The 115,343-nt window shown below is 36.3% G+C and carries 109 protein-coding genes and 6 pseudogenes (2 of these 115 running past the window's edge); 82 read left to right on the top strand and 33 right to left on the bottom strand.

Annotated features, from left to right (window positions below):
- The 8 genes from V192_RS0108065 to V192_RS0108030 form a co-directional block, all read left to right on the top strand.
- Nucleotides 1-1,622: the 3' portion of an RHS repeat-associated core domain-containing protein gene (locus V192_RS0108065; RefSeq protein ID WP_025870658.1), read on the top strand. It extends 2,578 nt beyond the left edge of the window; 1,622 of the gene's 4,200 nt are visible here — the last part of the coding sequence; its start codon lies beyond the left edge, outside the window; it ends in the stop codon at nt 1,620-1,622.
- A 10-nt stretch (nt 1,623-1,632) separates the two neighbouring features.
- Nucleotides 1,633-2,088: a hypothetical protein gene (locus tag V192_RS0108060; RefSeq protein WP_025870657.1), complete on the top strand. Its 456-nt coding sequence runs from the start codon at nt 1,633-1,635 to the stop codon at nt 2,086-2,088.
- Nucleotides 2,073-2,291, top strand: a complete 219-nt coding sequence (locus tag V192_RS0108055; protein WP_025870655.1) for a hypothetical protein — start codon at nt 2,073-2,075, stop codon at nt 2,289-2,291. The genes V192_RS0108060 and V192_RS0108055 overlap by 16 nt, the downstream gene beginning before the upstream one ends.
- 165 nt (nt 2,292-2,456) lie before the next feature.
- Nucleotides 2,457-3,125, top strand: a complete 669-nt coding sequence (locus V192_RS0108050; RefSeq protein WP_025870653.1) for a hypothetical protein — start codon at nt 2,457-2,459, stop codon at nt 3,123-3,125.
- 186 nt (nt 3,126-3,311) lie between these two features.
- Nucleotides 3,312-3,656: a hypothetical protein gene (locus V192_RS0108045; protein WP_025870648.1), complete on the top strand. Its 345-nt coding sequence runs from the start codon at nt 3,312-3,314 to the stop codon at nt 3,654-3,656.
- 123 nt (nt 3,657-3,779) lie between these two features.
- Entirely contained in the window at nt 3,780-4,130 is a 351-nt protein-coding gene (locus V192_RS0108040) for a hypothetical protein (RefSeq protein ID WP_025870647.1), read from the top strand.
- 194 nt (nt 4,131-4,324) lie between these two features.
- Nucleotides 4,325-5,209, top strand: coding sequence for a hypothetical protein (locus V192_RS0108035; RefSeq protein WP_025870645.1), 885 nt, complete (start codon nt 4,325-4,327; stop codon nt 5,207-5,209).
- A gap of 13 nt (nt 5,210-5,222) precedes the next feature.
- Nucleotides 5,223-5,606: a hypothetical protein gene (locus V192_RS0108030; protein WP_025870643.1), complete on the top strand. Its 384-nt coding sequence runs from the start codon at nt 5,223-5,225 to the stop codon at nt 5,604-5,606.
- Here the strand turns inward: V192_RS0108030 and V192_RS0108025 are convergent.
- Nucleotides 5,564-5,773 (bottom strand): helix-turn-helix domain-containing protein, encoded by a 210-nt coding sequence (locus V192_RS0108025; protein WP_025870641.1) that lies wholly within the window; start codon nt 5,771-5,773, stop codon nt 5,564-5,566. The two genes, V192_RS0108030 and V192_RS0108025, sit on opposite strands and share 43 nt — an antisense overlap.
- 154 nt (nt 5,774-5,927) lie before the next feature.
- Between V192_RS0108025 and V192_RS0108020 the strand changes: the two genes are divergently transcribed.
- The 5 genes from V192_RS0108020 to V192_RS20875 all read left to right on the top strand — a co-directional run bounded on the left by V192_RS0108020 (nt 5,928) and on the right by V192_RS20875 (nt 10,802).
- Nucleotides 5,928-6,188 (top strand): T7SS effector LXG polymorphic toxin, encoded by a 261-nt coding sequence (locus V192_RS0108020; RefSeq protein WP_025870637.1) that lies wholly within the window; start codon nt 5,928-5,930, stop codon nt 6,186-6,188.
- Nucleotides 6,189-6,392: 204 nt separating this feature from the next.
- Complete coding sequence (locus tag V192_RS0108010; RefSeq protein WP_025870636.1) at nt 6,393-7,127, top strand: hypothetical protein; 735 nt, start codon at nt 6,393-6,395, stop codon at nt 7,125-7,127.
- A 310-nt stretch (nt 7,128-7,437) separates the two neighbouring features.
- Entirely contained in the window at nt 7,438-7,635 is a 198-nt protein-coding gene (locus tag V192_RS0108005; RefSeq protein WP_025870634.1) for a hypothetical protein, read from the top strand.
- An 87-nt stretch (nt 7,636-7,722) separates the two neighbouring features.
- Nucleotides 7,723-8,478, top strand: a complete 756-nt coding sequence (locus tag V192_RS0108000) for a hypothetical protein (protein WP_025870632.1) — start codon at nt 7,723-7,725, stop codon at nt 8,476-8,478.
- 710 nt (nt 8,479-9,188) lie between these two features.
- Nucleotides 9,189-10,802, top strand: coding sequence for a TPM domain-containing protein (locus V192_RS20875; protein WP_025870630.1), 1,614 nt, complete (start codon nt 9,189-9,191; stop codon nt 10,800-10,802).
- A gap of 73 nt (nt 10,803-10,875) precedes the next feature.
- Here V192_RS20875 and V192_RS0107980 read toward each other — a convergent pair whose 3' ends face one another.
- Complete coding sequence (locus V192_RS0107980) at nt 10,876-11,925, bottom strand: bifunctional transcriptional activator/DNA repair enzyme AdaA (RefSeq protein WP_025870627.1); 1,050 nt, start codon at nt 11,923-11,925, stop codon at nt 10,876-10,878.
- 15 nt (nt 11,926-11,940) lie between these two features.
- Complete coding sequence (locus V192_RS0107975; RefSeq protein ID WP_025870625.1) at nt 11,941-12,768, bottom strand: isocitrate lyase/PEP mutase family protein; 828 nt, start codon at nt 12,766-12,768, stop codon at nt 11,941-11,943.
- Between the two features lie 778 nt (nt 12,769-13,546).
- Between V192_RS0107975 and V192_RS19685 the strand changes: the two genes are divergently transcribed.
- Together V192_RS19685 and V192_RS22085 are read left to right on the top strand one after the other, a co-directional pair.
- Nucleotides 13,547-17,146 (top strand): coiled-coil domain-containing protein, encoded by a 3,600-nt coding sequence (locus V192_RS19685; protein WP_239644606.1) that lies wholly within the window; start codon nt 13,547-13,549, stop codon nt 17,144-17,146.
- Nucleotides 17,137-17,856 carry an LPXTG cell wall anchor domain-containing protein gene (locus V192_RS22085; RefSeq protein WP_239644605.1) on the top strand — a complete coding sequence of 240 codons (720 nt, stop codon included), beginning with the start codon at nt 17,137-17,139 and terminating at the stop codon, nt 17,854-17,856. Before V192_RS19685 ends, V192_RS22085 begins: the two co-directional genes overlap by 10 nt.
- A gap of 849 nt (nt 17,857-18,705) precedes the next feature.
- On the opposite strand, the gene V192_RS0107965 is transcribed toward V192_RS22085, so the two are convergent.
- The 10 genes from V192_RS0107965 to gnd form a co-directional block, all read right to left on the bottom strand.
- Entirely contained in the window at nt 18,706-19,050 is a 345-nt protein-coding gene (locus V192_RS0107965; protein ID WP_025870624.1) for a hypothetical protein, read from the bottom strand.
- Nucleotides 19,051-19,298: 248 nt separating this feature from the next.
- Nucleotides 19,299-19,949: a bifunctional 4-hydroxy-2-oxoglutarate aldolase/2-dehydro-3-deoxy-phosphogluconate aldolase gene (locus V192_RS0107960; RefSeq protein WP_025870622.1), complete on the bottom strand. Its 651-nt coding sequence runs from the start codon at nt 19,947-19,949 to the stop codon at nt 19,299-19,301.
- A gap of 6 nt (nt 19,950-19,955) precedes the next feature.
- Complete coding sequence (gene uxuA / locus V192_RS0107955) at nt 19,956-21,029, bottom strand: mannonate dehydratase (RefSeq protein ID WP_025870620.1); 1,074 nt, start codon at nt 21,027-21,029, stop codon at nt 19,956-19,958.
- Between the two features lie 24 nt (nt 21,030-21,053).
- Entirely contained in the window at nt 21,054-21,503 is a 450-nt protein-coding gene (locus V192_RS0107950; RefSeq protein WP_025870618.1) for a PTS sugar transporter subunit IIA, read from the bottom strand.
- A gap of 69 nt (nt 21,504-21,572) precedes the next feature.
- Nucleotides 21,573-22,079, bottom strand: coding sequence for a PTS sugar transporter subunit IIB (locus V192_RS0107945; RefSeq protein WP_025870616.1), 507 nt, complete (start codon nt 22,077-22,079; stop codon nt 21,573-21,575).
- A gap of 21 nt (nt 22,080-22,100) precedes the next feature.
- Nucleotides 22,101-22,973, bottom strand: coding sequence for a PTS system mannose/fructose/sorbose family transporter subunit IID (locus tag V192_RS0107940; RefSeq protein ID WP_025870614.1), 873 nt, complete (start codon nt 22,971-22,973; stop codon nt 22,101-22,103).
- 20 nt (nt 22,974-22,993) lie between these two features.
- A complete protein-coding gene (locus tag V192_RS0107935) occupies nt 22,994-23,833 on the bottom strand; it encodes a PTS mannose/fructose/sorbose/N-acetylgalactosamine transporter subunit IIC (RefSeq protein ID WP_025870612.1) in 840 nt (279 codons plus the stop codon).
- A 12-nt stretch (nt 23,834-23,845) separates the two neighbouring features.
- Nucleotides 23,846-24,952, bottom strand: a complete 1,107-nt coding sequence (locus V192_RS0107930; RefSeq protein ID WP_025870610.1) for an iron-containing alcohol dehydrogenase family protein — start codon at nt 24,950-24,952, stop codon at nt 23,846-23,848.
- A 15-nt stretch (nt 24,953-24,967) separates the two neighbouring features.
- A complete protein-coding gene (locus tag V192_RS0107925) occupies nt 24,968-25,969 on the bottom strand; it encodes a D-isomer specific 2-hydroxyacid dehydrogenase family protein (protein WP_025870608.1) in 1,002 nt (333 codons plus the stop codon).
- A 12-nt stretch (nt 25,970-25,981) separates the two neighbouring features.
- Entirely contained in the window at nt 25,982-26,881 is a 900-nt protein-coding gene (gene gnd, locus V192_RS0107920; protein WP_025870604.1) for a phosphogluconate dehydrogenase (NAD(+)-dependent, decarboxylating), read from the bottom strand.
- 409 nt (nt 26,882-27,290) lie between these two features.
- On the opposite strand from gnd, the gene V192_RS0107915 reads away from it, so the two are divergent.
- Entirely contained in the window at nt 27,291-28,154 is an 864-nt protein-coding gene (locus V192_RS0107915; protein ID WP_025870602.1) for a MurR/RpiR family transcriptional regulator, read from the top strand.
- Between the two features lie 281 nt (nt 28,155-28,435).
- Here the strand turns inward: V192_RS0107915 and mnmG are convergent, their stop codons facing one another.
- Together mnmG and mnmE are read right to left on the bottom strand one after the other, a co-directional pair.
- A complete protein-coding gene (mnmG, locus tag V192_RS0107910) occupies nt 28,436-30,334 on the bottom strand; it encodes a tRNA uridine-5-carboxymethylaminomethyl(34) synthesis enzyme MnmG (protein ID WP_025870600.1) in 1,899 nt (632 codons plus the stop codon).
- Between the two features lie 13 nt (nt 30,335-30,347).
- Nucleotides 30,348-31,745: a tRNA uridine-5-carboxymethylaminomethyl(34) synthesis GTPase MnmE gene (mnmE, locus tag V192_RS0107905; protein WP_025870599.1), complete on the bottom strand. Its 1,398-nt coding sequence runs from the start codon at nt 31,743-31,745 to the stop codon at nt 30,348-30,350.
- Between the two features lie 309 nt (nt 31,746-32,054).
- On the opposite strand from mnmE, the gene V192_RS0107900 reads away from it, so the two are divergent.
- Nucleotides 32,055-32,396, top strand: a complete 342-nt coding sequence (locus V192_RS0107900) for a hypothetical protein (protein WP_025870595.1) — start codon at nt 32,055-32,057, stop codon at nt 32,394-32,396.
- 251 nt (nt 32,397-32,647) lie between these two features.
- Here V192_RS0107900 and V192_RS19680 read toward each other — a convergent pair.
- The 5 genes and pseudogenes from V192_RS19680 to rpmH all read right to left on the bottom strand — a co-directional run bounded on the left by V192_RS19680 (nt 32,648) and on the right by rpmH (nt 37,411).
- Nucleotides 32,648-33,832, bottom strand: a pseudogene (locus V192_RS19680) (IS110 family RNA-guided transposase).
- A gap of 791 nt (nt 33,833-34,623) precedes the next feature.
- Nucleotides 34,624-35,391 carry an RNA-binding cell elongation regulator Jag/EloR gene (jag, locus tag V192_RS0107890; protein ID WP_025870593.1) on the bottom strand — a complete coding sequence of 256 codons (768 nt, stop codon included), beginning with the start codon at nt 35,389-35,391 and terminating at the stop codon, nt 34,624-34,626.
- Between the two features lie 15 nt (nt 35,392-35,406).
- Complete coding sequence (locus V192_RS0107885) at nt 35,407-36,234, bottom strand: YidC/Oxa1 family membrane protein insertase (RefSeq protein ID WP_025870592.1); 828 nt, start codon at nt 36,232-36,234, stop codon at nt 35,407-35,409.
- Between the two features lie 15 nt (nt 36,235-36,249).
- Nucleotides 36,250-36,588, bottom strand: coding sequence for a ribonuclease P protein component (gene rnpA, locus V192_RS0107880; protein ID WP_035011123.1), 339 nt, complete (start codon nt 36,586-36,588; stop codon nt 36,250-36,252).
- A 688-nt stretch (nt 36,589-37,276) separates the two neighbouring features.
- Nucleotides 37,277-37,411 carry a 50S ribosomal protein L34 gene (rpmH, locus tag V192_RS0107875; protein ID WP_010762140.1) on the bottom strand — a complete coding sequence of 45 codons (135 nt, stop codon included), beginning with the start codon at nt 37,409-37,411 and terminating at the stop codon, nt 37,277-37,279.
- Between the two features lie 640 nt (nt 37,412-38,051).
- Between rpmH and dnaA the strand changes: the two genes are divergently transcribed.
- Nucleotides 38,052-39,395 carry a chromosomal replication initiator protein DnaA gene (gene dnaA / locus V192_RS0107870; protein WP_025870589.1) on the top strand — a complete coding sequence of 448 codons (1,344 nt, stop codon included), beginning with the start codon at nt 38,052-38,054 and terminating at the stop codon, nt 39,393-39,395.
- Between the two features lie 200 nt (nt 39,396-39,595).
- Nucleotides 39,596-40,726 (top strand): DNA polymerase III subunit beta, encoded by a 1,131-nt coding sequence (gene dnaN, locus V192_RS0107865; protein WP_025870588.1) that lies wholly within the window; start codon nt 39,596-39,598, stop codon nt 40,724-40,726.
- A gap of 87 nt (nt 40,727-40,813) precedes the next feature.
- Here the strand turns inward: dnaN and V192_RS0107860 are convergent, their stop codons facing one another.
- Nucleotides 40,814-41,416 (bottom strand): DUF2812 domain-containing protein, encoded by a 603-nt coding sequence (locus V192_RS0107860; RefSeq protein ID WP_025870587.1) that lies wholly within the window; start codon nt 41,414-41,416, stop codon nt 40,814-40,816.
- Between the two features lie 9 nt (nt 41,417-41,425).
- Nucleotides 41,426-41,733 (bottom strand): annotated as a pseudogene (locus V192_RS19675) (PadR family transcriptional regulator).
- 331 nt (nt 41,734-42,064) lie between these two features.
- Here V192_RS19675 and yaaA point away from each other — a divergent pair.
- The 6 genes from yaaA to V192_RS21525 all read left to right on the top strand — a co-directional run bounded on the left by yaaA (nt 42,065) and on the right by V192_RS21525 (nt 48,975).
- A complete protein-coding gene (gene yaaA, locus V192_RS0107850) occupies nt 42,065-42,307 on the top strand; it encodes a S4 domain-containing protein YaaA (protein WP_010762135.1) in 243 nt (80 codons plus the stop codon).
- A complete protein-coding gene (recF, locus tag V192_RS0107845) occupies nt 42,294-43,415 on the top strand; it encodes a DNA replication/repair protein RecF (RefSeq protein WP_029948180.1) in 1,122 nt (373 codons plus the stop codon). Before yaaA ends, recF begins: the two co-directional genes overlap by 14 nt.
- A gap of 2 nt (nt 43,416-43,417) precedes the next feature.
- Entirely contained in the window at nt 43,418-45,367 is a 1,950-nt protein-coding gene (gene gyrB / locus V192_RS0107840; RefSeq protein ID WP_025870585.1) for a DNA topoisomerase (ATP-hydrolyzing) subunit B, read from the top strand.
- A gap of 143 nt (nt 45,368-45,510) precedes the next feature.
- Nucleotides 45,511-48,030: a DNA gyrase subunit A gene (gene gyrA / locus V192_RS0107835; protein ID WP_025870579.1), complete on the top strand. Its 2,520-nt coding sequence runs from the start codon at nt 45,511-45,513 to the stop codon at nt 48,028-48,030.
- A 228-nt stretch (nt 48,031-48,258) separates the two neighbouring features.
- Entirely contained in the window at nt 48,259-48,690 is a 432-nt protein-coding gene (locus V192_RS0107830; protein ID WP_025870577.1) for a hypothetical protein, read from the top strand.
- 117 nt (nt 48,691-48,807) lie between these two features.
- Nucleotides 48,808-48,975 (top strand): hypothetical protein, encoded by a 168-nt coding sequence (locus V192_RS21525; protein ID WP_158001096.1) that lies wholly within the window; start codon nt 48,808-48,810, stop codon nt 48,973-48,975.
- A gap of 257 nt (nt 48,976-49,232) precedes the next feature.
- Here the strand turns inward: V192_RS21525 and V192_RS0107820 are convergent, their stop codons facing one another.
- Nucleotides 49,233-49,604, bottom strand: a complete 372-nt coding sequence (locus V192_RS0107820; RefSeq protein WP_025870575.1) for a PaaI family thioesterase — start codon at nt 49,602-49,604, stop codon at nt 49,233-49,235.
- 245 nt (nt 49,605-49,849) lie between these two features.
- On the opposite strand from V192_RS0107820, the gene V192_RS0107815 reads away from it, so the two are divergent.
- From V192_RS0107815 to menC, 7 genes and pseudogenes are all read left to right on the top strand, one after another.
- Nucleotides 49,850-50,233, top strand: coding sequence for a YccF domain-containing protein (locus V192_RS0107815; protein WP_025870573.1), 384 nt, complete (start codon nt 49,850-49,852; stop codon nt 50,231-50,233).
- A gap of 472 nt (nt 50,234-50,705) precedes the next feature.
- Complete coding sequence (gene menB / locus V192_RS0107810) at nt 50,706-51,521, top strand: 1,4-dihydroxy-2-naphthoyl-CoA synthase (RefSeq protein WP_025870571.1); 816 nt, start codon at nt 50,706-50,708, stop codon at nt 51,519-51,521.
- Between the two features lie 12 nt (nt 51,522-51,533).
- Complete coding sequence (locus V192_RS0107805) at nt 51,534-53,003, top strand: o-succinylbenzoate--CoA ligase (RefSeq protein ID WP_025870570.1); 1,470 nt, start codon at nt 51,534-51,536, stop codon at nt 53,001-53,003.
- Nucleotides 53,000-54,385: an isochorismate synthase gene (locus tag V192_RS0107800; protein ID WP_025870567.1), complete on the top strand. Its 1,386-nt coding sequence runs from the start codon at nt 53,000-53,002 to the stop codon at nt 54,383-54,385. The genes V192_RS0107805 and V192_RS0107800 overlap by 4 nt, the downstream gene beginning before the upstream one ends.
- Nucleotides 54,369-56,092 (top strand): annotated as a pseudogene (gene menD / locus V192_RS22720) (2-succinyl-5-enolpyruvyl-6-hydroxy-3-cyclohexene-1-carboxylic-acid synthase). Before V192_RS0107800 ends, menD begins: the two are co-directional and overlap by 17 nt.
- 73 nt (nt 56,093-56,165) lie before the next feature.
- The gene (gene menH / locus V192_RS19665) at nt 56,166-56,918 is read left to right on the top strand and encodes a 2-succinyl-6-hydroxy-2,4-cyclohexadiene-1-carboxylate synthase (protein ID WP_420834554.1); all 753 of its coding nucleotides are present in this window, start codon (nt 56,166-56,168) and stop codon (nt 56,916-56,918) included.
- A 15-nt stretch (nt 56,919-56,933) separates the two neighbouring features.
- A pseudogene (menC, locus tag V192_RS19660) lies at nt 56,934-58,066 on the top strand (o-succinylbenzoate synthase).
- Between the two features lie 168 nt (nt 58,067-58,234).
- Here menC and V192_RS0107780 read toward each other — a convergent pair.
- Nucleotides 58,235-59,761 (bottom strand): AMP-binding protein, encoded by a 1,527-nt coding sequence (locus V192_RS0107780; protein WP_025870565.1) that lies wholly within the window; start codon nt 59,759-59,761, stop codon nt 58,235-58,237.
- A 306-nt stretch (nt 59,762-60,067) separates the two neighbouring features.
- Here V192_RS0107780 and rpsF point away from each other — a divergent pair, with 306 nt between their 5' ends.
- From rpsF to dnaB, 6 genes and pseudogenes are all read left to right on the top strand, one after another.
- Nucleotides 60,068-60,370 carry a 30S ribosomal protein S6 gene (gene rpsF / locus V192_RS0107775; RefSeq protein ID WP_025870563.1) on the top strand — a complete coding sequence of 101 codons (303 nt, stop codon included), beginning with the start codon at nt 60,068-60,070 and terminating at the stop codon, nt 60,368-60,370.
- 49 nt (nt 60,371-60,419) lie between these two features.
- Nucleotides 60,420-60,971 carry a single-stranded DNA-binding protein gene (gene ssb, locus V192_RS0107770; RefSeq protein WP_025870561.1) on the top strand — a complete coding sequence of 184 codons (552 nt, stop codon included), beginning with the start codon at nt 60,420-60,422 and terminating at the stop codon, nt 60,969-60,971.
- Between the two features lie 25 nt (nt 60,972-60,996).
- Nucleotides 60,997-61,236: a 30S ribosomal protein S18 gene (rpsR, locus tag V192_RS0107765; protein ID WP_010762117.1), complete on the top strand. Its 240-nt coding sequence runs from the start codon at nt 60,997-60,999 to the stop codon at nt 61,234-61,236.
- A gap of 285 nt (nt 61,237-61,521) precedes the next feature.
- Nucleotides 61,522-63,497 (top strand): annotated as a pseudogene (locus V192_RS19655) (DHH family phosphoesterase).
- 202 nt (nt 63,498-63,699) lie between these two features.
- Nucleotides 63,700-64,140 (top strand): annotated as a pseudogene (gene rplI / locus V192_RS0107755) (50S ribosomal protein L9); the annotation flags it as partial.
- Between the two features lie 140 nt (nt 64,141-64,280).
- The gene (gene dnaB / locus V192_RS0107750; RefSeq protein WP_010766608.1) at nt 64,281-65,651 is read left to right on the top strand and encodes a replicative DNA helicase; all 1,371 of its coding nucleotides are present in this window, start codon (nt 64,281-64,283) and stop codon (nt 65,649-65,651) included.
- Nucleotides 65,652-65,787: 136 nt separating this feature from the next.
- On the opposite strand, the gene V192_RS0107745 is transcribed toward dnaB, so the two are convergent.
- Nucleotides 65,788-66,543 (bottom strand): SDR family NAD(P)-dependent oxidoreductase, encoded by a 756-nt coding sequence (locus V192_RS0107745; RefSeq protein WP_025870548.1) that lies wholly within the window; start codon nt 66,541-66,543, stop codon nt 65,788-65,790.
- A 36-nt stretch (nt 66,544-66,579) separates the two neighbouring features.
- Nucleotides 66,580-67,302, bottom strand: coding sequence for an SDR family NAD(P)-dependent oxidoreductase (locus V192_RS0107740; RefSeq protein WP_025870546.1), 723 nt, complete (start codon nt 67,300-67,302; stop codon nt 66,580-66,582).
- A gap of 330 nt (nt 67,303-67,632) precedes the next feature.
- Here V192_RS0107740 and V192_RS0107730 point away from each other — a divergent pair, with 330 nt between their 5' ends.
- From V192_RS0107730 to V192_RS19650, 10 genes are all read left to right on the top strand, one after another.
- Nucleotides 67,633-68,388: a replication initiation protein gene (locus tag V192_RS0107730; protein ID WP_025870542.1), complete on the top strand. Its 756-nt coding sequence runs from the start codon at nt 67,633-67,635 to the stop codon at nt 68,386-68,388.
- A gap of 172 nt (nt 68,389-68,560) precedes the next feature.
- Nucleotides 68,561-69,853 (top strand): adenylosuccinate synthase, encoded by a 1,293-nt coding sequence (locus V192_RS0107725; protein ID WP_025870541.1) that lies wholly within the window; start codon nt 68,561-68,563, stop codon nt 69,851-69,853.
- A 156-nt stretch (nt 69,854-70,009) separates the two neighbouring features.
- Nucleotides 70,010-70,885 (top strand): DegV family protein, encoded by an 876-nt coding sequence (locus tag V192_RS0107720; RefSeq protein WP_025870540.1) that lies wholly within the window; start codon nt 70,010-70,012, stop codon nt 70,883-70,885.
- Nucleotides 70,886-71,191: 306 nt separating this feature from the next.
- A complete protein-coding gene (locus V192_RS0107715) occupies nt 71,192-71,611 on the top strand; it encodes a transcriptional regulator (protein ID WP_025870537.1) in 420 nt (139 codons plus the stop codon).
- Between the two features lie 500 nt (nt 71,612-72,111).
- Nucleotides 72,112-72,417, top strand: coding sequence for a hypothetical protein (locus tag V192_RS0107710; protein WP_025870536.1), 306 nt, complete (start codon nt 72,112-72,114; stop codon nt 72,415-72,417).
- 44 nt (nt 72,418-72,461) lie between these two features.
- Nucleotides 72,462-72,704, top strand: coding sequence for a hypothetical protein (locus tag V192_RS0107705; protein ID WP_025870534.1), 243 nt, complete (start codon nt 72,462-72,464; stop codon nt 72,702-72,704).
- Nucleotides 72,705-72,983: 279 nt separating this feature from the next.
- Nucleotides 72,984-73,133, top strand: coding sequence for a hypothetical protein (locus tag V192_RS21630; RefSeq protein ID WP_167331073.1), 150 nt, complete (start codon nt 72,984-72,986; stop codon nt 73,131-73,133).
- Nucleotides 73,134-73,148: 15 nt separating this feature from the next.
- On the top strand, nt 73,149-74,471 hold the full coding sequence (locus tag V192_RS0107695; protein ID WP_025870532.1) for a hypothetical protein: 1,323 nt from the start codon (nt 73,149-73,151) through the stop codon (nt 74,469-74,471).
- 491 nt (nt 74,472-74,962) lie between these two features.
- Nucleotides 74,963-75,520: a hypothetical protein gene (locus tag V192_RS0107690; RefSeq protein WP_025870530.1), complete on the top strand. Its 558-nt coding sequence runs from the start codon at nt 74,963-74,965 to the stop codon at nt 75,518-75,520.
- 65 nt (nt 75,521-75,585) lie between these two features.
- Nucleotides 75,586-75,825, top strand: a complete 240-nt coding sequence (locus V192_RS19650) for a hypothetical protein (RefSeq protein ID WP_025870526.1) — start codon at nt 75,586-75,588, stop codon at nt 75,823-75,825.
- A 107-nt stretch (nt 75,826-75,932) separates the two neighbouring features.
- Here V192_RS19650 and V192_RS0107680 read toward each other — a convergent pair whose 3' ends face one another.
- Nucleotides 75,933-76,643: a hypothetical protein gene (locus V192_RS0107680; protein ID WP_025870525.1), complete on the bottom strand. Its 711-nt coding sequence runs from the start codon at nt 76,641-76,643 to the stop codon at nt 75,933-75,935.
- A gap of 530 nt (nt 76,644-77,173) precedes the next feature.
- On the opposite strand from V192_RS0107680, the gene V192_RS0107675 reads away from it, so the two are divergent.
- From V192_RS0107675 to V192_RS21405, 19 genes are all read left to right on the top strand, one after another.
- Entirely contained in the window at nt 77,174-81,586 is a 4,413-nt protein-coding gene (locus V192_RS0107675) for a phage tail family protein (RefSeq protein WP_025870522.1), read from the top strand.
- Nucleotides 81,587-81,694: 108 nt separating this feature from the next.
- The gene (locus tag V192_RS22070) at nt 81,695-81,832 is read left to right on the top strand and encodes a hypothetical protein (protein WP_239644602.1); all 138 of its coding nucleotides are present in this window, start codon (nt 81,695-81,697) and stop codon (nt 81,830-81,832) included.
- Nucleotides 81,829-82,182 (top strand): hypothetical protein, encoded by a 354-nt coding sequence (locus V192_RS19645; protein ID WP_239644601.1) that lies wholly within the window; start codon nt 81,829-81,831, stop codon nt 82,180-82,182. Before V192_RS22070 ends, V192_RS19645 begins: the two co-directional genes overlap by 4 nt.
- Before the next feature lie 46 nt (nt 82,183-82,228).
- The gene (locus V192_RS21520) at nt 82,229-82,366 is read left to right on the top strand and encodes a hypothetical protein (protein WP_158001095.1); all 138 of its coding nucleotides are present in this window, start codon (nt 82,229-82,231) and stop codon (nt 82,364-82,366) included.
- A gap of 79 nt (nt 82,367-82,445) precedes the next feature.
- Entirely contained in the window at nt 82,446-83,528 is a 1,083-nt protein-coding gene (locus V192_RS0107660) for a hypothetical protein (RefSeq protein ID WP_025870519.1), read from the top strand.
- A gap of 16 nt (nt 83,529-83,544) precedes the next feature.
- Complete coding sequence (locus tag V192_RS0107655; RefSeq protein ID WP_025870518.1) at nt 83,545-84,462, top strand: hypothetical protein; 918 nt, start codon at nt 83,545-83,547, stop codon at nt 84,460-84,462.
- 30 nt (nt 84,463-84,492) lie between these two features.
- A complete protein-coding gene (locus V192_RS0107650) occupies nt 84,493-85,413 on the top strand; it encodes a hypothetical protein (RefSeq protein WP_025870517.1) in 921 nt (306 codons plus the stop codon).
- A 47-nt stretch (nt 85,414-85,460) separates the two neighbouring features.
- Nucleotides 85,461-86,042: a hypothetical protein gene (locus V192_RS0107645; protein ID WP_025870516.1), complete on the top strand. Its 582-nt coding sequence runs from the start codon at nt 85,461-85,463 to the stop codon at nt 86,040-86,042.
- A 2-nt stretch (nt 86,043-86,044) separates the two neighbouring features.
- Nucleotides 86,045-86,827 (top strand): hypothetical protein, encoded by a 783-nt coding sequence (locus tag V192_RS0107640; RefSeq protein ID WP_025870515.1) that lies wholly within the window; start codon nt 86,045-86,047, stop codon nt 86,825-86,827.
- A gap of 4 nt (nt 86,828-86,831) precedes the next feature.
- Entirely contained in the window at nt 86,832-89,411 is a 2,580-nt protein-coding gene (locus V192_RS0107635; protein WP_025870514.1) for a phage tail tip lysozyme, read from the top strand.
- 5 nt (nt 89,412-89,416) lie between these two features.
- Nucleotides 89,417-90,073 (top strand): hypothetical protein, encoded by a 657-nt coding sequence (locus V192_RS0107630; protein ID WP_025870513.1) that lies wholly within the window; start codon nt 89,417-89,419, stop codon nt 90,071-90,073.
- Between the two features lie 4 nt (nt 90,074-90,077).
- The gene (locus tag V192_RS0107625) at nt 90,078-90,269 is read left to right on the top strand and encodes a hypothetical protein (protein ID WP_025870512.1); all 192 of its coding nucleotides are present in this window, start codon (nt 90,078-90,080) and stop codon (nt 90,267-90,269) included.
- Nucleotides 90,259-90,735 carry a hypothetical protein gene (locus tag V192_RS0107620; protein WP_025870511.1) on the top strand — a complete coding sequence of 159 codons (477 nt, stop codon included), beginning with the start codon at nt 90,259-90,261 and terminating at the stop codon, nt 90,733-90,735. Before V192_RS0107625 ends, V192_RS0107620 begins: the two co-directional genes overlap by 11 nt.
- Nucleotides 90,728-91,897, top strand: a complete 1,170-nt coding sequence (locus V192_RS0107615) for a hypothetical protein (RefSeq protein ID WP_025870510.1) — start codon at nt 90,728-90,730, stop codon at nt 91,895-91,897. The genes V192_RS0107620 and V192_RS0107615 overlap by 8 nt, the downstream gene beginning before the upstream one ends.
- A gap of 21 nt (nt 91,898-91,918) precedes the next feature.
- Nucleotides 91,919-92,248 carry a hypothetical protein gene (locus V192_RS0107610; protein WP_025870509.1) on the top strand — a complete coding sequence of 110 codons (330 nt, stop codon included), beginning with the start codon at nt 91,919-91,921 and terminating at the stop codon, nt 92,246-92,248.
- A 2-nt stretch (nt 92,249-92,250) separates the two neighbouring features.
- Nucleotides 92,251-92,493, top strand: a complete 243-nt coding sequence (locus V192_RS0107605) for a phage holin (protein ID WP_025870508.1) — start codon at nt 92,251-92,253, stop codon at nt 92,491-92,493.
- On the top strand, nt 92,486-93,232 hold the full coding sequence (locus tag V192_RS0107600; protein WP_025870507.1) for a peptidoglycan amidohydrolase family protein: 747 nt from the start codon (nt 92,486-92,488) through the stop codon (nt 93,230-93,232). Before V192_RS0107605 ends, V192_RS0107600 begins: the two co-directional genes overlap by 8 nt.
- A gap of 233 nt (nt 93,233-93,465) precedes the next feature.
- Nucleotides 93,466-93,903, top strand: a complete 438-nt coding sequence (locus V192_RS21410; RefSeq protein ID WP_128080804.1) for an ImmA/IrrE family metallo-endopeptidase — start codon at nt 93,466-93,468, stop codon at nt 93,901-93,903.
- Nucleotides 93,900-94,139 (top strand): hypothetical protein, encoded by a 240-nt coding sequence (locus V192_RS21405; protein ID WP_128080803.1) that lies wholly within the window; start codon nt 93,900-93,902, stop codon nt 94,137-94,139. Before V192_RS21410 ends, V192_RS21405 begins: the two co-directional genes overlap by 4 nt.
- Before the next feature lie 166 nt (nt 94,140-94,305).
- Here the strand turns inward: V192_RS21405 and V192_RS0107590 are convergent, their stop codons facing one another.
- A complete protein-coding gene (locus tag V192_RS0107590; protein WP_025870506.1) occupies nt 94,306-95,937 on the bottom strand; it encodes an ABC-F family ATP-binding cassette domain-containing protein in 1,632 nt (543 codons plus the stop codon).
- A 271-nt stretch (nt 95,938-96,208) separates the two neighbouring features.
- Between V192_RS0107590 and V192_RS0107585 the strand changes: the two genes are divergently transcribed.
- The 6 genes from V192_RS0107585 (at nt 96,209) to V192_RS0107560 (ending at nt 103,457) form a co-directional block, all read left to right on the top strand.
- Entirely contained in the window at nt 96,209-99,055 is a 2,847-nt protein-coding gene (locus tag V192_RS0107585) for a sigma-54-dependent transcriptional regulator (RefSeq protein ID WP_025870504.1), read from the top strand.
- A gap of 298 nt (nt 99,056-99,353) precedes the next feature.
- Nucleotides 99,354-99,848, top strand: a complete 495-nt coding sequence (locus V192_RS0107580) for a mannose/fructose/sorbose PTS transporter subunit IIB (protein WP_025870502.1) — start codon at nt 99,354-99,356, stop codon at nt 99,846-99,848.
- Between the two features lie 276 nt (nt 99,849-100,124).
- Complete coding sequence (locus V192_RS0107575; RefSeq protein WP_025870500.1) at nt 100,125-101,123, top strand: mannose/fructose/sorbose PTS transporter subunit IIA; 999 nt, start codon at nt 100,125-100,127, stop codon at nt 101,121-101,123.
- A 34-nt stretch (nt 101,124-101,157) separates the two neighbouring features.
- On the top strand, nt 101,158-101,976 hold the full coding sequence (locus V192_RS0107570; RefSeq protein ID WP_025870498.1) for a PTS mannose/fructose/sorbose transporter subunit IIC: 819 nt from the start codon (nt 101,158-101,160) through the stop codon (nt 101,974-101,976).
- Between the two features lie 21 nt (nt 101,977-101,997).
- Nucleotides 101,998-102,909, top strand: coding sequence for a PTS system mannose/fructose/sorbose family transporter subunit IID (locus V192_RS0107565; protein ID WP_025870496.1), 912 nt, complete (start codon nt 101,998-102,000; stop codon nt 102,907-102,909).
- Nucleotides 102,910-103,049: 140 nt separating this feature from the next.
- Nucleotides 103,050-103,457: a DUF956 family protein gene (locus V192_RS0107560; protein WP_025870495.1), complete on the top strand. Its 408-nt coding sequence runs from the start codon at nt 103,050-103,052 to the stop codon at nt 103,455-103,457.
- A gap of 34 nt (nt 103,458-103,491) precedes the next feature.
- On the opposite strand, the gene V192_RS0107555 is transcribed toward V192_RS0107560, so the two are convergent.
- The 3 genes from V192_RS0107555 to V192_RS0107545 form a co-directional block, all read right to left on the bottom strand.
- Nucleotides 103,492-104,298, bottom strand: a complete 807-nt coding sequence (locus V192_RS0107555) for a DUF1129 domain-containing protein (protein ID WP_025870493.1) — start codon at nt 104,296-104,298, stop codon at nt 103,492-103,494.
- 2 nt (nt 104,299-104,300) lie between these two features.
- Nucleotides 104,301-104,630, bottom strand: coding sequence for a PadR family transcriptional regulator (locus tag V192_RS0107550; RefSeq protein WP_025870491.1), 330 nt, complete (start codon nt 104,628-104,630; stop codon nt 104,301-104,303).
- Nucleotides 104,631-104,743: 113 nt separating this feature from the next.
- A complete protein-coding gene (locus V192_RS0107545; protein ID WP_025870490.1) occupies nt 104,744-105,070 on the bottom strand; it encodes a putative quinol monooxygenase in 327 nt (108 codons plus the stop codon).
- A gap of 114 nt (nt 105,071-105,184) precedes the next feature.
- On the opposite strand from V192_RS0107545, the gene V192_RS0107540 reads away from it, so the two are divergent.
- The 5 genes from V192_RS0107540 to V192_RS0107520 all read left to right on the top strand — a co-directional run bounded on the left by V192_RS0107540 (nt 105,185) and on the right by V192_RS0107520 (nt 108,837).
- Complete coding sequence (locus V192_RS0107540; RefSeq protein WP_025870488.1) at nt 105,185-105,529, top strand: winged helix-turn-helix transcriptional regulator; 345 nt, start codon at nt 105,185-105,187, stop codon at nt 105,527-105,529.
- Nucleotides 105,530-105,781: 252 nt separating this feature from the next.
- Nucleotides 105,782-106,309, top strand: a complete 528-nt coding sequence (locus V192_RS0107535) for an HdeD family acid-resistance protein (protein WP_025870486.1) — start codon at nt 105,782-105,784, stop codon at nt 106,307-106,309.
- Between the two features lie 18 nt (nt 106,310-106,327).
- Entirely contained in the window at nt 106,328-106,729 is a 402-nt protein-coding gene (locus V192_RS0107530; protein ID WP_025870481.1) for a hypothetical protein, read from the top strand.
- Nucleotides 106,730-106,851: 122 nt separating this feature from the next.
- A complete protein-coding gene (locus V192_RS0107525) occupies nt 106,852-107,631 on the top strand; it encodes an HNH endonuclease (RefSeq protein WP_025870479.1) in 780 nt (259 codons plus the stop codon).
- A gap of 114 nt (nt 107,632-107,745) precedes the next feature.
- The gene (locus V192_RS0107520; RefSeq protein WP_025870477.1) at nt 107,746-108,837 is read left to right on the top strand and encodes a DUF5105 domain-containing protein; all 1,092 of its coding nucleotides are present in this window, start codon (nt 107,746-107,748) and stop codon (nt 108,835-108,837) included.
- Between the two features lie 271 nt (nt 108,838-109,108).
- Here V192_RS0107520 and V192_RS0107515 read toward each other — a convergent pair whose 3' ends face one another.
- On the bottom strand, nt 109,109-109,309 hold the full coding sequence (locus V192_RS0107515; protein WP_025870475.1) for a hypothetical protein: 201 nt from the start codon (nt 109,307-109,309) through the stop codon (nt 109,109-109,111).
- Nucleotides 109,310-109,473: 164 nt separating this feature from the next.
- Between V192_RS0107515 and V192_RS0107510 the strand changes: the two genes are divergently transcribed.
- The 3 genes from V192_RS0107510 (at nt 109,474) to dhaS (ending at nt 113,304) form a co-directional block, all read left to right on the top strand.
- The gene (locus tag V192_RS0107510; protein ID WP_025870472.1) at nt 109,474-110,052 is read left to right on the top strand and encodes a TMEM175 family protein; all 579 of its coding nucleotides are present in this window, start codon (nt 109,474-109,476) and stop codon (nt 110,050-110,052) included.
- A 421-nt stretch (nt 110,053-110,473) separates the two neighbouring features.
- Nucleotides 110,474-112,603, top strand: coding sequence for a hypothetical protein (locus tag V192_RS0107505; RefSeq protein ID WP_025870470.1), 2,130 nt, complete (start codon nt 110,474-110,476; stop codon nt 112,601-112,603).
- Between the two features lie 152 nt (nt 112,604-112,755).
- Nucleotides 112,756-113,304, top strand: coding sequence for a dihydroxyacetone kinase transcriptional activator DhaS (gene dhaS / locus V192_RS0107500; protein ID WP_025870468.1), 549 nt, complete (start codon nt 112,756-112,758; stop codon nt 113,302-113,304).
- 46 nt (nt 113,305-113,350) lie between these two features.
- On the opposite strand, the gene V192_RS0107495 is transcribed toward dhaS, so the two are convergent.
- Nucleotides 113,351-114,343 carry a dihydroxyacetone kinase subunit DhaK gene (locus V192_RS0107495; RefSeq protein WP_025870466.1) on the bottom strand — a complete coding sequence of 331 codons (993 nt, stop codon included), beginning with the start codon at nt 114,341-114,343 and terminating at the stop codon, nt 113,351-113,353.
- Between the two features lie 333 nt (nt 114,344-114,676).
- Between V192_RS0107495 and dhaK the strand changes: the two genes are divergently transcribed.
- On the top strand, nt 114,677-115,343 hold the 5' portion of the coding sequence (gene dhaK, locus V192_RS0107490) for a dihydroxyacetone kinase subunit DhaK (protein WP_025870464.1). Its footprint extends 317 nt past the window's final position; 667 of the gene's 984 nt are visible here — the first part of the coding sequence; the start codon lies at nt 114,677-114,679; its stop codon lies beyond the right edge, outside the window.

Below are 115,343 nucleotides of genomic sequence, written 5' to 3'. Positions count from 1 at the left end.
TGACCAAAGACAGTGGACAATACCAGTATCAATATGATGCCTTACAGCGTTTGACACATGTATCAAAAGACCAAGAAGTCTTACGTCAATACACCTATGATGCATTTGGTAACCGTACAAGTAAACAAGAATCAACTGGTTCAACAACCTATCAATACAATGCCTTGAATCAGCTAATCAAACAAAATACACCACAAGCAACTAAACAATTTAACTATGATCAACGCGGCAATCTTGTGGAGGAATTGATCAACAATCAGGTTACTAAATCATTTACCTTTGATGCGACCAATATGATGACACAAGTGACTACTGCATCAGGTGACAAGGCAACGTATCAATATAACGGTTTGAGAAATCGATCAGGCCAAACAGTTGAAAAAGTCAATGAACCGTTAAAACAAATTCAGTATATTTTAGATTTAACAAAACCATATAATAATTTATTAGCACGTCAGGTGAATGAAGACAAAGAACTGTATTTATGGGATAATGACTTATTGGCAAAAAATGAAGAAGAACACTTCTTGTTAGATGATTTAGGCAGTCCGTTACGTCAGTTAACAAATACTGGACAGTCTCTTGAAGAATATACCTACGATGAATTTGGACAGAGTCTATTCAATACACCAACTAACCAACCTTTTGGTTTTACTGGGTATCAACAAGATGAAGTTAGTGGAATGAATTATGCGCAGGCGAGATATTATGATCAAAATCAAGGTAGGTTTTTAAGTGAAGATGGTATTAAAGGAGTATTGACTTCCCCTATGACTTTAAATCCATACACTTACGTTTGGAACAGTCCTTTAGATTTGGTGGATAAGGATGGATATTTCCCTTCACTAGGTGATATTGGAAAAGGAATTTCAGATTTTTGGAATAATAATATTAAAGGTGAAAGTGTAACTACAGAAGTAGTCTATCCAGATGGAACTAAACACGTCACTAGTGGGACTAAAGGCGGAAGCATAATCGTAACTTCTGCTAAAACATCTATTGATAAAGCTACAGGGAAAAGGACTGACACTGCTGGAATAGGAATAAATATCCCTATTAATATATCTATTCCTACTCCTTGGGGAAAAATAGGTTGGTCTAACAAAACCAGTATTTCTGCAGATTCGAGTGGTCTTTCTTCTATTAAGGCTTCGCAGGAACAGAAAGCCTCTTTCACAGATAAACAAGGAAATACCTCTGATCTTCATAGGAATATTACTATCAGCAAAGACCCATCTATTACTCTCGGTGCAGGAACTAAATCATCAAATGGGAACTTAAATGTAGCTGATTTTGGTTTTGATAAAAATGGTTGGACTGGAACGGGTACAACTGGTATGAGCAAAGGAAAAATGACAGATAAATGGATTAAATCTATTAGCTCAAAAACATGGAAAGAACTGTTTGAATACGCCAAAGTACCATTCATGGCTATTAGCGCAGTTGCTCTTACAGCACTTATTGCTTATCTAGTAGCAAATGATGCAACTGGTATAGGAGTTCTTGATGATTTCTTAATTGGACCAGCTGGAGCAGCTCTTTCACAACTACTTCTTAAATTAGGAGATATGTTTGGCAAAAATCCTCAGTTTGCATCTGCTATGAGCTGTAATTTAGCATAAGGAGGGAACTATGAAAAAAATACTTGCTTTTCTATTATTAGGAGGATGTATCCTCAGTTTGCAAGGGTGTATTAGCTTTGGTGATGAGGATAATGATACAACCAAAGTAGAAGGCATCACTGAACGAGATTCAGATTTTAATGAAGACGACTATATCAATAATTATTATTCAACGATCAGCGAAGCAATCAAACATAACAATTTTGCGGATGGAAAAAAAGCTGATTTTACACTAAAACAAACTATAAAAATTATTGAAGATACTAAAAGCTGTAACTTTTATGGTACTATCATTCAACCTGGCGGGGAAGAAATCTTTGTGGTTATGCGATTTAGATTAAAAATAACGGAGGGCAAGAAAAATTATTCAAATCCTCTAGCTATAGTCCATCATATGATTTTATTAATAATACGTTGTACAAAAATAAAAGTATTATTGAAGAACAAGAAATGTTTTTACCTATAAATAATGACCCTTACGCTATAAAAGGTGTAGAAAAGTATCCTAATTTCATTTGGTCATTAACAGCTAAAAAAGATGTGAAAAAAATGAAAGTAAATAATCAAAAACTCACTGAAATCATTCCTTTCAAAATAGGGAAAGATCAGCTATATTTTTATTACTTCGATGATTTAAAAAATAATGGCGAGTTTACTGTAACAACTTAAAAGATAGAGTGAAAAAGTGTACTTATTGATAATGAGATATTTACACTTTTTTGCTTGAATACCGCAAAGAACTAATTAAAGTGACTCCTCGCCGTTGCAACCTACGATCATACAAGTTTTCTAACATACCTACTATGAGCTACAATCTAGCATAAGGAGGGAACTATGAAAAAAATACTCACTTTTTTACTATTAGGAGGGTGCATCCTCAGTTTACAAGGATGCATCAGCTTTGGTAATAGTGAAGAAAATGATACAACTGGAGTTGAACGTGTTACTGAAGGAGATCCAGAGTTAAACGAAGATGAACGCATCAAAGGATACTATTCAACTATCTCAGATGCTATTAAGCATAATACTTTTGCAGACGGAAAACCTATTGATTTTGAATTAGTGAAAACTATAAAAATAATTGAAGACGATGAAAGCTGTGTCTTTTATGGAACATTATTTCAAGCTGATGATGACGGTGAATTCTTTACTGTTATGAGGTTCAGAAAGAAAATAGAGGCTGGGCAGAAAAAATATTCAAATTCTTTAGCCTATACACCCTTACCAACTGAATTTATTAACAGTAAATTGCATAAAAAAAGCACTCTAATTGAAGAACAAAAATCATCGTTAAATCTCTATAACGATCCATATGCTATTAAGAGAGTCGATAGTTATCCTAACTTTATATGGTCTGTAACAGCTAAAAAAGACGTAAAAAAAATTAAAGTAAATGGTCAAAAGCCTACTGAAATTATTCCTTTTAAAATAGGAAAAGATCAGTTGTATTTTTACTACTTCGATGATTTAAAAAATATTGAAGAATTCACTATAACAACTTAATAGATATAGTAAAAAAGTGTAAATATCAAGAATCGGATACTTACACTTTTTTACTCATATTAATTTTTAACTTCTTCTCTCAAAGAGAAATAGTTATCCAAACTTTATATTAAAATTAAATAATCTATATATTAAGGTAATTTTGATAATACTCCAATAACAAAAATAAAAGAAACACTGGTTCAAATGGATTGGAACAGAGATATTACCTTCATTCAAAGCCCTATAGAATTGGAGTTAATTAGCCTCTCTGAAAATGAATATGAAGAAGGTTCACTCGAATCAACTTCCGGTGGACAAGAATTTGTAAGTTTAGACTTGTTCGATCCAGAAAATGATATAGAAAAAGAAGTTGTTAAAGAACTTTGGCTTAATTTGGAAAAAAGATTTGCTGAAGCTGCAACTGGTTTTGTATCTATTTACACTAATTCATTTGATGATGATAGTGTTTTTAATAAAATCACGATTCCAACACTATTGAAAAATGACGATGTGACATTAAACTTTATTGATCATAAGCAGCGATTCTAAATAAGATATATTAGACGGTATTAGCGGTAATCGCTGATACCGTTTTTAAACATATTAAAATTTTAATCAACCTAAAACGAATAACAAAACATTAGTGATATTGAAGATTTTGGTGCAGATTTAATGAATATTATGGTTAAAGGTGCATCATCTACTAAGATGGAACATGTCGTAAAAATGATGCAGAATAGTGATAGAAGTAATTATAAGGGGATAACTCAAATGGCTAACAGCACTGCAACTAGGGGGAAATACGCAAATAGGTTAGATTATTTACATGGAAAATATGGTAAAATGTCTAAAACAGAGTTAAATCAAAGAATGAATTTACGTGGCGAGACAATGCAAGAATTAGAAAATATCAGAAAAGCCACTAGTAAAAATAAACTTGGACCTGCTTTTGCAGGAGCATTTGATAAAACTGCAGGAAAGTATAATTTTGCAATAACTATCAGAATTACTGAGTTATTTTAAGTAAGCGTTCATTGACAATTAGCATAGATAAAAAATTAATTGTTTTAGAAGACAGCTAAATATCTTATTTTAAAGATATTTAGCTGTTTTGATTTTCTGATTTTTCTAAGAATAGTTTTCAAACAATCATGATAGGTTATTCCAACAAAGAGAATTTGTAAATGCGCCATAAAAATATGAAGGTAGGAACATAAATGTCTATAAAAAAGAAAAAAACAATAATTATTAGCATTATTGTAATAATTTTTTTAGGAATTATATCATGTATTAGTTGGTTCACTTATGAGTATTTTAGAATACCTTCATCCGCTGAGACAACAGCATGGTGGGATATTAGTAAACAACCTGAAATTATAAATATGGGAAAAATGAATAATAATAAATGGACAATTGCACAGTATAAAGACGTACAAAATCCAGAAACTAAGTATAGAAATAAGCAACGATATAATTATAATTCTTCTGATATTGAAGTTGGAGAAAATCATGTTGCAACATTTAATAGAACCTATACTACTCCAACACCTTTGGAATCAACTACTTTAACTACTATATTTGAAATTTTTCTATATGATGTATCGTCAAAAAAGGATTCTGAGCCAAGAAAAGTCGACCTACTAGCCAAAGATAAAAAACTAATAGATGAGAACTATATGTATTTTCTGAATGGTTTTTCCATAGATGATAAATACTTAATTATTTATGGGACGGATGGACCTGAAAAAAGTCAGATCTACTATTATTTAGATGTGAAAGATTATTCAATCAAAACAGAGGAAAAAGTAGAGGAAAAATATCGTTACAAAGAACCAGACCTAACAGCTTACAGTATCTTTAGTATCAATGATCTTGAGAGCCCTAATCCTAATATTTGGCCAGTATCCAGAAAATCTGCTAATAAGTATTTAGAAGGTGGCTATACTTCGAAAATAAATACTAGAAATGAGTTTATTAAAAAATATCCAGAAATAAAAAAATACTATAGCGATGACACATCATTTTTAATAAATTATTCAAATAATGATATGACTCCAGAACAGTTATTCAATGAATTAAGTTCAGGGTATTACGAAAATTAATTGAGGTGAAAAAATGCAAAAAATTGAAGTAGGTACTATCAAAAGTACGCTTATATCAAATGATTTACCAGAAATTATGGAGTCTGTCAACACTTCAATAACGGATGATAGCAAATCAGTATTAGAAAGTGCTATGAAACAACTAGGTAGCTGCAATAAGCAGCTAGGTAAAAGTTTAAAACAGCTTAACACATATATTGACAGTATGGCTGAAGCGTTCGAGGAAGCTGACAAACAAGCCAGTGATCTAATGAATCAAAATACTGCCACTCTGGCAAGTAGTTCTAATAGCCGTTCGAGTGGTACTAAAGGATATTTAGAGTTAATTTCATCTGTTGAAATTAACTCCATTTTTTATTTACTTTCAGGAACAAACTCCATAATATCCCCTGGTTGACAATCAAGAGCCACACATATCCTCTCAATAACATCCATTGATACCTTTTCATTTGCAGAAAGCTTCGCTAAAGTAGCCGTTCCTATCCCTATTTCTTTACGTAACTGTGTTTTTGTTATTTCTTTATCTATCAATAACTTCCATAAACGATTATAAATTATCGGCATTTGCCTTCCCCTCCCGTTTTCTACTAACTATATTCTAAACATAAATGTAGATATTCTACAGTCAAAACAATAAATTCGTATAATCGAATAAATAATTCTAAAAACGAAATAAAACTAATGGAACTAAAAAATCTCTATTAGAAAGGAGAAGAACATGGTACAAATTGATGTGAGTGAAGTGAAATTATTAAAAGAAGAGTTAACTAAAAATACGGATAAAGGCACTTCGGCCATCGCTGAAACAAAAGCTAGATTGGGTAATATAAAAGATATGGATTCATTTAAAGGTGATGGTGCAAAAGCTACTAAAAATTATATTTCTAATGCACATGACAATTTAATTGAAGTTTATGATAATATAATAGCAGACTTAAAGTCTAATTTTACCTACTCGATGAATCAGGTCAGTAGATAATGATGCTACCAACCAAGGACTGACAGGATCTAAAGGAACAGTAAGTACTACTGTAAATACTGAAGTAAATATGGGAGCTAGTCTTGGAGGCGGTTATCTTGGAGCAGCTACGGGTGCCATAACTGAAGGAATTATTGGTAGTGGGGTTGCAAAAAAATAGTAACAGAAAAATTAACATCTTATATAAAAAAGGAGTTTATTAATTTGAAAAAAACTGCGGATGATTTTTATTTATTCGTTATACCCTTAAAGTACAACCTAAAAGAGTTCAATAGGAAATCAATAATCGTATTATTGACCTTATCTATTGTAATATATACTATTATGTCTTTTTATGTTGATACAGCCAACATAGTTCCACTGACTCCTGTTTTTAAATTTTTCTCCATGTTTTTTGCTACTGCAAATTTCCTGAATTTTTTATCACTTTTTCTAAAAAAATGGAAGTATCAAGAGGCTATCTTATGGTTTACAACAAGTGTTATTATACTTCAATATGCATATGTGATTATCATTTTTACCTATATCACATTCCTATATAACTTCCTATTTTTCAAAAATTCTCTTATTTTTTTTGACATCTTACTTTGTCTCCCGATGTTACTTTTATGTTTATCTCTAATTAAAAACTATATTAAAGTACAAAAAAAAGAAGCACATAAAAATAACAAGAAAGTAATTCAGTTAGATAAAAAATATAGAGGAGAAAAAATTGCTATTGATAATAACAGCACTTCAAAAAGAAATATTATACTCATAGGAACTTTAGTTGGAGTAGGCACGGCAAGTATAGTAGAGCAATCTTTTGCCATCTTCATTTTATTTCTAGTTTGTATATTTTTCATCTCTGTAGCTGTATCCAGAATGATTTTAATTTCTTACATGAAATTAAAATTCCCAAAACAGTACTCATATGAAAGTATAGAAAAGGTTCGTTAATCTTATTAAAGGTTATAAGCCCAAAGTACATTCAACCATAGTACCTATACTCTTTCCAATCATATTTATTTTTGCATTACTTAACTCTCATGCTGAAATTTTTAAAGGAAGTATAATGAATATACTGTTTATCTTTGGTTCAATCATTTGTTCATTCTTCCTACTGTACCAATAATAATTTCTTATATGAAACTAAAATTTCCAAATGAATATTCTGAAAAAAGAATGATACAAAACAACGATGATTCCTTAAACTCTATAGAAAGAGAAGCTTTTCAATTTGTAAAGAGTATATCTAAGCTAGATCTGAATGATGCAAAAACTGAAGGTAGCTGTGTTTAAAAAATATACAAAAATTTTCTTACTTTATGATTATTTTAAAGGAGTTTCAAAACTCACAAAGATCATGGGAGGTTTATCTGCCGTATCTATTGAAACTACTGGTTTAGATAAACATGATTCAGCAATCGTTTCTGAGTTAACTTCTTTTGGAACAGCAAAAAATTAAATGAACATGTAGCATTAGCTGTAAATATTAGATAAACTTAAGGGTATTGGAAACTGGCTATCAAGTAAAAAGTAATGGAGGTTTAATTTGAAACAACTTAGTGAAGAAAATTTTTATACATTTAAAATGAATATATCATCTGGCAGACAAAATGCTCTCTCTATAGCAGGACTTTTGCGTGTACTTCTTTTTTGCAAGATCTTTTTTATTATCTTTGTTTTTTTTGCAGGAAATGACATTATCACCCTAGCAAGCATTCGAAATATACTTAATGCTTTTATAGTGATTAATTATATTCTTACAATTATTTTTTCATTTAAACGTATCTATATGAATTTTCAAAAGTTTCAATATATAGTTTTTTGGTTGAATATTTTTGAATTAGCTATTTTAACGATTGCTCTTGGTGGTATTTCCATTTTTAATCCTGTTCAAGGAGTGCTCACCTATAATAATGCAAGAAACATTATTGCAATCACTTCTAATTTATTAGGAATTTTAGTTTTTATAGTAGCACTTTTCATTTTTAGAAGTCATGCTCTCAAAGGTTATTATACTAAAGAGGGAAAAGGAACAACACAAATGAAAAAAAATGAACATTTAGGAAAATTCTTATTGCCTATTTGCATTTCTTTATCCATCATTGCACCAGTAATTATAAAACAAGTAATACCAGATACAAGTACCACTTTTATTCTTATGGGGATGTTATTTATTTTGTTAGGTTATGCTATATATATAGGTGCTGCTTGGACATCTATGACTCTGTATTGTAAATTAAGATTTAAAAGTTTCAATCCGCCTGTAGAACAGATCACTAAAGAAACAGAGAATTATAAATGAAAATTAATCGACAACCATTTCATATGGAGTACCTAGTTACTTATACAGATACTTGTAAAATTGATGACTGGGACGAAGGTATTTTTAATTTAGAATCTATTGTTTGATGAAGGTTTATATCAAACTGCTCCGATATTTTTACTATATCTGTTCAATATAGAGAGCTGAATTTCAAAGTGATCTAGTAAATTACGTAGAAATTTTTGAGTTACCATATACTTTGGTCTTAAGACAAACCGATCAAATGGACTCATTGGATGATGCCTTAAAACAGCCTTGAAAGCTATGTAAAAAATAATAACATTATGCACATCTTTCAAACAGAAGATGAGTATCAAAAAAATACGACTGTATTATTGATAATTTATATAACAAATTCTCTCCTTTAGACAAAGAAACTGCAAAATCATAGTTAGATATCCTCATGAACTTGCTAAATAGTAGAACTCTTAAATGAATTAAATTTAAGAATTAGTAATTCAACTGGTATTTATAAAAAATCATATGAAAAAATTTATTTAGAAGTTTGCTTAATGACAGGTACTATTGAAAATAGTAATCAAAAAAAGGGGAGAATTTCCTACCATAGATTCATAGTAGATCAGTGGGATTTTTCAGACGAATTAGGCATTAGGCTATTAAATTTTAAAGAACAGTATTTGAACTTAAAAAAAAAGCAATAACTAAACCAACACAATCAGGAGTAAAAAATGAACTCAACTCACACACACATTACCAAAATAAGTCTATTTAAAAAAATCCTATTCCTCACTACCATCTTCCTATTCGCTCTATCCCTTCCGCAAACCAGCTCAGCCGAAAGTTTCTTCGTCGATGATCAAGCGGGTCTATTAAGCGAGGAAACAAAGCAAGCGATCATTCAAGCAAACGAATCAGATTTCAAACAACTACCTGGCAGCCCGCAATTCGTCCTAAAAACCATCAAAAAGTTACCCAAAAACGAAACAATTGAAACCTACGCAAATGAAACCTTCCAAACCTTAGGCGTCGGTGATCGAGATCTAAATAACGGTTTTCTATTTGTCATTGCAGTGTCTGACCGGAAATATCGTTTAGAAGTCGGGTATGGTGTAGAAGATGTGATCACAGATAGTATGAAGCGTGACATCGTACCCACCAGCGTGGAGCAACTGTTTCGTGAGGAAAAGTATGATCAAGGCTTGAATATCATCAGCCACAACATCCTATCGATCGTGAATGAACGTTATGGCAATTACGAAGCAGCGAAAAAGGAAGTTCAGGATCTAGAGCAATCAAGTTACTCTTATGATAACGCTCAATATCACTATGTAGAACCGAAAAAGAATTTTTTGGACTATGTTTGGATTGCTTTTGACTTTATTACGGATCATTTTATTCTTTCACTACTTGTCCTTGTAGGATTTTTCGTAGGCTTTCTTTTCCTTAGAAGCTTTTTAGAAGAACGTCTTTTAAAGAGGTCTCTATTTGATTCGATTCAAGATTTACAAGTACGTTGGCTCGGTAAAGTATCTGTGAGAGAACGAGCAATGCTTTTTTATATTAAAGAAACACCTATGTGGATACTAATTCTAGCAAATTTTGGCAACTATACATTTTTGCGACAATATTTAACTAAGATTTTATTTACAAGCGATGTCATAGATTATGTAACAGAACTTGGTAAATATCGTACCCATCACCTTACCGAAGCCAATAAGCTAACGTATTGCACCTTATGTTTAGAATTCAGTGAGCGTTATTATAAAGCGTATGCTCAAAGTTTGAGCGATTTCCTAACTGATCCGAAAAAGATCACGCAAGCAAAAACACAACTACAGCTGAGGCTGAAGCAATCGGACAATGACTACTTAGAAATTTTACAAAAAATTATTCAAGCCAGACTCGCTTTCATCCAAACAAGGGATATTGTTCAAGTCTATGTAAAAGAGCATGTATCCGCGTCCTTTTACACCAAACAAAAGGAAAAATTACTGGTTTTACTTGTTTCTTATCACCTGCTGAAAGGTCGAGATACCAGTAAAGAGGATTTTTTCAAAGAAGCTGGAAACTTTGAGCAGGAATTGCCTAAAGCCTTAAAAAAAGGCGAGAAGGATTTTAAAAAAATCGAATCGAACTATTATCAAAAAGCGATCATGGATCTTGATAAATGTTTGTTTTTAGGCGCAATACCGGGAATCAATTTAGCTAGCTATCAAACCTTACAGCATTTTAGGGCTTCAAGCTACCAAAGTAGCGATTCTGACGGTTCATCCAGTGACGAAGGAGGAAGTTCTGGTGGCGGTGGTTCATCTGGCGGAGGCGGCTTTTCTGGCGGCTGGTAGATACGGTTTTACCATAAAAAAGAGCGACCCACACATTAGATGTGGCTATCGCTCTTTTCTTCTGCACTCACATTTACAAATCATACTCCCGTTCATGCTTCAATAACCATTTCTTCCGCTCCACGCCACCACCATAGCCGCCCAAACTACCATCTGTCTGAATCACTCGATGACAGGGAATAATGATTGCCAACTGATTGGCTCCATTTGCATTGCCGACAGCCCGCATTCCTTTTGGATTACCGATCGCTGTTGCCAATTCTTTGTAAGAAGAAGTTTTGCCACGCTCAATTTCTGTCAATGCTTGCCATACACTCTTCTGAAAATCCGAACCTAAACATAGGTACGGTGTTTTAAATTCATCTAGCTTCTTCTCAAAATACAAATCCAGCTCTGCATTGATCTGTTCGTTGATCTTCGTTTTTCCTGGAACGATCGAAGCATTCATACGGTTACGCAGCCGTTCGATCTCTCTTTCCAAACCGCGGCGATCAACAAACTCAAGTAAATATAAGTACTCGTCATCGGCAATACTCATCATTGGTCCTAAAATCGTATCGATCCAATCTGCCGATAATACTTTGATCTCTTTTGATTGCTTCGGATTTCTTCCCATGATTTTTGAAAAAGCATCATAAAAACCGCTTGGTGAATCATAGCCAACATCCAATTGCGTATCGATTCTCTTTTCACCATTTTTGATTGATTTCAAAGCCATTCCCATCCTTCTTGAACGCGCGTATTGAACAAACGTCATGCCATAGACTTTTTTAAATTGCCTTCTGGCTGTCATCGAGTGAATGCCCAATTCAGCGAAGTCTTGATCTTTCCAACGTTTCTCTGGATTTTCTTCTACTAACTCCACCATTTGTTGAACCAAAGGCGGGATTTCTCTTGGAAAAGATAATGGTTTACAACGCTTGCATGGTCTATAGCCTGATAAAAGCGCTTCTTCTGCTGTTTCATAAAATGTACAATTTTCGTATTTCGGCTTTCTCGCAGGACATGTTGCATGGCAAAAAATGCCAGTAGAACGGATGCCGACAAAGAAAATACCGTCATAGGTTGAATCTTTTGCCAACAATGCTTTGTAATAGTGTTTTTTTTCTGTTTCGCTGATCATTGAGCATTCCCCTTTCTAATTTATTCTGAACAATTCAATCTGATTTTGCTTCTCGTATTGAGCCAAATCCGTCAGTAACGTTGTATAAAATTTATCCAAATCATTATCGCCACTTTCATTATAAAGCATATAAGTCGAAGGTCCAAAACTGATTCTTGAAATTCCAGTATCTAAATAATCTGAAATTGAATCTGTTTGAATATCTAACATAATATTGATCGGTAAAGTAGTTTCCGCTGCTATCTTCTTAAGATGTTCTTTGCTTTTCAAACCTGGAATAAAAATACCATCGATCCCAGTTTTTTCATAGGCTTTGATTCGGGTGATCGTTTGATTTAATACTTGTTCATCTTGGTTATTTGCTGCCACATCTCCAACAAAATACGTATCGGTTCTTACGTTGATAAATAGATCTTTTTTCATGGCTCTGCATTTTTGCTTGATGGATAATAATCGTTCGTTTTGTACCTTGATAGGATACAATGTCTCAGCGTTTGGTTGTTTATCTTCAATGTTGATACCAATGACGCCGATATTTAGAAGTGCTTCACTATTTTTTGCGAGGTCCTCTATATTTGTGGCGTAGCCTGATTCGATATCAGCAGTGATATAGTTGGTTTTTGCGTCCATTTCTTTTATGTAATCTAGTAGTTCATCAAAAGGCATATTTTCACCGTCTTGGTAGCCATAATGATCAGACATTGCGTAGCTACCAGTCGGAATTAAATTTATTTTTTTCCTCGTCAATTCATTTGCGCTAGCTACATCCCAGATATTTAGTAAAATAAGTGGTTTATCTTTTTGGTGCGCATTTCTAAAACGTGCTGTTTTATGTTCATTCATAGATTATCGATCCCTTCATTTTGTTTCTTTAGTGTACTGCTGATTGACAGAAGGTTCTTTCGAAAAATGAACATCAATTTTTTATTTTTTTGATGGGTTGACCTGTGCTGCTATTACTTTTTTAGGCTTAGGTTTTTGATGATTTGCTAGTAGGGTGGCTTTTCTCCCTTTGCAAGCCTTGAATTGTTCATCATCCACTCTGGCGAAGCCAATCGTGGTGATTCACAACAAATAACCCACTCTTTGGGGAAGAGTGGGAAAAGGAGTTAAAAAATGAAAAAGTGTTTTGTTAGGGTTGTTTGTTTGGTATGAATTTATAATAACTTGAAAATGTGACTATTTTATGTTGAAAGAGTGGTTTCTTTATTATGATTGTTGGGCGAAAATTCGAAGTTTTCGTTTAATTTATGGACTTTTCTAATATTCAAGTCAGTGCTTTTGCTCTACCACTACTCCTACTAGGATAGGCAGTGGTAAAAAAAGCTGGTATTACTCACTTCAGGAAATTCACAATTCCATATACTTTTCAATTAAAAATCAATATATTTTTTTCTGCTTTCCTACTAATTACAATTCCATTGAAATTAATCATATTAAACGAGCAATTATATTTATTGTCCATTGGATTATTATCAAAAACTTATAATCATGCAGAAAAACATGATACATAACTTACTTGAAAACATTGTATAATTACATTTGTGAAAATATAAATTCCTTTAAGTTTTTATTTTTTTACTATATTAATATTATCGCAAAAAGGGAAGGTGCGTGTTGAATGAATGACTCATGGAGAAAAGGTTCGTTTAAATTTTTATTGTTTTCAAGTGTATTTTTGGTAGGATCTGGTAGTCCTATACAGGCATTAGCTGTAACAGTAGAGCAGATGAACCCATCAGCTGAAAACACATTGGAAAAAGATTATAAGAGTATATTAGAGGAATATACAACCGCTAAAAAAGAATACGACGAGACAACAAAAAAGTACAATGCTGCATTAGAAGACTACAATACTTCTAAAAGTGAAGCTGATAAATCCTATGCAGATGCTAATGGACTAAAAACGACTTTAGATGGATTAAAAGGTAACTATCAAAAAAATCTAAACTTGTTTAATGAAGCGACAACAACTTACAACACACATAAAGCTACATATGAAACAAATAAGTCCAACTACGAAGCACATATTGAAACATATAATGAAGCAAAAGCAGCTTACACAGCTGAACAAACCCTTTACAACAATGCCGAAGCAACTTTTATAGATATGCAGACGCAGTATTTAAATGCGCAAGCTGAATACGAAACATTGAACAAAGATGCCGAAGAAAAAAGAACGATCTACGAAAAGTTAAGAGTAGAGTACGAAGAAAATCGAAAAATTTATGAAGATGCGGCAACAGCATATAGAACCATTCAAACAGCCTTCAACGAGGCAAAAAGTAAATATAATACCCAATTGACGGACTATAGCTCACAAAAGCTTGCTTACGAAACGCTACTTAACAACTATAATACTAAAAAAACAACCTATGATACGAAAGCTATAGCACTCAATTTAGCTACAGATTCATATAACACCTTAAAAACAGATCTTGAAATAGCGAAAGCTAGCTACACTGAAGTGAAATCAGACTATGATAAAGCACTTGAAGAATATAATGTACTGTTAACTGAGTATAACGAAACAAAAGTAAGTTATTTAGCTGATAAAACAGCGTATGAAAAACGTTTATCAGAGTTGACACTATCAATAACCGATTATGCTCATAAACTTGCTGAGTATAATAAAATCAAAGAAGATTATATCACTACCAAACAAGCATATGATGAAGCAAAAACAACCTATGATACGCTATCAAGTCAATTGAAAGAATTTGCTACTCAATATGAAACGGAACGTACAACCTATGAAACCGAAAAAACAGCCTTTGACCTGAAAACTAAAGCGTATGAAACAGATAAAACCGCCTATGATCAACAAAAAGCTGAATATGATACTCAACTGACTGCTTATGAATCTGATTTGACTATCTATAATGAAAAAAGAACAGCAGCCGAGGCGATTTTAAAACAGTATGAAGAAGGTACGGTGGAATATTCAACAGCTTTAGCTGCATACAATGAAAATAATGATCGCTATAACGAAGTAAACAAAGAATATCAACCCGTAAAAGAACAAGCGGATTTACTCACTGCAAAGTTTAAGGAAGTTCAGACCGCATATGAAACTACAGCTGTTGATTATCAAAAAATTGCGGCTTCTTATCAGACGATCAAACATCAGTATGATGCGCTTATTGCACAATGTGAGCAAGCGAAAAGTGATTATCTACAATTGGAAACAGAATATCAAACTATAAATACCAACTATATTCAAGTCATGAAAGTCTACACAGAAACTGAAACTGCTCATCAAGCAGCCGTTACAGAGTCCGCTGAAGTAAAAGTCCAATATGACTTGTTAAAGGAATCTTATGACGCCATATCGGCGAAATTTTCAAGTGGATCGGAAGCCTTTGATGCTATCGAGACGAAATATATTGAGGCAAACAAAACATACGATACTGTTAATCAAACATATGAAACAGCACGTGCCGAATATGACCGTCTTTTACCAGAATATCAAACACTGGCAGAGGAGCTAACAAAGCTAAAATCCGACCTTACCACAGCTGAAACATCCTTTACAAAGTTAAGCGAAACATTCGCCACAACTACAAAACAATACACCGCTTTAGAAACACAATATACTGCGACAAAAACAAATTATGATAAAGTAACAAAACAGTTTGCTGATTTGGATGCCGAATACATTATCGCCGAAACAGCTTACACACTAGCGGCAACGTCCATTTCCAAAGTGAAAGAAAATTTTGTACTACGCGAGAAAGAATATACTGATTTAGCTGCTTATTATGTCGGTCTAAAAACGAAATATGAAGCAACGCTGAAACTCTATACTACGGCTTCGGCTAAATTAGGCGAGGTTACAGCTGAGCAAACAGTCCACGAAGCAGAGTTCAAGGCTGTTTCAAAAGAATACGCAGACTTGACACGCTCATTTAAAGAACTTCATGAAGAGTACAGGGGTGTTGATTCAGCATATACCGCTGCAAACGATGCGTGTACAGCGGCGGACACTGACTATCAAAAAGCAAAAGAAAAATTAAAAATTCTTACCGTCGAACATAATAAAATACTTGGACTCTTTACCGATCTGAAAACTAAGTACGATCTTGCAAAAGAAAGCTTTGCTACTGCTGGAAAAATGCACAAAGATGTACTTGCTGCTTATGATACGGCTCTTATCGCTGAAGGTGAAATCAATGATGCTGTTACCGAAATGAATCGAGTTCTTGCTGAATTCCCAACTGATAAAATCACAGAAGCTAATCTTGAAAATATTCCAGCGGACTTAGCAGTATGGCAAGCTGAGTATGATGTAGCGATGAAAATATTAAATACTACTTTTGAAAATTCATGGCCAATAATTCAAGAATATCAAGAAGTGAATAATCACTATAACGAAGCCAATCTAATCGATATTTCACAACAATTGGAAAGTGTCTATGATCCAATAGATTTTGATACTCAATTATCTAACTATATTAAAAATGCTCAAGACACGATGCAAGAAAATGTAGATACCGCTAAGGCTTATCAGCAATATTTTCTTGCATATAAAGATTATTTACGCGCTTTTGATGACTATAAAGATAAATGGAAACCTGGAAATCAAGGAGATGTAGACAATGATCTAATGCTTATCTGGTTGCCTACAATCAATTCTTTGCGTGAAAATAATCGTAATTATGAGATTTTAGGTTATACTGATGAACAATTAAAAGCCATGTATTCTGTAGAAGGACTAAAAACGTTTATATCAGTATATGAAAAAGATGGTGCTGCAGCACTTTCAAATATTTATAACTATACTGAGGATTATATAAAAAAAGTGGACGAAGAGTGGAGCACAGCTCAAGCAATTTTAAAAGCTGAAATAGCTAAGTTCACAACCGCAACAGGAATTACCATTTCAAGTTTTTTTGATGACGGGATGCTTACCGAAAATACAGTTGAAATGTATGATCAACTTTTATCTGCTTATAATAAAAATATGAAATATCTCAAACAAGCAGCAATACGCTATGAGAATTATGTGGATCGCGGTGTCTCGGTTTACGAATGGCTTACCGAGTATAATAATAATTATTCAGGATTTGACGGTAGCCTTGGAGGACAACCAATGGAAGATCTTGTTAAGATTCCACCTATTAAACTTAAAACTATTGAGACAGAATTAGATTCACTGAAACTTAAAAAATCACAGCTCCAACTCCACCACCAGTTATGTCTGAGATACCTATGGAGCTAGCTGTTCTCAATATCCCTAATAAGGTTGAAAATATAACAGAACCAATCAACCCCAATCTTGCACCAGCTGCTGCTTCAACAAAAATACTTGATGGAATCACTGGAATCGATCTACCAACGTTAACACAAGAGCGTGCATCTACTCCTCCCAATTCAATTGTAGGGTTAGATACTTCTGAAGATGTAACTGATATAGAATTAGCTAATGATGAGGCTGTGGAAAGCATTCGACCTGATGCTCCTGTTGAGCTAAATGATTTAGACGATGTTACAGCCATTGATCCTTTAGAACAACCTAAAGAGTTAGAAGAAGCACCAATGGTTGAGGCGCCGACTATTCCAGAAATTCTAGCACCAGAAGCAGTTGATCCAGTAACACCACCGGTAGAACAACCGATCGAGCTTACTGCACCAACTGACCCTAATACATTGGAAGCTCCTGTCGTAGCGAATTTAGCCGAAATGCCTATTGCACTAGTAGATCCTAAGAAGAAAGCGGAAGACAAAGGTACAACTGGTGTTACAAGCTCAAAAATAAATACAACTTCAGATCCTTCTAGCAATAAACTACCGAAGACTCGATCTGAAAGAAGATTACCAAATACAGGTACAGAAACTTCATTATTTGGACAAGGAATGGGTGCTTTTATGACAGGTGCCGCTGGCTCTCTCCTTTTCTGGAAGAGAAGAAAAGCAAAACACAATAAATAAAATAATGATAAAAATAAGCTCAAACTACAAAAATAACTTTTTGCGGTTTGAGCTTATTTTAGGATAAATTTTTGAGTTATCTGATTTTTTATTTTGATTAGTTCTTAGTCGAGTGCGTGATTTAGTAATACGGTAACTTCTCTCATTTACACACCTTGTATTATTCATCATCCACTCTGGTGAAGCTCAGTCTGCCCTTCAATTCTTAGTGCTTTATCACTTAGATAGTGATTAAATTGAAATGTAGTAGCGTGATTCACTAGTATGGTAACTTCTCTCACTTTGCACGCCTTGTATTGTTCATCATTCACTCAGACGAAGCTCAGTCTGTCCTTCAATTCTTAGTGCTTTGTCACTTAGATAGTGATTAAATTGAAATGGAGTGGCGTGATTCACTAGTATGGTAACTTCTCTCACTTCGTTCGCCAAGTATTGTTCATCATCCACTCTGGCGAAGCCAATCGTGGTGATTCACAACAAAAGACCCGCTCTTCGGGGAAAGAGCGGGAAAAGGAGTTAAAAAATGAAAAAGTGTTTTGTTAGGGTTGTTTGTTTGGTATGAATATATAATAACCTGAATTTGTGACTATTTTGTGTTGAAAAATCGGTTTATTTATTACGTTTATTCGTTGAAAATCTGAATTTCTTTTAGATTTCTATAATCTTTGGTTGGTTTTATCGACTACTTGCTGCCCTTAGTAATTATTATGTCGGACATTGAAAAGAACCGTCAAGTATTCCTGAGACTTCATAAACTAACGTTTCTGCTTTCACTCCATGACTTTTCAAGTCAACAATTAAATCTGCAAATGACCAGTTTGTAACATACACTCCTTTAGTTTGTTTTTGTCATAGAATCGTACTGGCTATTTCTTGAACGTTTTTTACGATTTCTTCATCTTCCATCCACTTATCGGATTGAATCCAATTATGGATCAACTTCATTTTATTTGGTGTTTCTGGATCTTTATTGACCGCTTGTTCCAGTTCAGATAACTCATAAACCAACGTATTCATGATATCAATGTCCAATTTCTTTTGTATTTGAAGAATATACGTTAATGGTGGATTCCATTGGTAGCTGGACGCTAATTTCGCTTTTCCACCAACTAAATCTGACCAGTTTAGTTCTTTTTTTATTCTTATCTCATCGACTACTTCCCAGAAATCGGTGATCGTTTTTATTGTTCGCATGGGGTTCACTCCTTTGTGCTGTTTTTTATTTATACTTCGATCTTACTCTGTATTTATCCTTATTGACTGTTGATTTACTGTTAAAAGTCTCCCAAAAAAGGATAATTGGAGCCTGAGAAACACAAAATGTTTCACATGAAACAAAAAAGCTGGGACACAACTCTACGAGTCACATCCCAACTTCCTATCATTGCTTTAAAAACTTTACCACACTGCTTTTACTAATCAAACGCATAAAGAGCACTTGATTATTTTGCGCTTTTTAGTGACTGCATTAACTGCTGCAGATGTTCGTTTGCAGACGCCACATCTGCACGAATCATTTCCTCTGATAAAATAAAGGAGCCACCTACAGCTATGATTTCCTCTGCTTCTACGTACTCTAGAAAGTTCTTTTCATTGATCCCCCCAGTTGGTAAAAATTTCACATCATAAAAAGGACCACTTAAACTTTTGATCGCTTTTAACCCACCATATATATCTGCTGGGAAAAATTTCACCACATGTAGGCCATAAGTTAATGCTTGTTGAATATCCCCTGGTGTAGCCGTTCCAGGAAAAACAGGAATATTCTTTTCTAAACAAAATTCAATGACTTCTGGAACAATAGCTGGTGACACAATAAATTGTGCGCCATTACTAAAAGCGTCTTTGGCTTCTTGTAATGTACGAACGGTACCTGCTCCAACAATTAATTTCCCAGAAGCGGCTAATTGTTTGATGGCTTCCAATGCTAAGTCGCTTCGAAACGTGACTTCAATGAACGGTAGCTCATTACTTAATAACACTTCTTCTACTTGCGGTAAATAGCTTAAATCTGTTGCTGTGTAAAGCGGCAACAGTTTGCAGTCGGCTAACTGTTGGTATATTAGCGCTTTTTTTTCCACCTCTATCATCATTCTTTGTCACTTCCTATTTTCATTTGCTTTGGTTGCTTCATAAAGTCCTTGAATATACGTTAAACCCATTGCTCGGTCATATAAGCCATAGCCAGGCATCGCATTCTCATCCCAGATTGCGCGACCGTGGTCTGGACGAATCACTCCTTCGTATCCAACGTCGACTAAAGCTTGCATCAGAGCAGACATATCTAAAGAACCTGCAACACTTGGATGAGCTGTTTCTTCAAATCGATGATCTCCTAAAAACTTTACATTCCGGAAATGAACAAAATTAATTCTGGCACCTATTTCACGAATCATGGTAGGCAAATCATTGGTTGGATCTGCACCAAGAGATCCTGTACAAAAAGTGATGCCGTTTGCTGATGAATCGACTAGAGATAAAATTCGTTTCAAATCTGCTAAGTTCTTTGTAATTCTTGGCAAACCAAAGATTTCCCAAGGTGGATCGTCGGGATGGATACCCATTTTGATATCTTCTTCTTCACAAACTGGAATGACTCTCTCTAAGAAATAGCGTAGATTTTCAACTAAATCTTCTTCGGTTACTCCTTCATACATTGCTTTTAATTCTTGAAATTGGTGCAACCGTTCTTCTTCCCAACCAGGTAATCGAAAGCCTTTTGATTGACTATGAATCAATTGATACATATCTTCCGGCTGCATATTTTCCACAATAGCTTGGTCAAAAAGCAAGGATAAACTGCCGTCTTCATTTTCATAAGCCAAATCCGTTTTGGCCCAACCAAAAATTGGTTTAAAACTGTAGCAAACTAAAGAAATACCGCATTTCCCTAAATTACGTAATGTTTGAATATAATGATCGATATACAAATCCCGCTCTGGCGTACCAGCTTTAATAGCATCATGAATAGCTACGCTTTCGATTCCTAGTAATTCCAACCCTTCTTTTTCAACGGATTGTTTTAATGCTTGGATTTCTTCTACAGACCAAACATCTCCAGGTAGTTTATTTAATAATGTTCCAACGATTCCAGTAATTCCTGGAATTTGTCGGATATGTTTTAATGGAATGGCATCTCCTTCAGTGCCATACCATCTAAATCCCCATTTCATTGCGCTCATCCTTTGCTTCCTCCATTAAAAATCATCCTCATCGTCATCAACTGCCGTTGTTACCATGGAAATATCCCACGTTTGTACGCTCTCTTTGCCTTGTGCCACAACAGCTTGAGCTGCTTCTGCGATAGGTGTACCTAATAATTGATGATTAATGGCTTCTAAAATCATTGGTAAATTCGTGCCACTAACAACATAAATAGCTTTTTGGACAGTTGGCTCCAATTCATTGATCACTAAAACAGCTTGATTGTATGGACTCGCACTTAGTAAATCAACTAAAACCAACACACCATCCTCTTGATTCACTGTTTCAATTGCTTTTTTGATTTGCCCACCTAATGCTTGTACGTCATCTCCACTATTTAAATTTACTGTTTCAATGTTTTCTGTTGCTCCCATGATAACGGTAGCAGCATCTTTTGCTCCATCACTTAATGCACCATGTGTTGCAATCACAATTCCCAGCATAATTGTTCCTCCTTTGATTTTATTGAGGTTATTTAACTGACCTTAAAATGGCCTATTTTTACCTTTGTTTTACAAATCAAAATTTCCTAATACGTCTTTTAAACTTGTTTTTGCTGCAGAGGGTGTTGCTTGGAAATAAATATCTTCTACCCCATAGTTATCGTGCATATCTTTTAATTTTTCAGCATCTTCTTTGTTTAAATAGACTGATTTTGTAACGAATAAATCTTTTTCTGGATTTTTTTGTGCAATTCCACCAATATTTAACTCTTTCATCGGTACTCCATGTTTTACCAAGTCATAAATAACTCCAACTGTTTTAGCAATTAAAATACAGTTATACTCTTTGAAATTGTATTCATCCCAATAAAATTTGGCTTTTTCTGGTGTAACGACAATTGTTTTTTGCCCGGTGCGGCTACCCGCACTTTTGTATAAATCCCGCATAAATTTATCTTTTGCCACAATCTCATCCACTACGAAAATTGAATTGACACCACTTTTTTGTGATAATGTCATCATTACTTGTCCATGGATCAAACGCTCATCCACACGTGCTAAATTTACTACACCCATTTTTTTCACGTCCTCTTCTTTTTATAAAATACCAACTGCGGCCAAAACAATTAAAATACCTGTGAGCCACAATAATGCTTGTGTTACTTTTAGACCTTTTTTCGTATAGAACCAATACACACCCATCACAACTGCTAATGGTAATAGTCCCGGTACAATTTGATCCAAAATATCTTGAACAACGAATTCACGCCCAGAAAGCTTAAATTGTAATGTTGAAGAAACTTTGACATAGTTTCCAGCTAAAATCCCCATCATAAACAGGCCGAGAACAGATAACATTTCAATCGCCTTTTGAATCCCCGCACTTTGCATTAACCCCGTTGCATTTCGTCCCATTTTAAAGGATGATCTGGCAAAGAAAACGCCTAATAACACTTGATATAAAGCAAATGCGATAAATGGAAAGATCGCCCCTAATGCACTTCCTTGTTGTGCCCACGGAACCGCAATGGCAATAAAAATATATTGCACAGTTCCAGAGTCGATCGCATCACCAATGCCTGCCAAGGCCCCCATCAACCCAGCTTTTGTGTTATACATTAAATCATCTTGCATCATGATCTCGCGTTTTTCATATTCTTCTTTGGCGCGCTCTTGTTCCATTGACGCCATCAACCCAGTAATGACACCGCCGCCCCAACTTAACTGCGTATTGAAGAAAAGTAACTGACGCATGTAAGCTGCTTTTAATTGTTCATCATCTTTGTATAACTTTTTCAAAAGTGGCATCATTGCGTAAAGCAATGATGGTGCCAGATAACGTTCAAATGAATGTGGAATTTCATTGGCAAAATGCCAACGAAGATAAGCTTTTGTTACATCTTTATTTGTAATTTCTTCTGGTGCCAAAGCCGTTGTTTTCGGGACCATTTTTTCTGTTGTTTCCGTCATTTTTAGTTCCTCCTTTTTTCCTAAAATCCGTCATCGTAATCGTCGTCATCATCAAAATCGGCAGATGAATGGTTGGAAACAGCACTTTCTGTCACAACAGATTTGCCTTTTTGAACTTGAACAAAAATTAACGCGATAATAACACCGAAGATTGCATAAGTCACCATCGTGATTTCTAATGATTTAAAGACAATACTCATGAAATAAGCTAGGAAGAAGAAGACCAAGAAGTCTTTACGTCCAATAACATAAACCGTTGTCGCAATCCCGATCGCCGCTAGCCCGCCGCCGACTACTTCTAATACATGAATAACCACTGTTCCTTCTAATGCCTTGATAATATCTGCAATCACTGGTGCACCTAAATAAAGAGCAAAAAACACTAACGGAACGAATAAAATAAATGATGCAATCGTTGGGTACCAGATGATCGAACGCGCAATTTTTTTCGAGTTTAACTCTGCAACTGCTCGGTCAGTGTATTTCCCTAAAAATGTATTAATAAAGAAACGGAATTGATATAAATAACTTCCTAAAAGTCCCACAGGTACCGCTACAGCAATTGCTGCTTCTGGTTTTAAATTTCCTAATAAAGCAACTGGAACGGCGATCGCTGCCGCAATCGATGGTTCCGCCGGCATCGAGCCGCCAGGAGAAAACACACCCATATAGATCATTTGCAGGGCCGCTGTGACAATCATTGCTTTTGGCACATCCCCCATCACTAAACCAGCAACTAATCCGGTCATTAAAGGTGAAAAACGTAACGTTAATGTTGCACCTCCTCCAAGCCATCTTGACATAATTGCCGCTACCCAAAGCGCCATTATCAAACTTTGTAAAACACTTAAAGTTTCCATAGTTCCTCCTCCTTATCCTTGTTCTCGGATATATTTTTCTAGGTCTTCAATTCCTTGTTGCAATGTTTTTTCAGAAATAGTGATCGGAATTAAATGAACCTTTTCTTTTGAATCAATAAATTGAACCATTGCTTGCAAAACATCTGTATCTTCTGGATATAACCCCATTTGTTCCAACGACATAGGCAAGTGCATGTCTTGATAAAAAGGGATTAAATCATCAATTACCGACCACTTTTGTTCTAATGCTAATTGATAAAAAATACCATAGGCGACTTTTTCACCATGCAAGAAATCGTGACTGTTTGATAAAAACTTACTCATTGCATCATGCATCGCGTGTGCCGCAGCATTCCGAGCATATTTATCACCTAACCCACCAACTAATCCTGAAACCGCAAAAATAATTTCTGAAAGGTGAACAAATTCTGGCGTTACTTTTCTATTATCCATTGCGTTCAAAGCAGCGACCGAATCACGCATAATCGCTTCCTGACAAAGCTTAGCCGTTGCACCAGCCAATTCTAAAAACGGTTCGTCTTGTAATTTTTCTTGTCGTAAAATACTTTCTGATTCATACCACTTCGCCAATGTATCAGCTAATCCTGCAATAAAATAATCTCTAGGAGCATCGATGACCAATCGTGGATCTGTGATTAAAAATGCCGCTTGTCGAAAGAAATGTTCTGTTTTTCCTTCGGCTGCACCATTTTCTTTATACATCACTGCTAAAGGTGTCCAAGGAGCACAATTACTCGCTAAAGTCGGGATAACACCAAAATTCAAATCATTAAGATGTGCTGCATAACCGACCAAATCGGCTAATTTACCACCACCGACACCAATCATAAAGTCGATCTCATGGCTTTTGATCTGATCTGTAATCAACTCTGCCCCATAATAGCTACATTCACCTGTATAAGAATGATAAAAAAATTGATAACGTTCATCTGACAAAAAAGTTAAAAAAGGCTGAGCTTTTTCAAAAGATAGTGAACCATGGACCACTAAAATTCTTTTAGCATGATATTCTTCCAATAATTGCGGGACAGTATCTAACGCTCCTTCATGATAACGATAAAATTGCGGCCCCACTTTGACTTTTAAATCTGTTAACATCTTCATCCTCCTCTTTTAGCTGACATAACGACTAACTGCTTGAACGGCTCGTTGCGGTAAAATACCATCTGCAACATCTTCCACATCTCGAACACATTTTTCCCCCATTGCTTGCAAACATTCCATCGTATAAGCAGATGTATGTGGCGTCATTACTACGTTTTCAAAAGAGAGATAAGGATGGTTTTTTCGACCAGGTTCTTCTTCTAAAACATCGGTACCAAACCCAGCGATTTTCCCTGAACGCAAGCCTAGAATCATTGCTTTTTCATCAATTAATGCGCCACGTGCACTGTTTGAGAGATAGACCCCATCTTTCATTTTTGCAATTTCTGTTTCACCGATTATATGGTAACTTTCGTCTGTTAAATTGGCACATAAACAGATAATATCTGCAGAGGTTAATAACGTGTCTAAATCAACTTTTTTCGCCCCATAACTTTGTAAATACGTTTGTGATTTATAAGGATCATAGGCTAACACCTCACAACGAAACCCATTTCTCAATGCTTCAACCACGCAACTCCCTGTATTACCAACCCCAATAACGCCTACGGTTTTATTAAACAATGTTCGACCAACAAAGTGGGCACGTTTCTCCCATTGGTCTGCTTTAACACTTAAATCTGCTGCGACTGTCCGTCGTAAAACAGCTAATAAATTCGTGATATTATTCTCAGCGACAGCATCTCGTTCAACCAATGCTGGAATGATAGAAACAATCGTATTGTGTTTTTTCGCCGCTTCTAAATCGATGTTATTGTAGCCAATGCCATGACGAGAAATTAATAGCAGTTCATCTTTGTATTGGAAAAATTCTGCTGTAAAAAATGGGGTAACACTGGCGATGATCATCGTGTATCCGTGTAACAATTCAGCCAACTCTTTACCACCAATTTCACTATCTACTATAAAATGTTCAACGACTCCAAGTTTTTCTAATCGAGCCAGATGTTCTGGAAAAATTTCGCCAAAACTACTTGAATTCACTATTGCGATCTTCTGTTCTTTTGACATGATCAAACTCCTTTACTGACTTTTTACAACTGCGTGACCACCAAAGCCTTGACGCAAAGAGGCAACTACCTTGTTAGAAAAATGATTCGTTAACATGCTTTCATTACGAGCAAATAACGACAATGCCGTTGTTGGAACGGGTATTTCTAATCGTAGTGCTTCTTCGATCATCCATTTCGCTTCCCCATTTGAAGCAACTTTTCCTTCTAAGCTGGCTAATGCGGGATCTTCTGAAAAGATATCAGCTGCTAACCCCATTAAACGTGCTTCGATAATTGAGCCATGGTTCCAAACACTTGCCACCTCATCCAGTGCAAATGAATAATCCGAAGCTTCTAACAAGTTAAACCCTTCCCCCATCGCCTGCATCATCGCGTATTCGATGCCATTGTGAACCATTTTTAAATAGTGCCCTGCTCCTGATGTTCCTGCATAAAGATAGCCATTCTCACAAGCTAAATCTTTAAAAAAGGGTTCCAACACAGACACCGCTTCTTTTTCGCCACCAACCATTAAACAAGCTCCATCACGAGCCCCTTTTAAACCACCAGAAGTACCGCAATCAATGAAATAAATGCCTTTTACTTTGGCTTTTTCTGCATTCGATACACTATCATGAAAATTTGAATTACCGCTATCTACGATGATGTCTTCTGACTTCATGACTTCTGTAAGTTCTGCTACCAATCGATTAGTGATCGTGCCCGCTGGCGTGCTTAAAATTATCACCTTCTTTTTATTAAGCGCTTTCAATAAATTATCTAAAGAATCCACTACCGAAAGACCTTTTTGCTTAGCTGTTTCTCTTGCCTCGTTGTTTACATCGTAGCCAATTATTTCCCAACCTTGCGCTTGAACATTCAATGCCATGTTCAACCCCATCTTCCCAAGACCAATAAATCCAATAATCATTTTTTCCTCACCTGCCTTTTTGATACACCCATCATAATAGATAAAAAAAAAAATGTAAATGAATACATTAAATAAAAATATTTTTTATTACCTAAGGAAAATCCACTCATAACAGGGGAAAAATAGTCCTAGTTTTTTTTCTGTTTTCATGTAAAAGAAAGGAAACAATGATGATTAGCTCGAACATTCTGACCTATTTTCATTTTCTCTCTTCAAGATTTTTTCAAGGCTTTATAAACTTTTCAGAAAAAAGATTGTTTATTTTTTTTGACCCTTTTTTAAGGTTTTATTTTTTCAGACCGATAGGAGAAATTGTAATTCTAATTTTTTTTCTCTATAATAAGTCTATACTAATAATAAAAAGGCATTCATTTTGTAAAAAAGGTTGAAAGATTGGAGGAACTTCCTTATGAAAAATCATTACCTTGACCAGCGAATTCGAATAAAACGACCAAGTTTAAGTATTACAGAAGAAAAAATTTCAGATTATCTTGTTCAATCAGAAGCACTATTGGCTCAAATGACATTAGAAAATCTAGCGAATGAAATCGGTGTTTCTCAATCTTCAGTTTATCAATTCGTTAAAAAAATTGGCTATTCTGGTTTTCAGGAATTTAAGATTGATATTGCCCGAAATTCCAATTATCAACCGACCTTTCAGAACATCAATTCCGTCAACGGTGCAGATGATATTTTACCAGATGATAACAGTATCGATATTGCCAAAAAGGTCTTACAAGCCAATATTTATTCCTTAAGTAATGCCACACAATTTTTAACGAAAGAGTTATTGGATAATGTTTTGACACTAATGTATTCTGCAAAAACCTTACATTTTTTTGGACAAGGTGGCTCTTCGATTGTTGCTTTTGACAGTTTTCATAAGTTTATTCGCACCAAATATCGGTGTAATTATGTTTTTGACTATCATATGCAGCTAAGCTTTGTCACTAAACTGACCAGCGAAGATTGTGTGTTTATTTTTTCTCACTCTGGCAAAACAAAAGAATCGATTAATCTAGCTCGTCAGGTAAAAAATACCGAAGCAAAGCTGATCACTTTGACCGGTAACAGCGGTTCAGAATTAGCAGGATTATCGGACGAAGCCATTATCGTTGTAACGGAAGAAGGACTATTTCGTGCTGAATCATTAGCTTCTCGGATTAGTTATTTAACCGTCATGGATATCCTATACACCAATATTATGTATCATAATTTTGATCAAAATGCCGATTCTTTGAAGAAGATTCGCTATAATATTAGTACTACGTAGGTAGCTCCATCTTGTGTATCATAAAAGCATGATTGACTGTTTTTGGTTACTGGTAGTTTTTAGATAGCTATTTTAACTTCAAGAATAAAAAACCACATCCTCATGAAATTTGACACTCGGTATTCGAGATCAACATTTCATGGGAATGTGGTTTTTGTATTAGCAAATAATGATTAGTATTTATATAATTCTTATACTGATAATGAATTGTTTAAAATTTTTTCTGAATCCATAGCTTTTTTGATTCATAGAACAGTTTGTAATCTTGTTGCATCACTATTTTATGGTTGTACTTTCGCTATCTTTCCTTGCTCGATATACACCATCAAAATCGATACATCAGCTGGATTCACCCCACTGATTCGGCTTGCTTGTGCAATCGTTTCTGGTTGGATTTTTTGCAATTTTTGTTTGGCTTCTGTTGCCAACCCGTTGATTGCAGCATAATCAATATTTTCTGGAATTCGTTTGGCTTCCATACGTTTTAGTTTATCAACTTTTTCTAACGCTTTTTTGATATACCCTTCATATTTCAGTTGAATTTCAACTTGCTCAATGACTTTATCATCCAGTTCTACTTCAGAAGCTGGGATAAATTGTGTCACTTCATGATAGCTCATTTCTGGGCGTTTTAAGAAGTCTCCAGCTAAGACCCCATCTTTCAACGGAACAGAACCTTTCGCCTCTAAAAACGCTTGTACGTCCGCTGTAGGCTTCACTCTGACTGAGTTCAATCGTGCAATCTCTGCTTCGACTGCTTTTTTCTTTTCAAGATACGCTGTATATTGGTCCTCTTTGACTAAACCAATCTCATATCCTTGCTCTGTTAAACGTAAATCTGCATTATCATGACGTAAAATCAAACGATATTCCGCTCTTGACGTTAGCAAACGATAAGGTTCATTTGTTCCTTTGGTTACTAAGTCATCGATCATCACACCGATATAGCCATCACTGCGTTTCATGACAAACGGTTCTTTCCCTTGTACTTTAAGTGCAGCGTTGATTCCAGCAATCAATCCTTGCCCTGCTGCTTCTTCATAGCCACTGGTACCGTTGGTTTGACCCGCTGTAAATAAGCCATCGATCACTTTCGTTTCAAGTGTTGGACGCAATTGGTGCGGCACAACAACATCATATTCGATCGCATAACCTGTACGCATCATTTCAGCTTTTTCCAATCCTTCAATTGAATGTAGAATATCTGTTTGAACATCTTCTGGTAAGGAAGTGGAAAGTCCTTGAACGTAAACCTCTTCTGTATTCAATCCTTCTGGCTCTAAAAATAATTGATGACGAGGTTTGTCAGAAAAACGAACGATTTTATCTTCGATCGAAGGGCAGTAACGTGCGCCTACACCTTCTACGATTCCTGTAAACATTGGTGCGCGGTGTAGATTGTCTTGAATGATTTCATGGGTTCCTTCATTCGTATACGTCAACCAACAAGAACGTTGATCCAAATTATAAGCACTATCTGGCGTACTGAAACTAAAATGATTTGGTTGTTCATCGCCAGGTTGTTCTTCTGTGACAGAATAATCGATCGTGCTAGCCTTTACACGAGGAGGTGTCCCAGTTTTGAAACGATCCATTTCTAAGCCTAATTCTTTCAAGTGATCAGCTAAACCAATCGATGGCAATGAATTATTGGGGCCTGAAGAATATTTTAGTTCCCCGATGATGATTTCACCGCGAAGTGCTGTTCCAGCTGTAATGATCACCGCTTTACTTTGGTATTGTGCACCTGTTGTTGTGACAACTCCTTTGCAAATACCATCTTCCACGATCAAGCGCTCAACGATTCCTTGGCGTAATGATAAGTTGTCTGTGCGTTCGATCGTGTGCTTCATTTCAGTAGCATAAGCGTGCTTGTCCGCTTGGGCGCGCAAGGCGCGAACGGCCGGACCTTTTCCTGTGTTTAGCATCCGCATTTGGATGTATGTTTTGTCTATATTATGACCCATTTCGCCGCCTAAGGCATCGATTTCTCGCACCACGACTCCTTTGGCTGGACCTCCTACAGAGGGGTTGCATGGCATAAAGGCCACCATATCTAAATTGATTGTTAAAAGTAAGGTTTTGCTGCCCATCCGAGCAGAGGCTAAGGCTGCTTCTGAGCCCGCATGTCCTGCTCCAACTACGATTACATCATAAGATTCTGCTTTAAATTGATTCATCGACTCTTCCTTTCTATTTTCCTAAACAAAATTGACTGAATAATTGGGTGATCAGTTCATCTTGGACACTGTCACCGACGATTTCACCTAAAAAGTCCCAGCAGCGTGTCATATCCATTTGAACGAGATCGACTGGCATTCCGGCTTCGATTCCTCGAATCACTTCATCTAGCGCTATCGCTGCCTGATCTAGTAAAGCGATATGACGGGTATTGGATACGTAAGTTGCATCTTTTTCCCCTGTTTGACCACCGAAAAATAAGTCTGCGATTTTTAATTCTAGTTGCTCCATTCCTGTATTGGATAAAACCGATACGGGTAATATTTCTTCATCATTAACGAGCTGTGTTAATTCTTCTCGATCTAATTGAGACGGCAAATCCATTTTATTTAGTAGGATCACTCGTTTTAATCCGTCTGTCGCTATTAATAATTGACGATCTTCTTCTGTGAGCGGCTCATTTTGATTCAAAACGAGTAAAATCAAATCGGATTCAGCTAATGCTTTGCGGCTACGTTCAACACCGATCCGTTCCACGATATCTTCTGTTTCTCTGATACCAGCTGTATCGATCAATTTCAATGGCACACCACGAACGTTGACATATTCTTCGATGACATCTCTTGTAGTTCCTGCGATATCTGTTACGATCGCTTTTTCTTCACGTAATAAGTGGTTCAATAAACTTGATTTCCCAACGTTTGGACGACCAATGATCGCTGTACTCAAGCCTTCACGCAAGATTTTTCCTTGCTTCGCTGTTGTCAATAATCCTTCGATCTGAGCTTTGACAAATCCAGCTTTTTCAAGCAATAGCTTTGTCGTTAATTCTTCTACATCATCGTATTCAGGATAATCGATATTTACTTCGACCTGCGCTAATGTTTCTAAAATTTCTTGTCTTAATGAGCGAATCAAAGAGGATAGATTCCCATCTAATTGATCCAAAGCAACATACATCGCTCGATCTGTTTTTGCTCGAATCAAATCCATCACAGCTTCTGCTTGAGATAAGTCCATTCGACCATTTAAAAAGGCTCTTTTGGTGAATTCACCAGGCTCAGCTAAGCGTGCGCCTTCTCTTAATAATAACTGTAACAACTGATTAACGACTACGATTCCGCCGTGGCAGTTGATTTCAACGACATCTTCTCTAGTAAATGTTTTCGGTGCCCGCATGACAGAAACCATCACTTCATCTAATAAACTCTCGTCTTTAGGATCAAGGATATGACCATAGTGAATGGTGTGCGTGGGAACGTCCAGTAATTGCTTACTACCAGAGCGATAGACTCTATCTGCAATAGTAATTGCTTCATCACCGCTTAAACGGACAATACTGATTGCTCCTTCGCCAGGTGGGGTTGAAATTGCGGCGATCGTATCAAATTCTAGTGTTATTTGTTGCATGATTGACTTCCTTTCGTTCATAGATTGAGTTGTCTTTTGCGTAGTAAGTACTACAAAGCTGAACAACTCTTCTTTTTTTAACTATGTATAATTCAATTTTTGGCTACAAAAAAGCGCCCACTCCACCCCTATTTTTTCAGGTTGGATCTAGCACTTTCACTGCATCAATTCCTATTAATTTCTTGACATAGGATAGCATATTTTCATATTTTTCGCAAGATTGTTTATTTATTAAAATCATTCGTTAACTTTGCATTTCTTCTGTTTTATCTTTAAAATAACCTTATATAAGGCAAGGAGGTTCCTATGATGAAACGAACAAAAAAAGATGAATTCAGTGAACAAGAATTAGAAAATCGTTTAAGTGGAATCACATTATCTACAGGGAATGTCAGTAAAAAATATATCGTTCGGGATATTGTTTTTGCAACAGATCGAATCGAGACAGACTTATTTTCACCAGATGTCAATCCAAATGATATTTTCAGTGGTGTTTATCGTCAGTTGAAAGTCATTGCGTTTGAATATGAAGCCGATGCTGTGATCAATTGTCACTTTGAAGAAAAGTATGTGGAGTATCAAGGGAAATGGGTCGTAGAAATTTTTGCTTATGGAACTGTAGTTCAATTTACTCAAACGAATATAGGCTAAGTCAAAAAAAGAATGTGGGACAAAACTAAAAATCAGTTTTGGTGTGCACTCTAAAACCGAATAAACGGCGAGAAAAAAGCAGCTCCTTCGGAAATAAGCTGGAATTCACAAAAATTTGAAGAGCAATTTTCGTAAATTCCAGCTTATTTCTCGGAGCTAAACACTTTTTATACGAAAACTAAACCCTAAAAAAACAAAAAAAGGCTACCTCCTACTTAATGCGTAGTTAGCTCTAATTGGTCTAGAACAGTTTAGCAGTTACATCTTAAACTGTTCTTTCTATTTTTGTAAATAACTTTCTCCAAGTTCATTATAGCGGGACTGATCGGAAAACATCCGATAAATAATACGTAAGAATAAATGAACGGTCGCAACAACCGATTTTTTGTGTCCAGCATTTCTTCTTACCCGAAAGAAAAATGCTTGAATTCGATTAGGTTTCCTTGGGAAACCGCCAGTGCCCCTTGTGCTAAAACTTTTTTTAGATAGGAATTTCCTTTTCCTACACGTTTACTTCGTGTCTTTCCAGCACTTTGATTATTTCCTGGACTCACTCCTGCCCATGATGCAAGATGTCCAGCTGAGGGGAAAACAGACATATCTATTCCTACTTCTGCGAGTACAACTGCCGCGGTTCTTCGATTGATTCCCGGAATTTCCTCTAAACGTTCTACGTATTCTTCATAAGGAACGAGAGAGTCATTTATGGTTTCTTCGACTTCTACTAATTGTTTTTCTAAGCACTCAATCTGAGTGAGATGAAGAGATAACATTTTACGATAATGAGGCGTCATAAATCCTTCTAAAGATTCGAGCAATTGAGGAACTTTTCTGCGTAATGTTGTATACACACATTTGAGGATGAGTGTTTCTGTGATTTGTTCATTTTTAATTAAAGCATAAAGTAACCCTCTACCAGATTTTCCATAGATATCTTTAATTACTGAAGCTAATTTGATTCCAGCATTCTGTAACACCATGTGCCCGCGATTTTTTTCTCGATTCAAATCTTCCACTAAATGTTTGCGGTAGCGAGTTAAATCTCTCAGTTCCTGAATGGGTTCTGGTGGAACAAAACTTGTAGGGACGACGCCTAATCGAGTGAGTCGCGCAATCCACTCTGCATCTTTCATATCCGTTTTTTTCCCTGGAATATTTTTGATATGACGAGGGTTCGCTAACTGCAGCTCAAAGTGATTCTGTAAAATTCGCCAGACGCATTTCCAATAAACGCCCGTGCTTTCCATGCTTATGTGTGTGACTTCGTAAGAAGTCAACCAATCAGACAAGTCAAAAAGACCACGAGTTGTCGTGTCAAAACTACCAAAGAATTTTTCTGGCCGTTTTTTCCCTTCGGTAGAACGAATAATACAAGCAACAATCACTTTTTGATGGATGTCTAATCCAGCACAACAAGACCGAAGTACATCTTCCATTTTCAACATTCCTCCTTGAAAAAAAGTACAGAAGGGGCTATTCTACTTATAGAAACAATTTATTTTTATACGCAGGTTCTAAGACCTAATGATTGGTGCAAATAAGTAGAATGATCTAGTTTGTCCCTCAAGGTCACTTGGAGAAGAACCTCAATAAGTGATCGACCTACAAGCCACTCCTGTCATCTCTAAGTATGACAGGAAAAAGCCTGTAGGTCGATCACTTTCGTTTTCATTCTGTTTGGTGAGGGCGATAGCCCTCATGGGTGTTTGTCTCGGCCTCTTTTTTTTGACTAAACTATCGTATGAAATGCGCCTACTATCATTCCTACAACAGGAACAAGTACCCAAATCCAACTTGCCCAAGCCCCTTTATTCTCTTCTTTGGTTGCTACTAATTTTAAACGTAAGTTTCATTTTCCAATTCTAATGCTTCGATTCTATTTGCTTGATCATTCATAATGTTTTCTCCTTAATAGTTGATAAACTTATTATGCAGGATACTCAGCACTTTTGTTAGATTATTTTGTCATCATCTCATGTGACTTTTGTCATACTCCTTAGCTAGAGACAAAATAAAAAACCTGATTCTAAAAGAACCAGGCTGGAAGAAGCACGAATGCTTCAACTACTTTATCACCGTATTTTGTACGTTGATAAGAATGATTTCGTCTTAAAATATACTTTGTTTAACAGCATTTGTCAATCTGTTTTTTCACATGAATGAATTGATTTAAACAATAAATGTCCCTTTAAAAAAATAACTTTTTAAAGGGACATTTTTACGTTCATTAATATTTTTTTACTGGTTCAACAACTAGATAGCGGTAAGGTTCATCGCCTTCTGAGTGTGTTTTGATGTGATCATCTTTACTCAAGGTAAAGTGGATTTGTTTTCTTTCAAATGCAGGCATTGGTTCTAGAAAAACTGGACGACCAGTTTGCTTCACTTTTTCTGCTGTTCTTTCTGCTAAACGTTGTAAGATTGCTTGACGTTTTTCACGATAATCCCCAACATTTACTACCACTGATAATTTATTTTCTGCAACACGATGAACAAATACTTGTGCTAAATACTGCATCGCATTTAAAACTTTACCGTGCTTTCCAATCAAAATTCCTTGTTTATCCGTATCTAGATGGAAAACCAACAAGCCATCTTTACGTTCCAAACGGACTAGAGCAGGTGCATTTAGTTCTTTTGAAATGGTTGTTAAATACAAGGCCAACTCAGTGATTGCTTCTTCATCTTCAAGGTTTTCCAAGACTTTTGGTTCAGAAGAATTAGATTCAGTAGCTAACAACTCTTCAACAGCTGTCTCTACTTTGACTTCCTCATCTGTCACAATGATATCTTCGACTGTCTCTGTAACTGCTTCTGCAATTTGTTCGCTGACAGTAGGTTCGATCGATACTTGAGCTAGCTTCTTACCAAAACCCAAGAAACCTTTTTTAGCGTCTGCGATCACCTTGATCTCTACCTCTTCTTTTGACAAATTCAGTGCACTCAACCCTTTAGTTGTTGCTTCTTCAATTGTGTTTCCCTCATAAACCGGCATCTGGAAAACCTCCTTTTATTTTTTCTTATTTTTTTTCTTAGGATTCATTGCTTTCTTCAATGCACGTTCGCGTTCTTTTACTTGTCTTTCAGCCTCTGCACGTTCTTTGCGGATTTTGAATGGATTGTTGATCAATAACGTTTGACCCACTTGGAAAGCATTTGAAACTACCCAGTAAAGTGATAATCCGCTGGCTAAGCTCATCCCCATGACAAAGATCATAACTGGCATTACGAAGTTCATGATTTTTAATGAAGCATTTGATTCGATTTGACTCATACTAGTCAAATAGCTGCTGGCAAATGTAAAGACTGCCGCTAAAATCGGTAAAATCAGGTATGGATCGGGTTGACCCAAGTTAAGCCACATAAAACTTCCCTGTTTCAATTCAGGTACACGAGAAATAGATTGATAAAGAGCCATCATGATCGGCATTTGGATCAATAGCGGTAAACAACCTGCATATGGATTTACATTGTTTTCAGCGTATAATTTTTGCTGTTCTTCACGGAATAGACGTTGCGTTTCCGGATCTTTTGATGAATATTGTTTTTGCAGCGCTTTTAATTTTGGTTGTAACTCTTGGGTTTTGCGCATACTTTTCGTTTGGAAATGCATCAATGGTAATAAAATAATTCTAATTACTAATGTAAATAAGATGATCCCAATACCAGTATTTGCTGAAATGGATAGGAATTTAATTGCTTCCGCAAAATAATAGACAATGTAGCGGTCCCAAATTCCTGTACTGTTCTCATTAATCGGGGCGGTTCCACAGGCAGACAACACAAAAACAAGTGTCACTAGACCTGCCATCAATAATAGGCGTTTATACTTCTTCACAAAACTGTTCCTCTCTTATTTCAAAATTTTTGCAAGCTTTAAAACATGCATCACATTAGTGTGAATTTCTTCAGATGTTAACTTGTCAACACCTGGTCTTGCGATGATAATAAAATCACATGTTGGATCAATCAACTCTTTTAATTGGTAAATCGACGTACGGAGCTTACGCTTAACGGCATTTCTAACCACTGCATTCCCAATTTTTTTCCCTACGGAAATTCCAACTCGAAAATGCTTTTGTTCTGGTTTTTCCAATACATAGACAACAAATCTGCGATTCGCACAAGACTGCTTGTGTTCAAATACTGCTTGAAATTCTTTCTCTTTTTTTACTCTATAGGATTTCTTCATTTTCATCCCTTTGTTTCTTTCTATCTTTCTTTTTTGCTCACTCTACAATAATAGCATATCTCAGACTATTTTTTCCAAATTTCATGGAAAATAACCGGAGATTTTAGTGATAATGACTCTAATTTCATATATTATCATTTTTTTGGTTTTTTTTCACTTTATTTTATGGCATGAGAGATTTTTGAGGTTGGTGATGTTGAAATAAAATGGGCATAATTTAGGACATGAATGTTTCTTTCCCTAAATTATTATTTTGCTTTTCATTCTTAGCTTACTACTTTTTTAGTGTTAGGTATTTGGTGATTTACTAGTCCTTCAATTCTTAATACTTTGGTACTTAGAAATTGATGCAATCGAAGCGATGTGGAGTGATTCACTAGTATGGTAACTTCTCTCACTACGCACGCCTTGTATTGTTCATCAACTACTCTGGGCAAGCCAGTCGTAGTCCTTCAATTCTTAGTGCTTTAGCACTTAGAGTTTGATGAGATCGAAGCGACGTGGAGTGATTCACTAGTATGGTAACTTCTCTCACTACGTTCGCCAAGTATTGTTCATCATCTACTCTGGGCAAGCCAGTCGTAGTGATTCACAACAAAAGAACCCTTTATTATTTCCACACATACTTTGTGAAGATAATAAAGGGTTCTTAGTTTACACTTGATTCGTTATTTAAAGTCAACATAGATTATGCTGAAATAACTTTTCTGCCTTTACGACGTCTGCTCGCTAATACGTTGCGACCATTTTTTGTGCTCATGCGTTTACGGAAACCGTGAACTTTTTGACGTTTGCGTTTGTTTGGTTGATACGTTCTTTTCATCTCTTGTTCCACCTCCTGAAATTGTAACTATCCATCAATACATAGACATACTTTGATAGTATAACTAGTATTGGGTAGATTTGTCAATAAATTTTCAGGAAATAATTTTTCCACCTCGCTAAATAAGTTATCCACAAATGAGAAAAACTTAGGGATAACTTGTGGATAGTTTTTTTAGTCCTCCTAGTTCATTTTTAATTTTCTTCACACTTTTGCACAAAAAAACAGGGTGTGAAAAAGTTATGCACATATTGTTTTTTTACTGTGCATAACTTCTTTAAAATCCATTAATAGCTGGTTTTGTTTTACATAATATGCTGTGGATAAATAAAATCGTTAAGATAAATCCACAGTTTATTCCCTCTCTGTGGATAAGTTTATCACCCTCTGTGAATTTTTTTCCACAATTAACAATTTGCCTGTGGAAAAAGTTTGAAAAAAATGCTAAAATTCTATTTGCTTATCAATTTATATTTGCTCTGCTTTTTTATATAGAAAAATTTGTATTTAGTTGTGCGAGCTTATTTCTCAGAAAAAAGACCAAAATTTGATTACGGCAAAAAATGCCACTCTCATTTTTTCCTATTTTTCTGTCAGAATTATGCGGTTTGTTCCGCTTTTAAACTAAGGAGGTCACCATATGCCCGATATGGAAAGTTTCTGGAAAGATCTAGAAGATACTTACCAATCTGTTTTGTCTGCGCCAAGTTTTGATGCTTGGATAAAAACAACGCAACCGCTAAAGTTGGAAAATAACCAATTATGGTTAGAAGTTCCTTCTGCTGTTCATAAAGACTATTGGGAAAAGAATTTAGCCGCAAAAATCGTCGAAACCGGCTTTAAATTGACTGGTGCTGAAGTCATGCCTCATTTTGTTGTTACTGGTGAAAAAGAAACAATGCCTGTTCAGGAAGAAAAAAAAGCCCCTGTCACGCAAGAAAAAATTGCTGAACATGGGAAAAAGGCTTTATTGAATCCAAAGTATTCTTTTGACACATTCGTTATCGGAAAAGGAAATCAAATGGCACATGCTGCAGCGTTAGTTGTAGCAGAAGATCCTGGTTCTATTTACAATCCACTATTCTTTTATGGTGGTGTTGGTTTGGGGAAAACCCATTTGATGCATGCTATTGGTCATCAAATGCTGCAAAATCGCCCCGATGCAAAGGTAAAATACGTCAGTAGTGAAACATTCACCAATGAATTCATCAATTCGATCCAAACGAAAAATTCAGAACAGTTTAGAAAAGAATATCGAAATGTTGATTTGCTGTTGGTTGATGATATTCAGTTTTTGGCTGAAAAAGAAGCAACGTTAGAAGAATTTTTCCATACCTTCAATGATTTGTATAATGAAAACAAACAAATTGTACTAACAAGTGATCGACCGCCTAACGATATTCCAAAACTTCCTGAACGCTTGGTTTCTCGTTTTGCTTGGGGTCTATCTGTCGACATCACACCACCAGATTTAGAGACACGAATTGCCATTTTACGGAAAAAAGCTGATGCCGAACGACTGGAGATTCCAGACGATACGCTTAGTTATATCGCAGGCCAAATCGATTCTAATATTCGAGAACTAGAAGGAGCTTTAGTCCGCGTGCAAGCTTTTGCGACAATCAATGGTGAAGATATTACTACTAGTCTAGCCGCTGATGCCTTGAAGTCTTTAAAATCCGTTGGCAGTCAAAATCACCTATCTATTTTACAAATCCAAGAAGAAGTGGCAAAGTATTACCATATCCAATTAAAAGATTTAAAAGGCAAAAAACGTGTAAAATCCATCGTTGTTCCTAGGCAAATTTCAATGTATCTTTCTAGAGAGATGACAGAAAACTCTCTACCAAAGATCGGAGCAGAATTCGGCGGAAAAGATCATACAACCGTTATTCATGCTCATGAAAAAATCCAACAATTAATGGAAAAAGATCCAACGATTCAAAAAGAGGTTGGGGAAATCAAAAACTTGCTTAATTCGTAAGCTGTGGATAAAAAAGCAAAAAAATAAAAAGTTTTCCACAAGTTATACACAGGTGGAAAACTCCTATTTCATTTCGTTTCTAGACTTTTCCACAGAATTAACAGGACCTACTACTTTTATTATTTATTTATATATAAATACAAAGCTGTCTGCGCAAAATTCATGCGTTTAAAATTCAATTAAAAAGGAGTTCAATCATTATGAAATTAACTGTAAAAAGAAGTATCTTCTTACAAGAATTACAAACGGTTCAAAGAGCTATCTCTTCAAAAACAACGATCCCTATTTTAACAGGTGTTAAAATTGTTCTAAATGATGAAGGACTAACATTAACAGGTAGTAATGCCGACATTTCTATTGAAAGCTTTCTAACAAAAGATGATGAAAAAGCTCAAATGACGATTGAATCAACAGGTAGCATCGTTTTACAAGCACGTTTCTTTGGAGAAATCATCCGTAAATTACCTGAAGATATGTTTACATTAGAAGTACTTGATAATAATCAAGTAGCAATTACTTCAGGGAAAGCCGATTTTACAGTTAATGGATTGGATGCAGATAATTATCCACATCTTCCTGTCATTGATGCCAAAAATCAAATTCAATTACCTGTTCATCTGTTGACAAAAATCATCAATGAAACAGGATTCGCTGTTTCTCTTCATGAAAGTCGCCCAATTTTAACCGGGGTTCATTTCATTTTGGAAAACCAAAAATTATTGGCTGTTGCGACAGATTCTCATCGTTTAAGCCAACGAATCATTCCGATCGAACAAGCAGCTGAAGATTTTAACATCGTTATACCTGGAAAAAGTTTAACTGAACTTTCTCGTTCATTCACGAACGAAGAAGAAATGGTTGAAATCAGTATCATGGAAAATCAAGTATTGTTCAAAACACAGAATATGTATTTCTATTCTCGTTTGTTAGAAGGAAATTATCCTGATACGAATCGTTTGATTCCTACAAGTTTTAATACAGAAATTGATTTTTATGTACCAGAATTATTATCGGCTATCGATCGTGCTTCGTTATTGTCACATGAAGGCCGTAATAATATCGTTCGTTTAGCGATTGCTTCTGATTCAGTTACTCTATATGGTAACTCTCCAGAAATCGGTAAAGTCGAAGAGCCATTAAACTACGAAAAAGTAACCGGTGATCCACTGGAAATTTCTTTCAACCCAGATTATATGAAAGATGCTTTACGTGCATTTGGAGATATGAGTATTACGGTTAAATTTATTTCTGCGATTCGTCCGTTTACGTTAGAGCCGACAGAAACAGATTTAGACTTTATTCAATTGATCACACCAGTTCGTACAAATTAAAAAATTTAGAAAAAAGTGTGTGTGAAAAACTGATTTCAGTTTTTCACACACACTTTTTTTCATGATTATTACAGCTGAGAACAAGATTTATCCAGTCTCATATTTTTTTATATGTTTTTTTGTTTTTGTCCCCGTAATTATAAAATAGATAGTGCTAAATAGAAAAAACATCATTGGCATAATCTGGATAAGCAAAAAGAAGGTTTCCATAATAATCATTCCAACCAATTGAAGACCACTGTACGCCCAAAGACTTGAAGTCAAGTACCATGAGGATATATTTTCAAAAGAAGGTTGCAACATAAAGAAGTAGATAAGCATTAATAATCCCCACATAATTGCATGATTATACAATCGCTTATAACGATCATTACTTGAACTAACATCTGAAAATATATCAAACGCTTGGTTTTTAACGTTTGTTGGCACAAAAAATTGAAAACCGCTCCAGCGAGTACCACTAATATGTTGCCAACCGCTATCCTCAAATAACGTTAAGTAAGCAAGGTAGTCCGTTTTCTTTCTAAATGTTTGATAATCGATCCTATAATTTAATGAGCTAGGCGTCGTCTGTTCAAACGTATAAACACTAAATAAACTGTAGTTACTTAAACGCCAACCTTTTTCAGCCATTTTGTTTAGATATTTTTCTTCTTTTTTGATATCGATGAAAATCCTTAACTTTTTCATTTTCTCCTCCTACAATAAATTATCAGCAAGCAATACCAATTGTTTCAACCGTGCCACTTCTAATTTCAAAACATCTTTTCCAGTATCCGTCAAAGTATAGATGCGGCGACGTTTGTCTTCACCAGGTACTTCACGTATCAACTTTTGCTTCAATAAATTCTCAGTTGCTCCATACATGGTTCCAGCGGCTATGCGTACTCGACCATTACTTAATTCTTCAACTTTTTGCATGATGCATAGCCATGTGAGGGTTCAATTAGTGAAATCATAATATAAAAGGTTGTTTCTGTTAGCGGTAATACTTTACGGTTATTCATTTATACACACCTTTATTTGTTGTATTCAATTATACAGTTCAACTATACAATTTGATTGTATATCGTCAGACTGTATATGTCAATTACTAAAAATAAGAGATTTTGTTTTTTTCTTCCGTCAAAATGAAAAATACTGAAAAAAATTTCAAGAGCCTCAACATGCAAATTTCTTCTTAAAATGCATTTTAAGCCTTTTTTAATCGTTAGAATATTTTTTGTCGATTGCATTCAAAATTGCTTAGAAACAAAATTAGACGGATAAATTTGTTTTTTGACGTAAAAAAGAGTATAATATAAGAGTAAAAGTGAAAACAAAAAAGAGGGATGCATTTTGAAAAAGACGATTGTTTTAGAAACAGATTACATGACACTTGGTCAAGTCTTAAAAGAAGCCGACGTTATCAGCAGTGGCGGAGCTGCCAAATGGTATTTAGCTGAGAATAGTGTTTTCGTGGATGGGGAATTAGAGAATCGCCGCGGCAGAAAACTATATGCCGGTATGATGCTCGAGATACCTGAAGAAGGTACTTTTTTTATGGTCAAAAAAGGCGAGGCAGTCGATGAGACTGAATGAAATCGAGGTACAGCATTATCGTAATTATGATGGGCTGACCTTAGATTTTCCTAAAACGCTAAATATTTTCTTAGGGGAAAACGCACAAGGAAAGACGAATCTTTTAGAAAGTATTTATGTTTTAGCTATGACTCGCAGTCATCGAACCAGCAATGAAAAAGAACTGATCCATTGGGATTCTGATTCAGCCAGAATCAGTGGTGTCATTGAAAAGAAGACAGGCACTGTGCCGCTTGAGATCATTATTTCTAACAAAGGCCGTAAGACAAAGGTCAACCATATTGAACAAAAGCGACTAAGTTCATACATTGGGCAATTAAATGTTATTTTATTTGCACCAGAAGATCTATCCTTAGTTAAAGGTTCACCTCAATTACGACGTAAGTTTATCGATATGGAATTAGGTCAAGTCAATCCAATTTATTTGTATGATTTGGTTCAATATCAGTCTGTCTTAAAACAGCGTAATCAATATTTAAAACAATTGGCTGAAAAAAAACAGTCAGATCATGTTTATCTTGATATTTTGACTGAACAATTGGCGGAATTTGGTGGTAAAGTCTTGTTTGCTCGTCTAGAATTTATCAAAAAACTAGAGCACTGGGCGAATTTACTGCATAAAAAAATCAGCCATGAAAAAGAAGAATTAGCGATCGACTATTTTTCAAGTATCCCGTTAGATAAAGAAAATTTTTCACTAGAAGAGATCCAAAAGCAATTGCTGCAGAGCCTTCTTGATAGCCGAAAACGAGAATTGTTTAAGGCGAATACTTTTTTAGGTCCTCATCGAGATGACCTGATTTTTAATGTAAACGGACAAAATGTCCAAACATATGGCTCACAAGGCCAGCAAAGAACCACGGCTCTTAGCGTAAAGCTTGCGGAAATTGATTTAATGTATTCAGAAACGGGCGAATATCCTGTGTTGTTATTGGATGATGTCATGAGTGAGTTAGATAATGAACGACAATTGCACCTGCTAGAAACGATTGAAGGAAAGGTCCAGACTTTTTTAACAACCACAAGTTTGGATCATTTAAACAATAAATTAACTGTTGAACCGGATATATTTTACGTTCATCAGGGAGAGATAGAGAGGGAAGCATAAGTATGACAGAAGAAGAAAAAAACATGAAAGAACGTGCCCAAGAATATGATGCCAGTCAGATTCAGGTATTAGAAGGTCTTGAAGCGGTTCGTAAACGTCCTGGTATGTACATAGGATCGACGAGTTCAGAAGGTTTACACCACTTAGTTTGGGAGATCGTGGATAATTCCATCGATGAGGCTTTGGCTGGCTTTGCATCAAGTATCCAAGTAGTAATTGAAGAAGATAACAGTATCACTGTTGTCGATGATGGACGGGGAATTCCAGTTGGTATTCAAGCCAAAACAGGTCGTCCAGCAGTTGAAACGGTCTTTACCGTTCTCCATGCAGGAGGAAAATTTGGCGGCGGCGGATATAAAGTTTCCGGCGGACTTCACGGAGTAGGTTCCTCTGTTGTTAATGCTCTATCGACAACATTAGACGTAAAAGTCTATAAAGAAGGTAAAATTTATTTCCAAGAATTCCATCAAGGAGCTGTCAAAGATGACTTAAAAGTGATCGGTGACACAGATCGTCATGGAACGACTGTCCATTTTGTTCCAGATCCAGAAATTTTTACAGAAACAACTGTCTTTAATTTTGATAAGTTAGCAACGCGTGTTAGAGAGTTAGCATTCTTGAATAAAGGGCTAAAAATTTCTATTGAAGATAAACGTGAAGAAAAATCTGTCTTGAAAGAGTATCACTACGAAGGCGGAATCAAGAGTTACGTAGAACATTTGAATGCGAATAAAGATGTGTTATTCCCTGAACCTGTTTTTATTGAAGGGGAACAACAAGACATCATCGTCGAAGTATCGATGCAATATACAGATGGTTACCATACTAACTTATTAAGTTTCGCCAACAATATTCATACGTATGAAGGCGGAACACATGAATCAGGTTTTAAAACGTCATTAACGCGTGTGATCAATGATTACGCTCGTAAACAAAAGATCATGAAAGAAAATGACGAAAACCTTACAGGGGAAGATGTTCGTGAAGGATTAACAGCTGTTATTTCTATCAAACATCCAGAACCTCAATTTGAAGGACAAACGAAAACAAAATTAGGAAACTCAGAAGTTCGTACGGTTACAGATCGCTTATTCTCTGAGTATTTCAATAAATTCTTGATGGAAAACCCAACTGTTGGGAAACAAATCGTAGAAAAAGGCCTACTTGCTTCTAAAGCTCGTATGGCTGCTAAACGAGCACGTGAAGTGACACGTCGTAAAGGCGCACTTGAAATCAGTAATTTACCTGGTAAATTAGCCGATTGTTCAAGTAAAGATCCTGAAAAATGCGAAATCTTCATCGTCGAAGGAGATTCAGCCGGCGGTTCAGCAAAACAAGGCCGTAGTCGTGAATTCCAAGCGATTTTACCGATTCGTGGGAAAATCTTGAATGTTGAAAAAGCCAGTATGGATAAAATTTTAGCGAATGAAGAAATCCGTTCACTATTTACTGCGATGGGGACAGGCTTTGGAGCTGATTTTGATGTGTCGAAAGCGCGTTACCACAAACTAGTGATCATGACCGATGCCGATGTCGATGGCGCACATATTCGTACGTTGCTATTAACGTTGTTCTATCGTTTCATGCGTCCAGTTGTTGAGGCCGGCTATGTATATATCGCTCAACCACCTTTATATGGGGTCAAACAAGGAAAAAATATCACATACGTTCAACCAGGGAAAAATGCTGAGGAAGAACTAGCTCAAGTTTTAGAGAGCCTACCTGCTAGTCCAAAACCAAGTGTTCAGCGTTATAAAGGTCTTGGAGAAATGGATGATCATCAATTATGGGAAACAACCATGGATCCTGAAAAACGTTTGATGTCACGTGTCAGTGTCGATGATGCGATCGAAGCCGACCAAATTTTTGAAATGTTGATGGGAGACCGTGTTGAACCACGCCGAGCATTTATTGAAGAAAATGCCCATTACGTGAAAAATCTAGATATTTAATGAAGAAGGAGAACCTCTATTCTATGAGCAAAGCGAATTAGAGGTAGCGGATACTACGCTTATGCTTCGATCACATCCAAAACTAAGTACTAAAAGTACTTAGTTTTGAAGGTCGGACCAATAAATTTAAAGGAGACAGATTCATGAGTGAAGAAATCAAAGAGAACATTCAAGACGTCAATCTGACCAGTGAAATGAAAGAATCCTTCATTGATTATGCGATGAGCGTTATTGTGGCTCGTGCGTTGCCAGATGTTCGTGATGGGTTAAAACCAGTTCACCGCCGTATTTTATACGGAATGAATGAGTTAGGTGTAACACCTGATAAACCACATAAAAAATCAGCTCGTATCGTTGGGGATGTTATGGGTAAGTACCATCCACATGGAGATTCATCGATTTATGAAGCAATGGTACGGATGGCTCAACCTTTTAGTTACCGCAGTATGCTCGTTGATGGACACGGAAACTTCGGTTCTGTCGATGGTGACGGTGCCGCTGCCATGCGTTATACCGAGGCTAGAATGAGCAAAATTGCGTTGGAAATGCTTCGTGATATCAATAAAAATACAGTTGATTTTCATGGAAACTACGATGATTCAGAACAAGAACCAGATGTACTGCCAGCACGTTTTCCTAACCTTTTAGTAAATGGAACAACAGGGATCGCTGTTGGGATGGCAACAAATATTCCGCCTCATAATTTAGCTGAAGTTATCGAAGCTGCAAGCTTGCTGATGGAAAATCCAGAAGCAACAACGAATGAGTTGATGGAAGTATTGCCTGGTCCAGATTTCCCTACAGGTGGATTAGTTATGGGTAAATCAGGAATTCGTCGCGCCTATGAAACAGGTCGAGGATCGATTACGATTCGTGCTAAAGTTGAGATCGTTGATATGCCGAACGGTAAAGAACGTATCTTAGTATCTGAGTTGCCGTATATGGTCAACAAAGCCCGTTTGATCGAACGAATTTCAGAATTACATCGTGAAAAAAGAATCGAAGGAATCACTGATTTACGTGATGAATCTTCTCGTGAGGGGATGCGCATCGTCATTGATGTTCGTCGCGATGTCAGTGCCTCTGTTATCTTGAATAACCTTTATAAAATGACCGCATTACAAACCTCTTTTGGTTTTAATATGCTGGCAATTGAAAAAGGAATTCCTAAGATTTTAAGCTTGAAAGAAATTCTTGAAAATTATATCGAGCACCAAAAAGAAGTTATTACACGTCGTACTGAATTTGATAAGAAAAAAGCTGAAGCGCGTGCTCATATCTTAGAAGGTTTGCGAATTGCTTTAGATCATATTGATGAGATCATCGCAATTATTCGAAATTCAAAAGCAGATGATGAAGCGAAAGCCTCTTTGATCGAACGTTTTGAATTTTCAGATCGTCAAGCTCAAGCGATTTTAGACATGCGTCTACGCCGTTTAACAGGTTTGGAACGTGACAAGATTGAAAATGAATACCAAGAATTATTGAAATTCATCGCTGACTTGAATGATATTTTAGCTCGTCCTGAACGTGTTGTTGAAATCATTAAAACAGAACTTGGTGAAATTCATGATAAATATGGTGACGCTCGTCGTACAGAATTATTAGTCGGTGAAGTCCTAAGTTTAGAAGATGAAGACTTGATCGAAGAAGCTGAAGTCGTTATTACTTTGACGAATAATGGCTATATCAAACGAGTAGCAAACAGTGAATTTAGAGCGCAGCGTCGTGGTGGACGTGGTGTGCAAGGAATGGGCGTTCACGATGATGACTTCGTGAAAAACCTTGTTTCTTGTTCAACCCATGATACATTACTATTCTTTACGAATAATGGGAAAGTTTACCGTGCTAAAGGCTATGAAATTCCTGAATACGGAAGAACAGCTAAAGGAATTCCCGTGATCAACATGTTAGGGATCGATTCTAGTGAGAAAATCCAAGCAATCATCGCGGTTGAAGGACAAGCAGAAGAAGGACACTATCTATTCTTCACGACCCGTAAAGGGACTGTTAAACGTACAGCTGTTAAAGCATTCTCTAACATTAGAAGTAATGGTTTGATCGCAATTGGTCTAAAAGAAGATGATGAGCTAGTCAATGTTGTCTTAACAAATGGTGAACAAAACATGATCATCGGCACACACAATGGTTATTCTGTGACATTTGCTGAAACTGCAGTTCGTGATATGGGCCGTACAGCATCGGGTGTACGCGGTATTCGTCTAAGAGAAGATGATTACGTCGTAGGAGCCTCTTTACTGGACGCTGACACGGAAGTTCTAGTGTTGACGGAAAATGGTTACGGTAAGCGTACGAAAGCCTCTGAGTACCCTGTGAAGGGCCGTGGCGGTAAAGGAATCAAAACAGCTAACATTACAGCGAAAAACGGACCACTAGCAGGACTTACTACCGTTCGTGGTGATGAAGATATTCTAGTGATCACCAATAAAGGTGTTATTATTCGTTTCAATGTTGATTCAGTTTCTCAAACAGGACGTGCTACGTTAGGTGTTCGCTTGATGAGAATGGAAGATGATGCAAAAGTTGTAACGATGGCCGTTGTTGAACCAGAGCCAGATGAAATTGTTGAAGAAGTTGAAGGTGTGGAAACAACAGTTATTGAAACTGAAACACCAGATACAGATACAACGACAGAAGAATAAAAAATAAGCATATGAATAGAAGAGTGGGACAATAATCAGATTTTTTTCTGACTATTGCCCACTCTTTTTAGTCTAAAGAAACTGAATCATCAAAGGATATGAGGAGAAACAAAATTACTGAATTTTAAGAGTAAAATTTAAATTTAAAAAAATGAAATATCGTTTCGCTTTGTTTTGGAAAAAAGTATGATTATAATAAAGGGTAATAAGAAGTGAGAGGTAAAAATTATGACACAGGAGAAATTATTACTATCTAAAACTTTTTCAAAGCAATTAAATATTGGAACAGCATTATCAAACTTTCTTGAAAATATATTGGACATATTCGGGGGGAAAACAACTGTTTATGAACGTAGACCAATTACCTTTTCAGAGTATCTTTATGTTGAGATGATTACTTTTTCAAATGGTTTTCAGATCAGGACGAGTTTGAAAAGAAATCCAGAAACATTTGAGATAGAAGCTTTCGCCTATTCAGAACCAAACCATGTTTACTTATCAAATCTAACTTCAGAAGAATTAAATGTAATGTATTTACTTGTCAAAAAAGAAAGAGAAAAAATCATGAATAAAAAATATTCAGAGGTGGATCAAAGAGAATTAGAGATAATGACCTCTTTGTTAATGAATTTAAAAGTTATTACAGGGGAAATAATCTAGTAATAAGACTTGAAAAAGAGGATGACATTTGTCATGTTGATTCCTGACAAAAGCTTCTATTTTTCTGATGCGGAATCCGTCATAATAAGCTTATCAACTAATTAGGAGCGGATAAATATGACAAACCAAAATGAAAAAATCGAAGTATTAAAATTAGAAAACGAGAACTTGAGATTACGTTTAGCGACGATGAAAGAAGACAATAAAAATAATTGGAATTCATGGATCTGGGTATTAGTACCAGTGATGGGAATGCTGATTGGATTAGCAAGAACGATTTTTTAAGAGGCAAAAAGAAGAGTCCGGGACAAAACTAAAAATCAGTTTTGTTTCGGACTCTAAATCCGAATAAACGGTGGAATCAGAAGCAACCCCTTCGGAAATAAGCTGAGATTCACAAAAATTTGAAGAGCAATTTTCGTGAATCTCTTCTTATTTCTCGGGGTTAAACACTTCTGACCCAACCTCCTTTAAAATTCACATAAATGGTGGTAAAAAGACAGCTGCGTTAGAAATAAGTTTTTGTTCCAACCTTGTTGTCATCACTTCTTTAATTTTCGACTCATCAATGTGCACCGTCCAACAGCAATCAATGCCCCAGAGTCAGTAAAGACTTTACCTTCCCAAACTTGGATCGTTTGTCCGACACGATCAGCTGTAGCAACGACAGTCAAAGTGCCATCTGCAACACTTTTTAGATGGTTGACCTGAAGATCGATACCAGCTGCATAGGAATCCTGATCTAGTTGTTCATTAGCACCTAGACTACAGGCAGTTTCAATCAAAATGCCATTCATTCCTCCATGTAAAATACCATAAGGTTGTTTGTGATAATCGCCTATTTTCATCGTTAAGACAACTTTTTCTTTAGATAACTCAGTTGTTTCGATTTTTAGATAGTCTAGTAAATGCACTAAGATCGATCCTTTCCTTATCTTTATCACTTAAGTATACCATAGGCGAGTTAAGGCATACATAAACCAGTCATTTGACTGTTGAGCATAGCAATTATTATAAATGTATTCCATCACCAAGATTTTGTAAGAGAATATTTCAAAAAAAGCAACAGATAATCTTATGCATAAAGTGAGGGTTTAAATTCTATTTTTATAGTATAATTTATTTTTATAATGAATTAAGCAGAAAGTAGGAATTAAGAATGGGTTGTCTAGGTAATATTATTTGGTTTATTTTTGGAGGCTTTTTTGGAGGTTTGACATGGCTTTTAGCGGGAATTATTTGGTGTATTACGATTGTTGGAATTCCGATTGGTTTGCAATGTTTCAAGCTTGCAGGGTTAAGTTTTTGGCCATTTGGAAAAAGAGTGGTTTATAGTACGAGTACGACCTCATTTTTAGTAAATATCCTTTGGTTGGTTTTCAGTGGTTTTTGGTTAGCAGTAGGCCACTGTGTCAGCGGAGTTATTTTATGTGTGACAATCATCGGTATTCCATTTGGAATGCAGTCATTTAAACTAGCCAAGTTAGCATTGATGCCATTTGGCGCACAAGTAGTACCTACAAATAGTACGTATATGGAATAAAAAATAAGAGTAGTTGAGCTGGATAATGGTTTAGCTACTTTTATTTTTGCGTACCTATTTCTTTGACCAATTCTCTTACTTATTTAGCTTTGGCGGCAGTATTTTATTGATTTCTTCTAAAGCAAAAGATGCAATAATGCGTATTTCCTGGTCCTACTTCATAGAATCTTTCACTATTCTCTAAATCGCCTATCATTCTAAAATTTCTATATTTGTGTATAATAGAAGCATTGAAAACTAATTTGGTTATACAGGTTAGTGTCTAGGAAAAAAGCACCTTAGTCATCATTTCCTATTTTTCTGTCAGAGCTAAGCAGCTTGTTCCGCTTTTAAACTATCTAGCTGCACAAATCAATCCTTAGGAAAATAGATAAATTGTCAGTGAAACTAAAAGCGTTTCAATGTCAATTTCCTAATTTTCTACAGGATTACCCGATTTGTTTCGCTTTTAAAATTATAAGGAGGTTTCCTCATGAGAAACTGGACAACGATCAAAGAATACGATGAAATTTTATTTGAACAAGAAGGTAAAGTGGCGAAAATTACGATCAATCGCCCTCAAGTGCACAATGCTTTTACACCAAAAACAGTTATGGAAATGATTGATGCATTCAACATCAGCCGTGATAAACAAGATGTCGGCGTAATTATTTTAACTGGTGCAGGAGACAACGCTTTTTGTTCTGGTGGTGATCAGAAAGTTCGTGGACATGGTGGTTATGTTGGGGAAGATAGTGTTCCTCGTTTGAATGTTTTAGATTTACAACGCTTGATTCGTGTGATTCCAAAACCAGTCATTGCAATGGTCAAAGGATATTCGATCGGTGGAGGAAATGTCCTTCAGCTTGTTTGTGATTTGACGATTGCAGCAGACAACGCTAAATTTGGTCAAACTGGGCCCAATGTTGGAAGTTTCGATGGCGGCTACGGCTCAGGTTATTTAGCACGTGTGGTTGGTCATAAAAAAGCCAAAGAAGTTTGGTTCTTATGCAAACAATATACAGCGGAAGAAGCGTTGGATATGGGATGGATCAATACAGTCGTACCTTTAGCCGAAGTAGAAGATGTCACGATGGAATGGGCAGAAGAAATGTTGAAGAAAAGCCCGCTTGCATTACGTATGATCAAAGCTTCTTTAAATGCTGATACAGATGGATTAGCTGGAATTCAGCAATTAGCGGGAGACGCAACACTACTTTATTACACGATGGATGAAGCAAAAGAAGGACGCGATTCATTCAAAGAAAAACGTGATCCAGATTTCGACCAATTTCCTAAATTTCCATAAAGGGTGACAAACATGAGTAGTTGGCTACAAAAACAAGTAAATGAAAGACCAAATCATCCTGCTTTTTACTGGCAAGATGAAGTCTGGTCTTTTGCTGACATTGGACGGGAAGTTAGACAGTGGGCAGTAGAATTTTCTTCAAAGATTCCATATGAGGAGAAAAGAGTGGCTCTATTCAGCCGAAATTCAAAAGAAATGTATTTTTCGATTTTAGCTTTGTGGGAGTTAGGCAAAGAGCTCGTTTTGCTAAATACACATTTAAGTTTACAAGAACTCCACTACCAATTGACCGATGCTGAGGTGAATTTGGTGGTGGTTTCTACTGAAAGGTTACCTTTTCTTTCAGAATTGACTCAAATCATGAGTATTGAAATGTCGAAATCAACGAGTACAGAAGAATCATTGATGGAGTCACCTTCGCTCTATCAACTGGAGGCAACAGCTTCAATCATGTATACCTCAGGTACAACAGGTAATCCTAAAGGGGTGATACAGCAATTTAGCAATCATCTTGCCAGCGCTCTAGCAACACAAGAAAATATGAGTATTTCACCTGATGATTGTTGGCTTTGTCCAGTACCATTATTTCATATCAGTGGTTTGTCCATCATAGTTCGGCAGTTAGTCTTGGGATGTAGCCTGCGTTTATATAGTAAGTTTGATGCAACAGTAGTAACAAAAGACTTAGCTGAAGGATGCGGAACAGTAATTTCTGTTGTTGCAATCATGTTGAAGGAATTACTAGAAAACTATCCGAAGAAAGGCTATAGTTCAAATTTCAAGGCAATGTTGCTTGGTGGCGGTCCTATTTCACCCAAAGCATTAGAAAAATGCGAGCGTTATGGAATTCCTGTGATCCAATCATATGGAATGACTGAAACTTGCTCTCAAGTCGTTGCCTTGCGCTTTGAAGACGCTGCACTAAAAATCGGCTCTGCGGGGAAACCTTTAGTAGGCATGCATATCAAAATTGTTGATGCATATCAAATACAGTTGAAAGAAAATGAAGTCGGAGAAATTCTATTAAAAGGAAAAAATGTTGTTTCACACTATTTACATGGTGAGAAGTGGCAAACAGTGAAATGGACAACAGATGGTTGGTTTAAAACAGGTGATATGGGTTATCTGGATGAAGAAGGATATCTGTATTTAGTCAGTCGATTAAGTGAATTGATCATTTCAGGCGGCGAAAATATTTATCCAACGGAAATTGAACATGTATTACAAGAGTTTCCCGGTGTAAAAGAAGTTGCTGTAGTTGGTGAAATAGATGATAAATGGGGAGCTGTTCCAGTTGCATATATCGTTGGAGATCCAATGATTACGGTGGAAAAAATAAATACCTTTGCTAAAACATATTTAGCAAAATTTAAACTGCCTAAACGAATTTATTTGTGTCATTCGCTGCCTAAAACAGCAAGTGGAAAATTAGCGAAACACCGCTTAACAACAATAGAAAGGGAGGCTTTTTTAAGCAAATGAGCATTCCTAAAGAACTAGAGCAAGCGTATGAACAAGGCTATCGTCAATTTAGCTGGATCAAAGAATTAAATGAATCTGAAGATTCTTTGCGTACTTATTTTATGAAGGGGCAAAAAGCCTTTAAAGGTGAGCGGTTTTATTGGCAAACACCAGAAAAAGATATTATGTTAGTCGGGTTTGGTAAAGAAGAAGAACTGACCTATGACCACGCATCATTTGAACAAGTAGAGACATTTATATTAGGCGAAAAAGCAAAAATCTATCAAAATCGCTTTATTTCAGGAGCCGGAGCGATATTATTTGGTGCGTTTCCTTTTGATGATAAACTTGTAGAACAAAATGAATGGGGACCGATGGAACAAGGCTTGTTTTATCTACCAACTTTTTTGCTGACTCAGGTCGAGGAGCATCGCTATATTACCATCAATTTTAGCGCGGCAACGGAAGAGGTATTACAGAAAAAGTGGCTATATCTTACGACACAATTCACTGAAATCATGAATACTCAAGTAAAAGAAAACGAAGAGACTACTGGGCAGATAACAGCAGAAGAAGTTGCGGTATCGCAATGGATGAGTGTTGTTGATGAAACGGTCAAGAAGTTAAAAGAAGCAGGACCTTTAGAAAAGGTTGTTTTAGCTAGACAAATGAAGGTAAAAAGCAATAGTCCATTCGAGGCCGATGCCATCTTGAAAAATCTTCAGCAACAGCAAACGAATACATACTTTTTTTTGTTGGAATCAGACGAGCATGTATTCATTGGTGCAACACCAGAACGCTTGTTGAAAGCTTCTACAACGACCTTTTCAACGGCAAGTATTGCTGGCTCTGTTTCACGTGGAACAACGGAAACAGAAGATCTAGAGTTGGGAAATTACTTATTGAACGATATGAAAAATCGACAAGAACATAAAATTGTTGTAGACAGAATCATTAAAGAGTTGGAATCAATGACAGGTGCTGTGATTCAGGCACAACCACCACAATTATTAAAAAATCGTGATATTCAGCACTTACATTTACCGATTGAAGGACAGCGGAAAAATGATTATCGTTTTTTGAAAGGAATCCAGCAATTACATCCAACACCAGCCTTAGGTGGAGAGCCGAAGGAATTAGCTTTGAAGTGGCTAAAGGAGCACGAACCTTTAGATAGAGGGTTATATGGTGCGCCGATCGGCTGGGTCGCTATCAAAGAGGATGTAGGAGAATTTGCGGTTGGGATACGTTCAGCAGTGTTTTCTGGAGATAGCGGCTACTTATATGCCGGTTGTGGTATCGTTAAAGACTCAATAGCAGAGCAAGAGCGAATAGAGACACAAATCAAATTTCAACCGATGTTAAGAGGAATAGGTGGGGATGATCGTGACAAATCAAAGTGATATGACAAGCTATTTACAAACTTTTGTTGAAGGAATAATCAGCAGTGGAGTAGAGCAGGCTGTAATAAGTCCTGGTTCTCGTTCTACACCACTAGCGTTATTGCTGCATCGACAAGAAAAAATCGAAACTTTTATTGAAGTCGATGAACGTTCTGCAGCATTTTTTGCCTTAGGATTAAGTAAAACAAGCCTCAAACCTGTTGTTTTACTGTGTACATCTGGGACGGCAGCCGCAAATTATTATCCAGCGATTTGTGAAGCAAATGCTAGTCATATTCCATTGATCATTCTAACAACAGATCGACCGCATGAATTGCGTCAAGTGGGTGCACCGCAAGCAATGGATCAATTCCATTTATTTCAAAGCCATGTGAAAGAATTTATAGAAATGGCGATTCCAGAAGGAACTAAGGGAATGCTCGATTATGCGTATTGGCAAGGTATGCGCGCTACAGATACTGCTTGTCAAATACCAAAAGGCCCGGTTCATTTAAATTTTCCGTTGAGAGAACCATTACTGCCTGATTTAAATCGACGGTTGCTTGTTGATAGAAAAACTGAAATTATAGCAGGCAAAAAGCAATTATCAGAAGAACAATTAATGAAATTTGTTGATGCATGGCAAGGAAAAAGAGGGGTTTTAGTTGTAGCGGAAGCCATACACCAGAAGAAGCTGAAGTGTTTATTGCGTTAGCAGAAACACTGAAATGGCCGATTCTTAGTGATCCTTTGGCAAATATTACTGCTTGTCCTAAAGAAAGCTCGTTGATTATGAGTTATGCGGACTTATTTATTCAAGAAGTCGATATGAACCAATATCCAGAAGTAGTGGTTCGGTTTGGCATGCTTCCAATCTCAAAAAATACGATGTTTTGGCTGCAATCACTTAGCAATAGGACGAAGATCTACTTCGTTGATGAAACAGGTGAATGGCAGGATCAATTAAAGCAGACTCAAATTGCCATCCAAGCAGATGAACAACTGTTCATTCAGAAATTGATAGAGCGCGTTAAGACAGAAACCTCAAATTCGTGGAGTCAGCAATGGATCGGCTGGCAGAAAACAACGGAAAAACAATTAACCGATCTTAGAGAGATGAAGACTCTAAATGAAACTTCGGCCAGTATCTTGGTTCACAAAAAAATGGCAAAAAATGGTCAGTTGTTTGTATCAAATAGCAATGCGATTCGTTTTTTAGATCGTTTTTCAACACCTGAAAATAATCATTATCAGTTATTCGGCAATCGAGGGATCAACGGAATAGACGGGATTGTTTCAACAGCTTTAGGAATGTGTGCGACAAATCCAGATCGTCAGAATGTTTTATTGATCGGCGATTTAGCGATGTATCACGATATGAACGGTTTATTATTGGCCAAACGATACAATTTACCATTGACGATTGTTTTACTGAACAATAATGGCGGCGGTATTTTTTCTTTTCTTTCACAGCGTCAATTGGAAGAAGAGGATTTTGAACCAATTTTTGGAACACCGATCGATTTAGATTTTTCTTTAGTTGCTCAATTATACGATGCTGAGTATGTAAAAGCAGAGAGTTTAGAGCAGTTAGAACAACTACTGGCAATAACACAGAAACAACCGAAGTTCCAAATAATAGAAGTCATCGGTGATCGTCAGGAAAATGTACTTTTGTATGAGAAGATTATTGCTGGTTTGAAAAAAGAGCTAGGGAAAAATAAATGAATCATAACATAAATGGTGTAACTTATTATTATGAATGGCTGTCTGATTACAAGGAAAATCAACCAACTTTAGTTTGTTTCATGGGTTCACAGGAACAAGTCAAACATTTGCGCCAGTTTTTCGAAAAACTAGTGCTATAAATATTTTAGCGATTGATTTAATCGGTCATGGTCGAACGGATTGTTATGTTCATCCTTACCGCTATCAAATGACTTGTTTATGTCAGGATATTGCTTTGCTGATCGAACAACTAGGGATAGTTGAGTTTTCCTTATTAGGCTATTCAATGGGTGCTAGAGTAGCTTTAGGCTTCGCATGCCTATTTCCTCAAAAGGTTCATCAACTGATCTTAGAGAGCGGTTCTCCTGGCTTAGAGAAGCAGACAGAGAGAAGGTTGCGTAAACATTCTGATGAACATCTAGCTGGTTTTATTATGAGTCATCCTATTGAAATATTTGTTGAAAAATGGGAAAAACTACCTCTTTTCGAGAGTCAAAAAAGGCTGGCGCCTAAAGTTCAGCAGGCTCTTCGAAATGAACGACTATCACAACAAGGCTTTGGTTTGGCATGTAGTTTATGGTTCATGGGGACAGGTGTTCAACCAGATTTTTGGAAAGAACTAGGTAAGGTAAAAGCTGCCACACTGCTGATAGTTGGGGAATTAGATCCTAAGTTTCAACAAATTGCTAAAAAAATGCAAGAAAAGCAACCAGATTTTTCTATTGAATTAGTCAGTGATACAGGGCATTGTATTCATTTAGAAAAGCCGGAGACATTTGAGAAGCTCGTTATGGCATTTGTGTCTAGTGGCTTTGAAAAAAGATAAAATCTTAAGGAGGAAATGTCGTTGAAAATTGATCGCATTGACCGTTATCGTGTTCGACTGCCTCTAAGGATTCCATTTGAAACTAGTTACGGTCGTTTGACAGAGAAGGCCTTTGATCTTTTATTAGTGAGTGATGAATTGGGAAATCAAGGTATAGGTGAACTAGTTCCCTTTGAACAGCCGGATTATATAGAAGAGACAATTGATACAGCTCGGATAATCATTGAAAACCACTTGATTCCTTTACTAAAAAATGCAAAAATTCAACATCCTAAAGAAGTCTCGTTTCTCTTTGATGAAGTAAAAGGCAATCAAATGGCGAAATCTAGCTTGAGACGGCAATCTGGGACTTATATGCTAAACGTAATGGAAAGAGCTTAAAAACTTATTTTAACAAAACGAGAGCACAAATTCCTGTTGGAGTTAGTGTGGGTATCCAGACTGATCTAGCTAAATTATTGGATCAAATTACAGAGTATGTAACAGCAGGATACCAACGCATTAAATTAAAAATTCGGCCAGGTTATGATCTCAAACCAATTGATGTAATCCGAAATAAGTTTCCCGATATACCTCTGATGGTGGATGCTAACTCGGCATATACCATTAAGGATATCCCTCATTTACTCCAATTAGATGGGTATGATTTAGCCATGATTGAACAACCTTTTGCAGCGAATGACTTTCTAGATCACGCACAATTACAAAAAGAATTGCAAACAGATATTTGTCTAGATGAAAATATTCGGACGCTTAAAGATTGTGAGCTGGCCTTTTCTTTGGGAAGCTGTCGGAGTATCAATTTAAAAATTCCTAGAGTAGGTGGCATCACAGAAGCCATGAAGATAGTCGATTTCTGCAAAGAAAAGGGATTACTGGTCTGGTTAGGCGGAATGTTTGAATCTGGTGTGGGAAGAGCTTTAAATGTACAGTTTGCTTCTCAAAAAATTTTTACTTTTCCAGGAGATATTTCAGCTTCTGACCGTTATTACTACGAGGACATTATTACAGAACCTTTTGAAATTCAAAATGGCGAACTTAATGTACCTGACGGATTGGGAATTGGTGTTTCTTTATCTCAAGAAACGTTATTGAAATATGGTACGTATGACACTTTATTGATAAATGAAGATGGGACAAGTGTTTAATCCCGAAAAATAAGCTAAGATTCACAAAAAGTTGAAGAACATTTTTCGTGAATTTTAGCTTATTTTTGAAGGGAGAGCTTTTGCTCTCACCGTTTATCCGGATTATGTGTGAACGGGACATGACTCTTCGAGTCATGCCCCGCTCACTTCTTTTTTTAGTCTAGAGGATTAATTTTCTTTCAGTGACTTTTCAATCTGTAGTCGTTGGACTTTCATTGTAGCTGTACGAGGAATCTCGTCCCAATCCATAATGATCGGTTTATTTAAATGAGGTAAATCAGTAACTTGTTCCCACCAAGCATCCCAATCCATTCCTTGTTTTGGATCAACTGCTAAAATCGGTTGAGGAGAATTATCTTTGGCTCTAACAATGATCACTTCTTGAAGAAAATCAAGAGCATCCAATAAATGATCCTCAATTGCCAGATTGCTATCGATTTTATCAATCAAGTCTACTTGACGATCTTTAAGGAATAAATGACCGTTTTCATCCATAAAGCCGTAATCACCACTATCCCACCAAGGGCCAAAAACAGTTGCTTGGAAGCGGTCATCTTCTTTATAGTAGGTTAGTGCACGTCCCTTAGATAAAAATTGGATGTGTCCATCCGTCATGACAGGTAGAACATTTCCATCCTTATCTGCGATACGTGCTTCAGTCAAACCTTCTAAACCAACTCCCATATCACGTGCATCAGATGTTTTAAGCGATTCTAACGTATGAGCTTTTAAGATCATCGGCCCGCATTCGCTTTGTCCATAAACTTGAAGGAAAATCGGCTCATTTTTTTCTGAAGCTTTTAAGAAACTAGCCATTGTAGCATTGTTGATAGCATCAAAAGTAGAATGGTAGTAACGAACGCTTGCGAACACTTCGGGCTGTCTTTTCGCCAATGCTGTCCATTGAACAAAATTATTTGGATGAGTTTCGACAGCTATCGGTTGATGTTCTGTGAGCATTTTTGAAACTGAATCGCTGTTTGAGATCGATAAAGGCATCATCGGAAAACCCATTGCCATCAAAGAAGAAATTCCAATGTTAAAACGAGAATGAACCGGTGAAATATGAAAGCCAACAAGTTTTTTCTCAGCAATTTTTGTAAAAATCGTTTTTTGCCATTTTGTCCGCCACCCCATAGAATTAGCGGAGTGACAAATTAATTTAGGAATCCCAGTTGTTCCAGAGGTATGTGTCATATAAGCAATCATATCTGTAGGTAATTCCACTTGAGGCACCTCATTAGTAGGTGCTTGTAAAAGTCTTGTAAGTGAAATTTGCTTTTCTGGTGAACTATTTTTTACTTTAGCAATTTTTTCTGCCGTTTCATCATCGAATAAAATAAACGGATTTTCCAAACGATCGACAAAAACTTCAATCGTTTCAGCTGGAAAATGATAAGAAATCATTGCTGGAATAGCACCTAAGTACGATGCTGCAACTGCTAATAAATACGTATCGAATTTTGAGCTTTTAAAAATAATGATTTTATCTTCAGCTTTGACACCTAGGCTAGCCAGTTGATAAGCACGATTTAAAATCGTTTCGTGGCTTAATTTATAGGTATAATTGGTTCCAAGTTCAGGAAAAGCTGGTAAAGATTCGTCATGAATAATAGCAGTTTCAGGGGCCTTAAGTGCGGCCTCAAGATAATTCGTGTACAAGTTGAGCGGTTGGTAATCTAACAATTTATTCAATGTAACAGCATCCTTTCAAACTACTTCAAATTATTTGTGCAATTTCGAACAAGGATAGTATACCATGAAAAATAAATAACCTAAATTATAAATAAAAAAATGAAAAAAATCGATTTAGGCGTATATTAAAGTAAGACATGAGAGAGAATTGACTTGATAAAAAAAAAATCAAAGATTGCAGAGAATGCTTGATTTTATCAGCTTTTAGATGTATAATAAAAAATTGTGAGTAGTCTATATATTTTAGATAACTCTCCTTGCTCTTAGCAATCTAAGAGCCTAAAGTCCATAGGGAGGTGAAAATCAATGAGTCAAGCTACGAATTACGAAATTATGTACATTATTAGTCCGAACATTGATGAAGAAGCAAAAACTGCTTTAGTGGAACGTTTCGACACAATTTTGAAAGATAACGGAGCAGAAGTTATCGAATCAAAAGATTGGGAAAAACGCCGCTTAGCATATGAAATGAACGGGTTCCGTGAAGGCATCTATCATATCGTTAAAGTATCTTCTCCATCAACTGCAGGAGCAATCAATGAATTTGATCGTCTTGCTAAAATCAATGACAGTATTATCCGTCACATGATTATCAAGGAAGAAGTATAATCCAAATGTTTCACGTGAAACATCGGAATTGACGAAAGGAGATGTTTAAATGATTAACAACGTTGTATTAGTTGGAAGACTAACAAAAGATCCCGATTTACGATATACATCTAGTGGTTCGGCGGTTGCGACGTTTACTTTAGCGGTAAACCGTAACTTTACGAATGCAAATGGAAATCGTGAAGCCGATTTTATTAACTGTGTGATTTGGCGTAAACCTGCTGAAACAATGGCAAACTATGCGCGTAAAGGTACATTATTAGGCGTAACTGGTCGTATTCAAACTAGAAATTACGAGAATCAACAAGGTCAACGTGTATACGTGACCGAAGTTGTTTGCGAGAATTTCCAGTTGTTAGAGTCTCGTTCTGCTTCAGAACAAAGACAAACAACAGATGGATCAGATTCAACACCAACTTATAATGCTGGTGGTGGAAGTTTCCAACAACCACAGAACAATAATTTTTCAGGACAAAACAATTTTAATCAATCATCCTCTCAGTCTAGCAATAACGGTATGCCTGATTTTGATAGAGATTCTGATCCATTTAGTGGTTCAGGTTCGACTATTGACATTTCAGATGATGATTTACCATTCTAAACGAATTTGATAGGAGGGAATAAGAATGGCACAACAAAGAAGAGGCGGGCGTAAACGTCGTAAAGTCGATTATATCGCTGCTAACCATATTGAATATATTGATTATAAAGATATCGAATTACTAAAAAAATTCATTTCTGAACGTGGAAAAATTTTACCACGTCGTGTAACAGGTACTGGCGCTAAGAACCAACGCAAATTAACAATTGCGATTAAACGTGCACGTATCATGGGCTTATTACCATTTGTTGGTGAAGAGCAATAATATAGAATATATTAGAGATTAAAGGATTAATTCTTTGATCTCTTTTTTATAATATTTTTATACCTTGAATGAGTAATTATTATATAATAAATTGATAAGAGATGTAGGTAACTACATATAGGCGGTAAATAAGATACTATAGTCAATCAGTGCTATCTTAATACTAGTTACTGCAGCTGACATAATCAATTTTAAATGTTTCACGTGAAACATTTGGCTGTTCGCAGAAATTGTATTTTTATGATAAAATAACCTTATCTGTAGAATAATGGAGGAGTCTTAATAATGAAAAAGATTAGAATGAAACGGATTTTGGGTTCTGTATTCGTTCTCTTTTTATTGGAAATAGTACTATTTTTCTTCATATCTAATCAATATATGTATATTGCTGGATTACTAATACTCAATCTTATTTTGATTAATCGGATCTTTTATCTAATCAAAAAATTGAGATATCGAATGCAGAAAAAATTAGAGAAGCAAGCACTATTGCAGAAAAATCATTAGATTATGCTTTTAATGAAGTATCAGTCGGGATTATAAACTACGATTCTGATACAAAAGAACCAAAATGGCTAAATCCTTTTGCAGAAGCTATTTTTCGTAAAGATGGACAAACCCTCATTAGTCCAGAACTAATAAATAACTACGTACTGCTAGCTGAAAAAGGAAAAGATATTTTTAAAGTCGGTGATGATGTTTTTCGGTTTAATGTTGATACGGATCAGCATACGATCACTTTTAAAGATATTACAGAAGAAAGTAATTTATATCATGAGAAATTAGATATGCAAACGGCAATTGGAATTGTTTCAGTTGATAATTATGATGACATTACGGATAATATGGATGAGAAAGAAATATCTTACTTAAATAGTTTTATTACCACCATGGTTTCTGATTGGATGGACGAATATCATGTTTTTTATAAAAGACTAAATGCAGAGCGTTACTTTTTCATTGCCCAGTTGGAAGATATAAAAAAGATGATGGATTCAAAATTTCAAATCTTGGATAAAATCAGAAGAGAATCCAGTACTAGAGAGATAGCGATTACATTAAGTATGGGAATTTCTTATGGTGGGGAAACATTAAGTCAGACAGGTAACACCGCTCAAACTAATTTAGATACAGCATTAGTGAGAGGTGGCGACCAAGTCGTCGTTAAAGAAGCCAAAGATAATGCCAAACCGATTTTTTATGGAGGCAGAACAGCATCTGTCGCTAAAAGAACGCGTGTTCGGTCTCGTGCGATGAGTACCGCAATTCAAGGAATATTATCTGAATCTTCGGATGTGTATATCATGGGACATCGTTTTCCAGATATGGATGCAATTGGTTCGGCCTTCGGCATGGCACGTTTAGCAAAATTCCATGGTAAAGAAGCGTGGGTCGTATTAGATAAGAGTGAAAGCATTCCTGACGTTGAAAGAGTGATGGTTGAGCTAGAGAATTATCCTGAATTGGCGAAACAGATCATTGCGCCAAAAGAAGCAATGAAAAGAAAAACTGACAGCAGTTTATTGATCATGGTTGATTACCATAAACCGTCACTTTCAATTTCACAGGAGCTATATGAACAATTTGCTAAAGTTGTGATTATTGATCATCATCGCCGAGGGGATGAATTTCCGGCTAAACCTTTGCTTGCTTATATCGAATCGTCTGCGTCATCAGCATCAGAGTTAGTGACAGAATTGATTGAGTATCAAAGTAATACACAAAAACAGTTGGATAAGCTTGAAGCGACCTTATTATTAGCTGGAATCGTCGTTGATACGAAAAGTTTCAGTGTGCGCACAACAGCGCGGACATTTGACGTAGCGAGTTATTTAAGAACTTGTGGAGCTGATGCATCTTTAGTACAATATTTATTAAGCTCAGATTTAAGTAGTTATTTGGAAATGAATAGTTTGATTGCCAAAAGTGAGTATGTCACACCAGATACCGTCATTGTTACTGGTAGCGAAGAGAAGGAATATGATAGTGTAACTGCGGCCAAAACAGCAGACACGCTATTATCAATGGTGGGAATCAATGCAGCATTTGTAATAACAAAACGCACAGATAAACAAATCGGCATCAGCGCACGTAGTAACGGGTCGATAAATGTCCAGCTGATCATGGAAAATTTAGGCGGAGGTGGTCATTTCACTAACGCTGCGGTACAATTAACTAATGTAACAGTAGCTGAGGTAAAAGAGCAGCTGCTGAAAGTGATTCAGCAAAATATAGATGTAATGTATGATCAAGTTCCGTAGCTTTCGCTTTGAATGAAAAAAGATCAAATGGTTTTATCGGAAAAAGTACTATAGCTGTTATTTCTTATTTTCAGTTGGAGTTATTGAGCTGATCTCGTTTTTACTTTTCAGTACATCGACAAATATGCTGAAAAGTACGAGTGTTTCAAAGAAACGATTGATCATTAATTAGTATGAGGAGGAATAATCGTATGAAAGTCATTTTTTACAAGATGTAAAAGGTAAAGGGAAAAAAGGGGAAATTAAGGAAGTACCTGCAGGTTACGCACAAAACTTCCTAATCAAAAACGGCTATGCTCAAGAAGCCAATAAAGGCAGTATCAGTGCTCTTGCCGGACAAAAGAAAGCGCAAGACAAACATGAAGCTGAAATTTTAGCAGAAGCGAAAAAAATGCAAGAGTTCTTAGAAAAAGAAGAGACTGTTGTAGAGCTTAAAGCGAAGGCTGGTGAAGATGGACGTCTCTTTGGGTCTATTCCTTCAAAGCAAATTGCGGAAGCCTTAAACAAGCAATATAAGGTCAAATTAGACAAACGTAAATTAGAATTATCACAGCCGATTCGTGCTTTAGGTTTTACAAAAGTTCCAGTGAAATTACATCATGAAGTAACGGCAACGATCAAAGTTCACGTAGTAGAAGAATAATTTGCAAAAGCAGGGGATTTCCTCTGTTTTTTGCTTATCATTAAGCTGAAATGATACGATAATGTCATTGTACATTTTGCTTTTTTCTTGTTAAAATAGAAAGACTGAAAAGCGTAATTTGAGCTATAGGAGAGAAAAAAATGAATGAAGTATGGCAAGATCGAGTACCGCCCCAAAGTATGGAAGCAGAACAGGCCGTTTTAGGGTCGGTTTTTTTAGATGCTGAGGTTATTATCGATGCTTTAGAATACATAGAACCAAAAGATTTTTATCGCCGTAATCATCAATTGATTTTTCAGACTATGCTTACCTTGAATGATCGAAATGAAGCGATTGATGTGATCACGATCAAAGATCGTTTGGAGCAGGAAAATCTATTAGAAGATGTTGGCGGTTTAAGCTACCTATCAGATTTAGCTTTAGCTGTGCCAACTGCTGCTAATATTGTTTACTATGCGAAGATCGTCGAACAAAAATCATTGCTCCGTAACTTGATTCAAACCGCTACAGAGATTGTTACTAAAGGGTTTGAACAAGGAGAAGACGTTGAAACCATCTTAGATGATGCAGAGCGCAGTATATTAGAGGTTTCAGAAAAAAGAAATCGAAGCGGCTTTTTATCGATCGCCGATGTATTGAATACGTCGATCGCTAATATTGATCAGCTTTATCAAAACGACGAGGAAATCACGGGTTTACCCACGGGATATCCAGCCTTAGATAAAATGACAGCTGGACTGCAGGCTGAGGAATTAATTATCCTGGCAGCTCGTCCTGCCGTAGGGAAAACAGCCTTTGCCTTAAATATTGCCCAAAATATCGGGACTAAAACAGATCGTTCTGTTGCTATTTTCAGTCTGGAAATGGGGGCTGAATCGCTTGTAAATCGGATGCTTTGTGCGGAAGGTTCAATTGAAGCGGGGCATTTGCGGACAGGTCAGTTATCAGAAGAAGAATGGCAAAACCTTATTATTGCAATGGGTAGTTTATCTAGAGCGCAAATCTATATTGATGATACGCCTGGTATAAAAATTACAGAAATTCGAGCAAAATGCCGTAAACTAGCGCAAGAGCGCGGCAATCTTGGCTTGATCTTGATCGATTACCTACAATTGATTGAAGGAACCGGTCGTGAAAGTCGTCAGCAGGAAGTATCTGAAATTTCCCGTCAACTGAAAAAATTAGCAAAGGAATTAAAAGTTCCTGTTATTGCCTTGTCTCAGTTATCCCGTGGAGTAGAGCAACGTCAGGATAAACGTCCTGTGCTGAGTGATATCCGAGAGTCTGGATCTATTGAGCAAGATGCGGATATCGTAGCTTTTCTTTATCGTGATGATTATTATGATCGTGGTGAGGAAGGCGAAGATGGTGCTCGTGAAGAGCCTGAGATCGACAATGTTATAGAAGTTATTATTGAAAAAAACAGAAGTGGTGCCAGAGGAACGGTAGAATTGTTATTTATTAAAGAGTTCAACAAGTTCGCTTCGTTATCACCGAGAGAAGAGTTCTAAAAAAGGGTGAAACAACAGAATGTGCCTCCCTAAGTTAGTTATTCACTAATTTTAGGGGGCACATTCTATTTATTTTTATCCTTTTAATAGTGGAGAATTGATGATTGAAGCTAAAACGATGCTTCTTTTTTGCGTTTTACAATGTAATTCCACCATCAACGCTGATGACAGCACCAGTCATATATTTCGAATGATCTGAGGCAAGATAAGAAACTAAAGAAGAAATATCTTCTGGTTCACCAAGTTCTCCATTGTTTAATAAAGCGACAGAAGGACGAGGTTGTTGGAATTTACTTTTAGTCATAGATGCAATTGTAGAATCCGTAAGCGGTGTAACAATTCCACCGGGACATATTGCGTTAATCCGAATATTATTTGCGCCATACTCAATAGCTGCGTCTTGCACTAATCCAAGGACAGCTCTTTTTGAAGCAGAGTAAACGCCAAATCCTGTTTCAGAGCGAATACCTGATGAAGAAGCAATAATGGTTATATTTCCGCTTTCTTGGTTCAAAAGTTGCTTGATTACGTGCTTCATACCAAAAAAAGTTCCTTTAACATTTACATTCAACACTTTATCAACATCCGATTCAGGCGTTTCATCAAACATTTTGGGCTCATAAATAACACCTTGATTTCCTAAATAGTAATCAATTTTATTGTATTTTTTAACGACAAAATCAACCAGTCGTTGAACATCTTGTTCAATACTCATATCTGTTTTGATAAAATCAGCTTCACCACCGAGTTCCTGAATTTCTTGAACAAGTGACAGACCTTTTTCTTCACCTCGAGCAGCTAAAACAAGAGAAAAACCGTCTTTCGCTAGTTGAAGAGCGGAAGCTTTCCCAATTCCTGTTGTTGCGCCGGCAATTAATGCGACTTTTTTCATGTTAATTCTCTCCTTTTCATTTTAAAATCATGGTAATTATTCTGATTTTGAAGCTTTGACAGGGCGTTCAAAAACATCACGTTTTTGATTTAAATCATAAATAACATCTGCGACATCTTTAGCAACAACCCGTTCTTTAAGTGAAAAACCTTCAGGTAAATCTTCTCGTTCTAGCTCTTTTTCAGGATCTGAATAAAGCGGAGGATTATCTAATGGAAGATATCCAACAAAAATGTCATCAGACTTAAGTTCTTCACTTAAATGCTCAGCAAGCAACCTTAATGCGGCTTGTGGTGCTCCGATTGCCGCTGTATATGGGAAGGGTGATCTATCTGATTGCCCACTAGTAAATAATAACGACCCTTTACTTGACTTTAAAAATGGAATTGCCGCTTGGGCAGAGCTCAATGCGCTTAAGACTCTCATTGTAAGAAATTCGGATAATAATTTAGTTGTGATTTGTGTCGCAGGCATATAAGCCTTTCCTAAAGGACCAGGAACGTTATAAAATAGAACATCAATACCTGACATTCGTTCACCTAACTTCTGAACAGCTGTTGCAATATCTTCAGGGCGGTTAGCATCAGCAGTTTCAGAAAAGGTCTCGACTCCTTCATTTGCCAATTCAGTACTCATAGCTGTCAAATTTTCTTGTCCTCGACGGATCAACCCGACTTTATATCCTTCTTTCCCGAATTTTCGTGCGGTCTCCAGGCCGACTCCTTGCCCAGCACCAACAATAATAATTGATTTTTTCAAAATGGTTTCCTCTCCTTCATAACTATTTATTTGCTATAGCATCATTAGAATAGGCTCGAAATAAAAAAATGTCACTCTAAATTAAAGGAAAAAAAAAGGATAGTTCATGTTGTATTTTTTTCTTTTTAATAAGCAGAGAAGCAATGTCCCTCTAAGGATTATTATCTTAATTAGTACTATTTTGTCTGTTTTAAGGTCCTTATTTTCTTGGAAAATAGATTGAGAATCGGTGTTGTTATCAGTACTAATTTGTTTATTAGTCATTTTTTCTTGCTTTCTCTCTCAAGGTTTATTTATAATGAGGCTGCACAAAAGATAAGGAGGATCGTGATGGCAATTGAAACTGTAAAGTATAAGAATGAATTAAACCGTGTGGCGTTAAATGGCTTTACCTCAAATGAAATGAACCTATTTTTTTCTATTGTTTCACGGATCAAAAATAAAGAAGATCGAATCATCAGATTTTCTTTAAATGAAATAAAAACACTAGCACAATATAAAGCAACATCAACCTCTAGATTCATTGAAGATCTCAAACAAACGTATACAAAAATGTTAAAGCTTGTTTATCCTCATACATACTCTAAAAACGATCAAATGACTGTTGAAGAATTTAAATTGTTTACACATTTTGATTTCTGCGGAGAAAACGCCGTTGTTTATGATAGTTTAGGTGAAGAACTGAAAAGGGATGCTACAATGACCTTAAAAAAAGGGTACATTGATATTTCTGTTAACCCACAGTTTGCTTGTTTGTTAAATCAGATGGTCAGCGGTTTTACAAGATTCTCTTTAGTAGAATTTACTAATTTGAAGAGCAAGTACACAAAGGATATGTTTCGATTATTGAAACAGTTTCGTACTACTGGTTTTCGCACATTTTCTATCAATGAATTGCGTTACATATTAAATATTCCGAAAAGTTATCAAATTGGTCAGATTGATCAAAAAATAATCAGGCATTTAAAAGAAGAATTGAGTCCAATTTTTAAAAACCTTACAATCAAAAAGGTTTATGCCAGAACGCAAGGAAATAAAGTAATGGGGTATAATTTTTATTTTACTCCTGAAAAAATTTATGAATAGTTTAAGCAATTTTCGCTTTTTTACTCAATTGCTTTTCTTTCAAAAAATAATGTTCGTGTTTTGCTATATATATATATTTATATAAAATGATAATATTCGATTTTTCCTTGAAAGCGTTGTGTTTTATTGGTACAATGAATCAGGACAAAATAATTTAGAACGAGGTGTTCGAATGTCATCAGTTGTAGTAGTTGGAACGCAGTGGGGCGATGAAGGAAAAGGAAAGATCACAGATTTTTTAAGTGAGAATGCTGAGGTCATCGCACGTTATCAAGGCGGAGATAATGCAGGTCATACCATTAAATTTGATGGTATTACTTATAAACTACACTTGATTCCTTCAGGTATCTTTTACAAAGACAAGATTAGCGTAATTGGAAATGGTGTTGTAGTTAATCCAAAATCTCTAGTAAAAGAACTGGCTTATTTAAAAGAAAATAATGTAACGACAGATAACTTACGTATTTCTGACCGTGCGCATGTCATTTTACCGTACCACATCCAATTGGATCAATTACAAGAAGATGCTAAGGGCGAAAATAAAATCGGTACAACAATCAAAGGGATCGGTCCAGCATACATGGATAAAGCAGCTCGTGTAGGAATTCGTGTAGCAGATCTACTAGATAAGGAAATCTTTGAAGAACGTCTAAAAATCAATCTAGAAGAAAAAAATCGTCAATTCGTCAAAATGTTCGACAGCGAACCAATTGCTTTTGAAGATATTTTTGAAGAATATTATGAATATGGTCAACAAATCAAACAATACGTCACAGACACTTCTGTTATCTTAAATGATGCATTAGATGCTGGTAAACGTGTTCTGTTTGAAGGTGCACAAGGTGTTATGCTGGATATCGACCAAGGAACCTATCCATTTGTAACATCATCAAATCCAGTTGCTGGAGGCGTTACGATCGGAAGCGGTGTTGGTCCTTCTAAGATCAATAAAGTCGTTGGGGTATGTAAAGCTTATACATCACGTGTTGGCGATGGTCCATTCCCTACAGAATTGTTTGACGAAACAGGAGAAACGATTCGTAAAGTTGGGAAAGAATATGGAACAACAACAGGTCGTCCACGCCGTGTGGGTTGGTTTGATACCGTTGTGATGCGTCATTCTAAACGTGTTTCAGGAATCACGAATCTATCATTGAATTCGATTGATGTGCTAAGTGGTTTAGACACAGTAAAAATCTGTACAGCTTATGAATTAGATGGCGAATTGATCTACCATTATCCAGCTAGCTTGAAAGAGTTGAGCCGCTGTAAGCCAGTCTACGAAGAGCTGCCAGGTTGGTCAGAAGACATCACAGGATGTAAGACATTAGCAGATCTACCAGCAAATGCAAGAAACTATGTACACCGCATTTCTGAATTAGTTGGCGTACGTATTTCGACATTCTCAGTAGGTCCAGACCGTAATCAAACAAATGTATTAGAAAGCGTTTGGGCACAAATTTAAAACTTAAATCAGGCGAGAGACAAAGAAAAAAGTTGTTTCTCGCTTTTTTTCATTTTTCTCCAAATAGTAGCTTTTTTTGATTATTTATGTCTCTAATAAAGCATGAGTAACTATTGATTATATGTTAAAATAGAAAGCAGCTAGGGAGGATTAAAAATGACATTTAAATTAATGACAGATTCATGTTGTGATTTACCATATACATATTTAGAAGCAAACGATGTTGATTTTATCAGTATGACCATTCAATTAAATGGGAAAGAATTAGTCGACGATTTAGGGAAAACATTTGATTATGATTGGTTTTTACAAGAAATAAAAACGGGCGGAATGCCAACAACTTCTCAGGTAAATGTGGGACGATATATTGAATTTTTTAGACCATTTGTAGAAAAGAAGCTGCCGATATTGTACTTAGCTTTTTCTTCTGGTTTAAGTGGTTCTTACCAAAGTGCGATGCAGGCTGTTGATATATTGAAAGAAGAATATAATGATGCGCAAATTTATGTGATCGATACAAAAGCGGCAAGTTTAGGCGAAGGTTTGCTAGTCAGTGAAGTTATTCAGCTGAAAGAAGCTGGCCATTCTTTAGAAGATATCTTATTGTGGTTATCTGAAAATAAAATGACCGTTCATTCATGGGTCACAGTGGACGATTTAAAACATCTAGAGCGTGGTGGTAGAATCTCTAAAGCGGCAGCTGCAATCGGTGGGTTGATGAATGTTAAGCCGATCATTGTAGTAGATGAACTAGGAAAACTACAAAATATCGGCAAAGTTCGTGGTCGCACTAAAGCATTGAAGAAACTAGCTGATGAAACTGTTCAAGGAATGATCGAACCGCTAAAACAAACAGTATTTATTGCGTATGCTGGTGATTTAGAGAGCGCAGAGAAAGTCAAAGCATTGATCGAAGAGAAAGTTCAAGTCAAAGAAATCCGCTTGCATCCACTCGGACCAACGATCACTAGCCATACAGGAAATGGCTGTATAGCAGTATTTTCTAGAGGAAAGAAACGAGAAACAAAATAATCTTATTTTATAAAAAAAGACATTAGTCTAAAGTATTTTTGAAAGTTCAACTTTTAAAAATCACTTGGCTAATGTCTTTTTTTGAGTTCAATCGAAGCGATATAGCTAAATTGGGGGAGACTATTGACAGTATTTTGAAAGTAAAAAAGAGGTGATCTACAGTAAGATGTATTTATCGAACAAAAGAATTTGAATTAAGGACACTTAGTTATAAGTAATACAGGTTCTTAAGAGAATGTTGGACAAAAAGGAGTCGCTATGTTGGTTGCACTAGCGAAAATTATGAAATTAAAGGGAGGAAATCAAATGAGAAAATCAACATTTAACTATGTCAAAGATATTTTAACAGATTACCCAAGAATCGAAGAGTACATCAAACAACGTGAAGAAGAGCTTAGGTATCCATATCGTGAGAATGATTTAAACTCAGGTATTAAAGGAAATAGAAGCAATTATAATACACAAGATAACTTAATGATCACAATCGAACAAGATCAAAGATTGGCGGCGTTAGAACGAAATAAGCGCGTTGTGTCCAATATATTAGAGGAATGCTGTGAAGATACTAAAATAATTATCCAAGAACTCTATATGCGGCGTATGCCTAAATACACAATTCAAGGGTTGATTACTAATGGGTTGATTTTTGTTGGCCGAACAAAGGCCTTTGAATTACGGGATTGGTTCTTTTTACAGGTAGCAAAAGATTTAAATTTGACCATCTAATCTACGAACGATAGTCGGATTTTTGAAATAAAATTCCACGGTAAGATGATAGTATCAAAAAAATAGTCGTGGTAGCTTAAGTAGTTAAACCTACCTATTTTTTGATAGAAGAAAACCCATCGTTCGATTGAAATGGAATCTATGGACGATATGCGGATTTTCAAAAGCAACATCCAGTATAAGATGATCTTATCGAAAACTAGTTATTAAAGCATTGGCTGACGGAAGCCCAAAATAATAAAAATAAACGTACTTCCAGTCAAACATGTTTTAATAACCAAAGACATCGTGTTAGGAAACTTACCACAATTCCGGCAGATAGATTTTTGAAAAGTATCAGAAAAGTGACAAATCTGATAAAAAATTTATCTACGTTTATATAAATCAAGATGTGACGATCGCACATTTGGAAAGGATTTGTATAAAACACTTAATTGAGGTTCGTAGTATTCAGATCAGTAAAAGCTATTACAAGTAAGAGAAGAATGTGAGGAATACCAATGAGTAAGTACTTCAAATTGATTAATGCAATCGACACGATAACGACACTAAATGTTGCTAGTCAAAAAGATGGCGTAATAATTTATAGTCATGTTCGTTTAAAGCCTGGTGAGAAATATGAACTAGGCGATGATAAAGTATTTAGTCGATCACTGCAGCAGATTCAGGTTGAAAGACCCTATTCACAACCGCTAGCGAACGAATTGAGGTCTTTAGGAATCGAGTATACAGAAAGTTCTTGTAAATCTTGTGGTGGCCGCATCAAAAAAATCTCCTACTCAGTTGTAGAAATTATTGATGAATGAACCTTAGTTTTACTAAGAATCAGGCAATCACTGGAGGCTGTGTAATGAAAATCCAATTTTTAGGGATCAAAAATCAAGTAAAAAAATCGGGCTGTTCATCTTGTGGCAGCAGACAACGGTCAAAACACACGTTCCAACGTGAAGCACGTATGGTTTTACCAAGCGGACAAACAAAAATGTTTTATGCAGGTGAAATGTATGAAGTTATGGAACGGGATGGCGATTTCTTGTTAGAGCAGACATATAGTTTGGATGGACAAGCTATAAAAATGTTTAAAGAAGGATGAACAAAACTGCTGGGAGTTAAAATCATCTAGCTTCAAGGGCTAGTCTCTCGGAAAAAAGATAAAATCTGCCTGTGACCAAAAGCGTCACAATCATATTTTCCTATTTTTCATTCGAGCCTGACGAGCCCGTTCAGCTTTTAAAACTATCTAGCTTCAAGAGCTAGCCTTTCGGGAAAAAGAAAAAAATAAATGAGGCAGAATGCGCCTCAGTCATTTTTTTCTATTTTCCAGTCAAGGCTGACCAAGCTCTTTCAGCTTTTAAAATTAGGAGGAAAGAAAATGGCTAAAGAGAAGAAAACAAAAGAAGTTATTAAGAAGGATACTGTCGATGCACAAGTATTCATTCAAAGAAAATTGCAAATGTTAAACCAAAAAAATGGTGGAAGATATGAGCGCGATGCAACACGTGTCGTTCAAAATAATCAATAATAGGGGGAATTATAAATGACAAGATGTAGCAATGATACATTGATTTCTAAAATTGGGATGAAATCATTAAATAAATTAATGGAAGTTGACTTTGCCGTATTAACGGATATTGACAGCTGTGTCAAAGTAAACACAAAAAATTATATGGAATTTAACGGAATAAGTGCTGCTTATAATGTATACAATACACCGGAAGACATGTTCAATTGTTTAGCAGAAGGGTGTAAAAACTCAGGAACATTGACCGTTATGAATAGCGCTGGTTCGGCTTCTGGTGCGTCTTTTGCAGTTAATGCAGATGCAACAGAATTTGTAGCGGGTGTGATCACGTATTACGTTCATTTCCCAGCAGCTGGAGTTTATAATGTAGAAACGACTATTTCTGATATTGCAGATCAAAATCAATCAGATTCAGATATTTATCAAAAACAAATTGTGGTACAAGAAGCAGGGTTCCAACCAGTTGTTATTGACTTATCTAAACTTCCTGAAGCGAGTAGTGGTACAGGTTGGTCAGCGAGTGAGAGTGGTATTATCCTCCATATGTATGTGACACCAGAAAGCGGAACTATTTCTACGATTGGTTTCTCTTCTATCTATGTATATAACAGCATTGAAGATTTTGAAATCAATGATGTTGTTAAAATCGGCTGTATTGATGAGTTTGCAGGTGAATTAACGGTTGATCCGGTTGAAGCAAGTTGTTTTGGTGCAGGCTATGATGCAACAAGTATTGCCATCGAAAGAACCTTGACTGGTAAGAGCGCTTCGGCAAACTATTGGAAATTAAATCCACTAATGTCTAAAGGTACACAAACAAGCGGTTGGTTGATTCAAACAGCTGAAAAAGCAGTTGCTGCGACAACAATTGATGGCGTGGACTATGGTTATGTTCAATTAGCTGACATGAATATGGATGAATGTGCCTTTACAACGGCTGCGATCGCTGATAGCTGTAATGTTACAGAAGCGCTATTGAACCGTGTGAATACACCAGCAGTTGTTGAAATCAACGAAAAACAATTTATCGTTTTAGCAGATGGAAAAATCTTATTCCATAAATCATTAGTAGGGAAAGAGCTTGTAATCAGCTATCCGAAAAAAGTGGATGTTGAGCACTTTGTTGGAAATGAAGATGTATTGGATACACGTCGTGTACGTATGTCATTTACACAAGAACAAACAGATGGTGTGAAACAAAACTATGTGTATAACAATGTCTTGATCACTTCATTCCCTGGAACAGTGAATAACGAAGAAACGACTTTTGAGTTTACGATTTCAGTACAACGCGATAAAAACGGCAACTTCTTTGAAATGTACCGTGTAGCAGAGTAATAAAAATCATTTAGCTTGGCGGGCTAGCTCCTCGGAAAAAAGATAAAATTGAATGAGGTAAAAAGCACCTCAGTTAATTTTTCATATGTTCTGTCGGAGCTGAACAAGCCTGCTACACTTTTAAAAATTATCTAGCTTTAAGAGCTAGCCTTTCGGGAAAAAGATAAAATATGATTGTGACCAAAAGCGTCACCCTCATATTTTCCAGTCAAGGCTGAACGAGCTCTTTCAGCTTTTAAACTTATCTAGCTTCAAGAGCTAGCCTTTCGGGAAAAAGATAAAATATGATTGTGACTAAAAGCGTCACCCTCATATTTTCCAGTCAAGGCTGAACGAGCTCTTTCAGCTTTTAAAACTTATCTAGCTACATGAGCCAGTTTCTCGGAAAAAAGATAAAAAATAATTATGGCAAAAAGCGCCATCCCTATTTTTTCCTATTTTTCATCGAAACTAAACAGCTCATTACGCTTTTAAAATTAGGAGGAACAGTGATGACAGAAAAAGGCATGAAAGCCGCTGACTTTTTAGCGATCAGCAATAATTTGAAAAAAACGAATGAAAATGATACTCCTTTTGCAGTGGTAAAAGATCAAGAGGTATCAGTGGTCGGTGATGCAAATAAAACCGGAGTGAAAAAAGCTGACTATAGTGTGAAATTCCGTGTCCCTCAAACGCATTTTGAGCAAAAGCCAGAAGGTGCTAAAGAGGTTGGATCTTATTATGTGTTCAGCGTTGAATTTGGAGATGTAACGATCACACCACGTTCCGATTTAAGAATTGTTGATGCGATCATGAAAATTATCCCGTTTTTCAATAAGTTGAAGGAAAATGGGGACATGGAAGAATTTAGCAAAGAAGAATTACTATCTGTTTTTGTAGGCGCAGGTGATGAAATTCATCTAGCTATCTACAATTTGGTGGCAACATTCTTAGGGATCGATGATCAGATGGGCGAGTATATGCTGCCATTCTCTGTGATCGAAAACCTAAACAAAATTATGGAAAATCATCCAGAAGTCTTCAACGAAGCAGATGTTTTTTTCGGTTAATCTACAGACAAGCTTGTGAAAATGAGACTTCAGTAGAAAAAGAATCGGAAACATTCTTTGCTAATTTGAATATTTATACGTATATGGCTCATTATGTCGCGAAAATCTTAAAGCAGCGTCCGAATCTTATTTTAGACGATTGGGGCGTTGCTGAATTATTAGTGGCATATGGGCAGTATGCGAATGAAGAAAGTTACAGTAATTTTCTTGAATGGAAATCGCTTGGAAATGAAACGAAGCGTAAAGTTAAGAAGCCGAAAGAGTATGCAGTCTTGTTTTATACGAATGATGATTTGGCGGATTAGTTGCATTGTGTGGTAATGCTAATTTAAATATAGAAAACTCTCTTATCCCTTGAGGTATAGAATTGGAAGGATGAGAGAGTTTTATTTGTTTTTAAACGTATTTAATTTTATTTAGTTCGTGTCACTTCTAATATATTTCTTTTAGTGGTTAAATCAATTCGCTCTCCATCGACTAATTTAAATGCTTTGAGTTCGTTAATAGTTATACCCAGATTATATACTTGAGATTCACCATTACTATGATAGATTTTGAATTGTGTTCCTTTATCTTCCATTGGTTTAAATGTGTACTGTCCAGCTGGAAGATCTTCTCCTACTATAGTTTCACCACCTGAAATATAGGCAGTTTCCCCCTTAGAGAGGTTGGAAAGATTATCCTCTAAAAGTTCAGCCTCTATTCTATTTTTTTTAACAGTTAATTCAATTCGATCGCCTTTTTCTAATTTAAAAGATTTAAGCATCGGGATTGTTATACCGAGATTGTACAGTTCAAAATTTCCGTTTTTGTTATGAATTTTAAACTGTACTGTTTCTCCATCAGCCGGTTTGATAATATAACGTCCAGGCTCAATATCTTCTCCAACAATAAAGTCACTGCCGGAAATTTCGGTGATGTCTCCGGTTTTGAGTTTTTCCATAGCTATATCTAGATTTTCTAAACTACTTATTTCATCAACAGAATGTTCACTAGTTGTTTGTTTAGTTTGAGTAGTTTTTTCAACAGATTTGTTGGGAGAAGAAGTATTACTAGAGTTTTCACAGGCAGTTAATATTAAACTACCTAACAAAAAGAACCCTATAATGTTCAATTTTTTCATGTTAAATCCTCATTTCTGTAAAACATGTATATTGCAGGAACTAAAAATTAATAAAATTACTCATAGATATAATAATAGCACGTTTTGAGTATAATATCAGTAAATAAATAACAAAAACTAATGATGAATCTAGTCATGTTCGGATAAGCGTACACATAATCTATAAAGAAGTATATTTTGAACAATTTCCGAACTTTCAGATCTGAATTCTGCTATAGAATAGTATTATCAGTAAATAGTTATAATATCTGTTGATAGTAAAAGATCTATCAGCATTTTTTATTGGTTTAAAAGACGTGTTATTTTTGTCTTTAATAATGTGACTTCTCTATTTTTCCATTGTGAGTAAAGACGTAGATATATCCAGTCTTTAGTCTTAGTTTAGAGAAAATATTCTGTGAAAGAAGTGATAAGTGAATACTAGAAAGATAAAAAATATAATAGTTAGAAAAAGCATGAGCTTGTTGCTATGCTTTTTGTTTAGCATCAGAAAAAGATCCATATAACAAAATAAGAAAGGAGGCGGCAGAGTGGCAATAGAAAAAATATCAATAGATATGAAATCCAACTCTGAAGAAATCGCAAAACAGCTTTCTAAAATAGACAGTAAAATCAAACAATTAAAAATAGAGAAAAGTAAAGTCCAATCAAGTGTTAAAAAACTTGAAAAAAGCCTAAGTGAATTTAAAGGATTCCGTTTTATAGAAGATGCAGCTAAATCCATAGAATCAGGGGCAACAGCGCTCAAAGAAGTCAACGATAAAGTGCCATCAGATTTAAGCAAAATTGGGCCGAAATTAGGAAATATGGGGATCGCTATAGTAGGAATGGGGACCTTAGCGGTTATAGCTGGTGCATTAGCAAGTGGCGATGGAAAAAAAGCCCAAACGGGTTTTAAAACGATTCGAGATATTGGCAAACAATTAGAAGAAGCAGCCGAAACAATGAGCCAAATCGCCACAAAAGTGCCATCCGATTTAGGGTCAATGGGCGCTCGTTTAGGAAATATGGGCATCGCTATCGTAGGAATGGGTGCATTAGTAGCGATAGCTGGAAAGTTAGCAAGTAGCGATGCAAAAGTAGCAAAAACAGGATTTAAAACGATTCGAGATATTGGCAAACTATTAGAAGAAGCAGCCGAAACGATGAGCCAAATCGCCACAAAAGTACCATCCGATTTAGGGTCAATGGGCGCTCGCTTAGGAAATATGGGGATCGCTATCGTAGGAATGGGTGTACTGGTAGGAATCGCCGGGAAATTAGCCCAAGATAATCCCAAAGAAGCAAAAAAAGGATTCCAAATAATTCGAGAAATCGGCAAATTACTAGAAGAAGCGGCCGAAACGATGAGTCAAATTGCTGCAAAAGTGCCATCCGATTTAGGAGAAATGGGCTCTCGCTTAGGAAGCATGGGCATTGCTATCGTAGGAATGGGTGTACTGGTAGGAATCGCCGGACAATTAGCTCAAGACAATCCCAAAGAAGCGAAAAAAGGGTTCCAAATAATCCGAGAAATCGGTAAATTATTAGAAGAAGCAGCTGAAACGATGAGTCAAATCGCTGCAAAAGTGCCATCCGATTTAGGAGAAATGGGCTCTCGTTTAGGAAGCATGGGCATTGCGATAACCGGAATGGGCGTATTAGTAGGAATCGCTGGAAAATTAGCTCAAGATAATCCTAAAGAAGCGAAAAAAGGATTCCAAATAATCCGAGAAATCGGTAAATTATTAGAAGAAGCAGCTGAAACGATGAGCCAAATCGCTGCAAAAGTGCCATCCGATTTGGGAGAAATGGGCTCCCGCTTAGGAAGTATGGGCATCGCAATTGGTGGAATGGGTGTGTTAATAGCTATAGCTGGTAAATTGGCTAAAGACAATCCCAAAGAAGCGAAAAAAGGGTTCCAGATGATCCGAGAAATCGGCAAATTACTAGAAGAAGCGGCTGAAACCATGAGTCAAATTGCTGCAAAGGTTCCATCCAATTTAGGAGAAATGGGTTCGCGTTTAGGGAGTATGGGTCTTGCAATCGGTGGAATGGGTGTATTAGTAGCAATCGCTGGTAAATTAGCAAAAGACCACCCTAAAGACGCTAAAGCTGGTTTTAAAATGATCCGTGACCTTAGTGGTTTATTAGGTGAAACAGCTGAAGCAATGAATCAAATAGTGGCAAAAATACCGGGTGATTTTGGTAGTTTTGCTGGCAAATTATTAGCTATGGGTGTGGCCTTAGGTGGAATGGGACTTCTGGTAGGGATAGTCGGTAAACTAGCTGAAAAAAATCCTCTTGCAGCACTGGCAGGTCTTGCTTCAATAGGTGAGATGATCAATCTCCTGACAAAATCAGCCGAAGCAATGAAACAAATTGATGAAAAAGTTCCAGATGATATTGCCAATGTTGCAGCCAAATTAGCTAATATCGGAATAGCGATCGGAGGCATGAGCGTTCTAGTCGGAGTTGTCGGTGCCTTGGTTTCTTCGGGTATTGGCGCATTGGTCGCTGGGGCAGGTTTAGCAACAGTCTTTCTAGTAGCAGAAGAATTGATGCATGTTTCAGAAGCCCTAAATCAGTTGGATCAAAAAGTCCCAGATGATACCTCAAGCATCAAAGGAAAAATAGAATCAGTTGCGACAGCCATCGGTTATTTCACTGCAGCTAACCTAGGAAATGTTGTAGATCTATTCAAGAATGCCGTTGGCGCTTTGAATACAGCAGTTGTAGCAGAAGGTGTTATCAAGCTAGCGAAAGTAGGAACAGAATTACAAAAGTTTGAGGATATTACGATTCCTGCGAATATTGAAACGAAAATCAATGAAATTCAAAGTGTCTTTGAATACTTGAAAAAAGGAGTAGGGTTCCTTAAAGAATTCGACCAATTTTTCAATGGAGGAAAAACGGATACTAATATTGGAAAAGATGCGGCAGAAGCGGTGGGAAATTTAGTTTCTGTAGCCAAAGCAATTGAACAACTTGAAAAAACTGAGATAACAGATCCAGCAAGGTTAAAAACAAAGATCGAATCTATTCAGAAGACCTTTGAATATTTTACTCAAACAAAAGGTTGGTTTGATGATGTAAAACGAGCTTTTGATGGCGGGAATATTGATACTGAAATTACAGAAAAGGCCAAAAAATATGTAGCCAATCTAGCCAATATTGCAAATGAACTATATAAAATACAAGAAGTAGATTTGAATTTTAGTGATATTAAAACTAAACTCGATGATATTCAGGATATAATAAAAGATTTTGAACAAATAGATCTGGATATGAATCTAGATTCTACTGCGTTAAATGACACAGTAGAAAAAGCCGGGCTTATCAATCAATTAATTACTCATCTTGAAAAAGCTCTAACCTTTACTTTTGATACAGCAGCTCTGGATAATTTCAAGACGACCATGGCTAATATTTCATTAGCAATTCAAGAAATATTGACAGCAGATTTAATTCCTAAAGATGAGAAAGGTAAAGCAAGTAAAATTCCTAGTTGGGAAAAAATGGAAGTAGATGTTCAGCAAGCCATTGATAAGTTGGGGAGACTTAACGTTTTGGGAGAACAGTTGAAGACAGCACTAAGCTTTGGATTCGATACTGGAAAACTGGAGACTTTTAGAGATACAATGAATAACATTTCAACTGCATTGCGCGAAGTGTTAACAAAAGAACTTTTAGTTGACGAGAATGGCGAAGCATTAAAATTTACCGAATGGGAAAAAATGCAAAAAACAGTTACAGATGCAGTTGCCAAAATAACAGAATTGAATAATTTGGGTAAACAACTTGAAACGGCATTAGGATTTACATTCAATGAAGAAAAAATAGAGGAGTTTAAGAAAACACTCGGACATCTTAAAAGTGCAGTTCAGAGTCTTACGCAGTTTAATTTTGAATTTATTGGACCACTACAGGAAGGTACCACAAGTGGTAATTCTAAATCCAATGATAAAAACTTTACAGAAACTGCCAGAACTACAAAAGCAAAAATAGAACAAATAACAAAATTAATGACAGAAATTGATAAAATAACAAATTCTTCGATTGATCCAGAATTACTCAATCAAAAACTATTAGCTCTGACTAAGTGTTTAAATCAAATCAGACAATTTATTATTGATACTAAGGACATAGGTAATGTGGAATCCATTCAAAATAGTATAACAGCTTTTAGTAATATGGTCGAGCAACTAGCAACGCTAAAAGGAGATTTTGAAGTGGTTGGAACTAGTTACGCTAATAGTCTGTTAAATAAATTCAATGAGATTAATCCAACAGGAGCAATTATGGAAAAAGTTAACACACTTATTTCAGATCTCAAATTGAAATATGAGGAATTTACAGGAATTGGTAGAACCTACGGTGAAAACCTAAAAACAGGTTTTGCAGAGGGCGTAGCAAGTATGATTTCATCACTAACAGATGCAATTAACAAGATTACAACAGAAGAATCTAGAGCACAATTTTCTGTACCTCTTAACACACTAGGAAATACACTAGGAACATCTTTAATTGATGGTTTCAAAGAAGGAATCAGAGGAATGGCTACAGCAATTAACGAAGAGCTTAGTAATGTTAAAGCAGCAACAACTAAATCACAAGGTGGCGAAGTCGAGTTTCATGCTTCTGGTGGGTTAGCGGGTATTTTTAAGAAGAAAGGTACAGATACTGTACCAGCGATGTTAACACCTGGCGAATTCGTACAGCGCAAAGCTGCAGTTCATACATTTGGGCTTGATTTTATGAATAAAGTAAACAATCTTGATGTTCGTGGAGCATTCAGTGCATTGACAGGTAGATTTAATACTCAGTCAATGCGGATCCCCGATGTTTCGACAGTTATTAACAACATTACTCATACAACTAACAATTCAAATAAAGTAACGCAAAATGTCGTTAGCGGAAATGCTGATTATATGATGAAACGTGCGAGTCGATATTTAAGATAAGTATCTAAGGCGTAAACTGATACTAGATATTAACCATAAAATGAGTTTCTTTCTATAGTAATATATGTTAAAATACAAATAGTTATTTTTACGTTACAGGAGGAGAAAATGAAAAAAACAATAGTATTTGTATTAACATTAATAGCACTTCTAGGACTAAGCGCATGTGGTTCTACAGGGAAAAATTCAAAAAAAGAAACAGCCGTAAGCACAGAAGATTCTTCTACAAAAAAGATAAGAAAATGAAAGAAATGGAAGAGGACTTAGAGGAAAAAGGCGTAGAAATTAATATCAATAGTATAGATGACAGTTTATATTTTACTAGAGAAAAAGGAATAGACTATGATTATTTTGATATGACGTTTGATGTGTTGCATGACCCAGATGAAATTCGTAATATTATGCTCAGATTAAAGGGAAATATTAGTGGGAAAGATAAAGACACTCTATATTATGAAGTGAGTAAAGGAAGGATAGTTGAGTCATCGGTAGATAACACTAGTATAAATGACATGGCTAAAGTTCTCAAAAGTCTAGACCATTCTGACAAAGAAATCTTAGAGTTTGCACAATGGTACTATAACAAAAATCAATAGAATAATAAAAAATGCAGTAGAGATAGTTAACAATGAAGATCAAAAAATGGAAGAAGATTTAGGAGAACAAGGTGTAGAAATAACATCAAGAAACTATGTGTATTTTACTAGAGAGAAAAGCCTAGATTATTCCGATAAAGAAATCCTAGAATTCGCTCAATGGTATTACAACAACAATAAATAACAAAAAGAACAAGAACAGCCTCTCAGCTGTTCTTGTTCTTTTTTATATACCCAAACAACCCAAAAGAAAGGAGTAAACCATGACAATATTAAACAGAAAATACATCCAATTCAACGATCTCGTGATCGACAACTACGAAATGCTGCAATCCGCCGATTTAAGCGGTGGATTCAAAACGAACACAACAGAATACAGCTTCGGTCATGGAAGCTACGCGAATTTTAAAGCTAAGCAGCAGTTTTCCATGGAGCAATCCTTAAGCATGACACTAAAACTCGACACAAGAAAATTGAGTGGTGATCAAAAGAAATTTTATAAAGACTATGTTTTTATGAACATTGTCAAAGCAGGAAAGTTATGGGCGATCGAAGGCGAACAGCTTTTATGGACGAATGCTTTTATCAAAGATTTCAGTGAATCTTATTCTATGGAACGACACGTGGTCAACATCGACATCGACCTTGTGCTGTACGAAGGAATTTGGCATAAAGCAGACACGAAAAAGGTTTTCCTAAAACCTTATGTAGCTTGTAATTTTATGGAGTGTTTAGACTTTCAAGAAGTCGATGAGTGCCAAGATTGTTGTATTTCGTGCAGTCAAACCAAACATGAACCGTGTCCAAAATGTGTCTGTGAATGTGACTTTCTAACTGGTGAAAATTCACTTTGCGAATTGAAAAAGGAAGTTTCTAGTGCTTTTTATAGCCAATGTGGCGATACGTATCAGATCATTTATAACTGCGAGGCAGGGAAAAAGATTTGGTCTGAAGAAAAAATGTTAGGCCACAAAATCTGCAAGGCGAAACCCTGTAAAGATATTATTGCCGGGCAATTTTATAGTGACACGATCATGGACAGTGATAAAATCACGATCACCTTGATTGGAGCAATGAAAGATCCAGTGATCACCTTAAACGGTAATAAGATGCAGATTTTAGGGGAATATAACGGTAAGTTGACCTTGACCGCTAGCGGCGAGATTTATTATCTAGAAGATAAGTGTTGCTCAGAAAAGTCGATCAATATCAATCAACTAGTCATACCGACAGGTCATACATTCGGCTTCACTGTCCATCATGGAACGAACGGCATCATCGTAGAAACCAATAACTGTTGTGAAATGACCTGTGTGTATGTCAAAGTTGACAGATTAACGATTTAAAAAAGGAGGGAAATCAATGGCTGATTATTGTACAGCTTGCGGCGCATTAAAGGAATATGCACCGAATTTTGTGGAGAATGGGATTACTAATAAAGAGTGTAAAAGCCTCCAAAAAGATACTGGCTTAAATTCAGATTTGAAAAAGTTGCATAAAAATTGTGAAGATCTCAATGATATATTGGATTGCTTACTCAGTTCGTTACAAGACAAACTGCCGGCCTATAGTGTATGCGATTGGAAAGAGTATACAAAAGAACTGACAAACAATTTATACACGATCCAAAAAGCATTGATTTGTAGCGAATGCGGACAATGGGCAAAACTTCATGAAATTGAAGATTCAATCAATAAATTATGGACAAAAATGGCAAAAGTCGAAGCGGCCTTAGATGCATTAGCTGCTCAAAAGTGGGAAGTCGATGCTCGAACATTAGTGCAATCAGAAGTACCGGAGCTGAAAATTCATATTAATCGATCCGGCTATTTTGAATTCAATTGGACGGATTGGGACATGAACGGTTCTGTCATCACGAATCCAATGGGCAGAGGGAAATTGACAGGTAGAATCAACTTCGGAATGGCTCAGGAGAATGGGATGAATGCGAAATGGCAAGTTAGAAGTGTCACCCTAGACACTGTGTCATATACATCACTGAAAGTCAGAAGTTTGGAATTTATCATCAAGTTTTATGTGCCGACGATTACAGGCGGAACGCTGGAATACGAAAGACCCCATGATAGCATGAAGAGTTTTACTGATAAAATCAATAAAACGATTCCTATCAATTTAAAAGGAGTCTTAAGTTCTGGACAGAACAGTGGATGGCTACAGGCATTTACATTTAAAGATCAAGGAAAAGTACTAAGTAGTATTGTGAATGGACAAGTATGTTTTTCCAATAAAAATTTAACGTCAGTTCCACCGTATGTTTAAACAAGTAAGTTAGAAAAGGAGAGAAAGAGAATGGCTGAATATTGTGCAGCATGTGAGAATTTAAAAGACTATGCAGCGAATTTTATCATAAACGGTATTACAGAAAAAGAATGTAACAGTTTGAAAAAAGATACAGGGTTAAATCCTGATTTAGATGTCCTGCATACCAACTGTGAGGATTTAAATGATCTTAACGATTGTTTGATCGGCGCTTTAAAAGATACCTTAGCAGATCAGAGCGTATGCGATTGGAAAGAATTTATGGATCAATTAATGACAAACCTACAATTGATGAATAATGCGATGGTTTGTAGTGATTGTGGGCAGTGGCTTAAAATTCATGAACTGGAAGATTCAATCAATAAATTATGGAAAAAAATGGCAAAAGTCGAGGCAGCATTAGACGCTTTAGCCGCTCAAAATTGGGAGGTAAATGCGACTTACACAATTGACTATTCCACACCAGAAATGAGTGTTTCGATTGATAGAAGTACAGGGAATTTTGTTTTTAACTGGACCGATTGGTTAAATAGTTCCTACACTACAAGATTAGGTCGAGGTCGTGTAACGGGCAAAGTAAATTTTGGAATGGGGCAAGAAAGTGGGTTGTCTGCGAAATGGCAAATACGAAGTGTGACAGTGAATAACTGTACATATAAATCCGAACATGTTAGTGATGTTAATGAGTTTGTGATCAATTTATATGTTAAAAGTGATAAAGAAGCGCGCATATTTCAGGTGAAACATAACACGACAGAGGATAAAACATGGGGCATTAACCAAACAATTAACATCGGGATGAAAGGTGTTCTTGCACCAGGTAGCGACAGTGGTTGGATTCAATTTCTCGAAGTCTTTAACGATAGCGTATCAAGTTCGTTAGATGATCGTGCCAATGTAAAAATTCAGTTTGCCAATAAAAATAAAGCGCCCGTTTCTCCATATGTTTAGAGAGTTAGGGTTATGTAAAAGAAGAGTCAAAAGAGAGGATGAAAAAAATGACAGATTGCCAAGCGTGCGAAAAGTTAAAAACGGATAACCCAGAATTTGTTTTAAATGGGATCTCAGATAAAGAGTGTAAAAGCTTGAAGAAAAATACAGGGTTAAATCCTAAATTACCAGTTCTGCATAACAACTGTGAAGATTTAAACGATATGAATGATTGTTTATTGGGCTATTTAGGCGAAGAACTTCCAGCAGTCGATATGTGTGATATCAAAGAATTTATTCAAGATTTCTTAAACAATCAACGACTGATGAATAAAGCTCTGATTTGCTCAGATTGTGGTCGGTGGGACTTGATCGAAAAAATGTTAGATGCTTTGTTGAAAATCATTGAAAAATTAAAAGAAATCGGTGTTTGGGAAGGCGGACTTGAAGGTGGCTTTATTCCTGGTAAAGGGATTGCAGGTGGGAATATCAACTTGTTTGGCGGTTCTCCGGATGGGGCTCATTATATCCGAACGAATAATCAATCAACAGAAAATGATTTGGCTGGCGGAATCAATGCAGCCTTACTGAAACAGCTTAAAGCCGAATTGAAGGAAGAACTAACAGCCGAATTAAAAGAGGGTGAATAAGTATGCCAAATAAAAATTATGCGCCAATTCGTGGTAGTTGGGGACATGATCCTGGTGTTCCAGGAGATGTTTACCTCGCTGGGGCGCCAACAGCAGCACAATTTCAAGCGATGCCAGGAAATCCGCCCGGCTTTCCTAAAGCAAGTGGACATGGAGAAGGTGTTACTGCTGAAAATGTTAACGGTAGTCTCTATAGATTACGTCTTTCACTGGTTGCTTATGGAACTAGAGCAGCAACAGGACTTTATACACCTTATGTTTATGCAGGTACACTAGCTGCAGAATACGATTGGCAGCTGATTGTGGCTAAGACATCTGTACAGACAGAAGATCCAGCGAGTGCACCGTATACCCATGCGTTTACTGAGACTCTAAAGCAAAGATATTATGGATCTCAGCCTTTATATGCAATGTCTGGTTGGAACAATCCGCACGCTTCAAATAATTTTGGCGGAACATGGTACAACGATGTTACAAGAAATACGTTTGATGCGACAGGAATTACTTGGCTAAAAATAACAATATATGGGGATGATACATTTCCTCTTGAATACAGCTATATCCGATTTAAAGATATCATTGATGACTACCGACCGATGGCGATTAGAAAAAATGGCGATTGGAAGTCTCTTGACAATACGGGTGGATTTTGGCAGATTCGCAAGTCAGGTAAATGGGTCGATAGTTCAAAAACGTCATTTAGTGATGATGGTAAACCTAACAAAAGTGCCAATCAAATCCGCAAAGGTGGAACATGGAAAGCACAAAGTAAGATAGGAGGCTGAGGGGATGTCAAGTATTGAAACAGCGATCAATTGGATGGATCAGCGCAAAGGAAAAGTGACCTATAGTCAGGCTGTTAGATTAGGTCCAAATAGTTATGACTGTAGTTCAGCCGTTTACTATGCCTTGATTGCTGCAGGCATATTGTCTGCTGGTATGATGGGAAATACAGATACTCTGTTTGGGCATTTGGAAGAAGCAGGCTGGAAGCAAGTCAGTAGTCCTCAACGAGGAGATGTTTTTATCTGGGGAGTAAGAGGTGCTTCTGGTGGAGATAGTGGTCATACAGGGATATTTGTTGATAATACTAGTATTATTCATTGTAATTATGGTTCAAATGGGATTACTGTAGATAATTATGCCTCTATCCGCAGCTATAATGGTAATCCGCCAGCAACCATTTATCATAATCCCAAAGGAGCTAGTGGCGGTTCAACACCTGCACCAGAAATAACATCAGAAGAAGAGCGCAGAGCTTGGTCGATTGCCCAACTATTAAATAAGGCTGGCTACAATATGATTGCAATCGCTGGTTTATTGGGAAATATCGATGTTGAAACCGGTGGATCGATGAATCCAGATACGGATCAAACTCATGGTGGTCCAGCTTATGGGCTTGTTCAATGGGATGGTTCATCTTATCCATTAGTAGGCAGCCCAACCTCCAGTGGTCGAGAATACGTCCAACGTTTATTAGCCCATGCAAGTATTAATGGAAACTATACTAGCGTGGAAGTTCAAACTCGTTTGATCGACTGGTGTATGTTCAATGGGCAATGGATCGGCGTAGTTGAACCTAAATCTGTAGAAGGATTTAAAAATGCCACGGATGTGGAACAAGCTACAATTGCTTTTCTCAAAAATTTTGAACGAGCTGGAACGGAGCATCTACAAAGAAGACTTGATGCAGCTAAACGCTGGCACACTTTTTTGAATAAATTACCTTCTGATTTAGGAGAATTAGAGACCTTTGAAACGATGACGAATGTGGGCTCTTTGGATTTTTTAGGAATCAAAGAAGGAGAAATTCATGCTTCTGGTTGGCATTTTAGTTCAGATAAAGGAGATCAATATATCGCTTTTATCAACGCTGAAACAGACCAAGAATTAGGGCGTATCAAAGCCACACCTATTGACCGCCCAGACGTCAAAGAAGCCTATCCAAAAGTTATCGGTGTGGAAAAATCTGGTTTTGAGGTTAAGCTTAAAGTGCCAAACGGGACGGCTGTGTATATCAAAGGAATACGTACGGATGGAACAGCTAAGGATGAACTGATTTTTGATCAAATCATCATCTTTGAACAAGCGTTTGATGTTGAGATCGATCCTTATGCAAAAAGCAATACGAAATTCTTTTTTGAAATTCTAGAACACGGAAAAGTGATCAAACGGGGCACTAAAATTTTGAATACCCTTAGTTGGAGCAATGAGTTGATGTATGTGCCAACGACTCAAATCGATTTACCGATTGAATATACTGAATGGATCAATGGGCGTGAAGAGATCAAGTTGTATATCAACCAAAAGGTTTTCCATGGCATTGTCACGGGCTTTACGTTAGATAAGGAGAATGAAACGCTATCTGTCGACTTGGCTCATGTGGTTTCTGAATGGGAATATCGGCAAGTGTCTACGAACTTAGCGGCGAAGAGCCGAACAGTCAATGATATATACAGTACCTTAGATTTTCGTTATCCAGGCTGGAATGTAAATTATCGGCAGGATTCAGCGATGCGTGTGATCGATTATGTGTATAGTCGTCAAAATAAGCTAGAAGGCTTGACGAAAACCTGCGAATTGACACCAGATCTTTTTTGGCGAGTGGGTTTTCATTTTGGACGTGCCTTGGAAATTGGTTCTTTCGGAGAGAAAAAACCGTATGTATTTTCTACCAAGCCTAGTAGTAAACAAAATATTCGAATCATCGCTGAACCAACAATCAATCATAGTTTTGACCATGTCATCAATATCGCAACTGTTTATGGTGAGAAGTCAGATTCTGGAATGTCTAGCATGAGTCTTAGAGAAATCTATGAAGATAAAGCGAGTCAAGATCCAAAGTTTCCAGTAGTGATTTTGAGAAAAGGAATCAATAACGAACGTGGCTATGATTATATTCAGTTTTCAAAGCTGGCTCCAAATGGAAATATCGAATATTCCGTGATCGATACGGAAAGTGTCGCATTGGAGTCAGCTAAAGTGATCGAAGGAGCATTTTCATTCAATGATTTAGCGCCATTTAATACAAATGAAGAGGAAATTACTGATGAAGACCGGGCAAAAGCCGCTAAAACTGCTTATGATGCAGCTGTCAAAAAGTTGAAACAGTCTAGACGTACCTATCAGGTCGAATTGACAGTAGAAGAACTGCCGGAAGAAATCAATGTAGGCGATAAAGTCCGTTTGCTTTATGATAATCAATTGTTAATGGTTGAGGAATGTTCAAATTATATGAAAAAAATCCTAAAAATGGATGACTGGTTTTATATTACTAGTATGAACTACTCCATCGATCAAAGCGGTGTAGAAACGAATAATATTGTCTTAGAGAAATTTTTAAAAGTAGACAGGGAGAGTGGTCAGTAGTGAAAATGACATATGATTCAGCCTTAAACAAAATGGCTGAACGAATTGCTGATCGGACGAGCGAAAGCAAGCAAGGTCAGCTTCAAAGACGAAACCAAGTAGTCGATATTTACGGGATGGAATTTACGAGGCAGGGTGATACCAATCATCCTGCCACTTTTTATATCTCAGTTAGTCCCGATTTGATTTATTATGAGCGATTTGAATTCAAAATCATTATTCAGCCATTTGCTATGCCGATCGCTGCAGGTGGTGCAACAGGTTCAACCGCTGTTCAGATCAATGAAACAAGTTTAACTGTAAACCAAAACACAGTTAGCCCAAATCCTCATAAGCATACAACTATACCGCATAATCATTCGCTAAGTGCAGGTGTCTCTTTATTTACTAGTAGCGTGTCTGATTTTGAAGTTTGGATCGAAGGTATTGATGTTACTCCGTATTTAAAAGCCCAATATAATGGAGCATGGATCGAAGGAGAAGGTGTATTTCCAGTAAAAGGCTTGTCTAATTATGACCTATTGAAAGCTGTGGGATTTATGCCAAACTGGCAAAGAGGTGCGATTCTAACACCAGGCTATAAAAAAGTCGAATTGAAAGGGACTGGGATTTTCAACGCAACCTTGGTGAACTATTTGAAATATTCCCACGTGAATAGGTGATGGTATGAATAAATATGAACAACAAGCACAAAAAATGAAAAACCATTTACAACACCATCCCAAAGATTATCAAACAGTAATCAGTCTTTTTAAAGTTGAAAGTGACTCGATTCTTTATGAACAACAAAAAAGTAAATATCTTATGTTAAGAGAAATCGCAAAATATCAGAAAGCTGGTGAAAAAAGTGAAAAATAAACACTCAACAGACGGTATCGCTGAAGATTTGATCAGAAGCTTTGTCCAAGTAGCAAGTGCTGAAATGCATGCCAAAACACTGCTGGAAAAACGAGTGTCGGAATTAGAGAATGGGTTGATCGATCTTGAAACGGAATTAGAACTACAACTGCAAAAGATTGTCGAATACAAGGAAGAAATCACCAGTCTTGCTGAATTACGACGGGCAGATATGCTGTATCTTTTTGAGCTATATGGGCGTCGTGGGGATAAGGAAAAATGGTGTACAGTCAAACATCTTGCTATTGCAATGATGACAGCCTTTGAAGCTTGGCAAGCCAGCGCTGGTGACGAAGCATTACTATCGGCAGCTTTAGCTAAAAATAAATTATTTATCAAAGCATTGACGCAATTTTTAGGTGTGGAAGTAACAGAATGTGCTGCGTGCTTTGCAGACATCATCAAAGGAGGAGAAAAAAATGGTTAAACCAAGTATTTGTAATGATAATAAGAAACAGCCGACAGTTCCAGATTTTTGTGACTATGGGGATTGGGAAGTTCCTGTCACTGATTTATCAGAAATTAAACAACCGAATCGTGATCATGCCTATATTTTACCTGATAATTCTGTTTGGGTATTGGCATATGACGGGAAAAGCTTTGCCCAAGTAACGAATAGTGGAGAAAATGGAACTGCACAAGCGACACGAATCAATAATACAGATGGGTACCTGAGTATTCATGGCAGCGGCACGTATAACGTGACAGCTGATTTAAAGACAGAGAAGGTCATAGCGTTAGTCAAAGAAAAGATGGATATCCCTAAAGGGACGATTGATACAGTTGGTGTTGTAAAGCCAGATGGACAAACGATCACGATCGATAAAGAGGGAACACTGAGTGCCGTGTTTCCTGAAGCACCTTTAGATGGAAATCCATATATTCGTCAAGATGGTCAATGGCTCAAAAAATTTACGTATCCCAACGTTTACTATGAATTGAGCAACCTAGCTGATGACCAGCTTATTTTTAATATAGCGATTAAGGATGCTGCCAAACATTACAAGGTTATGTTTGACAATCAAGAGGTACTATTGTCTAAGCTGGCTACAAGTATTACAGGAAAGATCGTATTTGACCAAATGAGTGTAGAAAGAAGTCAAACAATGGTAGAGTTTTACTATATAAAAGATGGGGTCAATGAATTATTTTACACATTAGATTTAACCCCTTTATTTAAGCTTTTGAATACTAAAACGAGTGAGAGTTCTGAATATGTGAATAAGTCTGCAGCTGTTACGTTTGATGAGACGGAGTATTTTGCAATCGAAGATAGATATGTGATCCAGCAAGATCAAACAGTCTTTTTCAGCGTAAATTTAGCGAGTATAAAGGCCTTTCCTTTTTCAAGAAATGGCAAATTCAAAGTCGGAAAATTATCAGATCCAGAATTATTTCCAAGAATTAAAACGGCCGTTAATATGGTCACAGAGAATCCAAAATCAGCAATTTATGCCAATACGGCAATCATCGTTGAAACCAATGGTGATATTATGCTGGTTAATACTTCGGATGTTTCGATCGGTTCCGCATACAACTTTAGAGTAGGCAATACTCATTTTATTCATATGACCTATATAACTGGATAAAAAATAGAAAGATGGTGAGTTATGAAATTTTTAGGTTTTACGATTGCAGAAATTGCCACATTGCTTGCTATCACAGGATCTTTTGGTGCTTGGGTCATTTGGCTAGCGAAAAAGGCATATGAGGCAATCAAACATAATATTTCCGATCCGATGAAGCATAATCTTGATGGGTTATCAGAAGCAATCACCCATTTATCAAAAAATGTAGCAGAAGAGACTAAATTGTTGCATGAGCGCTATTCTGAAGTAGTCGATAGATTAGATGATCATGAAGAAAAAATTGGAGAAATAGAAGATACCGTCATTAAACATGATGAACGAATCAAAACCTTATTTAGAAAGGGGCAATAGGAATGAAACAAGTATCCTCTGATACAATTGCTAGAACGATTATTCTAGTTTTAGCATTATTAAATCAAATTTTAGCAATCACGGGTAAAGGCACAATTGATATTGTAGAAGATACAATTTATCAATTGGTGTCTTTATTTTTTACCGTTATGTCAACAGGTATGAATTGGTGGAAAAATAACAGTTTTACTTATGAAGCAATTAAAGCAGATGAAATTTTGAAGGAGTTGAAAGAAAATGGCTAATTTAGAAAAAATGTTGCAATGGATGATGGATCGCAAAGGAAATGTTACTTACTCGATGAACGCAAGATTAGGGCCAAATAGTTATGATTGCTCTAGTGCAGTCTATTTTGCTTTGATTAATGGTGAATTTTTATCAGCACAAACGATGGGGAATACAGATACTCTTTTTTCTCACTTAGAAAATGCTGGTTGGAAAGCCGTCCAAGCCGATGCAACAGGCAATTACCCAGCAAAAAGAGGAGATATCTTTATCTGGGGCACTCGTGGTGCTTCTGGAGGAGCAGCAGGGCATACAGGGATATTTATAGATAATCAAGATACGATCATTCATTGTAATTATGGCTATAATGGAATAACAGTTAACGATCATGACACGATTTGGTCGTTAAATGGCTGTCCTGCAATTTCGATTTATCGTTATGGGACTAGTAGTAACAATCCAACGCCAAAGCCAAGTCCGACTCCTCAACACACGCCATCTGAAGGTATCTCGATGATTGGTACATTTTATCCAGATAGACAGTTAGCGGTCAGTGCAGATACAAATCCAGATGATCAGGCTAGCCCGGCACTCGATTACTATTTACCCGGTATGGCGATCCGCTATGATCGTTACATCCATAGTAATGGCTATGTCTGGATTAGTTATATATCTAGCAAAGGAATTCGTCGATATGTGGCAGTTGGGCCAGATGATGGAAAAATAGATACAACTTGGGGAACGGGCTTCTTCAACTAGTAGGTAGAAAAATAGGTCTTAAGACTGATTACAAAAACATTACATCGATATTACAATTAGTTTACAAAAAGAAATTTATAAAATCAGTAACGTTATAGATATCTTCATTGGTTGGGAATTCCAATGAGCATTAAGCTGTAGATAAAAGAAAACGTCTAAAAGAATTTAATGGTTTTTATTTATTTTTGTTTGACTGACTAAATTAGAAAATAGAAGGATAGGGGGATTGAGAGATGTTCAACTATTTAAACGAATATATCGCTTTTTCTACAAAGATAAATGACTATATTTCAACAATTATGAGGGAGAACAAAATTAGCTGTGAGGAGTATCGTTATACTCATGTCTGGGAGGTTGTAAAATCTCAAGGTGTAGCAATCAGAGGCTTTGATTTTGAAGGGATTGCGAGTAAACGTATTTCTGGCATGCTGTTTCAAGATAGCTTGGAAACGACGATCGTATTTAATCAACAATTGAATAACCAAAATAAAAAATTTGTGATTAGCCATGAAATCGTTCATTATTTATTTCATAAGACTGATGAAAACGTGGTTTTTGTAGACTCACACAAAGATATACAAAGCTCTGCTCATAAGGAGTTACGCGAATTTCAAGCTAATATAGGCGCATCAGCAATCTTGATCCAGATCGTGTGCTTGTTCATTTTTTGAAAAAAGGGTGGGGCCTCGCTCAATTATCCAATCATTTTGAGATTTCAGAGAATCATCTTTCTGGACGCTTGATTCAAATGATGCAGGCGAATCTGGGATTGTGTTTGAAAGTTGCTAAAAATCATGTTGATTGCATTCGTTATCAGTCTGATAAAAAAGGAAGCAGGAATGCGTTCCTAATTGCTGTTGAACTAGAATATCGGCAAAAAGAACATGAATGGCTTCGTACGTTTTAAAATAGTTGTAATCAGCTTAAATAAAATTGTACTACGAGTCATAGTTAAATAGTTGTTAAGAAATCATCTACGCATGTTCCCTTTTAAAGATAAAAAAGCCACAAAGTAGAATTGGGGGAGTTTTTCCAATAACTACTTTGTGGCCTTTTCTATTTTTTAACTAAGTTTAATACTCACCAGAAAACAATTCATCCAATTGTTTTTGAACGTCTTTATTTTCTAAGAATTCATCATACGTTGTATCCGCACGATCGACAACACCTTTGTCAGAAACGGCGATGATGCGATTTGCTAATGTTTGAATAAATTGGTGGTCATGTGAAGCGAATAAAATTGCGCCAGTGAAAGCCATCAACCCATCATTTAAAGCGGTAATTGATTCTAGATCCAAGTGGTTCGTTGGATCATCTAAAACAAGTACATTTGATTTAGAAAGCATCAATTTAGATAACATTACACGAACTTTTTCGCCCCCAGAAAGCACGTTGACTGATTTCAGTACGTCTTCTCCAGAGAATAACATTCTTCCTAAGAAGCCACGTAAGAACGTATTGTCATCTTCTTCTTTACTTGCAAATTGACGTAACCAATCTAAAATCGTTAAATCAGTATCAAAGTCTTTGCTGTTATCTTTTGGTAAGTAAGCTTGAGTTGTCGTAACACCCCAACGTACGCTACCAGTGTCAGGTGTGATTTCACCCATGATCACTTTGAATAACGTCGTTGTAACGATATCATTATCTGCAATGAAAGCTACTTTATCAACATTATTTAAAGAGAATGAGATATTGTCTAAAATTTTCTTACCGTCAATCGTTACAGAAACATTTTCCACGTGTAGTAAGTCATTTCCGATTTCTCTTTCGGGAGTAAACCCAACGAATGGATAACGACGTGATGATGGTTGAATATCATCTAAGGTAATTTTGTCTAGCATTTTCTTACGAGATGTTGCTTGTTTTGATTTCGATGCGTTGGCACTGAAACGAGCGATAAAGTCTTGTAATTCTTTGATTTGCTCTTCTTTTTTCGCGTTAGCATTTGATTGTAATTTTGCCGCTAATTGGCTTGATTCCAACCAGAAATCATAGTTCCCAACATATAATTTGATCTTACCAAAATCAAGATCGGCCATGTGCGTACATACTTTATTTAAAAAGTGACGGTCATGGGAAACGACGATAACAGTATTTTCAAAATTGATCAAAAATTCTTCTAACCAATTGATCGAACGAGTGTCCAAACCATTGGTCGGCTCATCTAGTAGTAAAACATCTGGTTTACCGAACAGCGATTGCGCAAGCAATACTTTGACCTTTTGGCCAGCAGTTAGTTCACTCATTTTTTGGTCATGTAAACTTTCAGGAATGTTTAATCCTTGCAGTAAAACAGCCGCTTCTGGTTCAGCTTCCCAACCATCTAACTCAGCGAATTCCCCTTCAAGCTCAGCCGCTTTGATCCCATCTTCATCAGTGAAATCTTCTTTCATGTAAACAGCATCTTTTTCTTTCATTACTTCATATAAGCGTTTGTGACCCATGATAACCGTTTCTAAAACCGTATTATCTTCAAAGTCAAAATGATTTTGTTTCAAAATAGCCAAACGTTCATCGGGACCTAAAGCAACATTACCAGTCGTTGGTTGGATATCGCCAGATAAAATCTTTAAGAAGGTTGATTTACCAGCACCATTAGCACCGATCAAACCGTAACAGTTACCTGGTGTGAATTTAATATTTACATCATCAAAAAGTTTGCGGTCAGAAAATAGCAAACTTACATCATTTACAGTAATCAATTGTTTTCCTCACTTCATATAGAATAGTTAAACCTCTCTGCATTATAGCGAGGAAACCCATATTTTTCAAGGAATTTCAGACTTTTTCAGAAATACCTTATAGTTTTTCCTAAAATAAAGCTACTTTAGAAAAAGAAGTGTTTCATGTGGAACATTCTAATAAAAGGTTATTAGTGTACTTTTAAAACGATACACTGTATGATACACATGAAATTAGTGTATCGTTTGGCTATCAACTCGTAGATTATTTAAAGTGAAAGGAGAAGCTGTAATGAAACGTATCGAACGAATTTATCTTTATGTAAAAGAACAGACAGAGCATTTAACGCCTAGCGACGTTTCCTTGGGCGGCGGAGTGACAACAGGAAATGTTTCAGAAGCACTAGGGATTCAAAGAACCAATACCAGTAAAGACTTGAATCAGCTTGTTCGAGAAGGTTTACTAGAGAAAATAGACGGGCGTCCAGTCAAATATGTTGATAAAGCGATTTTTAAATATCAACCATTGTCTAAGCCTGTGATGAGTTATCGTGAACATAGTCTAGTAAAAGGACAGACAACTAACGCTGAGCAACTACATAAAACAACAAAAAAATTTGCCGGAGAAGATATTTTTAAAGGAATGATCGGCTCAACTGGTAGTATGAGAACACCAGTTGAACAAGCCAAAGCTGCAATTCTCTATCCGCCAAAGGGCTTGAACTGTTTGATTACAGGACCAACTGGATCTGGGAAGACGTATTTTGCGCATGCGATGTTTCAATTTGCCTTATTAAATCATGTGATCGGTTCAGATAAAAAGCTGGTTGTCTTTAATTGTGCTGATTATGCCCACAATCCGGAGTTATTGATGTCCCATTTGTTTGGATATGCTGAAGGAGCATTTACTGGCGCAACAAAAGCCAAAGAGGGAATCATCCATGAAGCGGACGGTAGTATTTTATTTCTTGATGAGGTGCATCGTTTACCACCTGAAGGGCAAGAGATGGTTTTTTATTTTATGGATCACGGGACGTATTCAAGATTAGGCGAAACAGTTAAAAATCGCCGAGCTGATGTGCGGATCATTTGTGCTACAACAGAAAACCCAACGTCATCTTTGTTGAATACGTTTGTACGTAGAATTCCGATCATTATTCAATTGCCGAATTTTATTGATCGTCCAGCCAAAGAGAAAATCGATTTGCTTAGAGTTATGATTTCAATGGAAGCTTCGCGAATCCAACGAAAAATATCGTTGTCTGAAGATGTGGTCAAAGCTTTGATTGGCAGTGTTTCTTACGGGAATGTTGGTCAGTTGAAATCAAATGTTCAGTTAGTGACAGCTAGAGGTTTCTTAAATCATATCGACCAAGATGAACTGGCGATTACAATCGATGAATTAACGGACAGTATCAAAGAAGGCATGATGCAGTTGGCAAGTAATCGGGATACGTTAGCTGAACTATCAAAATATTTGGAACCGCAAATGATTGTAGCGCCAAATGAACCTTTAGTGACGATACAGTCTGATTCGTATGAGCTGCCGTATAATTTATACGAAATCATTGGCGATAAAGCCGCTTTGTTAAAGGCAGATGGGTTAGAGCAGGAGGTCATCAATAATTTTATTACAACAGATATCAATGTTCATTTGAAATCATTCTATAAAGATCATGGATTCACGTTTGATACTGAAAATAAATTAGCTGAAATCGTTGACCAACGCATTATCGATGTCACCAAAGAAATCTATAATTTTGCGAAACAAAAGTTAAATTACAATTTTCAATCGAACTTTATCTATGCGATGAGTTTACATATCAGCTCATTTTTAAAACGAATTCAAAATGGTGAAGAGCGCCAACATCAATTAAATGAAAATATCAGGAATATGGTGTTGGATTATCCGGTAGAATTTGAGACAGCGCAAGATATCAAACGAATCATTGAAGTCAATTATCAAATGAAAATCCCAGATTTTGAGACGTATTATTTAGCCGTTCTTTTGATCTCATTGAGAGAAAATAAAGATGCTGGACGAATCGGAATTGTGGTAGCAGCACATGGAAAGAGTACAGCCACAAGTATGGTGCAAGTTGTATCACAACTATTGAATGTTGATAATTTAAGAGCAGTTGATATGCCATTAGAAATGCAACCGAAAGAAGCATTACGCCAAATCATCAATGTGGTGAAAGAAGTTCATGAAGATAATGGGGTGATTCTTTTAGTTGATATGGGTTCATTAGCTACCTTTTCAGATGAAATCACGCGTCAAACAGGGATCGACGTTCGGACTGTAGATATGGTCACAACACCAATTGTTTTAGAGACTGCTCGCAAAACGACATTGATCGATACACAGTTAGATACACTATATGAATCATTGAAAAACTTCCAAGGCTATGCGGAGATTCAACAAGAAAAAGAACTTGATCCGTTAGCACCTTGGAAAAAACGTGTGATCATTGCAATCTGCGCTTCTGGCGAAGGAACGGCCAAACGAATGAAAGAAATGATCGAAGCCGCTGTCCCACCACAATTAGGATTAGAGTTAGAAGTATTGCCATTGTCCATTATTGATATGAAAGAAGAGCTTGCAACGATTCAAGAAGAATATCGTGTCATTGCGGCAACTGGTATTACTGATCCTAAAATTGCTGCGCCTTTTATCCCGATGGAAACCTTCTTCTCAGGTGAAGCTGAATCTGTGATCGACCAACTATTGATGGACAGTGACATTTACGTGGAGACACATGAAATGGACGAAACGGCAGCTAAAAAAATCTGTATCGATTACATGGAGGAAAGCTTTACATTTATCAATCCTAAGAAAGTGATCGATCCGTTGTGGAGTTTTGCCGATATCATCAGAACTAAACTAAATTTAGAATTAGAGTATACGTTTTATGTCAATTTAGTTATGCACTTGGCTGGGATGTTAGAGCGAGTTTTGCAACATGATACATTAACGCTGACAGAAGAAGAATTACAGCAGATAGAAGCAGAGCCTAGCTACGAAGTTGTAATGAAAGCCTCATACTATTTAAAACAGACATTTAAAATAGAAGTACCGATGGAAGAAATCTATTATATTATTCAGCTGATCAAAAATACTCAGATGAACCAACTGTAAAATACAGAAAATACACTAATAGGGATACACAAAAAGAATACACTGAAAAAGTGTATTTTTTGTGTATTTTCTTAAATAATCCCTTAGTTTTCCCTTTAAATTTGCAATACACTAGTTTTGGCACGAAACTTGCTTTAAATAGATCGAGGATGAAATCTGTTCGTTATTCAATCATTTTTTAATCCTTTTGTTTATTTTACTAGTCGTAATTTTGGCAATAAATGACTAGGCATAGTATTTTATTAATAAAGTATTAAGAATTTGCCAAGTGAACAAATGAGATGAAGGAGAACAATACATGATGGATATTCGTTTAGTACGGATCGATGATCGGTTGATCCATGGACAAGTAGCGACTGTCTGGACTAAAAGCACCAATGTCAACCGAATCTTAGTCATTAGTGACGCCGTTGCCCATGATACGCTACGAAAAGCCCTGTTGGTACAAGCGGCTCCACCAGGTGTAAAGGTAAATGTTATCACAGTCGATAAGATGATCGAGACGTTTGCAGATGAACGTTTTGATAGTCTAAAGGTCATGTTGTTGTTTACAAATCCTGAAGATGTGAAACGTGTAGTAGCAGGTAAGGTGGTATTCAAATCCGTAAATATTGGCGGTATGAGCTTTACCAGTGGAAAACGGATGATCACAAATGCAGTTGCTGTTAATCAAGAGGATATAGCAGCATTCAAGTATCTACATGATCAAGGGATTCAATTGGAAATCCGCAAAGTCGTTGCAGATAATCAAGTTGATTTGATGGAATTGCTGAAAAAAGAACAGCTAGTATAACTCTTTTTTCAGATTCTATATAAATGGTGAGACAGACTCGATGTTCATTGTCGTAACTTATGCGTAGAATTGGAAGGAGTGATCCGATCGATCGAATATTAAGATAGTATCGTTGAGTAATAGTGATCATCGAAAATCAGCTGACAGATCGTAAGAAGCAATTGAAAACACGAATCGAGTAACGCATTTTTTCTTTTTCTATTTTCCAGTTGGTGTTTTCATCTGTTGTTGATTTAGTGATAAGTAGTTTGAAAAAAATATAGGAGGTATCAAATTATGGTAGGAATTATTATTGCTAGCCATGGAGAGTTCGCTCAAGGCATTTTACAATCCGGTTCCATGATTTTTGGCGAACAAGAAAAAGTACAAGCAGTTGTATTGATGCCTAGCGAAGGCCCAGATGATTTAAAAGCCAAATTAAAAGCAGCAATCGCAACGTTTGATGAAGAAGATGAAGTACTATTTTTAGTCGATCTGTGGGGAGGAACACCGTTTAACCAAGCAAATAGTCTTTTTGAAGAACATAAAGACAAATGGGCGATCGTTAGCGGATTGAACTTACCAATGTTGATCGAAGCATATGCTTCTCGTTTTTCAATGAACTCTGCGCAAGAAATCGCAACGCACATTCTTGAAACAGCAAAAGAAGGCGTAAGAATCAAACCAGAAGAGTTAGAACCAGCAGAAGCACCAAAAGCTGCTGTGGAAGATGCACAACCCAAAGGTGCATTACCTGAAGGAACGGTTGTCGGTGATGGCAAAATCAAGTTCGTTTTAGCACGTGTCGACTCTCGTTTGTTACATGGACAAGTAGCGACAGCTTGGACAAAATCAGTTTTACCAAATCGAATCATCGTTGTTTCCGATGCGGTTTCTAAAGATGATCTTCGTAAAAAACTGATCGAACAAGCGGCTCCTCCTGGGGTTAAAGCAAACGTTATTCCAATCAGTAAAATGATTGAAATTTCAAAAGATCCACGTTTCGGTAATACTAAAGCATTATTATTATTTGAAAACCCTGAAGATGTGGTAAAAGTGGTTGAAGCAGGCGTAGACATCAAAGAAGTAAACGTTGGTTCTATGGCACATTCAGTCGGCAAAGTCGTTGTAAGTAAAGTATTATCGATGGGACAAGAAGACGTTGAAGCATTTGAAAAACTAGAAAACTTAGGTGTTAAATTTGACGTCCGTAAAGTTCCAAATGATTCTAGCGCAAACATGGATGAAATCCTTAAAAAAGCAAAACATGAATTAGAGCAAGCAAAATCAAAATAATTAAAAAAATTTAAATGAAAATAGGAGGCTTATCATGTCTATTATATCAATTATTCTAGTAATTTTTATTGCCTTTCTAGCTGGTATGGAAGGGATTCTAGATGAATTTCAATTTCATCAACCACTAGTGGCATGTACGTTGATCGGATTAGTTACTGGTCACTTGGAAGCAGGAATCATTTTGGGCGGTACATTACAAATGATCGCACTTGGATGGGCAAATATCGGAGCAGCCGTAGCACCAGATGCCGCATTAGCATCGGTAGCATCAGCAATTATTTTAGTTAAAGCACTAGGCGCACAAAGTATTTCTATCAAAGATGCAGTATCTTCATCAATCGCAATCGCTGTTCCTCTAGCAGTAGCAGGTCTTTTCTTAACGATGATCGTTCGTACATTAGCCGTACCGATCGTTCACATGATGGACTCAGCTGCAGAAAAAGGAGATATCAGAAAAATCGAAGCATTGCATATTTTAGCAGTATGTATGCAAGGTGTTCGTATTGCAATCCCAGCAGCTGCACTTTTATTCATCCCAGCAGAATCAGTACAAGGTGCATTGGAATCAATGCCAGCATGGTTAACGGATGGTATGGCTATTGGTGGTGGGATGGTCGTTGCCGTAGGTTACGCTCTAGTAATCAATATGATGGCGACAAAAGAAGTATGGCCATTCTTTGTTATCGGTTTTGTAGTCGCTGCGATTTCTCAATTAACATTGATCGCATTAGGAGCTTTAGGCGTTGCGTTAGCCTTGATCTACTTGAACCTATCTAAAATGGGCGGTTCTTCAAATGGCGGAGGCGGAAGCAATACTGGCGATCCACTCGGCGATATCTTAAACGACTATTAAAACAAGAGGAGGAGAATAGACATGGCAGAAAAAATTGAATTAACTAAAAAAGATCGTTTAGCCGTTGCATGGCGCTCTACCTTTATTCAAGGTTCTTGGAACTATGAGCGTATGCAAAATGGTGGATGGGCATTCTCAATGATCCCAGCGATCAAAAAATTATATAAAACAAAAGAAGATCGTTCAGCGGCGTTAAAACGTCACTTAGAGTTCTTTAATACACACCCATACATTGCTTCACCAATTCTTGGTGTGACATTAGCACTTGAAGAAGAGCGGGCTAATGGAGCACCTGTTGATGACGTAGCAATTCAAGGGGTAAAAGTTGGGATGATGGGACCATTAGCCGGTGTTGGTGATCCAGTATTCTGGTTTACTGTTCGTCCGATGTTAGGTGCTTTAGGTGCCTCACTAGCAATGGGTGGCAGCATCTTAGGTCCAATTATTTTCTTCGTTGCATGGAACTTGATTCGTTGGGCATTTATGTGGTATACCCAAGAATTTGGCTATAAAGCTGGTTCTAAAATCACAGAAGACCTTTCAGGCGGCTTGTTGCAAGATGTAACAAAAGGTGCATCGATTCTCGGAATGTTCGTTCTGGCAGCTTTAGTACAGCGGTGGGTATCGATTAAATTCCTGCCAATCGTTTCTACAGTTAAACTAGATAAAGGTGCTTATATCGAGTGGGATAAACTTCCTGCTGGCGGAGAAGGTATCAAGAGTGCTTTCGAACAAGTTAATCAAGGTCTAGCACTTTCAGCTGACAAAGTTACGACACTTCAAGATAACTTAGATCAATTGATTCCTGGTTTAGCTGCATTGTTACTTACATTCTTATGTATGTGGTTATTGAAGAAAAAAGTTTCTCCAATTGTCATCATTCTTGGTTTGTTCGTAGTCGGTGTTGCTGGACACTATATTGGCTTGTTATAAGCTAAAGTAAGTAAAGTTTATTCACTCAGTGCTTGGGATAAGGCCATTCGGTTTTGTCCCAAGCTTCATTTACATAGCTTAATTCATTAAAAACACATATAATAAAGAATAGAAATCACGGAAGAAATGGAGCAAATAAAATGGTTCAATCACTGAATACACAAGTAGATTTCATAACAGATGCCACCGCTTTTACAGGACTTACGGATTATGGAAAAATTATGATCGGCGACAAGGGGTTTGAATTTTATAATTCTCGTGATAGCCGAAAATTTGTTCAAATCCCGTGGGAAGAAGTTGATTATGTGATCGCATCGGTCATGTTTAAAGGGAAATGGATTCCGCGTTATGCAATCCAAACGAAGAAAAATGGGACATTTACATTTTCTTCTAGACAACCGAAAAAAGTGCTTAGAGAGATGCAGGAATATGTAGCACCCGATCATATGGTGCAGTCATTAGGATTCTTTGATGTGATCAAGCGTGCGTTTCGCTCAATCGGTAAAAAAAATAAAAAGTTGCTCGTTCAAAACATTGGTTTATTTTGAATGAGCAACTTTTTTATTTTAGATAGGAATAGGATCAACGTTTTTTTTCTTCCGTATTAAACTGAATAGCAGGCAATACAAACATAATCAGTAACAATAGCGTTGAGAAAATCGCTTTGCTTCCTAGAGACAAGGTAGCTGGATTTACCAAACCGATCAGAACAGTAAATTCTAAAACAGCTAGAATAACGGTAGGTATGGTCTCAAAAAAACTACTTTTTTCTAAGTAATATCCAACTAAAACAATGCCGGATAGAATTAGTAGAATCAAAGCAAACATTTGATGAGATAATATTATTGTTTTTCCGAGTCCATTCATTTTACTATCGATTATTGGTATCAAAAAAGTAGCAAGCCAACAAATAAGGGCTAGCAGAGCAAAGGAATAACTCGTTTTTTTTGAAAAGCTATTGTATTTTATTGCGGCGAGAATGAATAAAATAGATGCTAAGGATAATAAAAGTGGAAGGCCCGTTTTGAAAAAACTGATCACTATTACAGGCTCCAGAAGAATCGTAAATAGATTAAACTGCAACAATAAAACGAAAATCAACAGAACAAATTTTATTAAAGATCTTCCAGAGTTATTAGGCAATTCGGCTAAAATATGATCACTGATTTCTTTGGGATTTTTTCCGAAAAATGTTTGAGCTGAAGTGCCATCTTTTTGTGCGTCTAAAATATCTTGTAGAATTTCTAAGAGAATTTCCTCTGTTTGCTGTTCCTCTTTATTTATATTGACACGTATATAGACAAGAATTTCTTCATAGTATTTTTTATTTTCTGGAGTAAGTTGTTTTCGTAATTCGTTATTTTGTTTGATCATGTCTTTTTTGTTCATTTTCAGCCCTCATTTTCTTTTTTCATAATGTTATTCACACCTGTGGAGATCAAAGACCATTGTTTTTCGAATTGCTGTAAGTAGGCTTCGCCAGTTAGGGTCAAAGAGTAGTATTTTCGTTTCGGTCCTTCAGAAGACGGGCGCATTTCACCTATAATCAACTGCTGTTTTTGGAGTTTGAGTAAGATGGGGTAAATGCTGCCCTCGCTGACCATGTTCAAACCATATTCGGCTAATAAGGTAATCATTTCATAACCATAAACTGTCTTTTTTTGAATGATTTTTAAGATACAGCCTTCTAGTACTCCTTTTAGCATTTGAGTAGAATCCAATTAGGGCCCTCCTTTTCAATAAGTATCTTGTAATACAATGTACCAAAAAACCACTATGTTGTAAAGCAACATAGTGGTTTTTTATATCATTTAATTTATTCGAACAACGCAGGTTAGAATTCTGTAACTAAGTGGTTCCACTTAAGCGTAATAATATTTTTCCCTAAAATATCTTTTGTATAATTCATAGTCATATGAGTATCCAACGCTGCCTGGTTAGTCCAAACTTCCCAGAGCATAAACTCGCCCTTTTCAGGGTTACTCGGTACAAAGAAAAATTCGACACTACCTTCTTCTTTAGCTGTTTCTTCTGCAAAATGTAATAGTTGTTGATAAACATCCGTGTAATCAGTTCCTGCAGTAGCACTCAAACATGCTGTATTGTAGACAAAGTTTTTCGCATTTGTAGCATTGATTCTGTTGATTAATTTATTATTCATTTTGCACTCCTCCTATATTTATATCAGCACTAGTGTGTTAAAGTAAGTATAATTTTAAAAGAACATGTAAACAAGTACGCACTTTTTTGTGCCTTAGAAAGTTGGTGGAGTTAAATGGAAGAATATCCTGTAAGATATGAAGATCCTTGTCCTGTAACCACGGCTTTGAAAATAATTGGAGGTAAATGGCGTATTCCGATCATTTGGAAATTGGCAAATGGCCCTGTACGGTATAATGAGTTAAAAAGACAGCTGACTGGAATTACGAATATTATGTTGACGCGTTCGCTAAGAGAATTAGAAGAAAATTATTTACTTAAACGAGTTCAATATTCGAATATACCACCTCATGTTGAATATTCATTGACAGAAAACGGTTTAAAATTATTACCAGCGTTGATGATTATTAAAGACTGGGGGTTAGAAGTGATAGACAAGGGTACAAATAAAATGAATTAAAGATACATTATCGATTGATTTCTGATTCTAAACTGTGGAATGTAAGACTGCTGTTTAGAATAAGAAAGATAATCGATTTTTTTATATCTAACTTCTTAAATAAATTATATATATAATAAATAATGCTTTAAAATTTTTGTAATAAGAAAATTATTTGTTATTTTTAGAGTCGTTTATTTTGACTATACCAATTTTTAGGAGTACCATAAAAATGTAGAAAGAAATAAATAAAACAGGAAGAAGTGGGATAATATGAATGAAACAAGCAAAAGAGGTATAGACTGGGGATCTTTGATTCTGGGAATTCTATTTGTCTTAACAGCGTTATTATCATTCCAAGATCCAGCTGGAAACTTGATTGCAATTGTGATGGTATTTGCTATTTTTGCGATTCTTAAAGGGATCTTTGAAATTTTTGTTCGCAATAGAATGAAGGAATTAACAGGTTACAAAGCCTATGCGCCAATTATTTTAGGTGTGATCGACATTATAATCGGTATATATTTCTTATTTAACTTAAATATCGGTGTTGCAGCATTACCGTTTATATTTGCGATTTGGTTTATCTTAGATTCTGTTTTTGGATTATTGGCTTTAGATTTGGCGAAATCAGTTAGTACTGGCTACTTTTGGTTTACATTAGTCGTGGATGTTTTGGGAATCATTTTAGGGGTCATGTTATTGATGAATCCTCTATCTTCTGCGCTAACATTAAGTTTTCTAGTTGGATTTTATTTTATGCTTTTTGGTATCACACATATCGTTTATGCATTTAGATAAGACAAGGAGGAACAAGTAATGGCAAATTATGCAGAAAAAGAAGCAAAATTAGTAGAAAAAATCGGTAAAGAAATGGATAAGTTAGACGTGACTCTTGAAAAAATGGAAGATACTGATAGCAAAATCAAACATTTTTATGAACAAGAAAAAGCGTTGCATGAAGTAAAATCAATTATCCGCAAAGAAAATAAGATTGAAAAAGAAGAACAAAAAGCACATGATAAAGCAGTCGAAAATGCTGAAAACTGGATTGATGATCAAGAGTCATTAGTCTATCAAATCAATACTGAAATTGACAAACTAGACACAACTTTAGGAAAAATCGATAGCGATGAAAATAAAGTGAAAAGCTATTTAGAACAAAAAAAGGCGATTCACGAAATTAAAAAAATTGTTAAAAAAACAGATCAGTTAGGCTAAACATCCTATAAAAATGATAAGAAGTAGACGGTGATCATCATGATTGCCGTTTGCTTTTTTGGTTTCGGCAATGTGATTGAAAAAATAAGTTATAATAGAAAGAAACACGAAGGAATGAGACTATGGATTATCATCGCTTTAAACTACCAAAGGCTTATTGCCCTAAATGCTCAAGGAAAGTGGAGCTGCTTTTTTCAGAGGAAACTTCTGATCAGGCTCAGTTTTATATTTGTTTCAAATGTAAAACGATCGGGCAATTCGGCGTCGGAGAGCTACCTCAAAATGATTTTTCATCCTTTTCTGAAACAAGAAAAAAAAAGATCCAGCAGGCGGTTGAAACGATTCCTGACAAATATATTTATAAGGCAAAAGGAAGCCAGTTACGCTTAGAAGAAAAAACTGAAACGTATACAAGACGTTGGTTAAGTCTTTATGAATATGAAAAAGCATTTGGAGAAGAACTTGGTTTTGAGACAATCGATTTTAGAAAAGATAAACGGTTATGTAAGTGGTGTAATCAAAAACTAGAAGGCAGACGAAGATCCTTTTGTTCGGATCGGTGCAGCCGTAATTATGGAAAAGCCACATTTTTTAAACGAGGCATCTCCACATTACCATACAGAATAGCGAGTCGAGATCAATTTTATTGCAGAGTAACGGGAGCAGATTTAGCACGTACTAATCGCTTTGGTGTCAGAATTCCTGCAAGTGATCATCAAGTAGAAATCCATCATTTGATTTTTGTTTCAGCTGGCGGAAGTGACCATGAAAGCAATCTCGTCACTGTCTCTAAGCAAGTGCACAAAGATTATCATATGGGGATCGAGTATGCCGTTGAAGCTATTGAAAAAATCAAAGAGCAGCAGTTGGTGCTATACCGGGACAAAATGTATACAAAATAATCAGTTTAAATTCTCAAAAAGTTAGACTAATTCTAAGAAGATTGAGATAAAGTCGCCTCCTGACTGTAGTAAAATTAAAAGGGTGTTCAATAAATGTTAGAAGGAGAATATAGAATGAAGAAACTGGGGTTAGTCTTTTTATCAGCAGTGGCTATTATTTCATTAGCTGCATGCGGAGGAACAGGGTCGTCTAAAAAAAGTGGAGACGATAGCAAAACTGAAACAAAAGCATCAAAATCCAAAATCGCCTCTCTTTCGATCGATGAAGGTGAGTATGTGGTACCAAAGGATGAGGAAGTAGAAGATGGGGAAGGCTTCCTTGCATTAAAAGTAACAATCAAAAATGTCACAGATAAGAGTTTAGACATGAGTGCTACAGACATCATGCTTTATGATGAAGACGACAGCAAAATCGAAGCATTAAGTCTTTATCTAGATGATAGTAAAACACCGTTACTTGCGTATGAAAAAATTTCTGCCAAGAAAAGTAAAACGGGTTATATCGTATTTCCTGTAGAAAAAAAGGCAAAATACAAACTACACTTTGAGCCTAGAATTTATGAAGTAGAAAAAGAGCCGAAGCCGATTATTCTTGATGTTGATGCGTCAGAATATAAAGATCATAGTGAAGATGCAACGAAAGTAGCCACAGCTTTTATTGATGAAGTCTTTTTAGCTACTGAAAATGAGGATTACAATAAACTTGTTGCGAATGATCGTGATGAAGCAGTCAAAAATTTTGATGAAAACTTCAATAAAGCCATCAAGAAAAAATTCTATGACTATAAAGTGACAGATGAAGAAGGATTAGCACTTGCAAAAGTATTCAGAGAAGACAATGCGAAAGTAGCTACAGTTGATTATCAAATTGCTTCTTATTTCCCTGATGTAGCGGAAGTAACGATAAATACAGAAGGTTTATCATTTAAAGAAATGAAAGATGATATGGAAGCTGCTAATAAAGAATATTATGAAGCGCACAGAGATCAAGATTATGATGAGAGAAGCAAAGCTGCTCAAAAAGCAGAATTAGACAAGTTACCTGAAATCTTCAAAAATACCAAACCTGTGAGTATTGATGATTATGGTGATGGATTTAAATTAATAATGAAGAAAAAAGACGACAAATGGGAAATCCAAACAAAAGGGTCAATCAATTATTTTGATAGCCTTGAGCAAGCTTTCCGCGGAGATATTAGTAAATAGTACAAGTACACTAAAAGTAGTCAGTTAAACTTCCTTTGTAAACCACCCGTTGTTTGTAATTAATAATGACAAAGCCTAAAGTAGAGGTAGAAGCGGGGAATACTTATGATTTTAGGAGTCGTTTATCTGGTTTCATCTAGTGCAGAGTTATTGAAATACAGAAATTAATTATTGATTGAATCATAGAAAAGCACCAAAATCAGAAAATTCATCTGATTTTTGGTGCTTTTTATTTATATAAGAAGCCTATTGGCTGAACTAGCTGTCATGCTTAGTAATATCTACGACGATTATTTGATGATCCAGAGATCATACGTACTAACCAAACCGCGATAGCAACTGGAATCATGATTTTGATTGCGAACCATAACAAACCGCCTAAAATCCCAAGTACAATACTTAAAACAATGCTCCCTACGAAAAATAACCCGATTACCATTAATATATTCATTACCATTGACCGTTGTCTCATTATAAAAACCTCCATTTTTTTCTTGTTCTCTATGAATAAAGTATAGCAAGAATCTTTGACCAAAGAATCCACCTTTAGGCTGATTTTCTCTCCATCCTAAGGCGGGTCATTTTCATTGCATTTGCCTAAAAAGGACGTAAAATGAAAAAGAGGAGATGAGGAACATGTCAAAATCAAGAGTCGAAGCTTTTACAGATGCGGTTATTGCAATCGTGATGACGATTCTAGTTCTAGAGTTGCATCAGCCCACAACAGATACTTTAGCTGGTTTAATTGGTATTGAGCGAAAATTATTTATTTATATTGTTAGTTTTGTAATGCTAGCAATTTATTGGAATAATCATCATCATATGTTTCAATTAGTTCAAAAAATTGACGGACGTGTGCTGTGGGCAAATAATTTTTTTATTTTCACCTTAACGCTGGTTCCCTTCGCGACTGCATGGGTAGGCGATTTTATTGATAGCTTAGTGCCACAACTGACGTATGGTGTGATGACGCTGTTAGCAAATATTTCCTATTTGATACTGACTCGAGAGTTAATTCGGGTAAATGGCAGTGATTCTACATTGAGCGAATTATTTCGGCGGTATAATAAATCCTATTTAACGATTTTTTTAAATATTTTAGGTATATGCTTAGGTTGGCTGATCCATCCTTATTTTGTATTAATTGTAAATATTAGTATTTTGGTTATGTGGATCATTCCTGATCGGCGAATTGAAAAGCAATACAAAGAGTGACGCTTTAATGTAATGAGAGAAACTGGATGAAGCTATTTATATAGTTTTATTCCGGTTTTTTTGATTTTCGATTACTATTCTCAAATTTTTCTTGAATTATGACATTTTTTGGAAAAATTATTATCTTTTATAGGGTAAAATTAAAAATGATTGTTTAAAAAAAGAACGTAATAAACATAGAATTATAAAAAGGATATAGAGGGGATTGGCGCATTTACTTATTGTTGCCTAAATCCAGATCACTCGGTGTTGCGGAAGTTACTTCGATAATAAATGACCCACTCAATCTGATCGGCTTTTGCGTATAGTCGATGGTCTTGATTTTCAAAGTGAAACGTTAACTCCAGCCTCTTTGATTATAACAAGGGTATTTCTAAATAAAAAAGGTAAGGTACAAGTAAAAAAGGGGCCGTTAGTACATATGGAAAAGTTGAATCTTACGAAAAATAGCACAGAGAGTAAAAAAGTTTTTTTAAGAAAAGAAATCGAAGCAAATCGTTTAGGCGAAGAGCTATATTCGGATGAGGTATTGAGTCAATATTCCGTTTATCTATTGAGAAAATTTGAGCTATCGACAGATTATGAGCAACCAGAGCAATTTGAAGGACTATTAGAGGACCTTCCAGAGCAATTTAATCATGAATTTGAGGATTGTGTTGCAAAGAACCTTTACGTACGCGTGACGCAAAAAGCTGTGTATATCACATTGCTGTTAGCATTAGCACATCCACTCAGTAAGTTGCAAATAAGCGATCTACGTACGTGGATCAGTAGCTTAGAAGTTCCAGAGTTACCGCTAGAGCACGTCTCAAGTTTTTCTGAGGATATACCCATTGAGATGGTTAAAGGGTTACAGGAGACGAACAGCGAAGTCTTACTTTTGACAGAGATGATGAATCAATTTAGTGAAAATCTGAATGATATTTATAAAGAAGTCCAAGCTGTCAAAGACAAACGGACACCACCTGTTGTCAAGGTAGTGCAAAGTAAAGTTGCCGCAAAAGAGGCGTTGGAATTTGAGAATGCCAAACAATTAAAAGTAGTAAATGAAAAAATAGCACACTTGGAGGAAGAGTTTGCAACATTTAAAACGGCGGTAGATAAAAAATTAACCAATATACCAAAGCCTAAAACACCGCCAAAATTTAAAATTATTTTTGGACCAGATGAAAAAGCAGGTCCAACTTTAGAACATCGCCTGGACGAAACATTACAAAGAATCGATCTGCTTGTGCAAAGAATGGATCGTTCAGATCAACAAGTAGTAGAATTGAACAAAACGATTGAAAAAAATAAACAAGAAAAAAGACCAGCACTTAACTTCTCTACAGCAAGAAAACCTGTTGATGAACAAAATAAATTAGCAGATAAATTAACATCAACCAGTGAGGAAGTCAGCACGATTGCTCGCCAAATACAGCAGATCAATGATAAATTGAACACTGTCGAATCAACTGTTTTAGAGGTGAAACCAGATTCAGCAGCAATAGCAAGAATAGAAAAAGACCATGGTCAATTACAAGAGACCGCTTCGGAAACAATTAAATTGAACAAAGAGATCGATCACCTGACCACAAAACTGCAAAGCGTTGAAGCAGAATTGACCATCGTTAAAAGCGAAAAGAAAAAAGTACCCACAGTCAAACTGACTAAAAGTGATTCAGCAAAGAAACTAGCTGAACAACACCAAAAAGATCAGGAGCAGTTAAAATCAAATGCTACTGAAATTAAGAAACTAACACAAACCGTGGGTAAAGTAGATGTTCAATTAATCAAAGCGCATCAAAAAATAGCCGAGTTAGAACAAAAGATGCGTCAAACGACACAAACCGCATCAATAGCGAAAAAAGAAGCTACTACAATAGTTCAGCAAGCTTCTGAAGCAAGAGTCAATAATACAGTAATGGGACCCGCTGCGCCACCTACAAGAGCTGTGCCGTCACAACAGCCAGTTACACAAGCAACTAGAAGTTTCCCATCGAAAGAGACTTTTTTACAAGCTAATCGACCGATGAAACCAGTTGTAGAAACGATAGAAGAAAGACCTACAGTGACATTAGCAATTGAAGAAATGCTTGATCGAGTTTCAGAAAAGCACCCTCAAACAACAGAAACAAGGAGCTCTTGGACATTAGATGAAGGTTACGATAATAAGAATGCCTTAGATCCACAAGGACCATCATTACGCCGATTGAAAAAATTAGAATGGGATATCCATTCATTTTTCCAGCAAGGACGAGGGCTAGGACATAAAGGTATGTTGCCCAAAGATGATTTTCATACGAATATTCGTAAAATCGAAGTCTTGCCGTATTTATGGGCCTCGGTTTATGAGCGGGAAAAGAAAGACATCCTGTTAGGCAACGAGTTAAGCACGCAGCACTTGATCGATGATTTAGGTGACTTTTTAGAAGAGGTCAAAGTCTTATCTAAGAAAAGAAAAGTCATGGGTAAATGGATTTATTGTCCAAAAGAAGTGGAACAAAAAATGGAAGGCTATAAATTATTGAGTGAATATCTAGAAACATTCTTGGCACGTCAAAATGCATAAGAACCCATAGAATAAACCGTAAAAATAAGCTGAAACTGTAGGAGTCATTCTTCTGCTTCAGCTTATTTTTGTTTGCTCGCAGAATCATTGATTTTCTAAATGTTCATTTACTGGTACAATAAAAGGACTAATGAAATTAAAGGTGCAGACAAATGACGGGATCATTAATTACAAAAAAGAAAATAGCGAAGGTATTTAAAAAACTTGTGTCAGATATTGGGTTTGAAAAAGTGACGATCGCAAAAATCATGCAGGAAAGTAACATGCGGCGTCAAACATTTTATGATTATTTTCAAGATAAATATGAATTAGCAGATTGGATTTTTCAGCAAGAGGCAATCGAAAAAATCGAAGATAATCTGGCTTATGAAGGCTGGCAGTTTATTGTGGAGAATTTATTTGTCTACTTTGAGGAAAATCAGGTCTTTTATCGCAGGATTCTGACTTTTGAGGGACAAAACTCGTTTCAAGAATATTATACACAACATTTAAAAGTATTGATCCATCAAGTTTTAGTGGTTAAAAAGCAAACAGACGAGAGTCTGGAAGATGGGGATCGCTTATTTCTGGAAGAATTTTATGCGAATGCATTTGTTTCCTTAACGACAAAATGGATTATTGATGGCTGCACGATTGATTCGCATCGTTTTGCTGAGCAAATGAAAATCGCCTTTCTAATGGGGTTTGAAGAAAGACAATGAATAACAACGTACACATGGAATTTACGTTGTTGTTCATTGTCTTTTTTTATCTCCAGCCAAAAGCATCGGTCGGGGTACTTAAATAATCCAGCCATTTATCGTCTTTGATTGCTAACAAAGTTAAAGAAAGACCATTTGTATTATAAGCCGTTAAAAAATTGCCCATTCGTTTATAGACTACTTGAATATCTTCAATGTCCATTAATTGTTGAACGTCATTCATAAAAACACCAAGTTCTAGCAATGGAATGTTACCTAGGCCGTTCACTAATACAGCTGCTTGGGTCAGGTCCTTTTTTGAGTATTGCTGTTTTAGTTTGTTTACCAGCTCAATCGCGATTCTCTCAGAAGATTGCATTTTTTCAATGCGGTAGCCAGGTTCTCCGTGGATACCAATGCCAAAGTACATTTCATTTTCTGCTAATTCATATTGTTGGGGAATGACACCAATCGGTGACGCAGGCGAAAAAGCAACTCCTAATGTTTTGATCTGAGGAATTAATTGTTCACCTAGTGCTTGTAATTCATCTAAAGAGTATCCTTGGGTTGCGGCTGCCCCAATAATTTTGTGGACAAAAACAGTTCCAGCAACTCCCCGTCGTCTCTTTTCAAATGTGCCGCTCTCAATAGAACAGTCATCATCTACGATCACATGAGAAACAAGGAATCCCTTTGCTTTTGCTAAGCGTTCTGCTTCTAAAAAATTCGTCAAATCCTTTTCAAAATTTTTGATGATCAGTAAAGTTCCTTTACCATTATACGTTTTTTCGATAGCTTGAAGAATTTCATCGCTAGCAGGAGGTTCAAAAATAGTACCCATCACAGCACAATCTAGCATGTTTTCTCCGATGTAACCGACATGAGCGGGTTCATGACCACAGCCACCTCCACTAATCAGGACTACTTTATTTTCAGCAATCGTTTTTTTAGTGACGATCCCAGTTTCTGCTTGCCAATCAAGTCTGTCATTATATGTATAAGTAAGCCCAGCTAGTAGTTGCTGGCGAATTTGCCCGCGGGAATTAATCAATTGTTTCATTGAGCCTTCGCTCCTTTTCAATAATATCTGTCTCCATTATACGCTGTATTCTATCTGAAAACTACAATCTTTAGGTAGAACAAAATGAAAGCGGACACATTTCGTTGTTTGTCCGTTGCAACATTTTCCATATGCGAGTATTGTAAACGTATACAAAAAGTGAAAGCTGAACAAGCTCGTTCAGTCTCGACAGAAAAATAGGAAAATATGATTGAGGTGCTTTTTGCCTCACTCAGATTTTATCTTTTTTCCGAGAGATTAGCTTGTGAAGCTAGATAAAGCAAAAGAGCAACAAGCTTATCTAGTCTTGACAGAAAAACAGGAGGGAATATCATGAAAAAAATCATCAATCAAGCGCAAAATGTCGTTCCAGAAATGGTACAAGGATTTGTCCGAGCTCATCATGGAACAATAGAACAAGTTCCAGAAACATTTGTTTTAAAGCAAAAAGAAATTGGCAAACAAGTTGCTTTGATCAGTGGAGGAGGCAGTGGTCATGAGCCGGCCCACGCTGGATTTGTTGGGTCTGGTATGCTACAAGCGGCAGTTTGCGGACAAGTGTTCACATCACCAACACCTGACCAAATTTTTGAAGGAATCAAAGCCGTGGATCAAGGTGAAGGTGTCGTAATGGTTGTGAAAAACTACTCTGGCGATATTATGAATTTTGACATGGCAAAGGATCTAGCAGAAATGGAAGATATCAAAGTTGGCACAGTTGTGGTGGACGATGATATTGCTGTGGAAGATAGTACGTATACACAGGGCAAACGCGGAGTAGCTGGTACAGTCTTAGTCCACAAAATTTTAGGAGCAGCAGCACGGAATGGGGCATCAGTAGATGAATTAGTTGCATTAGGTGAACAAGTTGTTAAAAATTTGAAAACGATTGGTGTGGCCTTAACGGGTGCAACGGTTCCAGAAGTCGGCAGACCTGGATTTATTTTAAAAGAGGATGAGATTGAATTCGGTGTCGGTATCCATGGAGAGCCCGGTTACA

Origin of the sequence: Enterococcus crotali (assembly GCF_000633635.1) — a bacterium.
In the GTDB taxonomy this organism is placed as follows: Bacteria; Bacillota; Bacilli; order Lactobacillales; family Enterococcaceae; genus Enterococcus_L; species Enterococcus_L crotali.
This window is presented reverse-complemented; position numbering and strand designations above follow the sequence as displayed.

Coding starts and splice junctions, on each gene's coding strand:
- V192_RS0108060 (WP_025870657.1), top strand. CDS start 1,633: ATGAAAAAAATACTTGCTTTTCTATTATTAGGAGGATGTATCCTCAGT.
- V192_RS0108055 (WP_025870655.1), top strand. CDS start 2,073: ATGTTTTTACCTATAAATAATGACCCTTACGCTATAAAAGGTGTAGAA.
- V192_RS0108050 (WP_025870653.1), top strand. CDS start 2,457: ATGAAAAAAATACTCACTTTTTTACTATTAGGAGGGTGCATCCTCAGT.
- V192_RS0108045 (WP_025870648.1), top strand. CDS start 3,312: ATGGATTGGAACAGAGATATTACCTTCATTCAAAGCCCTATAGAATTG.
- V192_RS0108040 (WP_025870647.1), top strand. CDS start 3,780: ATGAATATTATGGTTAAAGGTGCATCATCTACTAAGATGGAACATGTC.
- V192_RS0108035 (WP_025870645.1), top strand. CDS start 4,325: ATGTCTATAAAAAAGAAAAAAACAATAATTATTAGCATTATTGTAATA.
- V192_RS0108030 (WP_025870643.1), top strand. CDS start 5,223: ATGCAAAAAATTGAAGTAGGTACTATCAAAAGTACGCTTATATCAAAT.
- V192_RS0108025 (WP_025870641.1), bottom strand. CDS start 5,773: ATGCCGATAATTTATAATCGTTTATGGAAGTTATTGATAGATAAAGAA.
- V192_RS0108020 (WP_025870637.1), top strand. CDS start 5,928: ATGGTACAAATTGATGTGAGTGAAGTGAAATTATTAAAAGAAGAGTTA.
- V192_RS0108005 (WP_025870634.1), top strand. CDS start 7,438: ATGATGCAAAAACTGAAGGTAGCTGTGTTTAAAAAATATACAAAAATT.
- V192_RS20875 (WP_025870630.1), top strand. CDS start 9,189: ATGAACTCAACTCACACACACATTACCAAAATAAGTCTATTTAAAAAA.
- V192_RS0107980 (WP_025870627.1), bottom strand. CDS start 11,925: ATGATCAGCGAAACAGAAAAAAAACACTATTACAAAGCATTGTTGGCA.
- V192_RS0107975 (WP_025870625.1), bottom strand. CDS start 12,768: ATGAATGAACATAAAACAGCACGTTTTAGAAATGCGCACCAAAAAGAT.
- V192_RS19685 (WP_239644606.1), top strand. CDS start 13,547: ATGAATGACTCATGGAGAAAAGGTTCGTTTAAATTTTTATTGTTTTCA.
- V192_RS22085 (WP_239644605.1), top strand. CDS start 17,137: ATGGAGCTAGCTGTTCTCAATATCCCTAATAAGGTTGAAAATATAACA.
- V192_RS0107965 (WP_025870624.1), bottom strand. CDS start 19,050: ATGCGAACAATAAAAACGATCACCGATTTCTGGGAAGTAGTCGATGAG.
- V192_RS0107960 (WP_025870622.1), bottom strand. CDS start 19,949: ATGATGATAGAGGTGGAAAAAAAAGCGCTAATATACCAACAGTTAGCC.
- uxuA (WP_025870620.1), bottom strand. CDS start 21,029: ATGAAATGGGGATTTAGATGGTATGGCACTGAAGGAGATGCCATTCCA.
- V192_RS0107950 (WP_025870618.1), bottom strand. CDS start 21,503: ATGCTGGGAATTGTGATTGCAACACATGGTGCATTAAGTGATGGAGCA.
- V192_RS0107945 (WP_025870616.1), bottom strand. CDS start 22,079: ATGGGTGTAGTAAATTTAGCACGTGTGGATGAGCGTTTGATCCATGGA.
- V192_RS0107940 (WP_025870614.1), bottom strand. CDS start 22,973: ATGACGGAAACAACAGAAAAAATGGTCCCGAAAACAACGGCTTTGGCA.
- V192_RS0107935 (WP_025870612.1), bottom strand. CDS start 23,833: ATGGAAACTTTAAGTGTTTTACAAAGTTTGATAATGGCGCTTTGGGTA.
- V192_RS0107930 (WP_025870610.1), bottom strand. CDS start 24,952: ATGTTAACAGATTTAAAAGTCAAAGTGGGGCCGCAATTTTATCGTTAT.
- V192_RS0107925 (WP_025870608.1), bottom strand. CDS start 25,969: ATGTCAAAAGAACAGAAGATCGCAATAGTGAATTCAAGTAGTTTTGGC.
- gnd (WP_025870604.1), bottom strand. CDS start 26,881: ATGATTATTGGATTTATTGGTCTTGGGAAGATGGGGTTGAACATGGCA.
- V192_RS0107915 (WP_025870602.1), top strand. CDS start 27,291: ATGAAAAATCATTACCTTGACCAGCGAATTCGAATAAAACGACCAAGT.
- mnmG (WP_025870600.1), bottom strand. CDS start 30,334: ATGAATCAATTTAAAGCAGAATCTTATGATGTAATCGTAGTTGGAGCA.
- mnmE (WP_025870599.1), bottom strand. CDS start 31,745: ATGCAACAAATAACACTAGAATTTGATACGATCGCCGCAATTTCAACC.
- V192_RS0107900 (WP_025870595.1), top strand. CDS start 32,055: ATGAAACGAACAAAAAAAGATGAATTCAGTGAACAAGAATTAGAAAAT.
- jag (WP_025870593.1), bottom strand. CDS start 35,391: ATGCCGGTTTATGAGGGAAACACAATTGAAGAAGCAACAACTAAAGGG.
- rnpA (WP_035011123.1), bottom strand. CDS start 36,588: ATGAAGAAATCCTATAGAGTAAAAAAAGAGAAAGAATTTCAAGCAGTA.
- rpmH (WP_010762140.1), bottom strand. CDS start 37,411: ATGAAAAGAACGTATCAACCAAACAAACGCAAACGTCAAAAAGTTCAC.
- dnaA (WP_025870589.1), top strand. CDS start 38,052: ATGCCCGATATGGAAAGTTTCTGGAAAGATCTAGAAGATACTTACCAA.
- dnaN (WP_025870588.1), top strand. CDS start 39,596: ATGAAATTAACTGTAAAAAGAAGTATCTTCTTACAAGAATTACAAACG.
- V192_RS0107860 (WP_025870587.1), bottom strand. CDS start 41,416: ATGAAAAAGTTAAGGATTTTCATCGATATCAAAAAAGAAGAAAAATAT.
- recF (WP_029948180.1), top strand. CDS start 42,294: ATGAGACTGAATGAAATCGAGGTACAGCATTATCGTAATTATGATGGG.
- gyrB (WP_025870585.1), top strand. CDS start 43,418: ATGACAGAAGAAGAAAAAAACATGAAAGAACGTGCCCAAGAATATGAT.
- gyrA (WP_025870579.1), top strand. CDS start 45,511: ATGAGTGAAGAAATCAAAGAGAACATTCAAGACGTCAATCTGACCAGT.
- V192_RS0107830 (WP_025870577.1), top strand. CDS start 48,259: ATGACACAGGAGAAATTATTACTATCTAAAACTTTTTCAAAGCAATTA.
- V192_RS21525 (WP_158001096.1), top strand. CDS start 48,808: ATGACAAACCAAAATGAAAAAATCGAAGTATTAAAATTAGAAAACGAG.
- V192_RS0107815 (WP_025870573.1), top strand. CDS start 49,850: ATGGGTTGTCTAGGTAATATTATTTGGTTTATTTTTGGAGGCTTTTTT.
- menB (WP_025870571.1), top strand. CDS start 50,706: ATGAGAAACTGGACAACGATCAAAGAATACGATGAAATTTTATTTGAA.
- V192_RS0107805 (WP_025870570.1), top strand. CDS start 51,534: ATGAGTAGTTGGCTACAAAAACAAGTAAATGAAAGACCAAATCATCCT.
- V192_RS0107800 (WP_025870567.1), top strand. CDS start 53,000: ATGAGCATTCCTAAAGAACTAGAGCAAGCGTATGAACAAGGCTATCGT.
- rpsF (WP_025870563.1), top strand. CDS start 60,068: ATGAGTCAAGCTACGAATTACGAAATTATGTACATTATTAGTCCGAAC.
- ssb (WP_025870561.1), top strand. CDS start 60,420: ATGATTAACAACGTTGTATTAGTTGGAAGACTAACAAAAGATCCCGAT.
- rpsR (WP_010762117.1), top strand. CDS start 60,997: ATGGCACAACAAAGAAGAGGCGGGCGTAAACGTCGTAAAGTCGATTAT.
- dnaB (WP_010766608.1), top strand. CDS start 64,281: ATGAATGAAGTATGGCAAGATCGAGTACCGCCCCAAAGTATGGAAGCA.
- V192_RS0107745 (WP_025870548.1), bottom strand. CDS start 66,543: ATGAAAAAAGTCGCATTAATTGCCGGCGCAACAACAGGAATTGGGAAA.
- V192_RS0107730 (WP_025870542.1), top strand. CDS start 67,633: ATGGCAATTGAAACTGTAAAGTATAAGAATGAATTAAACCGTGTGGCG.
- V192_RS0107725 (WP_025870541.1), top strand. CDS start 68,561: ATGTCATCAGTTGTAGTAGTTGGAACGCAGTGGGGCGATGAAGGAAAA.
- V192_RS0107720 (WP_025870540.1), top strand. CDS start 70,010: ATGACATTTAAATTAATGACAGATTCATGTTGTGATTTACCATATACA.
- V192_RS0107715 (WP_025870537.1), top strand. CDS start 71,192: ATGAGAAAATCAACATTTAACTATGTCAAAGATATTTTAACAGATTAC.
- V192_RS0107710 (WP_025870536.1), top strand. CDS start 72,112: ATGAGTAAGTACTTCAAATTGATTAATGCAATCGACACGATAACGACA.
- V192_RS0107705 (WP_025870534.1), top strand. CDS start 72,462: ATGAAAATCCAATTTTTAGGGATCAAAAATCAAGTAAAAAAATCGGGC.
- V192_RS21630 (WP_167331073.1), top strand. CDS start 72,984: ATGGCTAAAGAGAAGAAAACAAAAGAAGTTATTAAGAAGGATACTGTC.
- V192_RS0107695 (WP_025870532.1), top strand. CDS start 73,149: ATGACAAGATGTAGCAATGATACATTGATTTCTAAAATTGGGATGAAA.
- V192_RS0107690 (WP_025870530.1), top strand. CDS start 74,963: ATGACAGAAAAAGGCATGAAAGCCGCTGACTTTTTAGCGATCAGCAAT.
- V192_RS0107680 (WP_025870525.1), bottom strand. CDS start 76,643: ATGAAAAAATTGAACATTATAGGGTTCTTTTTGTTAGGTAGTTTAATA.
- V192_RS22070 (WP_239644602.1), top strand. CDS start 81,695: ATGAAAAAAACAATAGTATTTGTATTAACATTAATAGCACTTCTAGGA.
- V192_RS19645 (WP_239644601.1), top strand. CDS start 81,829: ATGAAAGAAATGGAAGAGGACTTAGAGGAAAAAGGCGTAGAAATTAAT.
- V192_RS21520 (WP_158001095.1), top strand. CDS start 82,229: ATGGAAGAAGATTTAGGAGAACAAGGTGTAGAAATAACATCAAGAAAC.
- V192_RS0107660 (WP_025870519.1), top strand. CDS start 82,446: ATGACAATATTAAACAGAAAATACATCCAATTCAACGATCTCGTGATC.
- V192_RS0107655 (WP_025870518.1), top strand. CDS start 83,545: ATGGCTGATTATTGTACAGCTTGCGGCGCATTAAAGGAATATGCACCG.
- V192_RS0107650 (WP_025870517.1), top strand. CDS start 84,493: ATGGCTGAATATTGTGCAGCATGTGAGAATTTAAAAGACTATGCAGCG.
- V192_RS0107645 (WP_025870516.1), top strand. CDS start 85,461: ATGACAGATTGCCAAGCGTGCGAAAAGTTAAAAACGGATAACCCAGAA.
- V192_RS0107640 (WP_025870515.1), top strand. CDS start 86,045: ATGCCAAATAAAAATTATGCGCCAATTCGTGGTAGTTGGGGACATGAT.
- V192_RS0107635 (WP_025870514.1), top strand. CDS start 86,832: ATGTCAAGTATTGAAACAGCGATCAATTGGATGGATCAGCGCAAAGGA.
- V192_RS0107630 (WP_025870513.1), top strand. CDS start 89,417: ATGACATATGATTCAGCCTTAAACAAAATGGCTGAACGAATTGCTGAT.
- V192_RS0107625 (WP_025870512.1), top strand. CDS start 90,078: ATGAATAAATATGAACAACAAGCACAAAAAATGAAAAACCATTTACAA.
- V192_RS0107615 (WP_025870510.1), top strand. CDS start 90,728: ATGGTTAAACCAAGTATTTGTAATGATAATAAGAAACAGCCGACAGTT.
- V192_RS0107610 (WP_025870509.1), top strand. CDS start 91,919: ATGAAATTTTTAGGTTTTACGATTGCAGAAATTGCCACATTGCTTGCT.
- V192_RS0107605 (WP_025870508.1), top strand. CDS start 92,251: ATGAAACAAGTATCCTCTGATACAATTGCTAGAACGATTATTCTAGTT.
- V192_RS0107600 (WP_025870507.1), top strand. CDS start 92,486: ATGGCTAATTTAGAAAAAATGTTGCAATGGATGATGGATCGCAAAGGA.
- V192_RS21410 (WP_128080804.1), top strand. CDS start 93,466: ATGTTCAACTATTTAAACGAATATATCGCTTTTTCTACAAAGATAAAT.
- V192_RS0107585 (WP_025870504.1), top strand. CDS start 96,209: ATGAAACGTATCGAACGAATTTATCTTTATGTAAAAGAACAGACAGAG.
- V192_RS0107580 (WP_025870502.1), top strand. CDS start 99,354: ATGATGGATATTCGTTTAGTACGGATCGATGATCGGTTGATCCATGGA.
- V192_RS0107575 (WP_025870500.1), top strand. CDS start 100,125: ATGGTAGGAATTATTATTGCTAGCCATGGAGAGTTCGCTCAAGGCATT.
- V192_RS0107570 (WP_025870498.1), top strand. CDS start 101,158: ATGTCTATTATATCAATTATTCTAGTAATTTTTATTGCCTTTCTAGCT.
- V192_RS0107565 (WP_025870496.1), top strand. CDS start 101,998: ATGGCAGAAAAAATTGAATTAACTAAAAAAGATCGTTTAGCCGTTGCA.
- V192_RS0107560 (WP_025870495.1), top strand. CDS start 103,050: ATGGTTCAATCACTGAATACACAAGTAGATTTCATAACAGATGCCACC.
- V192_RS0107555 (WP_025870493.1), bottom strand. CDS start 104,298: ATGAACAAAAAAGACATGATCAAACAAAATAACGAATTACGAAAACAA.
- V192_RS0107545 (WP_025870490.1), bottom strand. CDS start 105,070: ATGAATAATAAATTAATCAACAGAATCAATGCTACAAATGCGAAAAAC.
- V192_RS0107540 (WP_025870488.1), top strand. CDS start 105,185: ATGGAAGAATATCCTGTAAGATATGAAGATCCTTGTCCTGTAACCACG.
- V192_RS0107535 (WP_025870486.1), top strand. CDS start 105,782: ATGAATGAAACAAGCAAAAGAGGTATAGACTGGGGATCTTTGATTCTG.
- V192_RS0107530 (WP_025870481.1), top strand. CDS start 106,328: ATGGCAAATTATGCAGAAAAAGAAGCAAAATTAGTAGAAAAAATCGGT.
- V192_RS0107525 (WP_025870479.1), top strand. CDS start 106,852: ATGGATTATCATCGCTTTAAACTACCAAAGGCTTATTGCCCTAAATGC.
- V192_RS0107520 (WP_025870477.1), top strand. CDS start 107,746: ATGAAGAAACTGGGGTTAGTCTTTTTATCAGCAGTGGCTATTATTTCA.
- V192_RS0107515 (WP_025870475.1), bottom strand. CDS start 109,309: ATGAGACAACGGTCAATGGTAATGAATATATTAATGGTAATCGGGTTA.
- V192_RS0107510 (WP_025870472.1), top strand. CDS start 109,474: ATGTCAAAATCAAGAGTCGAAGCTTTTACAGATGCGGTTATTGCAATC.
- V192_RS0107505 (WP_025870470.1), top strand. CDS start 110,474: ATGGAAAAGTTGAATCTTACGAAAAATAGCACAGAGAGTAAAAAAGTT.
- dhaS (WP_025870468.1), top strand. CDS start 112,756: ATGACGGGATCATTAATTACAAAAAAGAAAATAGCGAAGGTATTTAAA.
- V192_RS0107495 (WP_025870466.1), bottom strand. CDS start 114,343: ATGAAACAATTGATTAATTCCCGCGGGCAAATTCGCCAGCAACTACTA.